Genomic DNA, 115343 nt, shown 5'->3' on the forward strand with positions numbered 1-115343 from the left:
GCGGATGGCCGTCCAGCACGGTGACGAGCGGTGTGGCCCGGTCGGCGGGGAAGACCTGGTCGAGGATCCAGCTCGGGTCCCGGGACAGGCCCCGGCGGGCCTGGAGCGCGCGGAAGAGCAGGTCCGGGCTGGTCACGCAGACCACGTCGGCGACGTGGCCGAGGGCGGCCAGCCGGTCGGCGGCGGCCAGGGCCTCCGGGACCAGGGCGCCCATCGCGGCGAGGGTCACCACCGGCCGCTCATGCCGACGCAGCCGGTAGGCTCCCGCGGTCACCTGCCGGCGGCGGCGCTCGCGGGCGGCCGGGTCGCCGGGCACGTCGGCCGCGGACTGGTCGACGGGCCGCGTGGACAGCCGCAGATACGCCGAACTCCCGTCCGGTCGGCCGAGGTTGCCGAGCGCGGCGAGCAGACACCATTCGGTGTCGATCGCGAACGCGGGCTCAAAGGTGACGCAGCCGGGCTGTTCGATACCGAGCGAGGGGGTGGTGATCGACTGGTGCGCGCCGCCCTCCGGGGCGAGCGTGACGCCGGACGGCGTGCCGACCAGGATCGACTGGCCGCCCGCGTAGATGCCGAACGACCACGGCTCCAGGGCCCGGTTGACGAAGGGGTCGTAGACGACGCCGATCGGCAGCAGCGGCTGGCCCCAGCGGCTCCAGGTGGCCCCCAGCTCGCCGAGCAGGCCGACCAGGTTGGTCTCCGCGATGCCCAGCTCCACATGCTGGCCCGTGGGCCGCTCCCGCCAGTGCAGGATCGTCTCGGCGTCGTCGGCGAACCAGTTGGGGCGCTCGGTCGGGGACCACACACCGACCTTGTTGAGCCAGCCGCCGAGGTTGGTGGTGGAGCTGACGTCCGGGCTGACGGTGACGATCCGGGCAGCCGCCTCCGGCGCCCGCCGGGTGAGGTCCAGCAGGACGCGCCCGAGGGCCTGCTGGGTGTTGCCGGAGCCGGTCGGTGCCGGGCGGGCGAGGTCGGCGGGGACCCCGGGGGCCTGTCGCGACGCGTGTCCGGGGCGGCGCAGCCGCGTGGCGGCCGCCGCGCACCGGGCCGCCTCCGGCGATCCACCGGCGAAGACCGCCCACGGCCGGTCGGGGTCCGTTCCCAGACGGTCGGCCAGGGTCCTCATCTGGTCGGCGGTCAGCAGGGAGGAGTGGTTCTGCGGGTGGCCCTCGGTGGGCAGCCCGTAGCCCTTGACCGTGTACGCGAAGATGACGGTCGGCCGGGTGTCGTCGACGCTGTCGAACGCGTCCATCAGCGCGCCGATGTCGTGCCCTCCCAGGTTGCGCAGCGCCGCCAGCAGTGAGGCGTCGTCCAGGGGGGCGATCAGGTCCGCGATCGGCCCGGCGGTGGAGCCGGTGCCGGGCAGGCGCTCGCGCAGCTCGTCGGCGGAGCAGCGCAGCAGGCGCTGGTATTCGGGGTTGTCCATGGCGTCGATACGGGCGTGCAGGGCCTCACCGCCCGGCCGCGCGAACAACTCCCGCAGCGCGTGCCCGTACTTGAGGGTGATGACCTGCCAGCCGGCCGCGGCGAACATGCCCTGCAGCCGGTCCGCGGCGATGCCGGGGACGACCCGGTCCAGGGACTGCCGGTTCAGGTCGACGACCCACACCGCCTCGCCCAGGCTGGGCACCATCGGGTCCTGGATCGCCTCCCAGATCGCGCCCTCGTCCAGCTCCGCGTCGCCCAGCAGGGAGTACTGCCGTCCCCTCCCGGCCCCGCCGAAGTGGCCCTCCACATAGCGCCGCGCGAGGGCGCCCCACAGAGGGGCGGTGGCGCCGATGCCGACCGAGCCCGTGGAGTAGTCGACCGGGTCGGGGTCCTTGGCCCGGCTGGGGTAGCTCTGCAGGCCGCCGAAGGCGCGCAGAGTGGTCAGGTAGGACTCGTCCAGCTCGCCCAGCAGGTAGTTGATGGCGTGCAGCACGGGTGAGGCGTGGGGCTTGACCGAGACCCGGTCCTCGGGGTCAAGCGCGTGGAACCACAGGGCCGTCATGATCGACGACATCGAGGCACTGGACGCCTGGTGGCCGCCGACCTTCAGCCCCGAGGGGTTCGGCCGCACCCGGTTGGCATGGTCGATGATCGCGGTGGACAGCCACAGCACCCGCTGCCCGACCGCCTCCAGCACGGCGAGCTCCTCCGCCCGGGCACCGCTCGAGCCGTTGCCACCGATCGCTCTCAGCTCCGGGTCCAGGACCATCACCGACCGCCTCCGCTATCCGCACCGCGCCATGGAAAACTGATTTTGTGCTCCGCCAGTAGACAGATAGCTCCTCAACTGCACAAGATGCTTCTCTTTCGTTGAGCATTCTGCTCATGCTCCGGGTCGAAAGAGGGACGTCGATTGAGCACTATGAACAGTGAGCGAGGCGTGGACGCCACCGACGCGCGGATCCTGCTCGCCCTCGCCGCCCAGCCGCGGGCCACCGTGGTCGCCCTGGCCGAGCAGCTGGGGCTGTCCCGCAACACCGTCCAGGCGCGGGTGGCCAGAATGGAGCAGGGCGGCGCGCTGGGCTCCTTCGAACGCCGGATCACCCCGAACGCGCTGGGCCATCCGCTCACCGCGTTCGTCACCGCGCGGGTCGATCAGCGGCGGCTGGCCGAGGTGTCCGAGGCACTGGCGGGCATCGCCGAAGTCGTGGAGGTCTTCGGCCTCAGCGGCGAGACGGATCTGCTCGTACGGGTGGTCGCCGCGGACGCGGAGGATCTGTACCGGATCGCGGGGCGGATCCTCGCCGTGCCGGGCATCGAGCGCACGGCGACGGCCCTGGCCATGCGCGAGCTGGTGCCGCACCGGCTCACCCCGCTGCTGCGCCGTGCCGCGGCGGAGTGAGTGTTCAGTTCGCCCCGTCGGCGGCTCCGGTGCGCACACCGAGCCGCCGAAGGCGCCGGCTGATCCGTTCGTGGTCGCGCAGGGCCCCTGAGGCCGACGCCAGCTCACCCGCTTCTTCGAGGTACGGGATCGCCGGGGCCGTATCGGCCGATGTGGCCAGGAGTTCGCCGAGGTCCTCGCAGGCCGCGGCCAGGGCCAGGGGTCTGCCGCCGCTCCGGTAGGCGCTGATCGCGGACTCCAGCGCACGGGGGTCGCTGTGGAGCAGGCCGTCCACAAGGGCGCGGACCGCCCGGATGATCCGCTGGCTGTCGTCCCGCGCGGTCAGGGCGCGCAGGGCGCCGGACACGGCCCGCGCGACCGACGGGTCCCCGCCGCGGAGCGCGATGCGCGTGATCGCGGGCCAGTGGGACGGCGTCACGGCGAGCAGCCGCGTCGGCTCAGGGTCCCCGAAGTCGGCCGTGAGTGCCGCTGCCGCCGGGGCGTCCAGGCCGCCCTCCGCGTCCGCCAGACAGGCGCGCGCAAGCGTCACCCACCGGCCGTACCGCTGCGTGGCCGGGTCGGGACCGGCTTCGGCGGCGCGGAGATGGTCCCTCACCCTGGCGAGGTCACCGCGCCTGATCTCCACCAGCGCCAGTACCGACCAGGCCCGCGCGTTAGGCCGAGTGATCTCGAGTTCGTCCGCCACCGTCAGACTGGCCTCGGCCTCCACGGCCGCGTCGTCCAGCGCGCCCTGTTCGAGGAGGGCGCAGGCACGGGCCGCGTGCCAGTGGGGAAGCGACCAGCCGAGGCCCAGCACCTCCGCCTCGCGCTGTCCGTCCCGCAGGATCCGCTCGGTGTCCGCGAGCCGGTCGGTGGCGAGCAGCGCCATGGCCAGCCGCAGCGCCGGAATCCGCGGGGGCCGCGGATCAGTCCGCGGGGCGGGGTTCGAGGACGAAGGTGTGCCGCAGCACGGTGTACGGCTCGTCGGTCAGCTCGCGGCAGGGCCCGGTGCCGGCCTCGTAGGTGTCATACGACGCGATCAGCGACTCCTTGACCCCGAACACCGGATCGGTGTCCAGGTACGAGTCGTCCGACGGGAACAGCATGGTGGTCACGCGCTGGAATCCCTCGGCCTCGATCAGCAGGTGCACATGGGCGGGACGCATGGGTGACCTGCTGGTGACGCCCAGGAGTTCGCCGACCGGGCCGTCGCCGGGGATCGGGTAGCTGGACGGGCGGATGGAACGGAAGCCGAAGTGTCCCGTCCCGTCGGTGCGGAACAGCGCGCGCATGGCCGGATCGACCTGGCCGGGCACATCCACGTCGTAGTGGCCTTCCCCGTCGCTGTGCCAGACGTCCACCGCCGCGTCGGCCACCGGCGCTCCCGCACGGTTCACGACCCGTCCGTCGAAGAACAGCGGGGTGCCGGGCAGACCTCCGGAGATATCGGCGGCATCGGCGCGCCGCGGCCTGTCCTCCCTGAAGAAGGGGCCCAGGACGCTGTTCTGGGTGGTTTCCGTGGGTCGTCGGTTGCTCAGGGAATCGACCAGCATGGTGATGCCCAGCACGTCGGACAGCAGGATGAACTCCCGGCGCGTCGATGTGCACATCTGCCCGGTGCGCGTCAGGAAGTCCACTCCCCGGGCCCACTCCTCCTCCGTCAACTCGACCTCGCGGACGAAGGCGTGGAGGTGCCGCACCAGCGATTCCAGGATCTCCGCGACCCGGGCGTCCTTGGTGTCCCGCATGGTGGAGATCACGGCATCGGTGATGGTGTCGCTGGTCAGATCACGCATGGCGCGCTCCCGTGGTGGTCGGGTCGATGGCGGAGTCGGTCCGGGGATGCTGGAAAAAGCTTCGGCACCCGGGTGATCTCCGTCAACGGAATCGACACCGCCATGGCCGGGGCCATGGCGGTGTGCGTATGCGTATGCGTGTGCGTATGCGGGGGACGATCGGCTCCGCTGTGCCACCCGCCTAGCGCGGATGGCCACGTCAGCCGCGGCAGCCGCGGCAGGTCAATCCGTGGGCCGCGGGTGGCGCAGATGAGCCCGCTTCTCCAGCTCCTCCTCGTCGACCACCGTGAGCATCGGCTGGCCCGGTGCACACAGCATGAACACGACGAACTTGCTCGGGGCGTCCGGCAGGGCGTTGCCGTTCTGGTAGTGGATCACGTCGCCGCCCGGCTCGAACAGCGTCTCACCGGCCTTGATCACGCGCTCCGGCTCGCCTTCGAGCTCGAACCGGATCGCGCCCTCCGTCACATAGCCGTAGCACGGCCCCGAGTGGCGGTGCGGAGGAGTCCCGGGGTCGCCGGGAGGCCACTCGACGAGGACGGTCATCCCCGAAGCACCCTCGGGAATGAAGGGCGGCTCGACGTCCGCCAGCATCTTGGGTCCGGTCCCATCCGCTGAGTCCATCTCGTGCACTGTGCTACACCTCCGTGGGCCGGCCCGGAACGGACGGACGATCCGCGTCGGAATTCCGGGCTCGAACAACATTCCGGGCTCGAACAACTCGATTCACAGGGAAGAAAAGGCACGGCCCGCGTCTGTGACACGCCGTGCGCCTCGCCGTCTCGGGCAGAGTCCCGGATGACCGTTTGTCGCAGCACCAAGCGTGGTGGAGGCCGGTGAACCTCTGCCCATCAAGGGTAGTCCGCGCTCACCGGTGACGGCGGCCATCAGGGAAGACGCGGTTGGCTCAGCCGAACTGGCCGACCCGCGAGAGCATTGCCGAAGTAGTCGAGACATGGATCCATGGTTTCTCCCAGCAGATGTGCCGTTGTGCGTTCCTCGCTGGCCACACTGGATCAGCGCGGCACCGGGGCGCATCGCATAAACGAGTGATTCGGGACCGGCCGCCTGACGCGTGAGGATGGGGACCGGTCCCGACGTGGCGTCCTTACGGTGACGGGCATGGTTCGAATGACGCGCCGCGGAGGCGGCCTGGGACGGACTGGTGGCCGACAACCGCGACGAGATCCACAAGATCCGGGGCGCCAAGGAGCGCTCGTCCGATCTGGGGGACGCGGCCCTGTCCTTCGAGGCGCCGGGCGTCACGGTCCTGGCGATCCGGATCGAGACGGTCGTCGTGGAGGCCATCGTCTGGGACGGGAGCGACCAGGTGAGCGAGGCGGACGAGGACGCGATGGTGAAGAAGTGGCCCGCACTCCAGCTCTCGAAGATCGAGAAGCGGCTCGGCTGATCAGCGGTGGTGTACGCCGTGGCCGCGGCATACACCACCGGCCGCCGACACGATGAGGACCTCGACGGGGAGAGTGGCGAAATGGACGACGAGGGCGAGCGGCTACGGGCCGAATGTGACCGTCTCCGGGAGGAGGTCGGGCAGCTCAGGTCCCAGGTGGAGCGGCGACGGGCCGCCGCTCCACCCGATGTGCCCGGCGCCGCGTTTGAGGAGGCGGCCGGGGGCGTCGGGAAACGAGCGGATGGCGTACCCGTCGCCCGCGCACCCCAGGAGCCCCCGCTCGACCCTCACGCCCCTACGGGCGCGGACACCTCCTCCGCGCATCCGCGCGTCGCGGGGCTCTCCCGCCGGGGCCTGCTCGTCGCCGGTGGCGCCGTCGTGATCGCCGGGGGCGGGGCCGCCGCCGCTGTCCTCGCCCGGGACGACGGCTCGTCCTCCTCCCCTCGCCCCCGGCCGCCGCGCCCGCGCCCCGTGACGAGCATTCCCGCACACCCCACGATCCGCCGCCTGGCCACCCTCAAGGGCCACTCCGGCACCCTCGGCGGGGTGTGGTTCAGCCCGGACGGGCGGACGCTGGTCTCCACCGAGGCCGATGTGGGCAACCTGCGGCTGTGGGACGTCCCTGAGCACCGGCGGATCGGCGCGCCGCTGACCTCCGCTCTCGTGGTCTTCCAGTCCGTGGCGATCAGCTCGGACGGCACGACGCTCGCCACCGGTGGCGCGGACCGGGCGCAGTTCTGGCAGATCCCCTCGCTGCACCGCGGTGGCAGGTCGCTGAGCCTGCCGGACCGCACACAGCGGCCGTTCGAGGTGGTCGCCTTCAGCCCGGACGGCAGGACGCTGGCCGCGGGCGGCACGAACGACCCGGGCGGTGGCGTCGTGCGGCTGTGGGACGTGGCCTCCCGCGGACAGCGGGGCGAGCCGATGACCGGGCACGAGGGCGGTGTCGAGGGACTGTTGTTCAGTCCGGACGGCAAGACCCTGGCCGTGAGCAGCCACGTCGGCGACGGTGTCGTGCGGCTGTGGGACGTGGCGTCCCGCAGCCGGCGGGGCGAGCCGCTGACCGGACACGAGGGCGGTGTGGGCGCCATGGCGTTCAGCCCGGACAGCAGGACCCTGGCGGTGAGCGCGAGTGTGGGTGGCGACGGCCTCGTACGGCTGTGGGACACGGCCACCGCCACCCGGCGCGGCAAACCACTGCGCGCCCGGACCGTCGGCGTCAGCGCGCTGGCCTACAGCGGGGACGGGAAGACCATCGTCACGCTCGGCTTCTACAGCGGGCTTGTGTTGCGCTTCTGGGACGCGGCCACGCACAGGGAACGAGCGAAGCCCCTGGAGCTCGCCTCCCTGTCCCAGCCGACGGCCTTCACTGGGGACGGGCTGACGCTGGCGACCGGCAGCTACGACGACAACGCCATACGGCTCTGGCGGATCGAGTAGCCGCCGAAGCGGCCGGTCTCGCGGTCGGTGCAGCACACGGAGTGGAACAGGAGAAGGGCGGGAGCGGGCATGGAGCAGCGAGGACCCTCACCGGAGGGCGTACGCGGCGCCTCATCGTCATCCGGTGCGGGGCGCACCGGGCCGGACGACGGGAGGACGACGGCGGAAGCGGGCGCCGCGGCCGAGGAGCTCGGCCAACTCCGGGACGAACACGACCGGTTGCTGGCCGAACGCGAACGCCTCCGCCACGAGCTGAGCGGACCGCCCTCGCACCCACCGCGGATACCCGCGAAGCTCCCACCGCGGATATCCGCGAAGCCCCTTCCGCCCTCGCGGCGCCGTCTGCTCATCGGCGCGGGAGCGGCCGTCGCGGTCGCCGCCGTGGCCGTGCCCACCGGCGTCGCCCTCTTCGGCGGCGACCCGGATGGCGGGAAGGAGACCACCACCCGCGGCAAGCCCGGCAAGGATGCCTCCGGCAGCCCCTCCCCCACTCCCCCGCGTACACCCCCGCCCGTCGCCATCCCCGCCCATCCCCGGCTGCGCCCGCTGGCGACCCTCAAGGGACACAAGGGCGAGATCGGCACGCTGCGCTTCAGCCCGGACGGGAAGGTCCTGGCCTCCAGCGAAGCCCAGGACGGAGTGCTGCGCCTGTGGGACGTGGCCACCCATAAACAGCGGACGCGAGCCCTGCTCTCCTCGCTCGTCGTCTTCAAGGGAGTGGCCTTCAGCCCGGACGGCCGGACGGTGGCGACCGGCCACGAGAGCAGAGCCCAGTTCTGGGACACGGCCACCCTGCGCCCCCATGGCAAGGAGATCGCCCAGCACGACGATCCCCTTCTGTCCTACGAGACCATCGCCTTCAGCCCGGACGGCACCCTCTTCGCCACCAGCGGCTTCATCGACCAGGAGATCCGGTTCTATGACGTGGCAACCCATCAGCGGAAGGGCGAGCCCCTGGAGTCGGCAGGCGCCCACCAACTGGTGTTCAGTCCGGACGGGAAGACTCTGGCCGGCGTGGACGAGTCCGGCATGGACGGCGTACGGCTGTGGGACGTGGCCACCCGGAAACAACGGCCTCAACCGCCGGACGACTTCTTCGGCGGCGCCACCCAGATGGTGTTCAGCCTGGACAGCAGAACCCTGGCCGTCGCCGACGACTCCCCGGAAGTCCGCTTCTTCGACGCGATCACGGGCAAGGAGCGCGGCAAGCCGCTCGCCGGCCACAGTGGCTCCGTCACCGGCCTGGCCTACAGCACGGACGGCCGGACCGTCCTCACCACCGATTACTCCCGCCTGCACCTGTGGGATGCTGCCGGCCACGAACACCGAGCCGCCATCAGCAGCCCCGGCCCCTCCATCGCCCAACTCGCCTTCAGCCCCGACGGCCGCACCCTGGCCACCCTTGGCTTCCAGGACAGGACGATCCACCTGTGGGGCCTGGAGTAGTCCCGTGTGCTGCCGATCGCATGCCGGATCCAGGAGACGCTCATGACGCGACTGCGACAGTGCTGGTTCTGCGCGGGCGAGACCACCGCCACACGGCACGATCGCATCGTCGGGTTGCACAGGGATGTCGAGTCCGGCCCGACCTGGTATCTGGGTGTCCGCACCACGTGGCAGAGCATCAGCGTCCGTGTGCCACGGTGCGAACGGTGCCATGTCGGACACACGATCGCGCAGTCCATGCTGGCGGCCTCCATCGCCGCGCCGATCGCCTACGCCGCCAGTGGTGAGCTGGACACGCTCCTCGGGATCCTGCCGAGCACATCGGCCGACAAGGTCCGCTCGGTGATCTGGGCCGTGGTGGCGTGCCTTCCCGCACTGGTGTGGATCGCCGCCCGCCAGGCGTGGCTGCCCTGGCGCCGCCTCGCGCCCCGCCCGCTGAGCCACGCCCGTGGCCACCCGGCGGTTCGGCGCCTGAGGGAGGACGGCTGGCGCTACCGGCCGGGGCCCTTTCCGCATTGGCGGAACGCCAAGGACCCGGACCTCGACCACCTCTCCGGGCCGTCTGCCCGCCCCCGGCGGATCCTCGGCCGCATCACCGGCCTGCTCGGGCTCGCCTCCCTCGTCGTGACCGTCGTTCTGTATCTGCGGGACAGTGAGTTGGCGGCATTGTTCCTGGTGATCGCCTTCGGTCTGTTCTTCCTCTCCTCGAAGATCGACCCCGAAGTGTGAACGCGGCCCGGGCCGGGCCTAAGCGTCGGAGTTGCCGAATGATCTGTCCCCCGTGCGAGCTACCCGAGGTGTCCTCCATGGGGTGACGATCTTGAGCCGCCACATCCCTAGCGTTCGGAGCAGCCGCGGCGCTCCGGCCGCGGATCTGGCGAAGGACTGAGGATGCAACGTTCCTACGTGGCAGAGTTAGCCGCTCCCGGTCATAAGGTGCCGGTGCGAGCCTGCGCCGACGGGTCGAATCCACCGATATGGCTGTTCCCTTCGGTCGGTGAGTACCCGGTCTACGACGACTTCGTCTACGACGTGATGCTCAAGGACGAGCGTCGGACGGACCGGTACGCCGAAGCCGTCCGGCGCCACGCCCCCGGCCGGACCGTGCTCGACCTCGGCACGGGGCAGGACGCGGTGTGGGCGCTGGCCGCCGCCCGCGCCGGAGCGCGGCATGTGTGGGCCGTGGAGGTCATGCCCAAATCCGCGCGGATCGCCCGGGAGACCATCGCGGAGGCGGGTTTCGCCGACCTGATCACGGTGGTCGAGGGGCTGTCCACCGAGATCGAGCTCCCCGAGCCCGTCGAGATGTGCGTCTCCGAGATCATCGGCACGCTCGGCGGCTCCGAGGGCGCGGGGTCGGTGCTGCGGGACGCGCGGAAGCGGCTGGTGAAGCCCGGCGGGGTGTTCGTCCCGCACCGCAGCGCCACCACGGCCGTGGCCCTGGACCTGTGCGGTGCGACGGGGGGCGAACTGCCCGGTTTCCCGTCCGTCGCCTTCGGCTTCGTGGAAGAGATATTCGCCGCGGTGGGCCGCCCCTTCGACCTTCGGGTCTGTCTCGGGGGGTTGCAGGACGTGCCGGAGGTGCGGGAGCGGTCCTACCTGTCCGGCCCCGTCGAAGTGGAGCCGCTGGAGTTCAACGGCGCATTGCGGCCGGAGGGCGTCGACCGCGCCGAGCTGACGTTCACCCGGCCCGGCCGCTTCTCCGGGCTCGCCCTGGGCATGCGTCTGTGGGTGGCCGAGGGGGGCGAGCCGATCGACTCGCTGTCCGAATGGAGCAATTGGACCCCCGTCTACGCGGCGCTGTCGGAGGAGGGCCTGCCGGTGCGGCCGGGCGACCGTTTCGTCTTCGAGTTCACCACGACGATCAGCGACGACGGCGTACATCCCGACTACGCGCTCGTCGGCGAGCTGCACCGGGACAGCGGTCCGGCGGTGCCGTTGCGCTGGAGCTCGACGCACCATGGGGATGGTTTCCGCGAGACGTTCTTCCATCGCCGGCTCTTCCCCGAAGCCTGATCCACGGGCCCCGCCCCGGTCCCGAAGCGCACCGGCGGGGAGACCTGTCGGAGTCCTCCCACGGGCCGGCGCCAGACCGGCCCATGGGGCCCGTCTCCGGTGCGCCATCCGGCCCGACACCACCGCTAGACTCGCCCGGTGATCAGTGTTCGACGTATCCCGGAGATATGGCACCGGTTCGATGTCACGGTCCGGGATCTCCCGCTCGGGCTGCTGATCTTCGCCGGGGCGCTCATTCCGTCGTTCCAGAACCACGGGACGCAGCTGGGCGGCCTGCCGGCCCGCCCCTTCGACGCACTGGCCATCGTGGCAGTCGCCCTCCAGAGCCTTCCGCTCGCCGTGCGGCGGCGGTGGCCGGTGGTCTGTCTCGCCCTGGTGTCGCTCGGCTTCGCCATCGACCAGCTCCGTGGCTACCACTCGTTCGCGGGCACCGCGATGCCCGTCGCGCTGCTGAGTGTGGCGTCCCATCTGGAGCGGCACCGGCGCACCACCGCGCTCGTGTTCTCCGTGATGTATCTGCCGCTGGCGGTCGCGCTCCACCGGCTCGGTTCGGGCGCCGAGACGCCGAGCGAGTTCGTGATGTACTACCTGGCGCTGGCCCTCCCCTGGGGCATGGGGGCGTGGCTGCGCTCCACCCGGGCCCTGGAGGCCGACCGCCGCCGCCGTGTCGCCGAGGACACCCGCGCCGCGGAACGCGCCCGCATCGCCCGTGAGCTCCACGACGTGGTGACCCACCATGTGACGGCGATGGTCGTACAGGCCGAGGCGGCACGCTATCTGACCGCCGCGCCCGAGCGCCTCGACCAGGCCCTGACCGCCGTCACCGATACCGGCAGACGCGCCACCACCGATCTGCGGCACCTGCTGGACCTGATCAACCCTGACCACGGCACCGAGGCCACGGCACCGACCGTCGGCAGACTTCGCACCCTCGTGGAGCAGACCCGCCGGTCCGGGCAGCCGGTGGAGTTCACCGAGCAGGGCGCACCGGCGGGGTCGACCGGCAGCGCCGACCTGGTCGCCTACCGGGTCGTACAGGAGGCCCTGACGAACGCCCTCAAGTACGCCCACGGCAGCCGCACTTCGGTCCAGGTCCACCACGGGGAAGGCGAGATCACCGTGGAGGTCAGCACGGACGGCTCCGGCTCGCGGGCCCCCGCCTCGCCCGGCGGGAGCGGGCGAGGGCTGGCCGGTCTGCGCGAACGGGTCGACGTCCTGGGCGGCGACTTCAGCGCGGGCGCCCGGACGAACGGTGGCTTCGTCGTCCGGGCACGCATACCCGCGGGGAGTCCCTCGTGAGCGAGTCGATCCGGGTCCTGGTCTGCGACGACCAGGTGCTGGTCCGCACCGGGCTGGTGACGATCATCGACGCCCAGCCCGACCTCGAGGTGGTGGGTGAGTGCGAAGACGGACAGACCGCGGTCGACCTCGCCGGCCGACTGCACCCGGACGTCGTGGTGATGGACGTCCGCATGCCGGTGCTCGACGGCATCGAGGCCACCCGCCTGCTGGCCGGTGTGGCGGTGCGGCGTCCCGTCAAGGTGCTCGTGGTGACCACGTTCAACCTGGACACATACGTCTACGAGGCGCTGCGCGCGGGGGCGAGCGGGTTCCTGCTCAAGGACGCACCGCCGTCCCAACTGCTGCACGGGATCCGGACCGTGGCCACGGGCGCCGCCCTGCTGGACCCCGAGGTGACGCGCCAGCTCGTGGGCAGGTACGCCGCCCGGATCCGGCCTCCCGAGGGCGCCCCGCACGACATCCCGCTGACCCCTCGCGAACTCGAGGTGCTCGGCCTCATCGCCAATGGCCTGTCCAACAGTGAGATCGCCGCGACGCTGGTGATCAGCCAGGAGACCGTCAAGACGTTCGTGTCACGCATCCTCACCAAACTCGGGCTCCGCGACCGTGTGCAAGCGGTCGTCTACGCCTACCGCCAGGGTCTGGTGACCTGACGCGCCACGCGGCTGACCACTGCGGCTCATGCCGTGATCAGCTTCTCGCTCAGCTCCCAGAGCCGCCGGGCGGACCGCGGGTCGATGGCGTAAGGCACGACATCGGCGGGAGGGTCCTGGTCGGTGCCGAAGGCGATGGGGGCCGGGTTCTCGTCCAGCGGTGAGATGTCGTTGTCCTTGAGGTAGACACCGCCGATCCCGGCGAGGAGTGGGCTGGCCGCCGCGAACACGGTGGTGCTCGCCCCCTGTTGCGGGCTCTTGATCCCGCGGTCGGGGTCGACGACGGGCCGGCCGGACTCGTCGAGCAGCCCCATGGCCCGCTGCTGCTCCTCGCCGGCCGAGTCGTTCAGTTTCGTGCCGACGACGATGCCCGGATGCACGGCGTAGCCGCGGATGCCGTCCTGGGACCAGCGGCGGTCCAGTTCGACGGCGAACAGCACATTGGCCGTCTTGGACTGGCCGTAGGCGAGGTGGCCGTCGTAGCCCGTGGTGAAGTGCGGATCGTCCCAGCGGATGTCGGAGAGTCGATGGCCACCGGATGACACGTTGACGACCCGGGCACCGTGAGCGGCGCGCAGCGCGGGCAGCAGACCCAGGGTCAGCTGGAAGTGGCCCAGGTGGTTGGTGGCGAACTGCGGCTCGTAGCCGCGTGCGTCGCGCACCAGGCGTTCGGGGAGCGGCAGACCGGCGTTGTTGACCAGGATGTGGAGTGGGCGGCCGGAGTCGAGGTACCGGGCCGCGAAGGCGTCGATCGAGGCCGGGTCGAGCAGGTCGAGCCGACCGACCTCGACACTCTCGATCCCGGCCAGCGCGGCCGCGGCGCGGTCGGGGTGGCGCGAGCCGACGGTGATGGACGCGCCGGCCGTGCTGAGTGCCCGGGTGGTCTCCAGGCCCAGTCCGGCGTGCCCGGCGGTGATGACGGCGTGGGTGCCGGACAGGTCGATGCCCGCGAGCACCTCGGCGGCCGTCGACGCCGCGGTGAAGCCGGACCCGAGGGGGTGTTGTGTGTGATGCATGGGTCCACTCTCGGGCGTGCCCCTCGTACTTTGAATCCTTGCACGTTCGGGGTTTTTGCTCGATCGTACGGATATGGCCGACGACCAGCTGTCCGAAGTGTTCGACCACATCCAGATCCGGGGACTGATGTCGAGCGGCTTCGCGGCCCGGGGGCACTGGGTGGCGCGCGGCGCCATCGACCATCCCCTGAAGTTCATCGCGGTGGCGCGCGGTCGCGCCCGGCTGACCACCGACAGCACCGGGAACCCCCTCGCCCTCGACACGGGCGACGTCGCCATCCTGAACAATCAGGCGTGGCTGGAGCTCCGGGGAGGCGCCGGTGACGGGCCGCCCCACGACATCGATGTGACCACGGCGAGCTACACCTCCCTCCGCGAGGACGACGCCGACCACGCCGGAGCCGATGTGGTCCTCGGCGGCCACGTCGCGCTCAACTCGGTGGGCCGGACCCTGCTGCTCCAGGCGCTTCCGCCGGTGGGGCATGTCCGGGCGTCCCCCGCCGCGACCCATCTGCGGGACAGGCTGGACCAGATCCTCGAGGAGCTGACCGGCGACCGCGTCGGCTCCGCGTTCGCCATCCGGCAGCACGGCCAGCTCCTGCTGCTCGGCATGTTGCGCGCCTACGTCGACCAGGCCGAGCTCCCCTCGGGGTGGCTGCGGGCACTGACCGACGACCGTCTGCGTCCGGCACTCAGCCTCATGCACGCCGAACCGGCGAAGCCCTGGCGGCTGGAGACGCTGGCGAGCGCCTCGGCGATGTCACGGACGTCCTTCGCCACGCACTTCCGGACCGTGGCGGGCATGCCGCCGCTCACCTATCTCAACCGCTGGCGGATGCTGCTGGCGCAGCGCGCCCTGCGCGACGGCGACGATCCCATCGGGTCACTGGCATCCGACCTGGGCTACACATCCGTGAGCGCCTTCAGCTCCGCGTTCAAACGGGAGGTGGGAGAGTCACCGCTGCGCTACCGGCACCGGCTGCGTGACGAGAAGCCCGCCCCCTGACCCCCGCCGCCTCGAGGCTGAGCGGCATGCTCCGCTCCGGGGCACCGAACACTTCATCACCGCGACACGCGTCGGCGACGAGGACACGGTGCGCACCGAGGCCCACGGAGGTGTACTCGTTCGCTGGAAACGGTCAGCTCTCCGTTCCCGCGGCCCAGGGCACGGCGTCGCCGGACTTGACCACAGCATTTCCGTCGGCCTGGAACACAAGGACCGCTGCTGGGTGGCCATTGGTCCGTGAGGACCAGAGGTGCTGCCCCTCGCGGTTGTAGACGACCAGGTTGCCGTCCGCCTGGAAGCGGGCGGAGTTGCCGTCGCCCTTGGTCAGCGCAGCCGAGCGTGGCTTGTGGTCCTGGTCGTGGACCACCAGATTGCCGTCTTCCCGCATGATCAGACTCCTGGTCCCGGCCACCACAGACTCTCCGGTCGCCCGCTCGAACGTGGCCTTTATGACCTTAAGCGGCGCGTCCTTCTTCTGGGACTTCTGGAACTTCTGGGACTCCTGGGGCTCCTGGGTCGAGACGGACGGCTTCTTCCCCGTGGTCGCCGAGGCGGCCGAGCCGGACGGCCACCCCTGCGCGGACGGGGAGGAATCGGCCGGGCCCGGCCGGGGCGGCGGGGTTCAGAACAGTGCCAGGCCCTCGCCGCTGGTGTCGGCGATGACTGGCCGGGACTGGGCGGGGAGGCCGTCCAAACGGTCAGGACCGGCCGCGGCGGCCACAGCAGGAGCCGTCTCGGCCAACCAGAGACGAAACCGCTCGGCGGCTTCGCGGTAGGGGACTCGCGCCAGGACACGGTGCTCGCCGGAGGGGCAGAAATCGACTGCGACAGTGAGCAGGCAGGAACGGGGCGCGTTCTGACTGCCCGTCCAGGACACGCGCAGGACACCGCAGGGCTCGCGCCCGCCGGGGGCGCGGTGGGTCGGGCGCAGCGATCGGCAGGCTATGTGCGCGGTCCATGCGGCCAGGTGCGGCAGCGGCAGAGTGGTGCGTGCGCGGCAGCCGGGGCAGCGGTGCCAGTGGCGAAGCCAGTCGTCGGCGCCGGTGTCGAAGAGGCGTGTGTAGCGGTTCGCCACGCGGATGTCGTTGCTGTACAGGTGGTCGGGGCGTTCCTGTGTGTTGCAGGACTGGCAGACAGGGGCGCGGACGTAGCCGTGTTCGTGGCAGTGGTCGAGCACGGCGGCGGGCGCGGTGCGGCAGACGGCGCACACCCACCCGGCCACCTTGCGGGAGGTACCGGGCTTCCTGCTGAGCACCGAGTACAGCTGCCCTTCCAACTCTCCGTTGTACGGGCGCGGTGAGGCGGTGGGGCCCTCGGGGCTCGTCGTCTGCCGACCGTCGGCATCTCGGGCCTGCTGGGGTTGGGAGGGCGGCTCGGCGGCGGCTGCGCCTGCCCGGTGGGTCCGCGCAGCGTGCACCCACTGCTTTTCGGTGTGCTCGGCCGCGTCGAGCAGCCTGACCACAGCCCGCGGCAGCCACCACGTCCGCTGCGTCCCGTCGCGGGTCCGCTCCACGAGCATCTGTCGCCAGTCGATCCCCGCCAGATGGTACGGCCGGCCGACTTCACCTCGTGCTGCCCGCTCGGGGCCGCTCGGCTCCCCCAGTTCCCCCGCGATGCGCCGGCGCCAACGCAGCTGCGTTTCCCCGTCGTATCCCTGTCTCGGCGCCCCACGAAACGGACCGATGCGGACCAGGTCCTGCCGATCCATCGCCACCGCGTTCAGTTCCGCGGCCGCCCGGCGCACCTCAGCCTCCGGAACACTCCACTGACCGCCGCTCGCCCTCACCGTCGCCACCACATGGCCGCCGAGCAGGACGTACCCCACCCGGGCATGGGCAGGAGACCAGGTGAATGCCCCAGAAGCCGTCGGCACAGCACTGTCGGCCGTCACATCGGCCCACAGAGCGTCCGCGGCACCCAGGGTGATCAGGCCGTCCGTGCGACCGGGCATGACGCGCTCTGACATACCGACAGGCTAACGGCCCGCAACGCGACAACGGGTTCCAAGCGCCTCGGTCAGCGGGGCCGCCGCCCACGCCGCATCCGCCGCCCGTAACTCCTTATTCCTGAGCGTGCCGGGCCCACGATCGGGACCGCACAGCCGGAGCGGGACACGCCTCGGCCTCACGCGACCTCGGACACAGCAAGGAGAAGCCGAATGGGCCAGGACATCGACAAGCCCAACCCGTTCAACGTCGTGGTCGTCCTGTCGGGAGGGTTGGATTCCACCACCCTCCTGGCGCACTACGCCGCGCTCAGCAGCCGCCTGCTCGCCGTCACCGTGGACTACGGACAGCGGCACCGCCGCGAGATCGAGGCGGCCCGCGCCGTGACCGCCTACTTCGGAGCCCGGCACCTGGTGGCGGACCTGAGCGACCTGGGCCGGCTCCTCAAGGGCTCAGTCTTGACGGACAAGCAGGTGGACGTACCGGACGGCCACTACGCGGAAGCGTCCATGCGGTCCACGGTGGTACCCAACCGCAACGCCGTCCTGGCCAACGTCGCGGTGTCGATCGCGGTGGCGGAACGAGCCTCCGTGGTTGCGCTCGGCATGCACGCGGGCGACCACTTCGTGTACCCGGACTGCCGACCCGCCTTCGTGTCAGCGCTGAACACGCTGGTGGGCGTCGCCAACGAGGGCTTCCCCACGCCCCGGATCGAGGCGCCCTTCATCCACTGGTCGAAGTCCGACATCGCCACACACGGGACACGTCTGGGTGCGCCGCTCGGCCAGAGCTGGTCCTGCTACAAGGGTGGCGAACGGCACTGCGGCACCTGCGGAACGTGCTTCGAACGCCGTGAAGCATTCCGCGAAGCCGGCCTCGCCGATCCGACGGACTACATCGACGGTGTCACTGAGTTCGCCGCCCCGTGAGCATTCATCCGGTTGCAGGACAGCTCATCGGGCCCGCCGAGCGGCTCGCCTGCACTCCTGGGCACGAGAGATCGTAGACAACGAGTCGGAGCTGCGACGGCGTTGGACGGCGGAACTACGTGCTTCGCAGACAGTGCTGCCACCGCCGGTCGGAACGCCCGAGGCGGCTCATCTCGCCCCCGGCGGCGGGTTCCGGTTGCCGTCGGGGCACGTGGACCTCACCGGGCCCGCAGCGCAGGCGTTCTTCACTGACCGGGTCACCCGGGACGGCTGGGTCCACCTGCGCGGATTCGGCTACTGCGCGGCCGATACCGCGATGTACCCGCCCGAGCTGCAGCCGTCTGCAGCCGAACGCTGGTGCGTTGTCGCCGAACGCCGGCCGTCATATGCCCAACACGCCGAAGCCCTGGCCCGGCCGCTGGTCGTCTCTCCAGTGCCGTGGTACCCGTGGCTCGCGTGGCCGGCCTTCGTCAACGCCGTCACCGGCGAACAACTCCGCGACCTGACCATCGGCCCCAGCCACGACTACCAGCCAACCGGCCGCCCACCCGGCCCACAACGACGATGACCCCGAACCCAATCGTGGGTTCGGGGTCATTCCGATGTCCTGCGACATCACACCGTCGGGACGACAGGATGTGAACCTGCGACCCCTTGACCCCCAGTTGAAGCCGCTGAGGGCTGTGGTGGCCGGTCACCAGCCGCTGACGCGGTTCCAGACAGTCAGGACGGCGGGTGCGTCCGCCGCTGTCCGGCCGCTGTCGATGACGTGGTAGCCACGGTGCTGTGCGGCGGTGGCGCAGGCGTGGTTCGGCAGGACGCGCAGGCGGGTGCCGATGGGCAGGTCGGGCAGGGTGGCGCCGTCGCGGGCGGTGATGGTGCCGTGCTCCTGGCTCGCGGCGCTCATGACCAGGCCGGGGATCGGGCGCCCCGCCAGGTCGGTGACCAGGCCGTATCCCTGGTCCCGGGGCTGGGCCGCCGTGCCGCGGTCGCGGGACATCGCCATCCAGCCGCCGTCGGTGACGATCCAGCCGTACTCGGGGCGGTGTCCGATGACGGTGACGACGACCGACAGCGCGAGGTCGTCGATCCGGCACACTCCGAGACCGGCCATCACCAGGTCGAAGAACACGTAGTTGCCGGCGCGCAGTTCGGTGACGCCGGTGAGGTCCTCGGCGGCGTGCGCGGTGGGCGTCGAGCCGACGCTGACGGTCGCGACGGGCAGACCGGCGGCGCGCAGTTTCTCGGCGGCGGCGACGGCGGTGTCACGTTCGTTCTTCGCCGCCAGCCGCCGCTCCTCCGCCGAGTGGGCGAAGTAGGACTCGCCCGCGTGGGTCAGCACACCGTCCAGGCATCCGGCGTCGTGCAGGGTGCGACCGATGTCGAGGAGCGCGGGGTCGTCGGTCTTGAGGCCGCCGCGGTGGCCGTCGCAGTCGATCTCGATCTGCGCGGGAACGCCGATACCGGCCCGGCGGGAGGCTTCCGCGACGAAGGCGGCCTGCTCGCGGCTGTCCAGCAGGACGCGGAGGGTGACACCGCGGTGCAACAGGGCGAGTACACGGGGGAGTTTGTGCGGGTCGATGCCGACGGCGTAGGTGATGTCGGTGTAGCCGCCGTCGGCGAACGCCTCGGCTTCGGCGAGGGTCGAGACGGTGACGGGGTTCGGGGCGGCGCCGTGCATGAGGGCGGCGACATCGAGGCTCTTGGCCGTCTTGATGTGCGGCCGCAAGGTGACGCCGAGGTGGTCGGCCTTGGCGGCGAGCCGGTCGATGTTCCGTAGCGCCTTGTGTACGTCGACCACCGCGAACGGGGTGTCGGGGTCGGCCAGCGTCCCGGCCGTGGTGGAGGGCGTGGTGGTCATGGGGTGATGTCCGTCTTCTCGAGTAGGGCCGGGCCGCGTCCCGCGCACATATCAATCGACCGAAATTCTACTTCTAGACAATACCGCTAGATCGAGGTGACGGACCCGCTGAGCCGGCTCCGGGACTCCGGGAGGGTGAAAATCCCTGGCGCGGCGGCCGGAGGGGCCGAAAGACTCGTCCCATGGCTGACATGGGGGCGTTCCAGGAAGCGGTCACCGCGTGGGCGGCCGGTGGCCCCGACGACCCCGCGCGCGAGCTGGCCGCGCGGCTGCCCGTCCGGGCGGTCGTCCTGCTCGAAGGGCCGAGCGACGCCGCGGCGGTCGGCGCGCTGGCCGCGCGCCGCGGCCGGGACCTGGCGGCCGAAGGAGTCTGCGTCCTGCCGATGGGCGGTGCCATGAGCGTCGGACGCTTCGCCCACCTCCTCGGGCCACCCGGTCTGGGCCTCCGCCTCACCGGGCTGTGCGACGAGGCGGAGCGCCGCTTCTACGCCCGCGGCCTGGAGCGGGCCGGTGCGGCGCGGCAGGAGTTCTTCGTCTGCGCGGCGGATCTGGAGGACGAGCTCATCCGCGCCCTGGGGGTGACGCAGGTGGCGGAGCTCGTCCGGGCGGAGGGCGACCTGCGCGCCCTGCAGACCTTCCAGCGCCAGCCCGCACAGCAGGGCCGCACCTCACCGCAGCAGTTGCGGCGCTTCCTCGGCACGAAGAAGGGGCGGAAGATCCACTACGGCCGCGTCCTCGTCGAGGCCCTCGACAACGACCGCGTACCCGCGCCGCTCGACGACCTGCTCACCAGCCTCTGACCCCGCAGGCTCGCTTGCCTCTGACCCTTCAGGCCCGGTGAGCGATGGTGAACTCGGGCCATGGCGTTCTGCCCGGGGATTCGTACGGCGGCCGGCTGGACGTCACGACGTGACGTCCACCAGGACCTTGCCGACCGCGCCGCTCTCCACCGCCCGGTGCGCGTCGGCGGTGCGGTCGAGCGGAAAGCGGACCAGCGGCAGACCGTGCTCCTCGCCGACCGGCAGCCCACCGCAGCGCACCGCGGCGGCGACGTCCGCAACGGCCGCGGCGAGCGGTTCCGAGCCGACCGTGTAGAGCACCACGAACTGGAAGCGCGCGTTCAACACCATGTTCCGCGTCACGTCCAACTCGACCGGCTTGCCACCGTCGTTGCCGTAGGTCGAGATCGTGCCGCGGGTCCGCAGCACGGCCATGTCCAATGCGAGGTTCGCGCCCAGCGCCACCTCGGCGACGATGTCGACGCCGTCCGGGGCGATCTCGCGGATCTCGGCGGCCGGGTCGCCCTCGCGATAGTTGATCACATGGTGGGCCCCGGCGGCGGTGGCCAGCCGGGCCTTCTCCGGGCCGCTGATCGTGCTGATCACGGTGGCGCCGGCCCATCGGGCGAGCTGGATCACCGCGTGCCCGACCGCACCGGCCCCGCCCGCGGCGAGCACCACCTTCCCGTCGAGCGCCCCGGGCCGCAGACGGCGCGGCCCGTCCTCGGCGACGGTGAGCGCGCGGTGCGCCGTGAGCGCGGGGACGCCGAGTGAGGCGCCGACGTCGAAACCGGCCTCGTCGGGCAGCGGCACGGCCCGCTCGGCGGGCACGACGGTGAACTCGGCGGCGGTACCGGTGGGCCGCCCGGCGGCGGCCAGGAACAGCCAGACCCGCTGACCGATCCGGCCCTGGTCGACCCCCTCACCGACGGCGTCGATCGTGCCGGCGCCATCGTGGTGCGGGGTGACCTCGGGGAAGTGCTTGGGGCCGGTGGCGCCGGAGCGGGCCTTCCAGTCGGTCGGGTTGATCCCGGACACGGCGACCCGGACGCGAACCTCCCCGGGGCCGGGCGCGGGCAGGTCACGGTCGACGAGCCGAAGAACGTCGGGGTCGCCGTTGTCGCGGTAGATGATGGCCTTCATGATCCGTCCTCAGAGCCTGGTGGAGCGGGGTTCACCGGCGCGGCCCGACATTCCGTCAGGGTGTCCGGCGTGTGGTCGCGACCCTGGTCGCGCTGGTTCCGGTCAGCCGATGGGGACCTCGTTGGAGCGGGACTCGACGGCATCGAGGGTGGCGAGGGTCGCGGCGTCGAAGGTGATCTCGCCGACCGCCATGTTGGCCTCGAGGTGGGCGGCGTCGGCGGTGCCGGGGATGAGCAGCACGTTCGGCGCGTGGTGCAGCAGCCAGGCGAGGCCCACCTGGGAAGGCGTGACGCCCAGGGACTCGGCCGCGGCCAGAACGGCCGGTTCCTCGGTGGCCTTGGGCAGGCCCGGGAAGCCCCCACCGAGCGGGAAGAACGGCACCCAGGCGATGTCCTCGGCCGCGCACAGTTCGAGCATGTCCTCGTCATCGCGGGAGGCGAGACTGTACGCGTTCTGCACGCAGGCGATGCCGGCCGGCAGGGCGCGGCGCAGGCCGTCGAGGGGGACGCTGCTCAGGCCGATCGCGCCGATCTTGCCCGCGTCGCGCAGGGCGGCCATCGTCGCGAGCTGGTCGTCGAGGCCGACGACCTGGTCGCCCTCGGGACGCAGCCCGGGACCGGTGTCCAGGCGGCGGAGGTTGACCACCTCGAGCCGGTCGACGCCGAGACTGCGCAGGTTGTCCTCGACACTGGCGCGCAGCTGCTCGGGCCGCTGCGCCGGACGCAGCGGCAGGCGCCCGCCCGGGTTCGGGTCTGCGCCGACCTTCGTGACGACCAGGACACCGTCCTCGGGACGCAGCGTCTCGCGGATCACGTCATTGGCGAAACCGAAGCCGTAGAACTCCGCGGTGTCCACATGGTCGACGCCCAGTTCGACCGCGCGGCGCAGCAGCGCGACGGCCTCGCCGCGGCGGTCGTGCAGGCGGGCGAGCTGCGCCGCGCCGTAGCCGATCCGGAAGACGTCGCGGCCGGCGAACGATGCGGTCGGGGTGGTCATAACGCTGTCTCCTGAGTCGGTGATCGCAAGGCGGTGTACAGCAGTTCGGCCTGGTAGAGCGCCGACACCCGGTGGGCGATCGGGGTGGCGCGCTCCCGGGCCGCGGCCGGCTCCTGGTGCTCGACCTTGACCAGCCAGGCCGTGACGCAGTCGAGCAGCATCGCGCGCATCTGGTCGATCATGTCGACGACGATGCCGCGGATGACCGGGTCGGTGGTCGCCTCCCCCCAGGTCTGCACGCCGACCCGGGCCTCGGCGGGGTCGATCGCCGCGATCAGGCGGGCGAGCAGTTCGTCCGGGCCGGGCGGAGTGTCGCTCGCGGCGTACTCGCCGAGGACCTCGGCGCGCTTGGCGAGCACCTCGCGGGCGGTGGCCTGAACCAGGTCGGCCTTGTTGCGGTAGTGCGTGTAGATCGAGCCTGCCGAGAGGCCGGACTCGGCCGTGATGTCGGCGATCGAGGTCCGCTCCAGGCCGTTGCGGTCGAAGCAGCGCACGGCGGCCTCCGCGATCTGGGCACGCCGGAGTTCCTTGCGCGCGTCGGTGAGCCGCGGCACCACACACCCCCCACAAAAAGAATAGTGGTTCTGCTTGCGGCACCACGTTAACAGAATCACCGTTCCTTTTGTGATGCGGAAACGATCGGCCGTCACACGGCGGGCTCGCTGCCCCCGTCGATGACGTACTCGGCGCCGACGATGGACGCCGCGCGCGGTGGGACGAGCAACGCGACGAGCTCGGTCACTTCCTCCGGATGCGAGGGCCGGCCCACGCGCGGCCGACGCGCAGCGCGCCCTGGCCGCCGGTGAAACCCCCGGCGAAATCGTCATCGAGATCGACTGACGCATCCCTCCTGACGTCTCCTGCGACACAACGATCAGGGGCCGATGCGGCCCTTGCTGCGCATGGCGGCGCGGACGCGTTCCTCGGCGAGGCCGCGCCCGGCGCTATGCGGAGTGGTGGCACGGCGCTTGGCCTCTTCGAGAACGGTGACGGCGTTGGCGCGCAGCCGCTTGGAGATCGTCTCGAAGATGGTGGAGGTCTCGGGCCGGAATCCGGAGTAGCGGGCGTCCATTGCGAAGGCGGCGGCGACGACGCCACCGGCGTTGGCCACGAAGTCGGGCAGGAGGGAGACGCCACGTTCCGCGAGGATGGACTGTGCCCGCGGTGAGGTGGGCAGATTGGCGCCTTCCACGACCAGCTTGGCCTTGATCTGGTGGGCGGTCGTCTCGTCGATGACGTCCTGTAGGGCCGCCGGGACGAGGATGTCGCAGTCGACGGTGAGTTCCTGGCCGGGTGGTACGGCGATGCCCTGGTGGTGGCGGGTGACGAAGTCGTCGCCGTGCTCTTCCCGCGCGGCCCGCAGGGCGGGCACGTCCAGTCCGGCGGGGTCGTGGAGGGCCCCCTTGGCGGTGGAGACGGCCACGACGGTGGCGCCGAGTTCGGCGAACCGCACGGCGGCGGCGTGGCCGACGGCTCCGAATCCCTGGATGGCGACCCGGGCGCCGCCGAGGGGCAGCCGGAGGTGCTGGGCAGCCGCGTCGGCGGCCTCGGCCACTCCGTAGCCGGTGACGCCGAGCTCGTCGTAGGCCACTCCCCCGAGGTGGCCCGGCGTGCCGACGGCCGCGCCGCGGTCGCCGAGCTCGTCCTGGACGATGGCCGCGTCGTTCTCGGTCAGCCCCATGTCCAGGCCCATCACGTATTCGCGGGGCACCTCGTTGGACAGGGCGCGGGCGAAGGCGCGGAGTACCGCTTCCTTGTCGGGGGACGCCGGGTCGGCGACGATTCCCGCTTTCGCGCCGCCGTAGAAGAGATCGACACCGGCCCACTTCCAGGTCATGACGCGGGCCAGCCGGGCGACTTCACCGACGGAGACGGTCGGGCTCATCCGGGTGCCGCCCTTGCCGATGCCCCGGGCGGTGTTGTCGATGACCAGGACGCCCTTCATACCGGTGCGCCGGTGGGAGACGACGACGATCTTCTCGGGTCCCCAGTCGTCGATGAGCGACAGTGCGTCAGTCACGGTGCGGGTTCCTTGTCTGCTGAGGAAGAGGCTAGGTGGGGCAGGGGGCGAGCGATGAGTTCGGCGAGGTGGGTGCCCGCGCGGTCGGTCCGCTGAGTGATCTGGGTGCGGCAGCTGAAGCCATCCGCAGGGACGAGGAGTTCGGCGAGGGTGAGGGCGCGTACGGCCGGTGCGAGCGCGGTGGCGGTGCGGCGGGCGATACGGATGCCGGGCTGCACCGTGGCCGTTCGTGTGTCCGGGGCCAGGGCGAGGTCACGTGCCGGCGCTCGCGGGGCACTCTGGCGGCGTCGGGGCGTTGCGGGCCCTGCGCGGTCGCCGTCACGGCGGTAGCTCCTTGGTCCATCGGACATGTCCGACCTCGTCACCGCCACGATCCGGGGCCCCGGCCCCCCTCACAAGACCCAGCAGCACGAAAGTATTGACCTTTGAGCCGCAGCGATGCTTACGCTGTGGCCCGTTCTCGGAGTCCGGCGGGAGGTACGCGTTGCTCAAGCCGCAGCATCTGCTCACCCTGAGGGCCGTCGTGCGCACCGGCTCGTTCGTCATCGCGGCCCGCGAGCTCGGGTACACCGCCTCGGCGATCTCCCAGCAGGTCTCGGCCCTGGAGAAGGAGACGGGGCTGGTGCTGTTCGAGCGGGAGGCGCACGGTGTCCGGGCGACCGCGGCGGCTCACCGGCTGGTCGACCTCAGTGTCCCGGTGCTGGCGGCCATGGACGACCTCGGCCATCAGGTGCACCAGCTCGCCACCGGTGCCACGGCTCGGCTGCGGCTGGGAAGTTTCCCCACGGCCAGTGTCCGGCTGGTGCCACCGGCGCTGTCGGCCCTGACGTCGGCCCACCCGCGGGCGCAGGTGCAGCTCGAGGAGGGCGAGCCGGAGGAGCTCGTCGCCGCGCTGAACGCCGGTGACCTGGATGTGGCGCTGGTGTACGAGTACGGGCTGAGCCCCCGGCAGTGGTCGGTCGGCCTGGCCTGTCATCAGCTCGTACGCGAGGACCTCGTTCTGCTCAGGGCCCGCGGCAGCGGTCTGAGCCCGCGCCTGGCCGGGCTCTCGCAGGCCCGCTGGATCACCAGCAGGGAAGGCACAGCCGGTGCGCTCTCGCTCACCCGGCTGTGCGCGGCGGCCGGTTTCGAGGCCGCGGTCGCCTTTCGCAGCAACAACTACGACGTCGTACGGGAGCTGGTGTCCGCTGGTCTTGGCGTGGCCATCGTGCCGGGGCTCGGGCACTCGCCCGGTGACTCGGTGGAGGCGACTCGACTGGCGCAGCGCTTGGCGTTCCGCCGCGTGATGGCCCTGCACCGCCATGAGAACAGCAATCCGCTGCTGGGCACGATGATCAGCTCGCTGCGCGGCGCGGTACCGGCGGACGAGCCGTATGTGCATGCCACGCGGGACGAACAGCCGGACCAGCCTGTCGGCAAAGACGAACAGCCAGGCCGGCCCGTCGGCAAAGACGAACAGCCGGACGAGCCCGTCGGCAAAGGGGGCGTCCGGCTTCCTATCGCGACAGACCCCCGTACCGATACCCCCTGAAGCCCGGGACCCCTCCCGAGCCCCTGCTCTACCCTCGCCCCTTCCGAGGACGGGGGCTGACATGGAACAGACGCTGGACGCGGCGCTGGCGCAGCTGACGATCAGGGACCGGCTGCGCTTCGGGCGGTTGAGGTTCCACCGTGCGAGCGGGGCGCTGGTCCTTCAGCTCGAAGGTGAGGAGGCGACCGTCCGCGGCTGGCCCCGCCTCTTCCACGAGCGGCACCGCGGCGTTCTGCCGGTCAACTGTCCGGATGAGCTGCCGGCGGAGGAGACACCGGAGCAGCAGGTCGTCACCGAGCTGCTGGCCATCGCCCAGGGCTGCGGATACGACGGCCGCCCGGCCTACCGGCTGCCCATCGCCTTCCCCCGCTTCGCGGCGGCCTTCGCGGCGCTGTATGTGTGGCGGCCGGACGACGGCCAGATGCCGGCCAAGCAGAACACCAAGATCGCACGGATGGTCAAGCAGGCGATCGCCGAGGAACGCCGCTACACCCTTCAGGAGATGAAGGAGCGGGCCGAGGCGCTGGCCCGGGACGAGCAACTGGCCCAGCAGCTGGGCGGGCTGGTCGGGGTGCTGGTGAAGGTGGCCGACGTCTGCCGATTACCGCACCGCCGTACGGTGCGCTGGTACCGCAGGAAGTGGTTCCGGGGCCGGGTCGTCACCCAGCTGGAGGTCTTCCGGGAGCTGCGCGGCCGGCAGCGAAAGCCCGTGGCGGACAAGCAGTTGCTGCTCGTCGAGGCGCTGCTCGCGGACATCGACGCGCATTACGGCTTCTTCCGCCGCCTCAACCGGGCGCGCCGCCCGGTCATCCTGCTGCCGGACGTCGACCGGTCCGCCGCGCGGCGGCAGATCAGGGATCGGCTGCTGGACGCCTATGACGACGGGGCGCGCGAGCTGCGGGTCCATCCCGTCGTCATCGCCACCTCCGCCCCCGGCGCCGCGCCCCCGCCACGGGGCGGACAACCCCCCGTGGCGGCCGAGGAGATCACCGCCGCGGTGCCCGACCGGTTCCGCGCCCGGGACGAGGCGGTGGAGCGGTGGCGGCGCAGTCAGGACGTACCGCTGCCGAGCCGGGTGCTCCAGGTGCGCCTCGCCTCCCCGCCACCGGCTCCGCTTCCCGCGCTCGGGGCGGGCCGATGGGGCCCGGCGATGTTGTCCGCCGGCACCGTGGCGGTGGTGTCCGCGGTGCTCGCCGGGCTGCTGAACTGGGCCCCGTGGGACCGTGCGGACGGCTGTGGCGAGCGGTTGCTGATGCGGGGCGCGGACTGTGTCGGCGTCTCGGACGGGACCGGGGTCTTCATGCCCGGTCTGCGGGGCATGCGCGAGGTCTTCGCCGGAATCGAGGCGGAGAACGAGCGGATCGCGCATACGGCGCATGCGACCGTGGCGCTGATGATTCCGATGGAGTCGGACAACCCGGCGGTGCGCCGGCAGATCCTCAGCGAGGTGCAGGGCGCCTATCTGGGGCAGCTGCAGGCGAACGGTTCGGACGCGGCCCCGCCCATCCGGCTGGTGACGGCCAACCCGGGCCGGGACTACCGGGCGTGGCGGTTCACCGTGGACCGGCTGGTCGACCAGGAGCCCGAGCTGCGGATGGTCGTGGGTTTCAACCTGAGCCTGGACTCCACTCAGGAGGCCATGAGCCATCTGGCCAACGAGCTGAAGATCCCCGTCGTGGCCGGGCTGGTCACCTCCCAGTCCTTCGCCAACGTCGACGGTCCGGGCCCCTACCGCTATCCGGGCCTGGCCCGGGTGGTGTCCACCAGCAAGGACCAGGCCGCCGCGCTGCTGCGCTACGATCCGGGGCTGGCCCGCGCGCAGACGGCGCTGGTGGCCGACACCCGGCCGGGCGACAGCTACGACAAGTCGCTGCGGGACGCGTTCACCGAGGCCCGCGGCAGCGGTGCCGGAGCCCAGGACATGACGTTCGCCTCGGAGGGGCCGGAGGTCGCGGGGGTCACCCCGAACGAGTTCGAGACCTTCGCCATGAATCTCTGCGAATCCAAGGCGCGCGTCGTCTACTTCGCGGGCCGGGCGTTCCATCTGGAGCTGTTCGTGAAGAGGCTGGCCCGCACCTACTGCGCCCGGAAGAAGTCGTACACGGTCATCTCCGGCTCCGACGCGACCACCCTCGACGAACGCCTCGACGGCACGGAACGCGCCCTGCTGCGGGGCGACCCGGGCGCCGGCACCCCCACCATCAACGTCCTTTACGCGGCCCCGGCTCACCCCGACGCCTGGGATGTGGAGGTCGGGCGCTGGAAGAAGCGCGCGGGAAGGCGGGGGGCGGCCCCCGGAGACCTGCCGCGCCATCTGGTCGAACCGCAGCGGGCCATGGCGCAGCTGCGCGCCGCGGCCAGGGCCCATGCGGGAAAGCTGGGCACGGTGCGGTTCGACGACGGACGGGCCATCGAGACCCACGATGTGATCCTGACCGCCGCGAAGGCCCTGACGAAGGCGGCGGCCACCACCCGGACGCCCGTCCCGTCGAAGGAGCGGATCAAGGAGGACTACGAAAATCTGAACTCCGCGTTCCGGGTCCAGGGAGCGGGCGGCTGGATCTGTCTGACGAACGCCGGCAACCCGTACAACAAGGCGCTGGCCATCGTCCGGCTCGACCCGATGCGCAGCAAGCTGAGCTTCGAGGCCCTGGCCTGGCCGAAGGGGGCCCCGGCCGCGGACGACCGGTGTGTGGTGCCGCAGAATCCCGGCCGGCCGGGCTGAGTCCCTCCCCGCCACAAGCGATTGACCAGGGAATCTCGTGGGGTCTCGTTGGTAAGGTCAGGATCGATGGCACATCAAACGATCTCCACACCGCCCGTCCCGTTCTCCCGTGAGGAACAGTCCGGCGACATCGCCATCGTCGGGCTCAGCTGCCGACTGCCCGGTGGCATCACGGCGCCCGAGGGGCTGTGGGCCGCGCTCGTGGCCGGCCGCGATCTGGTCGGTGAGATACCCGCGGACCGGTTCGACGCGCACCGGTTCGTGGACCCCGACCCACGGCGCCCCGGGAAGGCGTACACGGCAGCGGGCGGATTCCTGGCGGACATCACCGGATTCGACGCCGCGTTCTTCGGGCTGTCGCCCCGCGAGGCGAGCCGGATGGACCCGCAGCAGCGGCTGTTGCTGGAGATGGCCAGGGAGGCCCTCGACGACGCCGGTATCGATCCGGGGACGCTCGCGGGTTCGGACTCCGGGGTCCATGTGGGGGTGAGCAACGCCAACTACGGCCAGCTCCAGTACGCCCGCCCGGAGGCGATCACGGCGTACACGATGGCGGGGGCGGCGCTGTGCAACACCGCCAACCGGATCTCGCACCTGTTCGATCTGCGGGGGCCGTCCATGGCGGTGGACACCGCCTGTTCCTCCTCCCTGGTCGCCCTGCACCAGGCATGTGCCCAACTGCGCGCCGGGGACGGCGGAGTGGCGCTCGCGTGCGGGATCAACCTGCTGCTGAGCCCGGGGGATTTCATCGGGTTCTCCAAGGCGTCCATGCTCTCCCGCAGCGGCCGCTGCCGCTCCTTCTCCGCGGACGCCGACGGCTACGTGCGCGCCGAGGGCGGCGCGGTGGTGGTGCTCAAGCGCCTCGCCGACGCCAAGGCGGACGGGGACACCGTGCACGCCGTGGTCCTCGGCACCGGAGTGGGCGCGGACGGGCGCACCCCTGGACTGTCGCTCCCCAGCGCGGAGGCCCAGGAGCGGCTGATGCGCCAGGTGCACCGCGACGCCGGGGTGCGGCCCGAGGACGTGTCCTATGTGGAGGCGCACGGCACCGGTACGCAGGCGGGCGACCCGATCGAGTGCCGGGCGCTGGGCGATGCGCTCGGCGCGGGCCGGGGCACTCCGCTGCCCATCGGCTCGGTGAAGTCGAACCTCGGCCATCTGGAGTCCGGGGCGGGCATGGCCGGTCTGCTCAAATGCGTGCTGATGCTGCGCCACGGGGTGATTCCGGCATCGCTGCACGCCGAACCGCTCAACCCCGCGATCGACTTCTCCGGTCTTGGCCTGGAGCCGGTGACCGCGGCGCGACCCCTGCGCTCGGGGGCCCTGGCGGTCAACTCGTTCGGCTTCGGCGGGGCCAACGCCCACGCCGTCCTCGGCCCGCCGCCCGTACCCTCCGCGACCGCGCCGCCGGAGGTGACGTCCCTGCCGGTGGTGGTCTCGGCGGCCACCCCGGAGGCGCTCACCGAGGCCGTCACCCGCACCGCGGCCCGGCTCCGGGATGCCACCGACTCGTTCTACGACCTCGCCTACACCAGCTGCCTCCGGCGTGGCCACCACCGTGAACGGGTCGCGGTGGTGGCGGACGGCGCCGGTGAAGCCGCCGCGCTGCTGGAGACGATCGCCGAGGGCACTCCGGTGGGCGGGGGCGCCGCGGCGGCCGCGACCCCGGGCCCGGTGGCGTTCGTGTACTCCGGCAACGGCGCCCAGTGGGCGGGCATGGGCGCGGAACTCCTTGACGCCGAACCGGCGTTCCGTGCTGCCGTCACCGAGGTGGACGCCGCACTGGCCGGACACCTGGGCTGGTCGGTGCTGGCAGAGCTGAGGTCCGCGGAACCGGAGCTGCACCGGACCGAGATCGCCCAGCCGCTGCTGTTCGCGGTGCAGATCGGGCTGACCGCGCTGCTGCGGGAGCGTGGCATCCGGCCCACCGCGGTGGCGGGCCATTCGGTGGGCGAGGTGGCCGCGGCGCACGCCTGCGGGGCGCTGGACCTGGCGGCGGCCTGCCGGGTCATCGCCGAACGCGGCCTCGCGCAGGCGGAGACGGCGGGTGGGGGGCGGATGGCCGCGGTGGGGGTGTCCGCCGACGAGGTCTCCGCGCTGATCGACGGCCGGGGCCTGGAGCTGGCCGGAGTGAACAGCCCCACCGATGTGACCCTCTCCGGACCCGCCGAGGAACTCTCCGCGCTCGGCGACGAGTTGCTCCGCCGCGGTGTCTTCTTCCGGGAGCTGAACCTGGATTACGCCTTCCACAGCCGCTCGATGGAGCCGATCCGGGACCGGCTCCACACATCGCTGACCGGGCTCGCGCCACGGGCCGGGACCGCGGCGTTCGTCTCCACCGTCACCGGCGGGACACTGCCGGGCACCGAGCTGGGCGCCGGATACTGGTGGCGCAACATCCGGGAGCCGGTGCTGTTCGGCCCCGCCATCACCACGCTGGCGGACGAACACCGCTGCGGCACCATCGTGGAGGTCGGCCCCCATCCGGTGCTGCTGGGCTATCTGCGCAGGCAGTGCGCCACCGCGGACCGGCCGGTGACCACCGTCGGCACCCTGTCCCGCGAGGCGGCGGGCGCCACCGCGGTGCGGACCACCTGCGCGGCCGTGCTCGCCGCCGGGGCCGACGTCGACTGGGACACCTGGTTCCCGGTACGCGGCCGGGTGGTGCCGTTGCCCGCCTACCCGTGGCAGCGCGAACGCCACCTCAACGGCGCCCCGGACTGGTGGACGACGGGACCGGGTGGCGGCGGACAGGAGTCGGGACACCAACTGCTCGGCGACCGGTTGCCGACCGTGGAACCCACCTGGCAGACCCCGGTCGAACCGTCCCGGCACGGCTGGATCGGCGACCACCGGGTCAGCGGTTCGGTCGTGATGCCGGGTGCCGCGTACCTGGAGATGGCGCTCGCGGCAGGCCGGAGCCGCCACGAGGGGGCCGTGGAGGTCACCGGCCTCGACATCGGCAAGGCGCTGGTGCTGCCGTGGGACGACCCCGGCATGGACACCACCGTGCAGACCCACCTCGCCGGTGAAGTACTCCGCGTGGCCTCCCGCCGGGGCGACGAGGACTGGCAGGAACACGCGAAGGCGCGGGTGCGCCGTCTGCACAGTGATCCTCCCGCGCCCCTGGATGTGGCGGCCCTCCGCACAGCCGCCCGCACCGAGATCTCCGGGGAACGGCACTATGCACGGATGCGGCAGGTCGAGCTGGCGTACGGGGAGGCGTTCCGCGGCGTCCAGCGGCTCACCGTGGCCGACGACACGGTGCTCGCCGACTACGCCAACCCCTCCGGGGCGCAGGGGTTCCACGCCCACCCGGCCCTGATCGACTCCACGCTGCAATCCATCGCGGCGCTGCTTCCCCACGCCGAGAACGGGCAGGTCCACCAGTTCCTGCCCGCCGAACTGGAACGGGTCCGCTTCTGGCGGACCCCCGCCGACCGGGGCGTGGCACTGATCCGGACCCGCCGCCTGACGCTGCGCGAGGCGGTGGTGGACATCACCGTCGCCGATCCGGACGGCACCGTCGCCATGGAACTGCGCGGAGTCCACGTACGCCGCAACAAGGGAGCGGCGAGCGGCATCGACCGCATCGTCAGCACGCTCCGCGCCGCACCGCTGCCCGGGGCCACCGGCCCGGCCGGACTGCCGACGGCCACCGCGCTCGCCGCCGCGCGGGCCGCCGAGGTGGCGGCGCTGGACGAGGCGGCCCGACGCCACGACGGCCCCGCCTTCGTCCGCCGGGTCAAACACCTGACCGGCCACTTCGTGACGGCCGCACTCGCCGAACTGGAGAAGGCGGGCGCACGACCGGCCCACCGCGGGCTGTACGAGAACCTGCGGGCCCTCGCCGAACGAGAAGGCGTGCTCGACCGGACCCCGGAACCGGACCGGCTCCTCACCGAATTGCTGCGGGACTTCCCCGCCATGGCGCCGGAACTGCTCCTGTACGCGCGCTGCGGCCCGCAACTGGCCGGGGTGCTCACCGGAGATGTCGATCCGGTGCAATTGCTCTTCTCGGACACCGAGCGCCTCGCCGAACTGCACTACACCACCTCCGTGGTGCACCACTACCTCAACCGGATGGCCGGGGAGCTGCTCACCGGGCTGGTGGACGCCTGGCCGACGGACCGGCCGCTGCGGATCCTGGAAGTCGGCGCGGGCACCGGGTCCACCACCGCCTGGCTGCTGCCCCGGCTGCCCGCCGACCGCACCACGTACACGTATACGGACATCTCCAGCGCGTTCTTCCCGCGTGCCCGCCACCGGTTCGCCGACCACCGGTTCCTCGACTACCGGACGCTGGATCTGGACCGGGACCCCGCCGAACAGGGTTTCGCCGCCGCCTCCTTCGACCTGGTGATCGCCGCCAATGTGCTGCACGCCACCACCGATGTGCGCCGGGCCCTCGGCCATGTCACCGAACTCCTGGACAACGGTGGCCGATTGCTCGCCCTGGAGTTCCACGACAACGACCTCTTCGCCCCCTGCTACGGGCTGCTCCCCTCGGCGACCGGCTTCACCGACACGGAACTGCGCGAGGACACCCTGCTCGCCCGCGAGCGGTGGCCCGAGGTGCTGCGCTCCACCGGGTTCACCGACGTGGCCCAGCTCGGCGAGGAGCCCATCTGCTCGGTACTCCTCGCCGACCGGGGGATGCGCGAACGGCTCACACCGGTGTCCGATGCCGCCGCGCCCGGCCACTTCGTGGTGGCGACGGACGGCCTCCACGACCTGCCCGAAGCCGTGGTGGCGCGGCTGCGCGAGCTGGGCCGTACGGTGCGCCACGTAGCCGCCTCCGACGACGCCGCGCGCTGGGGCGCCGCGCTGAACGGCACCGAGGAGAGCACCGGGATCCTGGTGATGCTCGGTGACCAGGCCGCGGGGGCCGCGGAAGACGTCGTCGGCCTGGTCGTCCGGCAGGCGGCGATCCTCAGGGCGATGGTCACCGCCTGCCAGGCGCTGCCCGAGAGCCGCGAGGTACGCGCCTGGGTGCTGACGCCCGGCGAACACGCCGCCGTCCCCGAACGCCCCGCCCCGGCCGCCGCCTGGGCCCAAGCACGCACCCTGACCAGCGAAAACCCCCTGCTGAGAATCCGCAGGATCGCGGTGGCCCCCAGCGCGACCGCGACGGACATCTGCGCGGAGCTGCTCGCCGGAAGCGACGAGGACGAGGCCGTGCTCACCGCGGGCGGACGCTTCGTACCGCGGATCACCGAGCGCCGCCCCGCCACCCACTCCGTCCGCCCCTTCGGTCTGGCCGTGGTGGACGACGGACCGGCCTGGACGGCGGTGGCCGTACCCGAACCCGCACCGGGAGAAGTGGTCATCGAGGTGTGGGCGGCGGCGCTCAACTACGCCGACATCATGGTCTCCCGGGGACTGGTACCGCCCATGGCCGAGACACCGGAGGCCGGAACCCCGCTGCTGGGCCTCGAATGCGCCGGAGTGGTGACCCACGTCGGCGCCGATGTGACCGACCGGGCCGTGGGCGACCGGGTGATGGTCGCCCAGTCCGGAAGCCTCGCCTCGCATGTGCGCTGCCCGGCCCGGCTCACCATCCCCATCCCCGAGCACATGCCGTTCACCGAGGCGGCCACCATCCCGACGGTGTTCGCCACCGTGCACTACGGTCTCGACTACCTGGCCCGGCTCCGCCACGGCGAGACGATCCTCGTGCACGGGGCCGCCGGCGGAGTGGGACTGGCCGCGCTGCGTTACGCCGAACACGCCGGCGCCACGGTCATCGCCACCGCCGGCACCCCCGCCAAGCGCCAGCTGCTGCGCCTGCTCGGCCACGAACACGTGCTGGACTCGCGGAGCCTCGGCTTCGCCGACGAGGTCCTCGACATCACCGAGGGCCGCGGGGTGGACGTCGTGCTCAACTCGGTGGCGGGAGAGGCGCTGGGCCGCGGCATGGAACTGCTGCGCCCGCACGGCCGGTTCGTGGAACTCGGGAAGCGCGACATCCTCGCCGACAACGCGCTCGCCCTGCGGCCGTTCTCCCGTGACCTCTCCTTCTTCGGAGTCGACCTCACCAGCCTGCTCCAGGGCGACAGCCCGGTGGCCGGGCAGATGATCGACGAACTGGCCGAGCGCGTCGCGTCCGGGACGTACCGGCCCCTGCCGCACCTCACCTACCCGGCGGACCAGATCGCCGACGCCATGGCGCTGCTGCGGGACTCCCGCCACATCGGCAAGCTCGTCATCACGCTCGACCCCGCGGAACCGGTCCCCGTACGCGTACCGCGACCACCCGTGGCCCTGGACCCGGAGGCGACGTACCTCGTCACCGGCGGTCTGGGCGGGTTCGGCGGCGCCACCGCCCGCTGGCTGGCCCGCTGCGGGGCACGCCACCTCGCGCTGGCCTCCCGCAGCGGCGCCGCCCACCCGGAGGCCCGTACGGTGCTCGCGCGCATCGCCGACGAGGGGGCGCGGGCCACCGCCTACGCCACCGACATCACCGACCCCGCGGCCACTCGGGAACTGGTGGCCGCGATCGACGCCACCGGCCATCCGCTGCGCGGAGTCATCAACGCCGCCATGGTGCTCGACGACGTCCTCGACGACGCCACCGCGGTGGAGCTCGACGACGAGCGGACCCGCGCGGTGGTGAGCCCGAAACTCGACGGGACGGCACACCTGGACCGGCTCACCCGCGACCGGCCACTGGACTTCTTCGTCTTCTACAGCTCCATCTCCGCGCTCGCGGGCAACCTCCGGCAAAGTACTTACGCCGCGGGCAACCTGGCGGGCGAGGCGATCATCCGGCGGCGCCGGGCCGCGGGGCTGCCCGGACTGGCCGTGCAGTGGTGCGCCATCTCCGACACCGGCTACGCCGACCGGGCCGGCATGGTCGACACCATGCGGCAGGCCGGGTTCGGGGAACTCGACTCCACCACCGCCACCCGGGTGCTCGGCGAGCTGATCACCGATCCCGATGCGGACGTCGTCATGGTGGGGAACACGGACTGGGCGCAGACCGCGAAGCTCCTCCCCGCCGTCGCCGCACCGCGCTTCGCCGAGATCCTGCCCGACCCGGACGCCGATCCCCATGACGCCGGCCGGAACATACCGCAGCTGGTGCGCTCGGCGGACGAGCCGGAGGCGCTGGCCATCGTCACCGAGGTGCTGGTCTCGGCGCTGGCCGCGGTATTGCACACCGCTCCGGAGCGGATCGACCCGGACACCCGGCTCGACCAGCTCGGCCTGGAGTCGCTGATGGCGGCCGAGCTGAGCTCCGTACTGCAACGCAGGCTGGACTGTGTGGTCCCGACGATGGAACTGGCCACCGCGGCCGGTGTCCGGCAACTCGCCCCACGCCTGCTCGGGCGGGTCAGGCGGGGCGTATGACCGCGCGCCCACCGTTCCCCGGCGCGGAGCTCAACCGGCTCACCGACCGGCAGACCGCGCGGATCCGGCTCTACTGCGTACCGCCGTCCGGCACCGGATCGGAGTTCTTCCTGCCCTGGGTCGCCGCGTTCTCCGAACTGTTCGACCTGGTGGCGGTCGATCTGCCGGGCCGCGGCACCCGCGCCGGAGAGCCGTCGATCACCGATATCGGCTGGGCCGCCACGGGCATCGCGGAGGCGATCGCCGCGGATCTGCGGCACCGGCCGCCCGCCGACGGCTTCTACGCCGTCTTCGGGCACAGCTTCGGGGCGCTGCTCGCGTTCGAGGCCACCCACCGGCTCCGGTCGGATTCGCGCACCGAACCGGACCTGCTCGCGCTGTCCGCCGTGCCGCCCCCGAACCGCGACGGCCTCGACGACCACATCGCGCGCAACCTCGGCGCCGGGATCGCCGTCATCACCGAGATCATGGGCTGGGAGCAGCCGACCGACGACGCGCTCACCCGGACCGTCTACACCCCGTTCCTCGCGGACGCGGTGGCGCTGCTGCAGCATACGTGGCGGGCATGGCCGCCACTGGGCGCGCGGCTGAGCGTCTTCGGCGGACTCGACGACCCGATGGTCGACCCGGAGTCGCTGCCCGAGTGGGGCGCCTGTACGACGGCCGACGCCCGGGTCCACCGCTTTCCCGGTGGCCACCACTATCTGCGCACCCAAGTGGCGGAGGTGGTCGGTCGGCTGACGGACGATCTGCTGGCCGCGTACCGGAGTCCGGCAGCCGGCTAGGGTCCTTCTGACGGATCTCCGTGGAGGAAGGAGCGGTGTCCGGTGCGTGCTCTCGGCGTGCCGCGCGGAGGCCCTCGTAGCGGAGCTACTTGGGTTTTCGTGCGGTGCGGCGAGAGTGCGTGCCGGGCGTCGCGACGCCGCGGAGATCCGTCAGAAGGACCCTAGGCCCCCAGGGTGCGCGGTTCGGGATCCTCGGTGTCGGCCAGGTCGTCCAGGGTGTCGAGGTCGTCCAGGGTGTCCAGAGTGTCCAGGTCCACGGACCCTCCGGGCATCACCTGGCGGGTGCGCCGGTAGCCGTAGGCGCCGTAGATGACCAGCCCGGCAACGAGCCACGCCCCCAGCCGCACCCAGGTCTCCCACTGCAGGAACGACATCAGCCAGCCGGAGAAGATGATGCCGAGGACGGGCACCACCGGCATCCCGGGGCATCGGAACGCGCGCTTGAGGTGCGGCTTCCGGTAGCGCAGGATCAGCACCGACGCGCAGACCACCATGAAGGCCAGCAGGACTCCGATGTTGGTCAGTTCCGCCACCGCGTTGATGGGCAGCACGCCCGCGAGCACGGCGGAGACGATGCCGATGATCCAGGTGGCACGGTGCGGCACCTTGCGCTTGGGGTGGATGGCGCCGAACCACGCCGGCATGAGTCCGTCCCGGCTGAGCGCGTACCACAGGCGCGAGGCGCCCATCATGAAGGAGAACGTCACGGTGACGATGCCGATGACCGCTCCGACGGCGATGACGTTGGCCAGCCCGTTCAGCCCCACGCCGGCGAAGGCGCTGGAGATGCCGCTGTTCGGGTTGAGCTCGCTGTAGTGCTGGATGCCGGTGAGCACGACGCACACCAGCACGTACAGGACCATGGAGATGCCCAGCGACAGCATCATGGCCTTGGGCAGCTTGTCGCGGGCCTCCACCGACTCCTCGGCGGCGGTGCTCAGCGCGTCGTAGCCGAAGACGGCGAAGAAGACGGTGGCGGCGCCGGTGAAGGCCCCGCCGAGTCCGAAGGGCGCGAACGGGGTGAGATTCCCGCTGTCGACCTTGGTGAAGCCCACCACGATCACCACGAGAACGATGGCGATCTTGACGATGGTCAGCACGGTCTCGACGCGGGCCGAGGTACGGGTGCCACGGGTCAGCAGCCAGGCGACGGCCAGACAGATCGCCACGGCCAGCAGGTCGATCCGATGGCCGGTACCGGTGCCGGGAGCCCCCAGTGCCCAGGTGGGCAGGTGGATGCCGACGGCGTCCAGGAGGAAGCCGAGGTAGCCGGACATGCCGATCGCGACGACGGCCACGATGGCGGTGTACTCCAGGAGGAGGTCCCACCCCACGATCCAGCCCACGACCTCCCCGAGGACCGCGGCGCAGTAGGTGTAGGAGGAGCCCGCCTTCGGCACCATGCCGGCGAACTCCGCGTACGCGAAGGCCGCGCACAGCGACGCGGCTCCGGCGACCAGGAACGAGATCAGTACGGCGGGACCGGCGACATCCCTGGCGACGGCCGCCGCCAGGCTGAAGATGCCGGCTCCGATGATCGCGCCGACGCCGATCATCGTCAGCTGGGTGAGCCCGAGGGTGCGCACCATGCGCTCGCCCGCGAACTGCTCGGAGGGGAGGGTGCGTCGGAAGATCCCCTGGGGGCCTCTTCCCAGGAGGGCGGGAAGCCCGGGCTTGGGGGTGTGGTTGGGGGACATGGCTGGCTCCATGGCAGACAAGCGGCAGCACGACGGGCCACCGACGTGGTGCGGGTCACCACTGGCCTGAAACCATCACCCAGGGTCCGCCGCGCCCGAAAGACGCAGCAGCGCGACAACTTGCGCCCCTGAGACCAAGAAAACCTGGGCCCTTTCGCGGCCTCGTCAGCGGGTGAGAAGCGTGTTCCCGCTGTGCTGCTGACCCCCGGGCGGCCGCCAGCCCGCCGAGGTTCGCAACACCTCCACCAGCACATCCACCAGCGCGGCCACCGTCGGCCGGTGCTCGGCGAAGGAGCGGCACACCACCACGATGTGGCGTTCCATCGTCTCGTGCAGCTCCAGGACATCGAGACAGGACGGGCGCAGCCGGAGCATCAGATCCGTCACCACGCTGACCCCGACACCGGCCTCGACCAGGGCCAGGGTGGCGGCCGTGTCCGTCACTTCGTGCAGCACCTGCGGTTCGAAACCGGCGCGGCGGCAGGCGGTGAGCACGGCGCGGCCGTAATAGCTGGCGACTGACGGCACGATCCATCCCAGGTCCCTGGTGTCGGCGAGCGAGACCCTTTGCCGACCGGACCTGCCGGACTGACCGGACATGGTCCCGGTGGGTACCGCGAGCGAGAAGCGTTCCCGGGACAGCTCCCGCACCCGCAGGGACGGATCCCGCGGGATGGGCACATCCGGGTAGTCCAGCCCCAGCGCCAGGTCCACGCTTCCACCGGCCACCGCGTCGTACACCTCGTCCACGTCCATGTCCCGGCTGCGCACGGTCACGCCGGGGTGCGTCTCGCGCACCTGCCGCAGGGCGGGCGGCAGGATCTCGGCGGCGGCCGTGGCGAAGAGCCCGATCCGCAGCGTCCCGGAGATCTCGTTCCGGGTGCGCTCCAGCGCTTCGACGGCCTCGGCCTCCGTGGTGAGGATGCGCTCGGCGTGCAGGGCCAGGGTCGCCCCGGCGTCGGTGAGTTCCACGCGGCGTCCCACCCGCCGCAGCAGTTGCATGCCGGTGGCCTTCTCCAGCGCGGTGATCTGCTGCGATACCCCACCGGGCGTGTATCCCAGGGCCTCCGCGACCGCGGTGATGGTGCCGCGTCTGGTCAGTTCCACCAGCGAACGCAGCTGCGCACTCGTCCAGTCCATATAGGGATCCTAAAAGATCAGAAGCATGGACCGTTGATAGACGTCAACGTTTGTGTGCTGCACGATGACGCGGAGATAGCTGATCGGCATCGCTCTGTCCTGACACCCCTGCCGCCCCGGGCGTGGCCCCGTCCTCGTCCGGCGAGGTGGCCTCTGGAAGGGAGTCGTCTGTTGTCCGCCTCCGCCTTCCGCACCGTTCCCGCCTCCGCCGATGTCGTGATCGTCGGTGGCGGCGTGATGGGTGCGAGCACCGCGTTTCACCTCGCCGAGGCCGGGGTGACGAACATCGTCGTCGTCGAGCGCGGCGACCTCGGCCGCGGCAGTTCGGGCAAACCGATCGGCGGCGTGCGCGCCCAGTTCTCCGATCCGCTCAACATCGAGCTGGGCAGCCGCAGCCTGCGTGCCTACCGGGAGTTCCGCTACCGGCCCGGCGCCGACATCCGGCTCGACACCGTCGGCTACCTCTTCCTGCTCGACAGCGCACAGCAGGCGAGCGACTTCGAGGCCGGGGTGCGGCTCCAGAACACCCTGGGCGTGCCGAGCCGCATGATCGGCCCCGACGAGGCCCAGCGCCTGTGTCCCTACCTCAGCACCGACGGCCTCGTCGCCGCCGCGTACTCCCCCGCCGACGGACACGCCCGCCCCGGTCTTGTCGTCCAGGGGTACGCCAGGGCGGCGGCCCGGGCCGGTGTCACCATCGCCACCCACACCGCGGTGTCCGGCCTCGACACGGCCGGGGACCGGGTCGTCGGTGTGCACACCAGCCACGGCCGCATCGCGTGCTCGACCGTGATCTGCGCGGCGGGGGCCTGGTCGGCGCGGATCGGGGAGATGGCCGGCGTCAATCTCCCGGTCCGGCCGGTGAAGCGGCAGCTGGCGTTCACCGCGCCGATCACACCGCCCGCCCCGCGCATCCCGTTCACCATCGACTTCTCCTCGACCGCCTACTTCCACAACAGCGAGGACGGTCTGCTGCTGGGGATGGCCGACCCCGGCCAGGAGGACGGTTTCGACACCACCTGGACCCCGGAGTGGCTGGAGCTGTTCCGCACCGTCGCCCGCCACCGCGCCCCGGCCCTGGCCGGCCTGGCGACCGCGGGCGGATGGGCCGGTCTGTACGAGGTCACACCGGACCACAACGCGCTGATCGGCCGCTCCGGCGAGCTGCCCAACTTCCTCTACGCGGCCGGGTTTTCCGGCCACGGCTTCCTCCAGGCACCCGCGGTCGGCGAGGTCGTGCGCGATCTGTACCTGGAGCGGGAGCCGTTCACCGACATCTCCCCGCTCAGCGCCGACCGGTTCCACCACGGCGCCGAGACCCGCCCCGAAGCACATGTGGTGTGAACCGTGAACCCCGATCGAAAGGCCGACCCATGTCAACGCTCAGCCAATGGCAGCTGAGGGCCGCGTTCGCGGCGCGGCTGTCGGAGATGTACGGGCAGGAGGTTCCCGCCTACACCACGCTCGTGGACGTCTCGCGCGAGGTCAACGAGGACGTCCTGCGCGCGCGGGGAGCCGATGCGACACGTCTCGGGTCCATCAGCCGGGTGACCGCCGAGCGGCACGGGGCCATCCGGGTCGGCACGCCACGGGAGTTGGGGCAAGTGGCCCGGATCTTCGGCGCCCTCGGCATGCACCCGGTGGGCTTCTACGACCTGCGGGAGGCCGCGGCCAGCGCCGTCCCCGTCGTCTCCACCGCCTTCCGGCCGGTGGACGGCGAGGAACTGGCACGCAATCCCTTCCGGGTGTTCACCTCCATGCTCACCCCGGCCGACCCCCGATTCTTCGACGCCGAGCTGCGCTCGCGCCTGGAAGCCTTCCTCGCGGACCGCGAACTCTTTCCCCCCGAGCTGCTGGCGCTGGCCGACCGTGCCACCGCCGAGCGGGAGCTGCCCCAGGAGGAGGCCGAGCGGTTTCTGCACCTCGCCGTGGGGGCGTTCGAGCTGTCCGCCGAGCCGGTCGACAAGAGCTGGTACGAGACCCTGGAGCGGATCTCCGCCGTGGCCGCGGACATCGGCGGTGTGCGCAGCACCCACATCAACCACCTCACCCCGCGCGTCCTCGACATCGACGAGCTCTACCGGCGCATGACCGACCGCGGCATCGAGATGATCGACACCATCCAGGGCCCGCCGGCCTGGCAGGGCCCCGATGTGCTGCTGCGGCAGACCTCCTTCCGGGCCCTGGCCGAACCCCGCGCGATGCGCACCCCGGACGGCGGTGTCATCAGCGGCGCCCTGCGGGTCCGCTTCGGTGAGGTCGAGGCCCGCGGCATCGCCCTCACCCGCGAGGGCCGCGCCCGCTACGACGAACTCCTCGGCCGCGTGGACGAGCAGGCGTCCCAGAACCCCTCGGCCTCCCGGGGTGAGATCGCCCGCGCCGTATGGGAGCGGCACCTGCCCGGCAGCGAACAGGAACTCGCCGCCAAGGGACTGGCCTACTTCACCTACCACCGCCACCCCGACCGGCCCCGCGACGGCGGCAGGCCGCCCACCGGCGTCGGCGAACTGCTGCGGCAGGGCTGGGTGCGGGCCGAGCCCATCGTCTACGAGGACTTCCTGCCCCGCTCCGCGGCCGGGATCTTCCAGTCCAACCTCAGCGGCGCGGGCACCCGCCACTGCGACCAGCAGGGCACGGCGTACGACGCGGACTGGCTCTCCGGCGCCATCGGCCGCGACGTCCTGGACCCCTTCGCCCTCTACGCGCGGCAGCAGAACGCCTCCCTCGCACACGTCGCCCATGAGCTGGGCCTCACCGGCACCCCCAGCTGACCCCTCACTCCCGGAGGACCGCCATGACCAGCACCGCACTGCCCACCACTGAGGACCTGCGCGCCCGCGCCCGTACCGCCCTCGACAACATCGGCGTCGATGTGGCCGAGGGCGGCGACTTCTCCGCCCGCACGCCCCTCACCGGCGAGAACCTCTTCGGGCTCACGGCCGCCACCGACGCCGACACCGAAGACGCCATCGCGGCGTCCCGTACGGCCTTCCTCACCTGGCGCACCACGCCCGCGCCGCGCCGTGGTGAACTCGTGCGCCGCCTCGGTGAGTTGCTGCGCGCGCACAAGAGCGACCTGGCCGACCTCGTCACCATCGAGGCGGGCAAGATCCGCTCCGAGGCGCTCGGCGAGATCCAGGAGATGATCGATATCTGCGACTTCGCGGTCGGCCTGTCCCGGCAGCTGTACGGCCGTACGATCGCCTCCGAACGCCCCGGCCACCGGCTGGCCGAGACCTGGCATCCGCTCGGCGTGGTGGGCGTCATCTCCGCCTTCAACTTCCCCGCCGCCGTGTGGTCGTGGAACACCGCCGTCGCCCTCGTCTGCGGCGACACCGTGATCTGGAAGCCCTCGGAGCTCACCCCGCTGATCTCCCTGGCCTGCGACCACCTGCTCGGCCGGGCCGCCGGCGAGGTCGGCGCGGACCGCGACGTACACCGTCTCCTGCTCGGCGACCGCGCGGTCGGTGAGAAGCTCGTCGACGATCCGCGCGTCGCGCTCGTCAGCGCGACCGGCTCCACCCGCATGGGCCGCGAGGTCGGCCCCCGCGTCGCCGCCCGCTTCGGCCGCAGCCTGCTGGAACTCGGCGGCAACAACGCGGCGATCGTCGCCCCGTCCGCCGATCTCGACCTCGCCATCCAGGGCATCGTCTTCGCCGCGGCGGGCACCGCGGGCCAGCGCTGTACGACGCTGCGCCGCCTCATCGTCCACCGCGACATCGCGGACACCCTCGTCCAGCGGCTGACCGCCGCCTACGGCAAGCTCCCCATCGGCAATCCGTTCGAGGACACCACGCTGGTCGGCCCGCTCGTCTCCGCCGCGGCCCTCGACTCCATGAACAGCGCCCTCACCCGCGTCCAGGCCCAAGGCGGCAAGGTCCTGGCGGGCGGCAACCGGCGCCTGGCCGGGGCCGCCCCCGCGGCCGCCTATGTCGAGCCGGTCCTCGTCCGCGTCGACGCGCAGACGGACGTCGTACGGGAGGAGACCTTCGCCCCGATCCTGTACGTCCTCATCTACGACACCCTCGAGGAGGCGATCGCGCTGCACAACGACGTCCCCCAGGGCCTGTCGTCCAGCATCTTCACCCGCGACCAGCGGGAAGCCGAGATCTTCCTGTCCGCCGCGGGCTCCGACTGCGGCATCGCCAACGTCAACATCGGCACCTCCGGAGCCGAGATCGGCGGTGCCTTCGGCGGCGAGAAGGACACCGGTGGCGGCCGGGAGTCCGGATCCGACGCCTGGAAGGCGTATATGCGCTCGGCCACCAACACCATCAACTACTCCAGCGAACTCTCCCTCGCCCAGGGTGTCAGCTTCCTCTGATCAGACACCTCTCCCACTCATGCGCGGACGGCGGTCCGTCCTTCCCCCCGTGGAGGGCGGACCGCCGTCCTGGTGGGTGGTGAGGGCGGCGCGGGGTGGACCGCGCCGCCCGACTTGCGGTACCGAGCCTGCCGACCCACCGCGGCCACCTGCCAGGGCCCGCGGCGCATTGCCGAGTTCGGGGGACGTCCCACGCGCTGACCTGCGCGGATACCGCCCGCGAGGACGCACCGCCGGGACGCGCTGGGCCGGGATCCGCGGCGCACACCGGCCGAGAGGCGTGCGGCGGGGCAGGCCACGGAGAACCAAGAGGGCTTAAAGCGGCCGGACCAGAGCTCGCGGGAGGTGGATAATCCGGGCTCGCGGGACTCAATGCGTATGGGGTGGAACATGTCGCGTTGGAGGCCATTACCGGATTCGCTCGACGACCGGGTCCGGCAGTTGGTTGTGCAGTTGCGCCGGTTGAAGGACCGTAGCGGGCTGGGACTGTCGTCGCTGGAGTCCAAGACCGGCTACAGCCGCTCCTCCTGGGAGCGCTACCTCAACGGGAAGGCCCTGCCGCCACGGCAGGCGGTGGAGGAACTGGCCCGGGTGGGCGGCGTCGAGCCGACCCGCCTGCTGGTGCTCCACGAGGTGGCCGAGGCCGCGTGGCGGGAGAGAGCGGCGGCGGACGTACCGACGGCGGACGGCCGGCGAGCGCCGGCGGACGCGCCGGAGCCGAGGGGCGTACGCCGTGGAGTGCTGATCGGCGTCTGCGCGGCCGTGGCGCTCGGCGCGCTGCTCGTCGGAGTGCTGATCGCCGCGCCCTGGAAGGACGGAGGGGACAGCGGGACGGACACGGCCGGGACCAAGCGCGGCGCGGCGGCCGGGGCCTCACACGGCACCTTCGCCTACCGGCCGGGGAAGACCTACCCCTGCGCCGTCGAGCGGGAGCACGGACGGAGCTACGCGGGCTACAGCACCACCCGCACCGCCGTCCTCTCCCAGCCGGGATGGGACGTCGTCGAAGCCCAGTGCCTCCTGCACCACCTGGGCCTCGATCCCGGCGGCGCCGACGGCGTCTACGGGGAGCACACCACTCGGGCCGTCAAACGACTGCAGAAGAGGTCCGGGCTGCCACCCGACGGCATCGTCGGCCCGCACACCTGGCAGGTGCTGCGACGATGAAGGACACCACACCGCCCGCCACCGCGTCCGCCTGCACCCGCCTGGCCACCGGGCTGCGCGAGCTCAGGACGCGCACGGGCCTGAGCATGGCGGCGCTCGCCGAGCGCACCACCTACAGCAAGTCCTCCTGGGAGCGCTATCTCAACGGCAAGCAACTCGCCCCGCGCCAAGCCGTCGAAACGCTGTGCACGATGGCGGGAGAGCCGCCCGGACGCCTGTTGGCGCTGTGGGAGCTGGCCGATGGCGAGTGGAGCGGCCGGGCAGGCAGCCCGCCGCGCCCCGCGGCCGTACAAGCGCCGGAGCCCGATGTCATGGGCAACCATGGCCGGTCGCCGCGTCCGGCCGAGCCGGATCAACGACACGGCAGGCGCCCCGGGTTGCGCGGATGGGCCGCTGTCGGCGTGGCCGCGTGTGTGGTCGGGGCCGCGGTGGCAGCGGCGTGGGTGACGGTCCTGGCGAACACGGGACCGAAGGACTCCGCGGCGCACGAACCCTCGTCCACCGCGCCACCGGCCCCCGGTTGCCACGCCCAGGGCTGTGCCGGCAAGGACCCGGGCCTGATGGGCTGCGGCGCACCCGCACGGGTCCGCGCGCTCGGCCCGCCGCTCCGCACCTCCACCGGCGCGCGGCTGGAGTTCAGATACAGCGCGGCGTGCTCCGCCGCATGGGCGCGGATCTGGCACTCGCACATCGGAAACGTCATCGAGGTATCGGCTGACGGCGGCAGGCCGCAGCGGGCCGAGGTCACCGACGCCTACGACGCGGAGGACTACGTCTTCACACCCATGGTCGACGGCGCGGACCCCACCAAGCTGCGGGTCTGTTTCGAACCGAGACTCCACCGCGCCCGGGAGTGCTTCACCCGCTGACCAGGCGGGCCCATGCGCGCGGGGCCCGGTCAGGGCCGAAGTCGATGGATGCCGGAAGTCCAGACATGCCGTTTGAGTCCAAAAGAATACCGGGGTACAGTACGACGGCTCCGCTCCCCCACCGCATTCGGCATCCACACCCCCATAGGTGGTTTGACATGCGCGCGTCGCAATTAGGTGAATGTTGTACGGTCCTGGTAGAGGATCAGGCGCTCGATGAATTCCTCGAGGTGGCCGTCGGTGAGTACCAGCGCATCACCTCCGAAACACCGCTGCCGTGCTTCGCTCTCCTCGTGGGTTCGGCGGACCGGGCGACCTTGACCGTCGAGCGCGTCGCGTTCGGCCGCAATGCCCGCACCACCGACCCGGCCGCGCGCCGTGAGTTCACCGAGTCGATCGTGCCGCTGTTCGGCCCGGCGTACGAGAACGAGACACGTGGCTGGTGGATCGACTCCCACGACCTGCTGAGGGCCTCGCGCGAGGCCGAAGCCGACGGTCTGGAGATCCTGGGATCCGTACATATGCACCCCGACTGGCATCGCATCGGCCCACCGGAGGAGCGGCGGTTCATCCTCAGCGAGCGCCCGACCCCGATGGACCAGCACGTCTTCGGCAACACCGGTTGGCCCGTCAACCTCATCTGCTACCTGGAACGTCGCGGCGACGTCATGTACCACGCCCTCGCCGCCTGGGCGCCGCCCCCACCCGAGAGCCCTCACCTTCCGTGCGCCGAACTCCCGCTGCGGATACGGACCCGGGCCATGGCCGGGGTGTGAGGCCGATGACCATCACGATTCCCACCCCCGCCCGGCCACTCCGCCGGATTCCGACCGCTGGAGGAATTGCCCATGTCTGACGCGTCCACCCCGGACAGGCCCACATTGCGGCATCTGGCCATTGTCGCCCGCGACCCCGAGAAACTGGCCGAGTTCTACAGCGGAATCTTCGAGATGGAGCTCTTCCACCGGGATCCCGATGGCAGCTGCTTCCTCTCCGACGGGTATCTCACCCTCGCGCTGATCAAGCATCAACTCGACGGCGACACCCCGTTGGGCATGAACCACTTCGGTTTCCATGTCGCCGACACATCCGGGATATCCGCCGCTCTGGTCGACTCGGGCGCCGATGAGCCCGCCGAGCGCTTCACCAACCGCCCGTTCGCCGAGTACCGGGCCATCGACCCGGAGGGCAACTGGTTCGATCTCTCCGCCCACGGCTTCGGCGGCCCCCGCCCGGCCGCCGAAGCGGACGGCGAGTAACGGGGCCCGGGGCGCCGGCCTCAGCCGGCCTTATGGGGCGGCGCCCCGCACACATCAGCCGACCCGCCGCGCCAACACCTGCCCCGGCCATGCCCCGGACAGGAAACGCTCGGTGGGAATGAAACCGTTGCGCTCGTAGAACGCGACCAGTTCGCCCCCGCCGCCCGCCCAGCAATCGACCCGCAGCAGCTCCACGCCGGCGCGCCGGGTCTCCTCCTCGGCATGGGCCAGCAGCGCCGCCCCGATGCCCCGGCCGGCGTGGTGTCGGTCGGAGACCAGCAGCCGCACATATCGCTCGGGTTCGCCGGCCGGGGCGATCGGCATCTGCGGGCTGGGCCCGGAGTCCAGCACCAGGGCTCCGACGGGTATCCCGTCCAACTCCGCGATGAATGGGGCGTTCTCGGTGAGATACCGCTCGACCCGCGCCACTCCGCCGGGCCGTTGCGAGTACGGCATCGTGCCCCACTGCTCGGTGTTGCCGCGCTCGTTCATCCAGACCACTGCGCCGTCGAGCATGTCCAGCACCGCTGGCGCGTCGGCCGGATCGCCCGGTCTGATCCGTATGGTGTGTGTGGTGTCGTTCACGGCGGAAGTCTAGGCAGAAAAACGCACGGAACCCCCGCCCGATCGAATAGGCGTTCAAGCGGATTGCGAAATTCCCCGGGTGGGCGGTAGTTTTGCGGCAGACTTTCGGCCGGTTGTGTGCTGCGAGTGGTTCAGCCTGGGACTACGGTGTTTTCGAGGGTCCGGCAGAACGAAATCGGCGACACCGGGGCGTGGCGGCATTGGGGCAAACCGCATTCGGGCGACTGTGCGAAGGGCGTCAGTGGAGTCACCCCGCGGTGTTTCTCGCGGTCTACGCCAACGTCGCCGCCCGTCTGGGAGAGCCGGAGCAGGTATCGGCCCGGCAATTCCACCGGTGGTGTGAGCCTGATCCGCCGTACCCGGGGCCGTCAAGCCAACGTGTGCTGGAGGACATGTTCGGCGCGTCACTGGAACACCTCGGGTTCCCCCTCCCCCAGCGGCACCGTGGCCCATCGGCATCCGGTGGCACGGGCTCGGCGTCGCGGTTCGCCGTACTGGGGCCCGTTCGCGTCTGGCGTGGTGAGCAGGCGCCCCCGGTCCTCAGGCCGCTGGAGCGCGCCGTGCTGTGTGTGCTCCTGCTGCGGGGACGCACCGCCACCGCGAGCGAGCTGGTCGACGGGGTGTGGGGAGACACCCCGCCACCTCAGGCGATCGCCAGCTTACGCACCCACGCCTTCCGTCTTCGCCGAGCGCTGGGGCCCGGCGTACTGGTGTCGGAGGCGGGAGGGTACGCACTGCGGATACGGCCCGGGGCACTGGACCTCGCGGTGTGCGAGGACTACGAGGCACGAGCGAAACGTGCCAGGGCGGAAGGGGAGTTGACCGGGGCGCGGCAGCTGCTGCACATGGCGGTGGAGCTGTGGGAGGGGCAGCCGCTGGCCGGAGTGCCCGGCCCGTACGCCGAGGCCCAGCGCGCCCGTCTGGAGCAGTGGCGCCTGACCCTGCTGGAGGCGCGCCTCGATCTCGACCTGGAACTGGGCCTGCACACCGACGCGGTGTCGGAGCTGACCGCGCTGACCGCGGAGCACCCGCTGCGGGAGCGGTTGCGCACGCTGCTGATGACGGCGCTCTACCGGAGCGGCCGGCAGGCGGAGGCGCTGGGTGTGTACACCGACACCCGCCGCCTCCTGTCCGAGGAACTCGGCGTGGCACCCGGCGCGGAACTCGCCCGGCTCCATCAGCGCATCCTGCGCGCCGACCCCTCGCTCGCCGGGCCACGGAGGCTCCCGGCCGGGAGCAAAGCCGTACCCACGGCCACACCCGCGCCACGTCCGGCTCAACTCCCGGCGAAGCTCGCCGACTTCACCGGACGCGCCGCCGTCATGGACACCTTGCGGAAGCGGCTGCGGCTCGCCCAGGGGACGGTGATGGCGATCTCCGTGGTGCAGGGACTCGGCGGGGTGGGCAAGACGGCTCTGGCCGTGTGCGTCGCGCAGGCGGTCCGGGAGCGGTTCCCCGACGGGCAGTTGTTCGTCGATCTCATCGGCCACAACGCCCAGCCCGCGGATCCCGCGGCCGTACTGGGCACCTTCCTCCGTGCGCTGGGCACCCCGCCCGCGGAGATCCCGGAGGGGCTGCCCGAGCGGGCGGCGCTGTACCGCTCGGTCCTGGCCGACCGCCGGGTGCTGGTCCTGCTGGACAACGCCCACGACACGGCACAGGTCCGCCCGCTGCTGCCCGGCTCGCCGAGCTGCGCCACGCTGATCACCAGCCGCACCCCGATGTCCGGGCTCGACGGCGCCCGTGTGGTCGACCTCAGCATCATGGACCAGCCCGAGGCGCTGGCCCTGTTCACCCGCATCATCGGCGACGAGCGGGCCGCGGCCGAGCCCCACGCCTGCCGCAAGGCCGTCGCCGCCTGCGGCTATCTGCCCCTGGCCATCAGGATCGCCGCCGCCCGGCTGACGACCCGCCCCGCCTGGACCGTGCGCAACCTGACCGACCGCCTGGCCGACGCCCACCGCCGCCTGCACGAACTGCGGGCCGGGGACCTGGCCGTCAAGTCGAGCTTCGAGTTCGGATACACACAACTGGGGCCCTCGCAGGCACGGGCCTTCCGGCTGCTCGCACTCACCTATGGACCGGACATCTCCCTGGCCGCGGCCACGGCCGTCCTCGGCGTCACCACGAGCGAGGCCGAGCGATTACTCGAATCACTCGTCGATACCAGCCTGCTGCATTCGCCCGAGCCCGGCCGCTACCGCTACCACGACCTCGTTCGCATCTACGCGCGCGACCGCGCCGAGCGGGATGAACCGCCGGCGGGCCGAGCGGCCGCGATGTCGCGCATGCGGGACTTCTATGTGGCCTCGGCGGCACGCGTGTACGCCATGGGCCGACCGGGAGACCGGCTCGTCGACCACCTGATGCCCACCGAGTACCCCGGGCCGGACTTCCCGGACGCCCGCACCGCGCTGGACTGGCTCCTCAGCGAGGCGGACTGCCTCCTCACCTGCGCCCAGCAAGGCGCCAAGTCCCTGGAGCGAGGTGCCGTTCGCCGCGCGGCGGACCTCCTTCTGGTCACCCGGGACCTGGTCGAGTCCGGTACGCACTACCTCCAGTACGAGGCGGCGGCCCGTTCGGTGGGCAACGCCGCCCACATCGCCGGGGACACGGCCGCGGAGGGCCGGGCCCGCCTTGCGCTGGCGGGGATGTTCCCCGTCACCAGGGGCCAGCAGCAGGCCGACGACGAGGCCCGCCGCGCGGGCCTGCTCGCGACCGCCGCGGGAGACCTGACCACCGCCTGCCACGCGTTGAACGTACGCGGCGTCGTGGCGATCTACCAGCAGCGCTACGACGACGCGGAAGCACACCTCCGCGAGGCACTGCGCGGCTTCCGGGCCGACGGCAACCTCGCCTGCGTGGCCAGTGTGTTGTCCAACCTCTCCCGTGTACACGCCGCCACCGGCCGGGCCGACAGCGCCGTCGACCTCGCCACACAGGGAGTCGACCTCCGGCGGAGCCTGGGCAGCACCTGGCGCATCGCCAATGGCCAGCTCGCCCTGGGAATCGCTCTGCACCGGGCTGCACGGCATGCCGCGGCGGTGGGCGAACTACTGGCGGCGCTCAGCACCTTCCGCGACAACCGGCAACGGCTCTGGGAGGGATCCACCCACGCCCGGCTGGCCGAGGTGTATCTCGCGTCGAACCACCCGGCCGAGGCGGCCACACATGCCGAGCAGGCACTGGCTCTCGGCTCCATCGGCAACAAGTGGCGCCGCGGGTCGATCCTGAGTGTGCTGGGCCAGGCATTGGAGCAACTGGGGCAGCCGGACAGGGCCCGCGCGTGCCGCCGCAAGGCCGAGATGTCCTGGGTCTGGTGGAGCCCCTGATCGGCCGAGCTCGTTCTTCGTACCGGCCGGGGCATTCAGCGGCAGGTCGGCATCCTTTCGGGTTGCGGGCCTGTCGGCGGAGGCCGATTCACGGCTGTGCGGACCAAGGGCCGGTTGACTTGGCGCGGGCGGAGGCGATCGCGTCTCCGAAGCGCGTCTTGTGAGGGCAGCCACGTTGATCAACAGACGGAACGTACTGCGGGCAGGCACGGTCGGTGTTCTGGGCACGGAGATGGTGGCTTCGCAGTCACCGCCCGCCGCCGCCACGCCACCACCCGAGGTGGCGGAGCGGGTCAGCCGGCGGGACTGGGAGCTGCTGGACCAGGCGCTGTCGTCGCGTTCCACCCTCTACCGGCCGGGGGATTCCGGCTACCCGCCGCTGGCGCTTCCGTTCAACCATCGGTACGCCGGGATCCGCCCGGCGGGAATCGTGGCGTGCGGCAGCACCAGGGACGTCAGTACGGCGGTCCGCTGGGCCCGTACGGTGGGGCTGCCCGCCGTGCCCCGTACCGGGCTGGGCCACAACTACGCCGGGTACTCCGCCACCACCGGTCTGCTGCTCAACATGGCCCGTATGAAGAGCATCGACTCCACCCCGGCGCCGGGCCCCCGCTCCCGGACCCGGACGTACGGGCGGATCAAGGTCGTTCACGATGCGGGCACCGTCACCGTCGGGGCCGGGGTCACCAACGGCGATCTGCACCCGATGCTGGAGGACCGCGGCATGTTCGTGCCGACCGGCCGCTGCCCCACGGTCGGGGTGGCCGGGCTGGTGCTCGGCGGCGGGATCGGCTTCAGCGACAAGATGTTCGGCCTGACCTGCGACCGGCTGCTCTCGACGGACGTGGTACTGGCCGACGGCGACGTGGTGGAGGCCAGTCAGGACTCGCACTCCGACCTGTTCTGGGGCTGCCGCGGCGGCGCGGGGAACAACTTCGGTGTCAACACCTCCTTTACGTTCCAGTACGAGCGGTTCCAGGGCAACGTGGGCTTCTACCAGCTGAGCTGGAGTCTGGACTCGGCGGTGCCGGTGATGGCCGCCGCGCAACGGATCGCCGTGGACACCCTGCACGACAAGCGGTTCCATCTCCGCGTCGGCATGGGAACTCATGGGCTCACCAGGGACGAGATCCGCGCCAACGCGGGCGTCAACGCCATCGGCCAGTACTACGGCGACCTGGCGGAGCTGCGCGACATCCTGGCTCCGCTGCTCGCCATCGGCACGGCCGAGGAGCGGGCCGCCAACAACGCGTCGGTCCGCGAGGTCACTCCGGGTGAGGCGAGCGTGCTGCTGAGCGCCACGACGCCGGTCCAGCAGTTCGCCACCAAGTCGGCGGTGCTGACCCCCCGGACGCTCCTGACCGACGACCAGGTCGCCGCCGCCGCCGAGCAACTGCTGGAATGGCCTGGCAGCAACAACGAGGACGGAGCCGGGCTCGCCATGTTCGCCCTCGGTGGCGAGATCAACCAAGTGCCGCCGGACGCGACGGCGTTCGTCCACCGCAACGGCGTGTTCATCCTCGCCGCCGAGACCTCGTGGGCGGACTACGACCCGCCCGGCGTGGCCACGGCGAATCTTCAGTGGCTCCCCGAGTTCTACCACGCCGTTTTCGGCGGTACGCCTCCTCCGCACTCCTACCAGAACTTCCCGGATCCGACCCTGAAGGACTGGCGGCGGGCCTACTACGGGGCGAACTACGACCGGCTGGTCCGGGTGAACCGGACGTACGACCCGGCCAACTTCTTCAGCTATCCACAAGCGATCGGCACCTGACGTTTCGCGGGGCTTGACAGCCGATCAGGCCCTTCATACGTTGCTCATCTTGCCCTTTTCGGGGCGGGGTCGCATGCACCGCGGTGCGGCTGGGACGTCCCGAAGGGTTTCGCGGTGCGCGCATGGCTCCCCGACGCTCGTGGCCACCGGCGCCTGTTCTCCGCGCTGTCCATCGATGCCCTGGGCACCGGCCTCTTCCTGCCGTTCTCCATCCTCTACTTCACCGCCACGACCGACCTGACCCTCGGCAGGGTCGGACTGGCCCTGTCCATCGCGGCGTTGGTGCGCATTCCGGCGACACCTGGTGCCGGAATGTTCTGCGATCGGTTCGGCGCGCGGAACACGGTGGTGGTCTCCAACCTCACCCAGGCGGTCGGGTTCTTCAACTACCTCCTGGTGGACTCCTTCGGCCAGCTGCTCATCGCCGCGGTCGTCGTACAGCTGGGCAACTCGGCATTCTGGGTGGCCTATCCGGCGCTGGTGCATGACGTCGCCGAGGGGAAGCGCCAGGAGTCCTGGTTCGCCCTGATCACCTCGCTGCGCCATGCGGGACTCGGCGCCGGGGCTCTCGGCGCGAGTCTCGCCGTCTCGATCGGCGGGTCGACCGGATACACCGCGATCGTCGCCGTCAACGCCCTGTCGTTCGCCGTGGCGGCGATCCTGACACGGCTCGACACCTCAGGCGGCACTCGCCCCGTTCCCGCCGACACCACACCAGAACACGACGCCCCCTCAGCACACGCCCCCTCAGCACACGCCCCCACGAGCGGCTGGGCGAGCACCCTCCGGGACCGGCCGTTCCTCGGTTTCGTCGTACTCAACTTCGGCCTCGCGCTGCTCTCCCTCGCCTTCGGCCTCGGTGTTCCCGTCTTCCTGGTCGACACGGTGCACCTACCGCCGTGGATACCCGGCACCGTCCTCGCGGTCAACGCCGTACTCGGCGCGGTGGGCGCCACACCCGTCGGCGCCGCCATCACGGGGCGCGGCCGAAGCGGCGGACTCATAGCCTCGCAGGCCATCGTCGGCTGTGCGTTCATGGCGGTGCTCTGCTGCGCGTACGTGCCGTCGGCTTTCGGCGTCTGCCTCGCTCTCGCCGCGGTCGTCCTGGTGACCCTCGGCGAACTCGTCCAGAGCCTGATCGTGTCCCCCATCGTCAACGACTGTGCCACGGCGGCGAGTCGCGGCCGGTACAACTCGCTCTCCCAAATGGCCTTCAGCATCGGCGACGTCGTCACACCCGCCCTCATGACCACACTTCTCGCCCATGGACCGGCCGCCGCCTGGATCCCGATGGCGGCCCTCGCCCTGGTCAACATGCTCGGCATCGCCCTGCTCACCAACCACCTCCCCGCGATGCGGCGACGCGTCAACCAGCCGGGCCCCACCGAAGCCGACGGCTGCGGGTAGCCGCCGACGGGCGACTGCCGGCCGGGACGTCCGGGTGGAGCTGGGACGTCGGCCACCTGTCAGTGCCACCGGTGAGAATGCCGGGCATGATGACACCGATCCATGCCGATGGCTTCGAGCAGGTCGCGCTCTGGCGCGATGAGGAAACCGGGCTCCGGTCCGTCGTCGTGATCCACGACACGACCCTCGGACCGGCCCTGGGCGGGGTACGGATGCATGCGTACGCCGACGAAGACGCCGCCGTGCTGGACGGCCTGCGCCTGGCCGAGGCCATGACGCTCAAGGCCGCGGCCGCCGGGCTGGGACTGGGCGGGGGCTGGAGCATCATGATCGGCGACCCGGCGCACCACAAGGAAGAACGGCTGCTGCGGGCGCACGGCCGTGCCCTCGCGGCCTTCGGGGGGCGGTTCATTCCGGTCAACGACATCGGCACCACGCAGGCCGACATCCGCGTGATCGGGCGGGAGACCTCGCCGGTGTGCGCGGCGGGGGATCCCTCTCCCCTGACGGCGCTGGGGGTGCTGGAGGGAATCCGCGCCTGCCTGCGTGCCTCCGGTGGTGACGGCGACCTGGCCGGGGTGCGGGTATGCGTCCAGGGAGTGGGCAATGTGGGATCGGCCCTGGCCGATCTGCTGGCCGCGGAGGCCGCGGAGTTGATCGTGGCGGACACCGACCCCCGCCGGGCGGACGCCGTCGCGGCACGGCACGGCGCTCGGGTCGTCGCACCGGAAGCGGCGCCGGCCGTCACCTGCGATGTGCTGGCGCCCTGCGCGCTGGGCAGCGTCGTGACCGACGAGACGCTGCCGCGGCTGGACTGCCGCATCATCGCCGGCGGCGCCAACAACGTCCTGGCCACGCCCGCTCACGCCGCCATGCTGCGGGCGCGCGGAATCCTCTACGCACCCGATTTCTGTGTGAACGCCGGCGGCCTGATCTTCCTGGAGGAGCAGCTCCTCGGCCACGACAGCGCACACGCCGAGGCACGCGTCCGCCAAGTCGGTGTCCGGGTGGCCGAGGTGATCGACCGCTCACGGCGTACGGGCGTATCCACCGCGGACGCCGCCACCGAACTCGCCCGGGCACGACTGCGTCCGTGACGCGCCGCGCGGACGAGGCCCGACGGCCGCCGATGGCTGAGCCGCCGATGGCTGGGCCGCCGATGGCTGGGCCGCCGATGGCTAGAAGCGCGGCATTCCGGAGGGCGGTTCCGGGATCGCCCGCCTCGCCGTCACCGCCTCGATGAACTCCCGTGGCGGGAGGTAGCCGTGGGCGGTGACGTAGTGGAGGACGAGATTGGGGGCGATGAGCCATCGGCCGTCGCGGGCCAGCAGCCTGATCTCGGCGCTGCCGAGGGTGACCTCGGTGCCGTCGGCGTTCACCACGACGGGGTAGGGCGGCTTTCCCTCCGGGTGCGGGAGGGTGCAGCTCTGCCAACCCCGCATGCGGTTGGTGGAGTTGTCCCGGCAGAGGACCGCGAGCGCGTGGACGAATTCCGTCGGCACCTCACCGCGGGGGAACTCCTCCTGCCGCTCCAGCCATCCGACATTGACCGCCTGGACGCCCTGGGGCACCCCGATGCCGGGGGTGTAGGCGTAAGGGGAGCCGTCCTCGTACCGCACCGCGTGTTCCTCTCGTGCTCATGGGGCATCGCTGATGGCCGCTGCCCCTGCGACCGTACGGTGTGCGGCACCGCGCACACCGAGCGGGTCAGCGCGCCAGCCGCCCCAGGAGCGAGGAGGCCGCCGTGATACCGGCCGCCGCGGCCAGCACCAGGACGGCGTAGTCGAGTGCGAGGTGGTGCGGGGTGCCCAGCAGCAGTCCACGCAACGCGTCGACCTGGTAGCTCAGCGGATTGGCCTTGCTGACGGCCTGGAGCCAGCCGGGCATCAGCGCCACCGGATACAGCGCGTTGGAGCCGAAGAACAGCGGCATGGTGATGGCCTGCCCGATGCCCATGAGCCGGTCGCGGGTCAGCACGATCCCCGCGATGGTCATGGACAGGCAGGAGAAGAAGGCCGAGCCGAGGATCACCGCGACGGCCACCCCGAGGAGCCGCAGCGGGTTCCAGGTCAGCGCCACCCCGAGCAGGGCCGCGATGGCGATCACCACGACCGCCTGGATCAGCGCCTTCACCCCGGAGGCGAATGCCTTACCGGTGATCAGGGCGGCTCGCGGGGTCGGGGTGACCAGCAGTTTGGTGAGGATCCCGGCGTCCCGCTCCCAGATGATCTGGATCCCGTAGAAGATGGCGATGAACATCGCGGACTGGGCGATGATGCCGGGTGCGAGATAGTCGATGTACGGCGTGCCGCCGGTCGGTATGGCCTTGAGCCGGGTGAAGGTCTCGCCGAAGATCAGCAGCCACAGGGCGGGCTGGACCGCCCGGGTGTACAGCTCGGTGCGGTCATGCCGCAGCTTCTGGAGCTCGACCACACACATCGCGACGACCCGCGCGGGCAGCATCCGCCAGCCGGTGCGGGCGCGCGGCGGGGTCAGCAGTGGATCGGGGCGGCCGTCCGGCGCGAGCCCGGCGGCGTCAGCCGACCCGGGACGCGGTGCGACGGGTGCTTCGGACATCGCGGAAATCTCCTCCCTGCTCGTCGAGGCCGCTGCCGGCGACGTCGCGGAAGACGTCCTCCAGGGTCGGCTTGGGATCGGCCTCGCCCTCCGCCCGGCGGCGTCCGGCCAGCTCGGAGCGGAGTTCATGGGGCGTTCCCAGGGCGTGGATCCGGCCGCGGTGCATCAGCGCGAGCCGGTCGCAGTACTGGTCGGCCTCGTCCATGTAGTGCGTGGTGACCAGCACGGTCATCCCGGTGGCCGCCCGTACCGCGTTGATGTGCTCCCACACACTGGTCCTGGCGATCGGGTCCAGGCCGATCGTCGGCTCGTCCAGCATCAGCAGCCGGGGCGCGCTGACCAGCGCCTGGGCCAGTTCCAGGCGGCGGATCATGCCGCCGGAGTACGTCTTGGCGAGCCGGTCCGCCGCCGCGGTGAGATCGACCGCCTCCAGCACCCGCGCCACGCGGTCGGCCCGCTCCCGCCGGGTGACGTCGAAGACGCGGGCGAACAGCTCCACGTTCTCCCGGCCGGTGAGCCCGGCGTCGGCGGACAGCTGCTGCGGTACGTAGCCCAGCAGCCGGCGGACCGCCATCCGCTCCTTCGCCGCGTCGTGCCCGAACACCCGCACCATGCCGGCGGGGACCGGCAGCAGGGTGGTGATGCAGCGGATCGCGGTGGTCTTGCCCGCTCCATTGGGGCCGAGCAGGCCGAAGACCTCGCCCGCCCGGACCGTCAGCTCCAGGTCGTCGACCGCCTTGGTCTCCCCGAACGCGTATCGCAGGCCCTCGCAGGCGAGCGCGACGGGAGCGGTGTTCTCCGGGACGTCGGTCATATCCCTTCCACCTCCTCATGAAGGTTCTCGGCCAGTTTGCGCAGCGCCGGAACGGCCGCGGCCAGCGCCGCCCGCTCGCTCTCGGACAGCTTCGCCACCTGCTCGCGGACCAGCGCGCCGCGCCGCGCCTGCCACTCCCGCAGCCGGGCCTCGGCGGCGGGGGTGGCCGTCAGCCGGGCGGAGCGCCGGTCCTCGGGGTCGGTCTCGCGGTGCAGATAGCCCGCCTTCACCAGCTGATTGACCAGGGTGGAGACCGAGTTGCCCGCGAGGTAGAGCTCCTTGGCCGCGGCCGACACCCGGATCCCGGGGTGGGCCATGACCAGCCGCAACAGCTCCACCTGGGCACCGCGCAGCCGCGGCTCCGTCATCCCGGCCCGCAGCCGCCGCCGGATCAGCCGCTGGACGCCGCCCAGTACGTCGGCGAACGAGTCGGGGAACTCCTCTGTGGCCATGTCTCCACTTTACCTCTCAGTGAGAGGTAAATGCCCAGAGGTAAATACCCAGGGGCGACAGGGGTGCGGAGTTGCTCCTTGACTCCCCCCGCGTCCGCCTGTGATGCTGGCGCGCACCTCATTTAATAAGCGCGGTTGATTTAACTCTGGGTGGTGCCGGGAACGCACCGCGTGGGCCTGCTCGACGTGGGCACCGGTCAGCGAGCACGCGATCCGCAGAAGCGAAGACTCTCGAAGGAACGACATGAGCGAGACACGTCGGCACGGGATAGGCCGACGCCACTTCCTGTACAGCGCGGCCGCGGTGGCCGCCGGTGCCATGGGCACCGGATGCACCCCCGATGACGCGCAGGGGACAAGCGGCTCGGATGGCGTGCCGGTCGTCGCCATCGACGCCCAGCGGAGATCGTTCAAGGTGAGCCCGTACATGACCGGGGTGAACGGGGCCAAGTGGTACGACGACGCCTACGGAATGTGGGACTCCAAGCACAACCGCCCCGCCCCGGGCATCGTCGCAAAGATCAAGAAGTCGGGGATCGGGATGAGCCGGTACCCCGGCGGCACCTCCTCCAACCTCTTCAACTGGAAGGGCGCCATAGGTCCGCAAGCGGACCGAACCCACCAGGTCGAGGGAAAGCAGGGCGCCACCGTCGACAGCCGGTTCGGGCCGGACGAGTACATGGCCTTCATCCGGCAGATCGGCGCCACACCGGAGATCATGGCGCCGTTCGCCAACTCGACCCCGCAGGAGATCGCCGACTGGGTGGCGTACATGAACGCACCACAGGGCACGAAGTGGGGCGACCTCCGAGCGCAGAACGGCCACCCCGAGCCCTACGGCGTGCGCCACTGGGAAATCGGCAACGAACTGTTCGGCAAGCACCAGCGCTACTGGATGAGCGCCGATGACGACAAAGCCATGCGACAGTACGCCTTCGGCGGCACACAACGGCAAAAGCACCAGCACGTCGGAACCCCCACCGACCACCGACCCTCCGCCGCCGTCAGCAACGGCGAACCCCACCAGACCTTCACCGTCCGGTACCCACCCGTCGTCCCCAAGACCCAGACCATCCGCGTCGATGACACCACATGGCGCGAGGTCGCCAACCTCACCTCGGCCGGGACGGACGACCGCGTCTACACCTTCGACCCGAGCAACGGCACGATCCACTTCGGCGACGGCCACCACGGAGAGGTCCCCCGGAAGGGGGCGAAGATCACCGCCGACTACGACTCCGGTCCCCACGCCGGATTCGTCGACTACTACACCAAGATGAAGGCAGCCGATCCCACGATCGACGTGCTCGCCGTCTGGGCACCCATCGAGGCGGGGAAGCTCGCGGGCGGGAAGAGCTTCCCCGAACTCCTCGCCGAACACGGCCACGCCGACAAGTACGACGGCATGGCCATCCACCCCTACACCAACTTCCAGCGAGACCTCAAAGCCACCAGCTTCCCGGACAAACAGGCCGGACACGACTACCAGATGCTCGGGGACGCGGCCGCCGCCAAGATGGTCTCCGACCTCACCGCACTGGTACAGAAACACGGCAAGGATGACGGCTACGTCGCGGTGTCCGAGTGCGGCGCCCTCTTCTTCGGAGGAGAACGCGACTCCGACGCCTATCCCCAGTACTCCTTCGCCATGTCGCACGCGCTCTACATGGCGTCCCAGTGGGCCCGGTTCGCCGACCTCGGCGTCCGCTGGACCGCAAGCAACGACCTGATCGGGGAGAAGCCGGGACTGTCACGGACACTCTTCGGCGGCGCGCCCAGCTTCGTGCGCACCCCCGACGCGATCGTGCGCGAGCAGCTGAGCGGCCTCTTCCACGGCGGCGGACATGTCGTGGCCAGCGAAGTGAGGAGCAACGCCGAGGTCTCCACCCGCGAGACGCCGCTGGGCTCGTCCTACGAAGCGCTGGTCACCACCGCCGCCGTCGACAAGGACGGGGTCCTCAGCGTCCTCGTCGTCAACCGCTCACCTGACGAAGGCGTCAAGTCCCGGGTCGACCTGGGGAGTTTCCGGCACGCCGGTTCGGTCGACGTCTCCGTCGTGGCGGGCAGGTCCTACGACGACTTCAACAACGACGAACACCCCGACGCCGTCACGATCAAAAAGTCCCGCGCCACGGCAAAGGGCGACTCCCTGAACTGGACCTTCGCGGCACACTCGGTCACGCTCCTGCGCTTCCCACCGCCGACGTCCCACTAGCCGTCCGCTCCCTCTGTTGGAGGGGCCCTCCTCCGGCAGAGGGGCCCGCCTCCGGCAGAGGGGGGCGGACCCCGCCGAGGAAGCTTCGGTTCAGCGGCGCAGCAGGCTCGCGGTGAGGCCATCGGCCACGAGCTGGAAGCCCAGCACCAGCAGGGTGACGGCGGCCATCGGACCGATCGCGTACCAGGGGTTCTGCGCGAGGAAGTTCATGCTTCCCTGCAGGAGCGAGCCCAAAGAGGGGGACGGTGGCCGGATACCGAGGCCCACGTAACTCATCCCGCCCTCGATGAAGACCGCGGTCGACATGGAGAGAGCGAACTGGACGATCAGCGGGTCGAGGCCGTTCGGCAGGATGTGGCGCACCAGTATCCGCACCCGGCCCGAGCCGATGGCCGTGGCCGCGACGACGTAGTCGCGCTGGCGTTCGCCGACGACCGACGACCGGATGAGCCGGCCGAACAGCGGCACGTTGACCAGTGCGATGGTCACCATGACCGCGGTGCCCCCGGAGCCGATGATCACTGCGACGGTGACTCCCGCGATGAGCGCGGTGAACGACAGCATCACATCGAACAGCCGCTGTATGACGGTGTCGAGCCACCGGGCCAGTCCGCTCGCGAGGCCGATGAGGATTCCGGCGAGGGCACCGATCGGGACGGCGATCACGGTGGCGAACACGTCCTGGCGCAGCCCGTACAGCACCCGGGAGAACAGGTCGCGGCCGTACTCGTCGGTGCCGAGCGGATGCGCGCCCGACGGATGGGCGAGGGCGAGCGGCCCTTGCTGTGTCGGCGAGGCGGGCGCCAGCAGCGGGGCCAGCACACCGGCCAGAACGAGCACCACGACAAGCCCGAGGCCCATGCTCAGCACCGGCCGGTGCAGCAGCCGCGACCAGCCTCCGCCACGGACGACGGCGGCGGTGGGGGTGGCCGTCGGCGGTGTCTCGGTGGTGGCGGTGGTGGTGGTCATGCTCACTCCATCCTGAGTCGGGGGTCGACGACCGCGTGCAGCAGATCGGTCACGGTCTGCAGCACGACGAACACCGTGACCGTGATGAGCAGCAGATTCTGAACGACGAAGTAGTCGCTGCTCTTGAGGGAGTCGATGATGAGCTGGCCCACCCCCGGCCAGGCGAAGATGGCCTCCACCACGATCGCCCCGCCGAGCATCTGGCCGATCTGGATGCCGAGGACGGTCAGCACCGGTGGCAGGGCGTTCGGAAGCGCGTGGCACAGCACGATCCTTCGCCGCCGCAGGCCCTTCGCCGTGCCGATGCGGATGTAGTCCTCGCCGAAGACCCGCCGGATCGATGTCGACAGGAAGCGGGCGAGTACGGCGGCGGCGGGCAGGGCCAGGGCGAGGGCCGGCATGATCAGGTACTGCACCCCGATCTCCGGGTCCGCGAGCACGGAGACATGGCCGCCCGCGGGCAGGATCCGATGGGTGATGGCGAACACCATCACCAGGAGCACTCCGCTGACGTACGGCGGTATCGCGAAGGCCAGTGCGGTGGCCGCGGCGGTCGCACCGCGGACGAGGCGGCCCTTGGCCACGCCCAGGACGAGCCCGGCCAGGCCACCGAGCAGGACCGCCAGGACGATGGCGCCCAGGGTGAGTTCGAGGGTGTTGCCGAGGCCGTTGCCGATCAGGGTGGCGACCGGCACACCACGTACGTAGGAGTCGCCGAGGTCGCCCGTCAGCACCCCGCCGAGCCAGGTCAGATACTGCTGGGGCAACGGGGCGTCCAGCCCCAGCTGGTGCCGGACGGCGGACACGGTCTTGGCGGAGGCGTCCGGGCCCGCGGCGAGCACGGCGGGGTCGCCCGGCGCCAGGTGCAGCACGCTGAAGACCACGACCGATGCGATGGCGAGCACCGCGAGGGCCGAGGGGACACGCCGGAGTGCGTAGCGGAGCATGAGGTCCTCCTCATGCCAGGTAGGCATGGTCGAGGTCGATGCCGTCGTACATGGTCCAGGCCAGACCTTTGAGCGACGCCTGAATGGCATACGTATGGGTGCTGTTGATCAGGTCGATGACGAACTGCTGCTTGAGGAAGAGCTGGTTGAGATCCCGGTAGGCGGCGGTCAGGGCGTCGCCCTCGCCGGTCCAGATCTCATCGGCCAGGCGGCTGTACTCGGGATCTCGGAAGTTGGACGCGTTCTGCTGGGCGTTGAACGGCCAGGAGCCTTTGACGAGCGTCGACGGAGTCAGCTGCCCGAAGCCGTGGCCGTTGACGAACAGGCCGGGGATCTTCCCGCTGACGAACATCTTCTGGTATTCGGCGTCCTGTTTGGGCTGCAGTCGGCAGGTGAGGCCGACGTCCTCGAGGTTCGCCTGCACGATCTGGGCGATCGCGGCGTTGGTCGCCAGTGTGTTGCTGTAGTACAGGTCAACCTTGGCGTCGGCCGCGCCGGACTGTCGCAGCAGACGTTTCGCCTTCTCCGGGTTGAGTGTGTAGGCCGCCGCCCGATCGGGGTCCCAGGCGGCCGTTCCGGGTGACCACGGCAGGCTGCTCGGGCGGCCGATCCCGCCCAGCGCCTGGGCGAGGACCCGTTTCCGGTCGATCGCCCAGGCCACTGCCTGCCGTACCTCGACCTTGTCCAGCGGGGGGACCTCGACGTTGGCCCCGATGTAATAGGTGAGGTCGTGGGCGTCGGACTGCACGAGGCGGAACCCCGGCCGGTCGCGGATACCGGCGGCGTCGAGCGGCGACAGATCGAGGGCCAGATGTGTCTGCCCGGAGCGCAGGGAGGCCACGGCGGACGACGACTGCGCGGCGATCGCGATCTCGATCCCATCGAGGTAGGGACGGCCGGGCTTCCAGTAGTGGCGGTTGCGTTTCAGCGAGATGGACGAGCCCGGCTGGTAGGACTCGACGGTGAACGGCCCGGCGCCGATGATCTCGCGTCCCGAGGCGAGGTCGGTCACCGACTCCCGGTCGATCAGGACCATCATCTCGAACATGTCCCACACATTGCTGACGGCCTTGCCGAAACCCACCGTGACCTCGTGACCGCCGGTCCGCTCGGCCGAAGTCACCTGCTGGGCCACGGCCTTGACCTGGGAGCTGGTGGTGTCCTTCGTCAGATGGTCCAGGACGAACACGACATCGTCAGGTCCGAAGGGACGGCCCGAGTGGAACGTCACATCGTCGCGCAGCTGGAAGACATAGGTCCGTCCGCCGTCCGATACCCGCCAGCTCTTCGCGAGCGACGGCCTGGGCCGCAGAGTCCTGTGGTCCAACTCGGTCAGCGTGTTGAAGACGGTGCGGCTCACCGAGAAGTTGGGGTTGATCTGCGACAGCAGGAAGGCGGGCAGGATGTCCGTGCCCTGGACCATGTGCAGGGTGCCGCCGTGCCGCGGCCCGCCTCCGGATCCTTGCTGTTCCGCGACGGCACTGCGGCAGGCGGTGTTCAGCAGGCCCGCCCCGAGTGAGAGTCCCGCGGCGAGGACCGTGCGGCGTGCTGGCTGACGACGTTGTCCCTGACCACGTTGTCCGGTCACGCTGGCTCCTACCGGGTTGCCCATTTAAATCAGAGTAGTTTATTTAACTCTGCTGGGCTGACCTTGCAACCGAAACCTCCGGGAGGTCAAAGGCCAGGACGCGCGGGGCCGAGGTCGGGACCGAGGTGGAGTGAGGTCCCCCGGCCGGAGGGAGTCAGGCCGCAGGAGCGGGGGCGAGTGGGTCGAGGAAGTCCGTCTCGGCGATGTCGAGGGCGAGGCGTACGGCACCGGTGACCACGGCTTGCTCGCGCAGGGGCGAGGCTTCGACGCGAGGCACGCGCGGGACGAGCTCGGTCAGCCGGCGTCGCAGCGGCGGGAGCAGAACGTCTTCCGCCGCCGCGACGGCGCCGGTGATCACCACCAGTTCGGGGGCGAGCAGCATGGTCAGCGTGGCGATCGCGCGGGCGGCCGCCTCCAGCCCCTCCTCCAGGGCCCCGGCGGCGCCGAGGTCGCCCCGGCGGACGGCCTCGAAGACATCACTCGCGCTCACCCGGCGCGGGTCGCCGTCGGTCAGTGCGCGGAGCTCGGCGCCCGGTGTGCCGGGGAGCGGTGGTGTGTCACGAGCCGCCACCTCGGCGACCAAAGACGCCCCTCGCCGGCGGACCGTCCTCGCGATGCCGTCGTCGCGGGAGTAGTCGCCCATCAGGGACAGGAAACCGAGGTCCCGGGCACTGTTCGCCTGGCCGCGTACGAGGGTGCCGCCGGTGCACATGCCCACCCCCAGCCTCTCCCCCGCCAGCAGACAGACGATGTCCTGGGAGGCGCCCGCGCGACCCCGCCAGCGCTCGCCGATCAGGGCCAGATTGCAGTCGTTCTCCACGCACACCTGTGCGGAGAAGTCGCGGGCCAGCGCGGCGCGCAGATCGACCCCGAGGAACCCGGGGATGCCGGTGCGCTGCTGTACGACACCGTCGGCGTCGACGGGACCGCTGGTGCCGACACAGACCGCCAGCACCTGCTCATCGCGCAGACCGGCCGTCCGCACCACCTCGACGGCGAGCTTCCGCACCTGTGTGATGCGCCGCTCCGGGCCGACCGAGGGGTCGCCGAACGCGATCCGTGCCTCGGCGACGAAGACGCCACGCAGATCGGCCACGACGACGCGGACGCTGTGCGCGCCGATGTCGATGCCCAGGACATGGCCGGCGTTCGCCACGAAGGAGAAGACGCGCGACGGCCGACCGCGTCCGGAGAGACGTCCGTCGACGCGATCGGTGGTCTCCCGGACCCAGCCGAGCTCGACGAGGTGGTGCGCGGCGGCGTGCACGGTGGGCCGCGACATGCCCGTGGCGTCCACCAAGTCTCCGGAGGACATCTCCGCCCGCTCCGGGGGGCGCTCCCGCAGTTTCGCCAGGATGCGGGCGGCGTTGATCCTCCTGGCCAGGGCGGATGTGGCGATATCCCCCGGCATCTGCTGCGGCGCTCCTCTCCTGCTGCGCGCTGAGGACCTTGACGAGCACGAGATCTTGACCTCGGCGCGCGCAGCCTGGAAGTCTAGCGCACGCCTTAAATAAAATGCTTTCATAAAAACACCGACAGCAGCTCAGCCGCGGACGCTCAACCCGTACGGCGCATCCGGTGAACCCCGGCCGCTTCAGGACGGCCGACCGCAGCAGATCGGTCGGCCACCTCGCCACCGACAGGAGGGCCACGCACCCATGACCCCCAGCGCTTCCCCCTCCGGCCCCGCCACGTCCACGCGGCGTCCGAACGTCCTCGTCTTCTTCACCGATCAACAGCGCTGGGACACGACCGGTCTGCACGGGAACCCCCTCGGGCTCACCCCGGTCCTCGACCGCCTTGCCGCGGAGGGGGTGAGCGTGGACCGCTCCTTCACCTGTCAGCCCGTGTGCGCGCCCTCCCGCGCCAGTCTCCAGACCGGGCAGTACCCGACCACCACCGGCGTCTTCCGCAACGGTCTTCCCCTCCCCCGGGACACCCCGTCGCTGGCCCGCTCCTTCCGGGACGCGGGCTACGCCACCGGCTACATCGGCAAGTGGCATCTCGCGGGCGATCACACATCCGGGCCGGTACCGGAGGAGGACCGGGCCGGATACGACCACTGGCTCGCCGCCAACCTGCTGGAATTCACCTCGGACGCCTACGAGACCACGCTGTACGACGGCGACGGCGCCCCGCACCAGTTCGAGGGCTACCGCGCCGACGCGCTCGGCACCGCCGCGATCGACTTCATCGACCGGGGCCGGGACCGGGACCACGGCCACGACCGCGACCGCGACCGGCCGTTCTTCCTCTTCCTGTCCTTCCTGGAGCCCCACCACCAGAACTCCCGCGACGACTACCCCGCCCCGACGGGCTATCGCGACCGCTACGCCACACCCTGGGTGCCATCCGACCTCGCCGCTCTCGGCGGCGGCAACTGGGCGGAGCACCTGCCCGGTTACTACGGAATGGTGCGCCGACTGGACGAGGTGCTCGGGCGTATCGTCTCCGCACTGGAGCGGCGTGGGGAGCTGGACGAGACCGTCATCCTCTTCACCTCCGACCACGGCTGCCACTTCAAGACCCGCAACGACGAGTACAAGCGCAGTGTGCACGACGCCTCCCTCCGCGTGCCCACCGTGCTGCGGGGGCCGGGGCTGCGGGGCGGTGTGCGGCTGCCGGAGCTGGTCAGCCATGTCGACCTGCCGCCCACGCTGTTGCGGGCGGCCGACGTACCCGTGCCACCGGAGATGCAGGGACGTTCCCTGCTGCCGCTGCTCCACGGCGGAGACGGCAGAGACAGCGGGGACGGCGAAGACGGCGAGTGGCCACAAGAAGTGCTCTTCCAGATCAGCGAATCGGAGGTCGGGCGAGGGCTGCGGACCGACCGCTGGAAGTACGCCGCGACCGCGCCGGACGCCGACGCCTGGAACGATCCGCGCGCCGAGCGGTATCAGGACGCCTACCTCTATGACCTGCACTCCGACCCCGACGAGTTGATGAACCTCGTGGCCGACCCGGCCTATGAGGACGTCCTGGTGGAGCTGAGGCGGCGACTGGTGCGGCGCATCGTGGACTCCGGTGAGCCACGCCCCACGATCACCGCGCACGAGCTCGCCCCGAAGGCCGTGTCCGAGGACACCGTCTAGGCCCGGCACACGTCTCACAAGAATCCCACAAAGACATCTTTTAAGTTCCTATCGGTGGAGACGCCACAGCTCACAGGCGGTTGCGTCACACATCCGCTGGAAGGAGCGAGAGCGAACATGAGTGGGATAGGTCGGCGCCACTTCCTGTACAGCGCGGCCGCGGTGGCGGCCGGTGCCATGGGCACCGGGTGCACCCCAGAGGACCTGACGAAGTCAAGCGGCTCGGATGGCGTGCCGGTCGTCGCCATCGACGCCCAGCGGAGATCGTTCAAGGTGAGCCCGTACATGACCGGGGTGAACGGGGCCAAGTGGTACGACGACGCCTACGGAATGTGGGACTCCAAGCACAACCGCCCCGCCCCGGGCATCGTCGCAAAGATCAAGAAGTCGGGGATCGGGATGAGCCGGTACCCCGGCGGCACCTCCTCCAACCTCTTCAACTGGAAGGGCGCCATAGGTCCGCAAGCGGACCGAACCCACCAGGTCGAGGGAAAGCAGGGCGCCACCGTCGACAGCCGGTTCGGGCCGGACGAGTACATGGCCTTCATCCGGCAGATCGGCGCCACACCGGAGATCATGGCGCCGTTCGCCAACTCGACCCCGCAGGAGATCGCCGACTGGGTGGCGTACATGAACGCACCACAGGGCACGAAGTGGGGCGACCTCCGAGCGCAGAACGGCCACCCCGAGCCCTACGGCGTGCGCCACTGGGAAATCGGCAACGAACTGTTCGGCAAGCACCAGCGCTACTGGATGAGCGCCGATGACGACAAAGCCATGCGACAGTACGCCTTCGGCGGCACACAACGGCAAAAGCACCAGCACGTCGGAACCCCCACCGACCACCGACCCTCCGCCGCCGTCAGCAACGGCGAACCCCACCAGACCTTCACCGTCCGGTACCCACCCGTCATCCCCAAGACCCAGACCATCCGCGTCGGTTCTTGCCGTCTGGGCGCCCATCGAGGCCGGAAAGCTCGCGGGCGGGAAGAGCTTCCCCGAGCTCCTCGCCGAACACGGCCACGCCGACAAGTACGACGGCATGGCCATCCACCCCTACACCAACTTCCAGCGGGACCTCAAAGCCACCAGCTTCCCGGACAAACGGGCCGGACACGACTACCAGATGCTCGGGGACGCGGCCGCCGCCAAGATGGTCTCCGACCTCACCGCACTGGTACAGAAACACGGCAAGGAAGGCGCTTACGTCGCCGTGTCCGAGTGCGGCGCGCTCTTCTTCGGGAAGAACCAGGGCGCCGAGGAATATCGCGAGTACTCCTACGCCATGTCGCACGCGCTCTACATGGCATCGCAGTGGGCCCGGTTCGCCGACCTCGGCGTCCGCTGGACCACGGGCAACGGCCTGATCGGGGAGAAGCCGGGACCGTCACGGACACTCTTCGGCGGCGCGCCCAGCTTCGTGCGCACCCCCGACGCGATCGTGCGCGAGCAGCTGAGCGGCTTCTTCCACGGCGGCGGACATGTCGTGGCCAGCGAAGTGAAGAGCAACGCCGAGGTCTCCACCCGCGAGACACCGCTGGGCTCGTCCTACGAAACGCTGGTGACGAATGCCACCGTCGACAAGAATGGGACGCTCAGCGTCCTCGTCGTCAACCGCTCACCTGACGACGACGTCAAGTCCCGGGTTGACCTAGGGGGGTTCCGGCATGCCGGTTCGGTCGACGTGTCCGCGGTGGCGGGCAGGTCCTACGACGACTTCAACGACGACGAACGCCCCGACGCCGTCACGATCAAAAAGTCCCGCGCCACGGCAAAGGGCGACTCCCTGAACTGGACGTTCCCGGCACACTCGGTCACGCTCCTGCGGTTCTCACCAGAAAGTAACTAGAGGATTCCCCATGCCCAATTCCTCCATGCTCCCGGCCATCGATTTCACGCGTCACGATTTCGAATCCGAGGCCCTTGTCATACGCACGGACCATTCGGACGACGAAGCATGGCGGGCCGTCGTCGACCTGCTCGGTCAGCCCGACCAGAACGGGTTCGAGGTGCGCACCTACCTGGTCGACAACCGTGCGTTCGCCGGGGCGAGTCCGGATGACGTGCTCTCCGCTGCCGCCGCCGAACCAGCGCTCGAGGTCGTGTTCCTGGCCGATGCCGCCGCCATGAGGGGCGAGCACACCCTGCTCGCGGTGTCGACCGGAAGCCAGGAGCTGGAGGAGGGAGACATGGAGCTCCCCCGCGAGTTCCGCCTGCTGCCCCCGGAAGTCAATCTGATGCATGTGAACCTGGCCATCGGACATATGGACTTCTGGGAATTCGCGTATCACGCGTCGCTCGCCGCGGACGGCATTCTCCGCCTGTGACCGCATATCGATGTACCACATGTACCGATGGAGCAAGGCATGACAGTCGACTCACCGACTCGGCAGCGGGCGGTAGCGGAACTCAAGAGGCTCCTGCCTGCCGATCGGGTCATCACCGGGGGTCCCGAGTACGCGGCGGGTACCGCGCTGTGGAACGGCGCGGTCGCGTCCAGGCCCGCGATTCTGCTGCGCTGCACATCGACCGCCGAGGTGCGGGCAGGAGTCCGGACGGCTCGTGAGTTCGGTCTGCCGCTGTCGGTACGGAGCGGAGGCCATGACTGGGCGGGGCGTGCGCGATGGGCTGACGCTGGATCTGACCCCGATGTGCTCGGTGCGCATCGATGTGGGGGCCCGTCGGGCGACGGTTGCCGGAGGGGCCAGGGCGAACCGTGTGCTCGCCGCCGCCGACCGGTACGGATTGGTCGCCGCCACCGGCACCATCGGCACCGTGGGCATGGCCGGGCTGACCCTGGGCGGTGGATACGGCCCGTTGGGCGGCCGATTCGGGCTCGCCGCCGACAACTTGACGGGTGCCGAGGTGGTGCTGGCCGACGGATCCGTCGTCTGGACCGACGCCGAGCATGAGCCGGACCTGTTCTGGGCGCTGCGCGGCGGAGGTGGCAACTTCGGCGTGGTGACGTCCATGGAGATCCGTCTGCACGCGGTGCCCGCCGTGGTCACGGGGATGGTGTTGTATTCGCTGCGGCAGGCCCCGAAGGTCTTCGCCCGGCTGGAGGACGTCCTGTCGGACTGCCTGGACGCGTTGACGGTCCAGACCGGGGTCATCAACGGCCCCCAGGGGAAGCCCATGGCCACGCTGTGGCCTACCTGGTCCGGCGAGCCGGTCGTCGGCACGGATCCGGCCGGTCCGGTACAGCGGCTGACGCGCCTGGGCACCGCCGCCGTGGCCGAGTTCGAGACCGGTTCGTTCGCGGCCGCGATAGCCGCACGGGACACGATGTTCCCGGACGGGCGGTACGTCACCATCCGCACGCGTTCCCTCCCCCGCCACACCCCCGCGGTGGTGGACGCCCTGGTGCAGGGGGCCAAGACGATGACGTCGCCCCTGTCGGCCTTCTCCCTGCACCACTTCCACGGAGCGGCCGCCCGCGTCCCGTGGTCGGAGACGGCGTTCGCGTTGCGCAAGCCGCACATGATGGCCGAGGTCATCGCCGTGTGGCCGCCGGAGAAGGACAGCGGCCGGCACGCCGCCTGGGCCGATGCCGTCTCGGCGGCGCTGGAGCCGCATGCCTTCGCCGGCGGCTACGCGAACTCGCTGGGGCCCGAGGCCACCGACCAGATCCCCTACGCCTACGGCGGCAACACCGCCCGGCTGCTCGCGATCAAGGAGACCGTCGACCCGGACGGCGTGTTCCAGGGCATTCCCCTGCCGCGGGCGGCGCCCCACGCGCTGAGCCACGGATGACACATCCAGCTTCCGGGCCCGAGTGATGCGTTACGGCCGTGAGTCACATCCATCCAACGTATTGACATATCAATTGGGTGAGATCACTCTCTTCGCATGGCCGAACGTGACCTCCCGCTGTACGAGCAGATCCGCCGGGAGCTGGAGGGCAACATCCGGGGCGGCCGGTGGCAGCCGGGGACCCGGGTGCCCACCGAGGCCGAGCTCGGAGAACGGTTCGGTGTCTCGCGGATCACCGTGCAGCGCGCGCTGCGCGAGCTCGTGGACGCCGGGCTGGTCGTCCGGTACCGCAGGCACGGCACGTTCGTCGCACAGACCACCGATGAGGAGAATCTGCTCCGCGCCGCGGGCGTGCTGACCAGCGGGCCCGAGGCCCACGGCGACCACCGGGTGATCAGCGCCAAGGTCCTGCCCGCGGGCGGCGCGGCGCTGCGGCTGCCGGGCCTGGACGACAACGACGCCGTCGTACAGCTCGATCGCCACAAGCTCAGTCCCGACGGCGGCCGCGTGACCGGCACGGAGCTCGCCGTGCTGCCCTTCCGATTCGCCCCCGACCTGCTCGACCAGGATCTGGTCACCATCACGAGCCATATGTACCTCCGCGACCGCGGCGTGTCACTGCGGCGCTCGCGGCTCTACGTGGAGCCGTACTCCCTGGACGAGGAGCACGCCGAGCTCTTCGGCCTGAAGCCGGGTACCGCGGTCTTCCGCTGGCTGCGCACTACCTGGGCGGAGAACGACGAGGTGGTCGAACACCTCGAAATGATCCTGCCGACCGACACCTCCCGCTTCTATGTGGAGACCTCTCTCCAAGGCCGCTGACCCCTGTTCGCTTCGCCACCGAACCGTTTCCCCGCTTCCTCTCCCTCCCTCCCCGGTCGCCCCTCGTTTCCCCCTTCCCTCCCGCCTCCTCCGGTCGCGGGAACGGCACTTCCATCTCTTATCGCAGGAGGTAGCCATGCCATCCCCCCGATCAGCCCTGCCCACCCTGTGTGCCGTGACCAGTGCCCTGGCGCTCACCGTCGCCGCCACCGGCTGCGGCGCCCCCAACCCCTCCGCCGGTGGCGGCAAGGGAGGCGCCCTGGTGGTGGCCGGCTACGGCGGCTCGTTCGAGACGGCGTTCCGCGACTCGGTCCTGCCCGCGTTCGAGAAGAGCTGCGGCTGCAAGGTCACCTACATCCCCGGCTCCTCCACCGACACCGTCGCCAAGCTCAAGGCGCAGCGCGCCAATCCGCAGATCGACGTGGCGCTGGTGGACGACGGTCCCCAGGCGCAGGCGCTGGAGGCCGGGCTGCTCGCGTCGATCGACACCAAGGTGGTGCCGGTGGACGATGTGGTGAAGATCGCCCGGATGGAGAACGACTCGGGGGTGGGGTTCGGGCTGACCGCCACGGGCATCGCCTACAACCCCGAGTGGTTCGAGGATCATGGCATCCCCAAGCCCACCACCTGGGAGGATCTGGCCAACCCCAAGCTCAGGGACAAGGTGGTCCTCCCCTCGATCACCAACACCTATGGGGTGGGGCTGCTGGTCGGCGCGGCCAAGGCGAACGGCGGCTCGGAGGAGGATGTCGACCCCGGTCTCACGGCGGTCAAGAAGATCGCCAAGAACGCGGCGACGTTCGACACCACCGCCGATGTGTCCAACTACTTCCTCCAGGGCCAGGCCGCCGCCTCGGTGTGGGGGGTGTCGCGGACCTCGACGCTGGCGGAGCAGGACTTCCCGATCGAGTTCGTCTACCCCGAGGACGGTGCGATCGGCCTGGTGACCACTGCGAACGTGGTCAAGAAGGCACCGCATGAGGAGCTGGCCCAGAAGTTCGTCGCCCATCTGCTGGAAGCGTCCGTCCAGCGGGCGCTCGCCAAGGCGACCTACGACGGCTCGGTGGTCCAGGGCGTCAAGGAGGACCCCGCCCTGAGGAACAAGGTCGTCAGCACCGACAAGGTGGACTCCCTGCTGAAGCTCGACTGGAAGACCATCAACAAGAACCGCTCCGCCTGGACCGACAAGTGGAACAAGCAGGTGGAGAGCAAGTGACCGCGGGGACGGACACCGTGGGCAAGGAGAGCGCGCCGACCGGGACGGACACCGCCACACGGGCCGGGAGCACCCGCGGGCGGCTGGTCCTCAAGGGGATCCACAAGGCCCTCGGCGGCAAGGAGGTCGTCCGTGGCATCGACCTGACGATGGAGCCCGGGGAGTTCCTCACCCTGCTCGGCCCGTCGGGATGCGGCAAGAGCACCACGCTGAACATGGTGGCGGGCCATCTGCTGCCCGACTCCGGCGTGGTGGAGGTGGACGGCCGCGACATCACCCGGCTCCCGGCGAACCGGCGGGCCATGGGCATGGTGTTCCAGTCGTACGCCCTCTTCCCCCATATGACGGTGGCGGAGAACATCGCGTTCGGCCTGCGGATGCGCAAGGTCGGCGCGGCCCGGCGCCGGCGCAGGGCGGCCGAGGCCCTGGAACTGGTGGGGCTCGACGGCATGGGCGAGCGCTTCCCGCGCCAGCTCTCCGGCGGGCAGCGGCAGCGCACGGCCCTGGCCAGGGCGCTGATCGTGGAGCCCGATCTGCTGCTGCTCGACGAGCCGTTCTCCAACCTCGACGCCCAGCTCAGGCTGCGTCTGCGCGAGGAGGTCGCCGCCCTCCAGCGCCGGGTGGGCACCACCACGGTCCTGGTCACCCACGATCAGGACGAGGCGCTCGCGGTGTCGGACCGGATCGCGGTGATGGCCGAGGGGGCGATCCATCAGCTGGACGTCCCCGAGACCGTGTATCTGCGCCCGGCCACGGACTTCGTGGCGCAGTTCGTCGGCGAGGTCAATGTGCTCGACGGGATCGCGGCGGGGGCGGCCGCCGAGGGACACCGCTGCCGGATCGGTGACACCCACCTCGTCACGGCGACACCGGTGGGCACCGCGCCGGGCGACGGCGAGGCGGTACGGCTCTATGTGCGGCCGGAGTCCGTACGGGTGCTGGCCACACCCGAAGCCGTGTCCGGGCAGGGCCGCTCGGTGAGCACATCCACCCGTACGGCGGCGGAGCCGGGGCTGCCCGGCACCGTCGAGGCCACCCGTTTCCTCGGCACCCGTGTCCGCTGCGTCGTGGCCACGGCCGCTGGACGCGTCGAGGCCACACTGCCGTTCGGTTCCGAGGTGCCCGCGCTGGGCCAGGAGGTGATCTGCGCATGGCAGCCACAGCACGCGTCGCTGACGGCACGCCCCTGAGGCCCGACGGCTCGGCGCCGGCGCCGGCGCCGGGGGTTTCCCGGCCGGTCAGGAAACGCGGCCCGTGGCGTACCGGTCTGCTGCTGGCCTCCCCCGCCATCGCGGTGCTCGCGCTGCTCTTCATCGCACCGCTGTTCATGCTGGTGTACAACAGCTTCCGCACCCAGGCGGGCGATCCCACACTGCACAACTACACGCGGTTCCTCGGGGACTCCTTCTACCGGGATGTGCTGTGGCACACCTTGTGGATCGGCGCGCTGACCACCCTCGGCTGCCTCGTCGTGGGCTACCCGTTCGCCGTCTATCTGCGCGGCCGCTCCCCCAGGGCGCGCAACTACCTCTCCCTCGTGCTGCTGTCGCCACTGCTCATCTCCATGGTGACCAGGGCGTACGGATGGCTGGTGCTGCTCGGGCCGAAGGGGCCGATCGCGGACGGATTCCACGCCATGGGCCTGGACGCGCCGAAGATGCTGTACAACGACACCGCGGTCGTGGTCGGCATGGTGCATGTGATGCTCGCGTACATGGTGCTGCCGCTGATGGGCAGCCTGGACCGGATCGACCCGGCCCTCACACCCGCGGCCAAGGGTCTGGGGGCGAGCGGCTGGACGTGTTTCTGGCGGATCACCGTGCCGCTGTCCCTGCCGGGGATGCTCGCCGGTTCGCTGATCGTGTTCAGCCTGACCGTCTCCAGCTTCGTCACCCCGGCGATCCTGGGCGGGCCCACGGTGAAGCTGATGCCGTACTTCGTCTACACCGAGGCGACGTCCAATCTGAACTGGCCGTACGCGGCGGCGATCGGCTTCGTCCTGATCGTGGTGACGACGATTCTGACAGCCGTGTACGCCCGGCTGCTGCGCGGGCGTGGCGGCAAGGAGGTGTTCGCGTGACCACGGCAGCGGAATCTGAAGGGTCGACCAGCAAGGTCGCGGGCGAGCCGATCGCCACGGGCGCGGGCGGGCGCGCGAGGCGCCTGCTCGGAGCCGTGTTCGCCGCGCTCGTCGGCCTGTTCCTGCTGGCGCCCGTGCTGGTGACCATCGCCTCCTCGCTCACCACGACCAGCTACGTCACCTTCCCGCCCAAGGGGCTGACCCTGCACTGGTACGCGGAGCTGCTGAACCGCCCCGAGTTCCTGGACTCGTTCCTGCTCAGCATCGGCGTGGCGGCGGGAGCGGCCGCGGTGTCCACGGCGCTCGGGCTCGCCGCGGGGCTGGCCATCCACCGCTATCCGTTTCCGGGGAAGTCGGTGCTGGACAGGCTGTTCTCGAGTGCGTTCGCCGTGCCGACGATCGTGCTCGGCATCGGGCTGCTCCAGTGGTACGCCCAGCTCGGCATGGCGTCCAGCCCGCTCACCCTGCTGCTGGCGCATCTGGTGCTGACCGTCCCGTACACCGTGCGCCTGGTGCTGGCCGGGCTCGCCGGGCTCGACCGGTCGGCGGAGCTGGCCGCCGCCGGGCTGGGCGCCAAGGCGCCGCGGGTGTTCTGGCATGTGACGCTGCCCGCCGTGCGCGGGCCGCTGATCGCGGGGGCGTTCTTCGCCCTGATCACATCCTTCGACGACCTGACGATCGCGCTGTTCGTGGTGACCACGGACATGCAGACCCTGCCGGTGCGGATCTTCAACTACCTTCAGTACAACTACGACCCGACCGTGACCGCCGTCGGCACCGTGATGGTGCTCTTCGCCGCGGTGGCCGTCGTCATCATCGAGCGCGTCGTCGGCGTCGCGCATCTGTTCGGGGCCGACCCCGAGAACTGACCTTCGTGCCAAGGAGGATTCCCGTGCGAGTTGTGGTCATCGGAGCCGGAGTGGTGGGCGCGGCGGTGGCGGCGGAGCTGGCCGCGCGTGGCGCCCGGGTCACCGTGCTGGAGGCCGATCACCCCGGAGCGGGCACCACCGCGAACTCGTTCGCCTGGATCAACAGCGCGAACAAGGAGCCGGAGCCGTACTTCGCGCTCAACCACGCCGGTATCCGCGCACACTACGAGTTGGCCGGGGACGGCGCGCCGTGGTTCTTCCCCACCGGAAACCTGGAGTGGGCGGTGACGGACCGGCACAAGGAGGTGCTGGCCGGGCGGGTGGCACGGCTGAGGGCCCGCGACTACCCGGCGGAGTGGATCACCGCGGAACAGGCCCGGGAGCTGGAGCCGGACCTCGCGCCAACACCGTCCCACGCCGTGTTCGCCTTCTTCCCCGAGGAGGCGCACACCCTGCCCGTGCTGCTGCTGTCCCGGCTGCTGGGAGCGGCCAGGGACCGTGGCGTGACAGTGGTCGGCGGCGCCAGGGTGACCGCGATCGAACACGGCACGACCGGAGCCACGGTGATCTGCGCCGACGGCGGCCGCCACCCGGCGGACACGGTGGTGAGCTGCGCGGGCCGGTGGACACAGGAAGTGGCCCAACTGGCCGGTGCGTACGTCCCCATGGCGGACCCGGATCTCGCGGGCTCGGCCACGGTCGGCTTCCTCGCCACCACGGCTCCGGCGGCCGCGCGGCTGTCCCGTGTGCTGACCGGCCCACGGCTGAACGTCCGCCCGGACGGCGGCGGTCGGCTGCTGCTCCAGGCCCTGGACCTGGACGCGACGGCGGACCCCGCCGAGCCGTACGCGCCCGACGGCGAGATCGCCACCGCCATGCTGGCCCGCCTGCCCGAGGTGCTGAACGGCGCCGAGGGCACCGTGGTGGAGAAGGTGCGGGTCGGCCGGCGCGCCATGCCGGGCGACGGTTTCACGGTGGCGGGCTTCCCCTCCGCCGACGTTCCGCTCTTTGTGGTGGCGACCCACAGCGGCATCACCCTGGCCCCGCTGCTCGGCCGCCTGGTCGCGGACGAGCTCTACGGCAAGGAGTCCCCCCTGCTCAAGGACTTCCGGCCCAGCCGCTTCACCTCGGGCGCGGCCCTGCCTCCGCCACCTCCGGCCCGCCGCCCGGGCGAACAGTGAGACGGGCGCCCGGAGCCGCGCTCCGGGCGCCTGAACACGATCGTGGCCCCGCGCCATCCGACCGCCAGGCCCGGCGGGTCGAACGGGTCTCAGGGGCCGTCGGCGCAGTCGAGTTTCGTGAGGTCGATGGCGTCGGCCAGCGCCTGCATCCCCTTGTCGTTGGGGTGCAGATGGTCTCCGTTGTCGAAGAACGGCAGGATGCGCTCGGGGTCGTAGGGGCTGCGCAGGGCGCGGTCGAAGTCGGTCACCGCGTCGAACTCACCGCTGCCGCGAATGAAGGCGTTGACCTCCTGGCGTACCCGCTCGGCGGCCGCGTCCCATTCGCTCCAGCCCTTGAAGGGCCCCACGGTGGCACCGACCACGCACCTGCCGGCCGTGTGCGCCCGCTCGATGATCCGGCGGTATCCGGCGATCATGTCCGCGGCGGTGACACCGGTGTGCGCCTTGATGTCGTTGACTCCCTCGAAGAGGAACACGGTCCGCACGCCCGGAAGGGACAGCACATCACGGTCGAGCCGGTTCAGGGCGCTCTGTCCGGCGCCGTCGGCGAGGACCTTGTTGCCGGAGATCCCCTCGTTCGCCACTCCCTTGACATCGGTGGCCGCCTGCCGCAACCGGCGCGCGAGGTAGTCGGGCCAGCGGCGGTTGAGGTCGGTGGTGGACTGCCAGCCGTCGGTGATGGAGTCGCCGAGCGCGGCCACGGCACCGGTCGCGGCGGAGGTCCGGACGGTGGCGGCGTCGAGGTAGAACCAGGAGCCGGTGGGGTCCGTCCAGTGCGTGGCGCTCTCCTCCCCCGTGTGGTCGCCCCGGGTCGTGTACGACGTCTGCATCGCCATCCCGTGGCCCGTCGCCGGACCGGCCGCGTCGGGGGTGTGGAGGCTGACGACCAGGTTGGTGGCGGCGGGCAGGCTGCCGGGCAGGGCGTCGCTGACCACCACCTCGCCCGCCGGGATGGTGACGGTGGGCCGGCCGCCGAAGGTCAGCCGCCGGTTGCTGCCCCGCTCCAACTCGGCGCCCGACTTCTGCACGCCGGCGTAAGAGCTGTCGAGGGTCAGCGGGCGGTCGCCGAAGGCGTTGGAGAGGCGGATGCGCAGATCGCTTCCGCCGACGCTGGTGTGCACGACCATCCGATAGCCGCGGTCGGGCGTCCCCTCTCCTACCCGATCCGCGCTCGCCGCCCAGGTGACGACGTCGTGTCGGCCGCCCGCCGCCGCGGCGGGTGTGGCGTGCAGCGCGGCGGCCGCGAGCAGTACGACGCCCAGGCCACCGACGGCGGCGCGGCGAGCCGTCATCGGGTGAACCCCTTCAGCGTGACGGACGCGCCGGGCTCCAGGCGGACCGTGCGGGAGGTGCCGCCATGGGCCACCGTCGTCGTCCGGCCACCGACGCTGTGGATCCGGACCGAGGTCGGCACCCCCCGCTCCCAGCGCAGATCGACGACAAAGCCGCCTCGCGCGGCCAGTCCCGTGACCGAACCGGACGCGGCCCAGGCGTCGGGCAGGGCGGGGAGCAGTTCCAGATGGCCGGGGCGGGAGTACAGCAGCATCTCGCTCATGGCGGCCGGGGTGCCGAAGTTGGCGTCGATCTGGAAGATGCCGCGGCCCTTCTCCACCTCGTAGATGTCGAAGAGGTTGAACGCGGTGCCGTTGCTGCCGTCGGTGGACGGGCGGAGGTTGTTGGCCACGAGCCGGTATGCCGTGTCGGCGTCCTTCAGCCGCGCCCAGCACGCGGCCCGCCAGGCGTTGGCCCAGCCGAAGCTGTTCATGCCACGCGCGGTGAGCAGGGCGGTGGCTCCGTCCACGAGTTCCTGGGGCGTGGAGCCGTCGGGGCGGATGCGGTCGCCGGGGAACAGGCCGATCAGCGGGGACAGATGACGGTGGGTGGTCTCCCCGAGGTTGTCGGGGGACATCCACTCCTGGAGCCAGCCGGTCTTCGGGCTCACCTCCGGCAGGTACAGCTTCTTCCGCAGCGAGGCGATCGTGTCCGCGTAGCCGGTGTCCTTCTTCAGCTCGGCGGCCGCGGCGGCGAAGTTGCCGAACAGCGCCCACACCAGCTCCTGGGCGTAGGTGATGCCCTTGGCGTCCTGCGGGCCGTGTTCGGGCGACCAGTCCTTGTCGTCGATCAGCACCTCCCTGGAGGTGCCGGGGAGGGTGGTGGTGAGCAGCCGCGCCTCCCAGAACTCACAGGCGCCCTTGAGCAGCGGGTAGATCTTCGCCAGATACGCCCGCGACTGGGTGTACTCGTAGTGCTCGTACAGGCTGTTGCTCAGCCAGGCGTTGCTCGCGGGATGCCACCACCAGCCGCTTCCGCCGTGGATGTTGGTGGAGAAGGCGACGGTCCAGCCGGCGACCTTCTCTGTGGAGTTGCGGTAGCGGTTGCGCGGGTCGTTGAAGAGGTCGTGGGTGAGCTTGGCCCAGGACGGGAGCTGGGCGAGGCAGTAGTCGGCGAAGGCGTCGAAGCACGGGGACAGCCCTGCCCGGTCGGCCATCCAGTAGTTCATCTGGATGTTGATGTCGGTGTGGTAGTCGCCCATCCAGTCCGGGTCGTTGCCGTCCAGCCACAGGCCCTGGAGGTTCAGGGGGAGGCTGTCGCGCGAGCCGGAGATCATGAGATATCGGCTGAACTGGAGGTAGGACGCCTCCAGTTCGGGGTCGGGCACTCCGTCCCGGGCGCGTGTGGCGAGGCGCTGCCAGGTGTCCAGGGAGCGCTGGGCGTCCGTGGAGGTGCCGAGCGAGAGGGTGAACCGCTCGTACAGGCGGCGGTAGTCGGCGATGTGGGTGCGCCGCAGGGTGTCCGCGGAGTGCCGGGCGGCGGCGAGCACCTTCGTACGGGCCAGCTTCTCGGGGTCGAGGGTGGGGTCGCGGTAGCCGCGGTCGGCGTCGGGCGCGTAGTTGGTGCCGCCGCTGACCACCACGGTGAGGTCCGTGCAGCCGGAGAAGTCGACGCGAGTGCCGTTGACGTGGACCCGGCCACCACTGCCGTACGCCGTGACCGCCGCGCCGTATCGCAGGCCGTTGGGGAAGGACGCGCCGAACGACTCCGCGCTCGCGGGCTTTTCGCCGTGGGTGCCCTCCAGGGTAACGCTGCCGGTGTAGCGGCCGCCGCCGCTCTGTGTGAAGTGCAGGACGATCGCGTCATCGGGGTGGCTGGCGAAGATCTGGCGCCGGTAGGTGACGCCGGAGCGGACGTAGGAGCTGCTGACCACTCCCTGCGCGAGGTCGAGGGTGCGGCGGTAGCCGTTGACTCCGGACAGGTCGTGGTCGGGGATGTCCACGGTGAGCCGGGCCAGCAGGGTGAACGAGCCGAAGTCGCCATGCCCGTAGGGGAATTGGCCATCGGCGTCGAGGGTGTCGTTGAGGCCGCCGGTCCACATCGTGGCGTCGGTGATCAGCAGCAGCTCGCGGCCGGGGTCGTTGCTCGCGAGGGCGCCGAGGCGGCCGTTGCCGACCGGCAGGCCCTGCTCGATCAGGGACCCCTCGTCGCCGGGGGCCCGCCACCACAGCTCGTCGGGTGAGGCACCGGTGAGCGGCGGGGTGTCGGCCGGGCGCCGGGGTGCGGCGGAGGCGGTGAAGGCGGGCAGGGCGCCGAGGGTCAGAGTGAGTCCGGCCGTGGCCGCGAGGGACAGCGCGGTTCGTCTGCTGGGGTCCCTGCCGGAGTCCGGGTTGAGGTCTCCGTCGGGGTCTCCGCCGGTGTCGGTCGGGCGGGGGTTCATGGCGGCTCCAGGCGTCTGAGATCGGCAGATCGGCAAGGGGCCCGGCCGAGGGGCCGGGCCCCTTGGTGTTCAGGAGGACTTCGGTATGTCGATCCGGTCGATGTCCGGTGCGTAGCCGGAACCGCTGTCGAACGTGATGGTGTTGGAGCCGGCCTTGAGCGTCACCGGAACGTGGACACTATTGACGGTGGACCAGTCGCCTGTCGAGGGGAACTTGTGGCGGATGGCGCCGCCGCCGTTGGCCGAGACATCGGCGGAGCGGGCGTCACCGCTGACGTAGGCCACCTTGACCTGGTAGGTGCCGGCCTTGTCCACGACGACGTTGTTGACGGTCAGCTTGGACCCGGTGTAGAGGTTGCCGACCTTGTGGCCGTCGGAGCAGGCCGCGCAGTCGGCCACGGAGGCGTTGCCACCGAGGGTGTTCGCGGAGGACTCGGCCTCGATACCGGTCCACGTGAGCGCGTCGCCGTGCGGGGTGACCGTGAAGAGGCGGGAGCCGTGGGCGGGCAGGGCCTGGGTGATCCGGTTCTTGTGGGTGCCGATGTTCTCGTGGTTCCACAGATCCCGGACCGCGGCCTTGCCGGTGAAGCCGAGCGTCGACCAGTCGGCGGTCACCGAGGCCGGCCTGTCGGCCAGGTTGAACAGGGCGACCGTGTAGGTGCCGTCGTGGTTCTTCGCGGCCCACACCTGCTGGGAGTCGGACGGGGTGACCGGCCGCGCGGGCGGGGTGTCGCCCTGGTTGACGGCGATGACCTCGCGGTTGGTCAGCAGCGACAGCCCGTAGGAGTCCAGCTTGGTCACATCGTCGCCGGTGTAGAGCGGGGACTTGGCGATCGCCCACAACGTGGCGTAGGTCTGCCGTTCGGCCTTGGTCAGGCCGTCCATCTCGCCATTGCCCACATCGAGGGAGTCGAGGTCGTTCCAGCCGCCGGGGCCGGCGTGCCGGGTCCAGGCCGGGGTGTCGTCCCAGCGGTCGTCGACGGAGTTCTCCCAGCTGACGAGCGTGTTGCAGTAGCACTCGACGTCGGTGTCGACGCGCCAGCCGTTGGAGTGCTTCTTCCAGTCGTCGGCGTGCCCGATGTCCAGGGACCAGGACAGCTCCAGGTGGATCGGGCGGCCGGTGGCGGAGATCGCCTTCTGCCAGGCGGCCACGTCGGCGACGTTGTCGTAGTTGTCGCCGCTCTTGAAGGAGCCGGGGCCCACACCGTCGAGCTTGAGGAAGTCATAGCCCCAGTCGGCGAACATCCGCGCCTGGGAGTCGATGTACTTCTGTGCGCAGGGATCGGAAAAGTCGATCTTGTACGCGCTGTCCCAGCCGTTGGTGGTGCGCAGATCGTCGTAGACGATGTCGGCGGTGGTGCAGCCCTCGGCGTTCCAGATCGGCACCTTGCCGCCGCCGTACGCCTCCTTCTCCAGGCCGACGGGCAGATAGATACCGGCCTTGAGGCCCTTGGAGTGGATGCGGTCGGCGACCGGCTTCATGCCGCTGGGGAAGCGCACCGGGTCGGCCTTCTGCCGGCCGTACTCGTCGAACTCGGGCGTCCACGCGTAGTCGCGCCACCAGCCGGCGTCGATGTTGATGTACTCGTAGCCGTACTTCTTGAGCTTGGTGGCGAGGGCGTCGGTCTGCTTGAGGACGTTCGCCTCGGTGAGGTAGCTGTAGTCGCCGTTCGGGTTGAGGCCCGGGTACTTCGACGACTGCATGCTCCAACTGGACCAGCCCATATAGGGCTTGGCGGCGGCGGTGGCCGAGGACGCCGGGGTAGCCGGGGTGGCGTTGCCGCCGCCGGGCTGTGCCCGCGCGGCCGGGGCCGCCGTGGCGAGGCCTGCGGCGAGGGCCAGGACGACGAGGGATCTCAGACCGCGTACGGGCATGACGGGGTACGAGGGTGACCGCATGGGTCTGCCTCCTGGGGGTGTGGTCCGGGGAACGGGGTGGCGGGGAGATGCGGCGGGATTCGGGGGTGCGGCGGCGGAGGTTGCCCTTGTCTCATCCGACGGCGGGGGAATGGCGGCGCGATCGCGGCATGCGGGGGTGGCCGGACGAGTCCCGGCGGGGCGGTCAAGCGTCAGGGGAGGACGACCGCGCGGGAGAGGCGGTCGCCGTGTCCGCGGCGGGGCGGGGAGAGGCCGCGGAGGGCACGGTGTTCCCGGTCGTGTCAGGCGGGCGGCGTCATGGCTGCTGTCCTCCTCCTCGTCCGCGCTGGTTCGCGTCTGATCTGATGAAGGACTGGATGGCGGTCGCCGCGGCTCCACGGGCCCACTCGTCGAAGGGCAGCGGCCGGGTCTGTACATCGCACCGCGCGGCGGAGCCGAAGGCCGCCGTGGCGAAGGCGTCACGGATGTGGTCGGCGAACAGGTCGTAGGCGGCGAGGCCCTCGCCGGAGATGATCACGCGTTCGGGGCCGAGCAGATTGGCCACGGTGGCGATACCGCGGCCGATGGCGTCCCCTGCCCGTGCGTAGATCTCCCGTGCGCCGGCGACGCCGTCATGGGCCAGTCCGGCGGCCTCGACCGCGTCGGCCACCTGGACCCCCGTGGCCGCGCGGACCTGGCGGACGATGGCGTCGTCGCTCGCGATGGCCTCCACACAGCCACGGTTGCCGCAGTGGCAGCGGGGGCCCGCCGGGTCGACGGTGACGTGTCCGATCTCGCCGGCCACGCCGTGGGCCCCGGCCACCACTCTGCCGTGGACCACGAGACCGCAGCCGATGCCCGCGCCGACCGTCACGACGGCGAAGCCGGACAGTCCCACACCCGCCCCGAACCACTGCTCGGCCACGGTCAGCGCGCGCACGTCGTTGTCGACGGTCACCGGCAGACCCGTGGTCATGGTGGCGAGTTCGGCGAGCGGCACATCGCGCCACTCCAGGAAGGGCGAGTAGCGCACCACGCCCTCGGCGCGGTCCACATCGCCGGAGACGGCCATGCCCAGGCCCGCGACGCGCACGCCGAGGCCGTCCGCCTCGATGAGCAGCTCCCGGACGAGTTCCGCGGCCGTCCCCAGCACCGCCTCGGGGCCGCGGGCGGGGAGGGGGATGTGCCGGGCGACGAGGATCCGGCAGCACAGGTCGGTGAGCACACCGATGATCGTGTCCCCGGTCACTTTGACCCCGATGAACAGCGCACGGCCGCCGTCCACCCGCACCAGGTTCGCGGGCCGCCCGAGTGCCGGGCGCGCGTCCTCGTCCACGTCCTCCACCAGGTAGCCGGCCTCGATCAGGGGACGGACCGCCTTGGTGACGGCCGCGGCCGACAGCCCCGCCCGCCGCGCCACTTCCAGGCGGGTGAGGGGGCCCTGCGACAGGACCGTGGTGAAGATCTGCGAGGCGGCCGACGTGTGCGCCGGGAACGACTCGACAGCGGAGGGCGAGGACATGGCCCGGAACCTAGGCCGCTTATTTTCCGCTGTCAATGAAAGAAGCAAGAATCTCCTGAGGATTGCCTGTGAGCCCCGACGCCGCTTCCAAAGCCCGACTCATGCGGGGGTGTTGACATGTGATCGAAGGTCTCGTTGGCTTACTGGGCGACCCTCTTCTCTCACTCGCCGAGCGCCCCACATCCGTACGCGACACCCGCCGCTCCCCCGCCGTCCTTCGAACGTGAGGCCCGATGCCGACGATCTCCCATGCCCCGGACACCGGGGTCTGGCTGCTGACCACGCCCCGTACCTCGTACGCCGTGCACATCGACGAGACGGGCGCGCCCTGCCACCTCGCCTGGGGGCCGCGGCTGACACCGCGGGAGGCGGAGCAGCTGGTCGTGCCGGCCGGGGAGGCGGCGAGCAGCTTCGAGGGGCGCCCCGCGGTGGGCGAGGAACTGCCGGTCGACGGCGGCACGCGCTACGGCGCGCCGTCCCTCCAGGTCCGCTACGCGGACGGCTCGCGCGGCTTCGAGTGGCAGCCGACCGGGCACCGCGTCCTCACACCGTCCGACGGCGTCAGCGAACTCCATCTGGAATTCCGCGACCGCCGCTATCCGCTGCACGTCGCGCTCAACTACCGGGTGCGGGACGACACGGATGTCATCGAGCGCTGGACGGTGCTGCGCAACGACGGTGAGCAGCGGGTCAGCCTGCCGCGCGCCGACTCGGCGGCCTGGTCCCTGCCGCCGCTGGCGGACTACCGGCTCAGTCATGTCACCGGGCAGTGGTCCGCGGAGAGTCAGCTGCGCCGCGAGCGGCTGCCGCACGGGGAGACCGTGCTGACCAGCCGGCGGGGCATCCCCAGCCACCACGCCGGTCCTTGGGTGATGGTGGACGAGGGCGACGCCGGCGAGGAGCACGGCCGGGTCTTCGGCGCGGCCCTCGCCTGGAGCGGGAGTTGGCGCATCACCGCGCAGCGCACACCGGACGGACGCGCCGGTTTCACCGGTGGCGTCGGCCACGAGGGCACCTGCGTGCCGCTGGCGCCGGGCGAGGAATTCACCACCCCGGTGTTCGCCGGGCTGTGCACGGACGGCGGTTTCGGCGCGGCGAGCCGGGCCTGGCACGCGTACACGCTTCGCCACGTCCTGCCGCACGGGGGCGAGGTGGCGCCCGTGCTCTACAACTCCTGGGAGGCCACCGGCTTCGACGTGGCCGAGGCCAACCAGAAGGCGCTGGCCGAGCGGGCCGCCGCCCTGGGCGTGGAGCTGTATGTGGTCGACGACGGCTGGTTCGGGGCCCGGCGCAGCGACCACGCGGGGCTGGGCGACTGGACCCCGGCCCGCGACCGCTTCCCGCTGGGCCTCGGCCCGCTGGCGGACACGGTGCACCGCCTGGGCATGCGCTTCGGCATCTGGGTGGAGCCGGAGATGGTCAACCCCGACAGCGACCTCTACCGCGAGCACCCGGACTGGGTCCTGCACACCCCCGGCCGGGCCCGCAGCGAGCTGCGCAACCAACTCGTCCTGAACTTCGCCCGCGACGACGTGGCCGACTGGGCCTACGGCTGGCTGACCCGGCTGGTCGCCGACCACGGCATCGACTTCCTCAAGTGGGACATGAACCGCGCCTTCAGCGAGGCCGGGTGGCCCGGCACTCCGGACGGCCACGACCGGCTGTGGACGGGCTATGTGGCCAATCTGTACGGCGTCCTCGACCGGCTGCGGGCCGACCACGCCGGACTGCGCGTCGAGACGTGCAGCGGCGGTGGCGGACGCGTGGATCTGGGCATCCTCACCCGTACGGACCAGGCGTGGGTGTCGGACAACACCGACGCCGTCGACCGTCTGGTCATCCAGCACGGCTTCGGTCAGCTCCACCCGGCGCGCACGATGTCCGCGTGGGTGACCGATGTACCCAATCAACTCACCTCCCGCACCGTGCCGTTGAGGTTCCGCTTCCATGTGGCGATGTGCGGGCTGCTGGGCATCGGCGGGGATCTCGCCCGCTGGTCCGAGGCGGAACTCGCCGAGGGCGCCGAGCTGGTGGCCGAGTACAAACGGGTGCGCCACCTCGTCCAGCACGGCGCCCTGTACCGGCTGTCCGGGCCGCACGGCGAGCTGCCGACCGTGGTGCAGTACGCCGCCGGGGACGGCAGCGAGGCCCTGGCGCTGGCCTGGCAGCGCGGTCCGCGCCACGGAGTCCCTCGGCCGCCGGTACGGCTGCGCGGGCTCACCCCCGGCGCCCGCTACCGCGACACCCGCACCGGTGAGGCGCACCACGCCACCGTGCTGGCCGAGTACGGATTCCGCCCCGACCTCCCGTCCGGTGACTGGGCGAGCACGGCCGTGCACCTGGTCAGGATGGGGCAGGACGAGACGTGACACCGCCACCGCCGCGGTAGGCGGCGGTGGCGATTTCGACGAACGAGCGGATCAGGGGGTTGGTATCGGCCTCGTGCCACGCCACCACCACGCGGCTCGGCTCCATGTCGATCAGCGGCACCACGGTGAGCCCCTCCGGCGGCTCGTGGTCCACGAGGGTCATGCCGACCGTGCCGTTCCACAGCACGGCTTGCCGGCATTCCTGGACGCCGCGCACCACGGGGCCCTCGCGGGGTTCCCCGCCGTTCCAGTACGACTGCCAGCCGGGGTCGGTGCCCGCCGGGAACAGGAACCAGCGGCGGTCCGTCAGGTCGGCCAGTTTCAGGCTGTCGCGGCGGGCCAGCGGATCGTCGGCGCGCAGCAGCGCGCCCACCGGGTCGGCGCGCAGCTCGTGCACGGTCAGGCCGGTCTCGTCGAACGGCCCGCGGGTCAGGGCGATGTCCACCAGCCCGGCGTGCAGCCCGCAGGTGGGATCGGTCAGGTCGGTCTCGCGGATGTGGACCTCGACGCCCGGGTGCCGCCGGTGGTAGGCGCCGGCCAGCCGGGTGGCGCCCGGGTCGGCGCTGTCCCCCAGGATGCCCACGGTGAGGCTCGCGGTGCCGGCCGCGGCGGCCACGCGTACGCGTACCCGGTCGGCGTGGTCGAGCAGAGCGCGCGCCTCACCGAGCAGCATCGCCCCCACCGGAGTGAGCGTGACACCGGCGGACGACCGGTGGAACAGCGCGGCGCCCAGCTCGGTCTCCAGCTGCTTGATCGCCCGGCTCAGTGGCGGCTGGCTCATATGCAGCCGGACGGCGGCCCGGCCGAAGTGAAGTTCCTCGGCGACCGCCACGAAATAGCGCAGCGTGCGTAGCTCCATGGTGCAACGATACCCATCCGGTATCGAGAGCGCGGAAGAAGTCTTGGACGGTCGCTATGCCCCGGCAGTGGAATCGCGGGGTGACTGAAGAACCGGAAACCCGTGTCCAGGTGATGAACCGCTACGCCACCGAGCCCGCCACCGGCCCCGCCCGGAAGACGGGACGGGAATCATGAACGTGGCGTACTGGATCGTCGCCGGTCCGCTCGCCCTCTTCTACCTCTACGGGGGCGGGGTGAAGGTGGTCCGGAGCCGTGAGCGGCTCCGGCCGATGATGGCCTGGGTGGACACCACGCCGATGGCGGCCGTCAGAGCCATCGGCGTGCTCGAAGTCCTCGGCGCGATCGGGCTGATCCTGCCCCCGCTGACCGGCATCGCGCCCTGGCTGGCCCTGGCCGCGGCCATCGGGTTCGTGATCCTGCAGATCGGCGCCACCAGAGTGCACCTGCGCCGGGGAGACCGCCAGGTGGCGCTCAACATCACGCTCTTTCTCACCGCGGCCGTGACCATCTGGCCGGCGACGACATGGCTGTGACATCGGGTCGAGGAGAGCCGCCGACGGTGTGCGGAACCACCGCGATGCCGATCCTGCCATGCGACGGCTCGGCGGACACGGTCGGTGCGCTCCCGCGTGCGCCGGCCGTGGCGGTCGAGGGGAACGGGGAAACCACCGGGACGGCCCCGGTGCCCTTCGGTCAGGAGGACATGAAGTCGCGCACCGGCAGCGCTCGGTCCACGACGCGGACGTCGCCGATCCAGCCGTACATGATCTGGTCGATCTTCCCGCCGTACTCATAGCCGCCCAGCAGCCAGGGCAGCCCGAGGGTGGTGAGGCCGTTGGCCGGGGTCGAGGGGTTGCGCGCCACCGGGCAGCCGTTCACATACATCGTGGTGTGTCGTCCGTCGTTCACCACGGCCGCGTGCCACCAGGTGTTCAGCGGCAGCTCATGGCTCCAGTTGGTGACCGCGCCGTCCTGGTTCAGCGGATAGACGGCCCACTGGAGCCCATGGCCGTCGGACAGCGAGAGAGTGACCACCGGCTCCTCCATGTCACCGCCGGTCTTTCCGGCTTGACCGCTGGGGCCCCGTCGGCCGAGCAGCCCCGACCAGGCGTTGCGCCCGCCGTCCCAGTCGGCGGGCAGCTTGAGGAACGCCTCGACGGTGTAGCCGGAGCGGAAGGTGGCGCCGTTCAGAGGAGCGCCGTCGGCTGTGCGCAGATAGGCGCCGCGCAGGGGGGACTTGACGCCGTGGAAGGAGAGACTGCCGTGTCCCGGCTGGTCCGGGTGGTGCTCATCGGACCAGATGAGGGAGTCGGCGGGGCTGCCGGGGACGGTGACCTTGGTGAGGTGGTTGCCACGGCCGGAGTGGTCGGTGATCCGGACGGAGTCCTCGACGGGCGCGCCGCCCCGGCCGCCCTGGTCGAAGCGCCAGTAGGCCACCGTGCCGGGGATGACCAGCCGGGAGGCGGGGCGGGCCGGGCGCGGTGCGGTGGGAGCGAATCCGGCGAAGCGCTGCTCGAAGTCGATCGGGACGCTGAAGTAGTCCTGGGAGCTGGTGCGTTCGATCTCTCCGCGCTCCAGCTCGTTCAGGTGGTCATCGGCGCGGTCCAGGATCCACGGGGAGAGCGTCCGGACGTCGACGGTGTGGCGGGCCAGGTCGAACCGGTAGAGGCGGATCATCCCGGCGCCGCCGTAGTAGCGGTCCTGGTAGTTGGTGATGTGCAGATGGACGTCGTGGCCCACCTTGTTCTCGCGGACCGTGCGGGCCGGCGGCCAGTAGTGGCCGTTGAGCGTGAGGAATATCTGGTCGTGGTCGGCGATCAGCTCGTCCCAGAGCCACTGTCCATGGTCGGAGAACCGCGCCTCCTCGCCCTCGTGGTCCGCGTAGACCAGCTCGTGGGTGGTGAGGATGACCGGAGTTTTGGGGTGGTTCGCGATGACCTCCCGCGCCCAGGTGATGCCCTTCGCGGAAGGGCGCCAGTCCAGGGCGAGCACCAGCCACTCCCGGCCCGCGGCGCGGAAGGTGTGGTACGTGTTGTAGCCGTCCGGGCTGGCGCCGCGGAACGAGGGCGAGGAGCGGTATCGCCGGGGGCCGAAGGTGTCCAGGTAGGGGGTGCGGCCCCGCTGGTCGTCGGTGGACGAGTCGAGGTCGTGGTTTCCGGCCACCACGCTGTAGGCCGCGCCCCGCTCGTCCAGGAGCCGGAAGGCCCGGTCGATCGGTCCGAGTTCGGAGACCTGCCCGTGCTCGGTGAGGTCGCCGAGGTGGGACAGGAAGACGATGTTCTCCTCGCGTGCGTGGCGGAGGAGATAGCGGAAGGACGCCTCCACCGGCGCCGGGTGGATGCTCTCGCCGTCGAAGAGGTACTGGGTGTCCGGCATGACGGCGACGGTGAATCTGAGGCTGTCGGGGTCGGGGTGCCAGGCGGGGGCACCCGCGGCGCCGGAGGCCGGTGCGGCCGCGGCGGGCGGCGCCACCTCCAGCCCGGTCATGGCCACACCCGCGCCGACGAGTCCGGTGGTGCGCAGGAAGGTGCGGCGGCCGGTTCCGGACTGCGGCTGATTGGTCTGACGGGGACTGCACATGGCGCTGCTCCACACAGTGGGACGGAAGGGGTGGAGCGCACGTTATGGATCCCGGGAACCCGGCCACAGGAAGATGTCCGGCAACGGCCGGGGAAGAGCACATGAATGGCTTCCATGTGCAGGGGTGGCACCGGCCCGGGGTGGGCCGGTGTCCGGGGGTGGTGTGCAGTGTCCGCAACCGCCACGCCGGTGGGCGCAACCGCCACGCCGGCGGACGCGGCCACCGCGCCGGCGGACACGGCTCAGTGGTGCAGATCCTCGGCGGTGAGGGTGTCCCGGGTCTCCGGCGCCCAGACCAGGCTGACGGCCGTTCCGAGCAGCAGCACCAGCGCCATCCACCCCATCGACCAGCCCGCGCCGAAGTGGCTCAGGCTGACCGGCAGCACGAAGGTGCCGATGGCGGACGCGACCCTGCTGGTGCCGTTGAGGAAGCCGACGCCGGAGCCGCGCAGCGCGGTGGGGAAGAGTTCCGCCGGATAGACCTGGGTGATGGTGGAGGCGCCGGCCATGACGAAGGTGTAGATCAGGAAGGGGACCATCAGCGCCCCGCTGGAGCCCTCGCTGAGCACGGCCATGGCCCCCAGACACAGCGTGAGGATCGCGAAGGTACCGATGGTGAACGGCCTGCGGCCCAGACGCTGCACCGGCCACAGCCCGATCACCCCGCCCAGCAGCAGGGCCAGGTTGAGCACCAGGTTCTGGGTGTCGGCCCCGGAGATGTTCAGGGTGGCCAGGATCTGCGGCATGAAGGTGTAGATGGCGAAGTAGGGCAGCACCTGGGCGCTGTAGAAGATGACACCGAACCAGGTCTTGGTCGCCTGGCCGCGGGCGAAGAGCTCACGGTAGCGCGCCGCGGGCGGCTGCGCGGCGGCCGCGGCCTCCGCGTCGGCGGCGGTGGCCCCGGACTGCCCCAGATAGGTGCGGCGGATCCGGGCGGCCTCGGCGCCGCGGCCACGGGCGGCCAGCCAACTCGGGGATTCGGGGATGCCGATCCGCAGCAGCAGCACCAGCAGGGCGGGCAGCGCTCCGCTGGCCAGCAGCCAGTACGCGGTGGTGCCGTTGATCGGGATGTACGTGCCCAGAACGTTGGCCAGTACGTAGCCGACGGTCCACAGCACGGTGAGCGAGCCCAGGAGGACACCGCGCAGCCGGCCGGGGACGAACTCGGAGAGCAGGGTCGGCCCGACGGCGTAGTCCGCGCCCAGACCGAAGCCGATCGCCAGCCGGAGCAGGAAGAGGACCAGCGGAGTGTGTGCCCAGAACTGGGCGGCGGAGGCGACCGCGATGAGTACGAAGTTGTAGAGGTACAGCTTCTGGCGTCCGATCACGTCCGCCACCCGCCCCAGCAGGATGCTGCCGAAGAACAGGCCGATCAGGGCGGACGCGCCGAGCAGGCCCTGCCAGACGCCGGACAGGTGCATGGTCTCGCCGAGTGCGGGCAGCACCGCGCCGATGACACCGAGGGCGTAGCCGTCGGAGAAGTTCGCCCCGAAGGTGGTGGCCGTCACCCGGATGTGGAAACCGGTGAGTGGCTCGGTCGAGGCGGAGCCCGACGCGGGCGCCGCCCCCCGCTCCCCCACCGTCCGCGCGTCCGCCGCCTCCGTGTCCACTGCCACGCCTGCCTCCCGGCCGTTCACCGTCTGGACGGCCCAGCATGCATGAATTCATACAGTCAAACAATAGGTTGATTGCAGATTCTCATTCACTGACGGTGAAGATCCATATGCGGCCCACCGGTCGGGCGGTGACACTGAGGGCACGTCTGAGCACGGACAGGTGGCCCATGAACACCATCGAAGAGACGATCGAGGTCGCGGTCCCGGTACGCACCGCCTACAACCAGTGGACCCAGTTCAAGAGCTTTCCCCGGTTCATGTCCACGGTGAAGCGGGTCGAGCAGATCAGACCCGCGGTCACCGAGTGGGTCATCGCGTTCGGCCCGGTGCGCCGCACGTTCCAGGCGGAAATCGTGCGCCAGCGGCCGGACTCCTCCCTGGCGTGGCGGAGCCTCGAGCGGCGCCCCTCCCACCGGGGCGAGGTGTCGTTCCACCCCACGGCACCGGACCGGGCCCGGGTGACCTTGCGCCTCGAGGTCCATCGGCGCGGTGTCGCGGCCCTGCTCACGGGCGCCTCCTTTGGGGTCACACGCCGGGTGGTCCGGGACGAGCTCGGGCGCTTCAAGGAGTTCATCGAGGGGCTGGGCCAGGAGAGCGGGGCGTGGCGCGGGTCCATCCACAACGGACACGTGCGGCCGACCGAACCGGAACCGCCCAGAAGCCGGGTTCCTCGCTGGCCCGTCGGCTGACCCTCGTCCGAGAGCCCGGCCGACCCTCGTCCGAGAGCCCGGCCGGCCCTCGTCACAAGAGAGCGAGACACCTGATGAAGAAGGCGCCGAGACACGAACCGGATGAACGGCTCTCCACCACTCCGCCCAAGAAGTGGGCGGCGGGCGTGCCCGCGGTAACCCATGCGCTGGAGTACTCCCTGGAGGAGACGACGGTCCGGCGCACCGCGACCACGCTGCTGACCATGAACCAGGTGGCCGGCATCGACTGCCCCGGCTGCGCCTGGGCCGACCCCGCCCCCGGCCATCGGCACCGCAACGAATACTGCGAGAACGGCGCCAAGCACATCAACGACGAGGCGACGGCGCGGCGCGTCACCGCGGACTTCTTCCGCGGGCACTCGGTCTCCGAGCTCGACCGCCGCTCCGACCTGTGGCTGAACCAGCAGGGCCGGCTCACCGCACCGATGGTCAAGCGGCCGGACGCCGACCACTACGAGCCGATCAGCTGGCATGACGCCCTGGGGCTGCTGTCGGAGGAGCTGACGTCGCTGGACTCCCCCGACGAGGCGGTGTTCTACACCTCGGGCCGGGCCAGCAATGAGTCCGCCTTCGTGCTGCAGCTCTTCGCCAGGGCGTTCGGCACCAACAACCTGCCCGACTGCAGCAACATGTGCCATGAGTCCAGTGGCTTCGCGCTGCACGAGACCTTGGGCACGGGCAAGGGCACGGTGAGCCTGGACGATATCCACCAGGCCGACCTGATCTTCCTGGTGGGCCAGAACCCGGGCACCAACCATCCGCGACAGCTCTCCGCACTGGAGCGGGCGAAACTCAACGGCGGCCGCGTCATCGCGGTGAACACACTGCCGGAGGCCGGACTGCTGCGGTTCAAGAACCCGCAGCGGGTCCGCGGGGTGATCGGGCCCGGTACCCGTATCGCCGACCGTTTCCTCCACATCCGCAGCGGTGGCGACCTCGCGCTGTTCCAGGGCCTGAACCGGCTGCTGCTGGAGGCGGAGGACGCCCGGCCGGGCACCGTGCTCGACCACGATTTCATCCGCTCCAGCACCAGCGGCTTCGAGGAGTTCTCCCGGCACGTCCGCGCCATCGCCTGGGACGACATCCTGACCGCCACCGGACTGACCCGCCAGGAGATCGAGCAGGTGCGGGACGCGGTCCTGGGCAGCAAGCGCGTCATCGTCTGCTGGGCCATGGGGGTGACGCAGCAGCGGCACGGTGTCCCCACCGTCAGGGAGATCGTGAACTTCCTGATGCTGCGCGGAAACCTCGGCAGGGCCGGTGCCGGGGCCTGCCCGGTGCGTGGCCACAGCAATGTGCAGGGCGACCGCACGATGGGCATCTGGGAGCAGATGCCGGACTCCTTCCTGGACGCGCTTCAGCGCGAGTTCGGCTTCGATCCGCCCCGCGCCCACGGGCTGGACTCGGTGAACTCGATCAGGGCCATGCGCGAGGGCCGTATCAGGGTCTTCGTCTCCCTCGCGGGCAACTTCGTCCGGGCCGCTCCGGACACCGCGGTCACCGAGGAGGCCATGCGGCGATGCCGCCTCACCGCCCATATCTCCACCAAGCTCAACAGGTCCCACACGGTCTGCGGCCGGACCGCGCTCATCCTGCCGACCCTGGGCCGTACCGAACGGGACATCCAGCCCAGTGGCGAGCAGTTCGTCACCGTGGAGAACTCGATGAGCGAGGTGCACACCTCCTACGGTCGCCTCGATCCGGCCTCCAAGCTGCTGCTCAGCGAGGTCGCCATCCTGTGCCGGCTGGCGCGCCACACCCTCGGTGGCAAGGCCGGCATCCCCTGGGATCGGTTCGAGGCCGACTACGGGGCGATCCGCCACCACATCTCCCGCATCGTGCCGGGTTTCCACGACTTCAACCGGCGAGTGGCGCGCCCCGGTGGCATCAGGCTGCCGAACCCGGTGAACGAGGGGGTGTTCGCCACTGCCACCGGCAGGGCGCTGTTCACCCGCAACGCCTGGGACATGTCGCGTGCCCCGGAGGGCCACCTGCTGCTGCAGACCCTGCGCTCGCACGACCAGTGGAACACCATCCCCTACACGGACAACGACCGCTATCGGGGCATTCACGGACGCCGCAGGGTGGTACTGGTCAATCCCTCGGACATGGCCCAACTCGGACTCGTCAAAGGGCAGTTCGTGGACCTCGTGGGCGTGTGGACCGATGGTGTGGAGCGCCGTGCGGAGGACTTCGAGGTGGTCCCGTATCCCACCGCACGCGGCTGCGCCGCCTCGTACTACCCCGAGACCAACGTCCTGGTGCCGCTCGACAGTGTGGCCGAGTTCAGCAACCAACCGACGTCGAAGGGGGTCGTGGTCCGTCTGGAGGCTCGTGCCGCCGCGGCAGGACTTCCCCGCTCCTGACCCGGATCACCCATCCGACCAGGCCCGTTGCCCGGCATGAGCAGTCCCCGGAGGCCGGGTGGGAGGAGATCGGCACCCGGTTCTACGATCGGACACGACCAAGGTACGTGCACGGGCCAGCGGTTGACCGGCCGGCCGCGTCGTGCCACGCGGAAGGGCGGCCGCCGGTGGCCACGGGGGACCACAAGGATGGGTGACGTGAGTGAACGCCGGACGGCATCAAGTGCCTCGCCGGCCGTGGGGCGGGCGCTGGATGTCCTTCTGCACCTCGCCGGCCGCTCGGGGCCGGTTCGGGCATCGGCGCTGGCCAGAGACCTGGAGATGCCGCGCTCGTCGCTCTACCACATCCTCGCGGTCCTGGTTGATCGCGGGTTTGTCACCTATGTCCCGGAGGAGCAGGCATACGGTCTGGGCATGGCGTCCTTCGAAATCGGCTCCGCCTACTTGCGGCACGAGCCCCTGAAGCGACTCGCCCGCCCCATTCTGCGCAACCTGTCGAACCGGCTCGGCCAGTCGGTGCACCTGGGCATCCTCTACGGCGCCGAGACGGTCTACCTCCTCAAGGAGCGGCCGCCGAGAGGCCATTCCGGGTGCACCGATGCCACGCCCGTCACCGACGTCGGTGTCCGGCTGCCGGCCCACCTCACGGCCAACGGCCGTGCGATCCTGGCCCACGCCGGCGAGGCGCACCTCCGGGCGGTCTTCCCCCGGCCGGGGGATCTCGTCACCCGCACCGGCAGAGGCCCCCGGTCGCTGGCGGAGCTGCGGAACCTGCTGGCACGGGACCGTGAGCGCGGCTGGTCGGAGGAGGTCGAGCTGGTCTCCGATGGGCTCCGGTCGATAGGGGTGCCGGCGTTCGACCACAACGAGCGGCCCATAGCCGCCGTCAGCAGCACATGGCGGCGCCACCACCACCGGCATGAAGCGGATCATGTGCGGGACATCCTGCAACAGGGCGCGGCACGGCTGACGGCGGCGGTGGCCGGCCACGCACCCCACGCCAACGGAACGGACGGCGCGCCGGACGGCGCACAGTGAGCGGCCGTCGCAGACGCCTTCGCCACGTGGCGGAAAGATGAAGGGCCTCTGACCAAGGCGTTCACGGAACGAGCTTCTCGGATCCGAGAAACCCCGACCACCTGGCTGGCTCCTGGCGTATGCGCCACGTGTCATGGGCACGGAACTCCCCTGATCGTCCACGCACCACGGCCTCCCACGGGCCGGCACTCCCCCGCACAGACGCACACCCCCACACAGACGCACTCCCCCACAGATGCACTCCCCCCACAGATGAAGGATCCAGCACCGACCATGACCGCGCCCCCTCCCGACGCGACCAGGCCCGTCCCGCCCCAGGAGACCGACGCCACCCTGCACTTCACGGGCCCAGCCACCTTCGGCCGCGTCCCTCGTCTGGACCAGGTCGGCACCGCGGACATCGCCGTGGTCGGGGTGCCGTTCGACGCCGGTGTCTCCTACCGGCCCGGGGCCCGCTTCGGGGCGAACGCCGTCCGGGAGGCGTCGCGCCAGTTGCGCCCCTACAACCCGGCCCTGGACGTGTACCCGTTTCACTACGCCCAGGTCGCCGACGCCGGTGACATCACCGCCAATCCGCACAACATCGACGAGGCCGTCGAGAGCATCGAGGCGGGCGCGGACGCTCTGCTGTCCACGGGCGCGCAGCTGATGACACTGGGCGGCGACCACACCATCGCGCTCCCGCTCCTGCGCTCGGTGGCCCGCCGCCACGGCCCGGTGGCACTGCTGCACTTCGACGCGCACCTGGACACCTGGGACTCCCACTTCGGCGCCCAGTACACCCATGGGACTCCGTTCCGCCGCGCGGTCGAGGAGGGCCTCCTCGACACCTCCGCGCTCTCCCACGTCGGCACCCGCGGCTCGCTGTACTGCAAGGAGGACCTGGACGAGGACACCAAGCTGGGCTTCGGGATCGTCACCGCGGCCGATGTGATGCGACGCGGGGTCGACGAGGTGGTGGAGCAGCTCAAGGAGCGCATCGGCACCCGGCCGCTGTACATCTCCGTGGACATCGATGTCCTGGATCCCGCACACGCCCCCGGCACCGGCACCCCCGAGGCGGGCGGCCTCACCTCGCGGGAGCTGCTGGAGATCGTGCGCGGGCTCACCGATTGCTATGTGGTCTCCGCCGATCTGGTCGAGGTCGCCCCGGCGTACGACCACGCCGAGATCACCTCCGTGGCCGCCTCGCACACCGCGTATGAGCTGATCACCCTCATGTCCCGGCAGATCGCCTTCTTCCGCTGGGTGGAGGAGAACAAGCCGTCGTGAACACACGACCCCGCGTCGTGCCTTCGGCCGATCAAGAGATCATCTGTCGCTGAATCCTCGCTTTCACCCCTTGCTCTGGCTCATATGCGCCGCTCGGCATAGAACGAGACCGGAACGTCGGTGACGCGAGAGAGGTGGAGACGATGATGAACCCGGCAGCGCGGGTCGTGGCCACGGACCGGGGCGAGGTCCGTGGCTCCGACGAGGGCGCGGTGGTGTCCTTCCGGGGTATCCCGTACGCCGCCTCACCGGTGGGAGCGTTGCGTTTCGCGGCACCCCACCCGCACCCGGGGTGGACCGGGGTGCGTGCGGCGGTGCGCCCGGGACCGGCCGTTCCGCAGGCGCCGTCCCGGCTGGAACGGGTCATGGGAAGGCGCACGCCCGACGGGAACGAGAACGGTTCCCTCACCCTGAACGTGTGGTCCCCGCGGACGGCACTGGAGGAGAACACCTCACGTCCGGTGCTGGTCTGGTTCCACGGAGGCGGCTTCACCAGCGGCTCGGGCGGGTGGGACTGGTACGACGGGGCCCGTCTGGCGGAACTGGGCAACGTGGTGGTGGTGACCGCGAACTACCGGGTGGGGCCGCTCGGTTATCTGCGTCTCCCGCATATCGGCGCCGACAACCTCGGCGCTCAGGACCAGGCCGCCGTACTGCGCTGGGTGCGCGACAACATCGCGTCCTTCGGCGGAGACCCGCGAGCCGTGACGGTCGGCGGGCAGTCGGCCGGTGCGTACTCGGCCCTGTCCCTGGCCGTGGATCCGGCCACCGGGGGGCTCGTCAACCGTGTGCTCCTGCAGAGCGGCCCTTGGGGCCTTCCGCCGCAGAGCCCCGAGCAGGCTTCCGAAGCCGCCGAGGAGTACCAGCGGCTGCTGGGCATCCCCCGTGGCACGGAGCCCGGACAGGCCCTGCGTGAGCTTCCCGTCGAGCATCTCCTGTCCGCCTACGGCGAGTTGGCGATCCGGCTCGCGCGCCCGGGCAATGTCGCCCCTCCGATGTACCCCGTCCTGGGCGGTGCCGGCATTCCGCGGGCCTGGCAACACGCGGTCAGGGACGGGGCGCTGGAGGGCAAGCCCCTCCTCATCGGCACCGCCCAGGAGGAGATGACCGCCTTCTTCGCCTTCGAGCCGCGCATCCAGTCGCTCACGCCGAAGGCTGCCATTGACCTCCTGACCAGCCAGTTCGGCCGCGAAGCGCCAGAGGTCTACCAGCGGCACGCCGACCGGCTCCCACACGCCACCCCCGCCCAGGTGTTCACCGCACTGCACACGGACGAGGTGTTCCGCGACGGCGCCCTGCGGCTGGCCGACCACCATGCCGCCGGTGGCAATGCCACGTATGTCTACCAGTTCGACTACCGCCCGGCCGAGGACCCCGGCCATCTCGGTGCCACGCACTGCGGCGAACTGCCCTTCCTCTTCGGCACGTTCGACAGCTACCCCGACAGCCCGATGCTGGGAAGCCCCTCGGCCACCGAGCGGGCACTGGGGCGGACCTTCGCCACGGCCGTCGCCGAGTTCATCGCGGGCGGCTCCCCGAGCGACTGGCTTCCGTACGCGCCCGAGGCCACCGTACGGATCCGGCACTTCGGCTGAGGGGCCGCGAAGCGCCGGTCGGCACGTACGGACGAGGCGCGCCGTACCGAAGGCCGTCACACGGAAATCGACGCGGGACGTACCAGGCCGGTGCGCTTGACCCCGGCGAGGATGGGGGTCACCTCAAGGCCGGAGACATCCGGCAGCGCCCCCACCGTGCCGGTCAGAAAGGTGTACAGCGCGCCCGGATCGGTGGCGGCCACCGCCACCAGCAGATTGCTCGATCCCGTTGTGGCCGAGGTGAACCGCACTTGCGGATGGCGGCTGAGGATCCGCCCGGTCTCCTCCAGCGCCCCCGGGCCCGCGGTGATCCACAGCAGGGCCTCGGCACGCACCCCCAGCAGGGACAGCTCGACCTCGGTGGCCAGCCGGACGACATATGCCTCCACCAGAGTGTCCAGACGGCGCCGTACCGCCCGGGGAGTCCTGCCCGTGCGCTGAGCGAGCTCTCCGTATGTCATCCGGGAGTCTTCGACCAGTGCGTCGATGAGCACCTCGTCGTCCGGGAGCGGGGAACAGGTCTCGGACGGGGGACGGGCGCTCGGCCACAGCTGCCCGGACTCCTCCGGGGTCAGCAGTCCCGCGCTCCAGGCGAATCCCCCGGGGAAGACTTTGAGCAGGTCGTAGGAGGTCCAGGACTGTACGGCGGCGGTCGCGGGCAGGTCGCGCAGCAGCAGCTTGTCGCGTGCCTCGCGGCCGTTCAGGAAGAGCACGACGCAGATCTCATCCCCTCCGCCGAGGATGTCGACCCAGATGGTGTCGGGGCGCCGGGAGAGCGTGGCGGCGATGGTGGCGATCCGGTTGGGGCGGCAACGGATACGCAGCACCATGGGGATGAGGTGCGGGAAGAGGGCCGGATTGCGCACGGCCGTCGCCCGCAGGGTGCGATCGTGGAAGAGCGGGGCTCCACGCCGTACGACGGTGCGCTCCGAGACACCCAGCACCTCGGCGACCCTCCGCCAGGAGGCGCGGGGCGATGCCATGAGAACGGCCGTGATCCGCCGGTCCGTGGCATCGAGATCGTGGCGTACTTTCTGCATGAAAGGGTCCTTGGTGTTCCTCTTTGCTCGACTCGACTCTATCCGGTGACCGGCATGGCGTTTCCTGTCGCGATCTGTGGGATACAGGACGTTATCGTCATGGCAGCGGTCCGGCCGCCGCGCGAGGCTGTGCACAGCGCCCCACCGCCGGGGCGTACTGCTACGGACACGGAGAGCGGATACATGACGACTGACCTTGATATCGCGGCCGGTGTGAAGGTGCCGGCGACGACGCTGGCGCGCGAGGCGACGGAGCTGATCCGTGACACGACGAGCGAGCTCATCTATCACCACTCACGTCGGGTGTACTTCTTCGGCAGTCTGCGGGGCCGCGGGCGCGATCTGAGCTTCGACCCGGAGCTGCTGTATCTGGGGGCGATGTTCCACGACGTGGGCCTCAACGAGGCGTTCCATACCAGCGGCCGCCGCTTCGAGGTGGACAGCGCGAACGAGGCGAAGCGGTTTCTGCGGACTCATGGTGTCCCCGAGGACAGCGTCCGCCGGGTCTGGACGGCGATCGCCCTGCACACCACTCCCGGCATCCCCGAGTTCATGGAGCCGGAGGTGGCTCTGGTGACGGCCGGTGTCGAGTACGACGTGCTCGGCATCGGATATGGGGATCTCTCCGCCGAGGACCGGGAGGCGGTCGTGGCGCTGCATCCGCGCCCCGACTTCAAGAACGAGATTCTGCGGGCGTTCACCGACGGCGTCCGTTCCAAGCCGGAGACGACGTTCGGCAACGTCAAGGCGGATGTCCTGGAGCACTTCGTGCCCGGCTTCGAGCGGGGGGACTTCGTCCGGACGATCCTGGATTCCCGGTGGCCGGAATAGCCCGGCGGGCGTCGGAACGATCACGGGCAGCACGGGCATCCGGTGGCGGACGCACCGTGGTGATCGTCGCGTTCGACGGGGTGCAACTGCTGGACGTCACCGGCCCGGTGGAGGTCTTCACCACGGCCAACCACTACGGCGCCGACTACGACGTACGGGTCGTGTCCCTCGCCGGTGACGCCGTCGCCACCTCGTCCGGGCTGGTGATCAGTGCTGATGGCGCGCCCGGCACACTGCCGCGACGTCTGGGCACCCTGTTGGTCCCCGGCAGAAGGGACTGGCGCTCGGCAGTGGCCGACACCGACCTGATCGGGCTCGTGACCGACCTGTCGACGCGGGCGAAGCGCGTGGCGTCCGTGTGCGCGGGGGCCTTCGTCCTGGCCGAGGCCGGCATCCTGGACGGCCGCCGTGCCGCCACGCACTGGGAACTGGCCTCCCAGCTGGCCGCCGCCTACCCGCGGGTGCGGGTGGACGGCCATCCGGTCTTCGTCCGGGACGGCCATGTCGCCACATCGGCCGGTATCACCGCGGGGATCGATCTTTCACTGTCTCTGGTCGAGGAGGACTGGGGAGCGGACGTGGCACGCGATGTGGCCCGGCAGCTGGTGGTCTTCATGGCCCGCCCGGGCGGGCAGGCGCAGTTCAGCGCGCGGCTGGCCCCGCGGGAACCCCGGCATCCCGCGGTGCGCCGGGTGATGGACCGCGTCACCGCGGACCCCGCGGGGTGTCATACGCTCGCCACGCTGGCCGACACGGGCGGTGTGAGCGTCCGTCACCTGGAGCGGCTGTTTCGCGCCGAGGTCGGCATGACCCCCGGCCGTTACGTCGAATCCGTCCGCGTGGAGGCCGCCCAGGCACTGCTCGCCGATGGCGCCGGCACGGTCGAGGAGGTGGCGCGGCAGGCGGGGTTCGGCTCCTCGGAGTCGCTGCGCCGGGTCTTTCAGCACACCCTCGGGGTCTCACCGACGGTCTACCGCGCCCGCTTCCGCAGCACCCTCGGCGACCGGACGCGCTGAGGGACGTCGGCCGACGGGGGCGGACAGCAAACGGCCCTCACCGACGGGGGAACGGCGAGGGCCTTACGTTCAGTGTGGCACGAATCAGCGCGGAAGAATCCGTTCCGAGCGACAAACATTGCATATATCTGCCGCCTGGCTCCCCACCGGTGCGGCCGATGCCCCTCCGGCACCGCCCCGCCGTGGCTCCTCCCGAGGCGGAGGCCCCACCTCCACAAGGGTGTGCGCGAGGGCGCCCACGTCCTGAGACGGAATCGGGAAGTCGTTGACGGGGACTGTTACGCACTGCCATCCTGCTGAATGTGAGCCAAGCCGAGAAATTCGCCGTGCGTCTGCACGTCGATCTGCGACGCCAAGCCAGCGCCATCTGTGCCGCCGGCCGTTGAGCCATTCGCGCTCCGCTCTTTCGCTCCTCTTTCCGCTCGACATCTGACGGTATCCGCCGCCCGCTGAGCGCGGCCGGTCCTGCCTGCGTCCGCTCCCCTGCCTTCCTCTGATTCCCCCTCACTTTGTGACGGCGGAAAGCACGGGGAATGGCTTCATCGCGCCCCAGGACCCCGCGCGCGGTTTTTCCGGATGATGCTGTGCGGTTATTCGGCCTGCCCTCCGCGTCCCCTTACGCAAGGACCTCGTTATGCGTACAGCTACTTCCAGGCGACAATTCATGACCCTGCTCGGCACCTCGGTCGCGGCGGTGAGCTGCGGTACGGCCACGGGCAACCCGTCCGGCAAGCAGACCAAGAAGCTCCGGTACCAAGGGTGGGCGGGCCAGGTCACCGTGCCGGAGCTCGCCGAGGACCTGGGATATCTGGGCGAGGTGAAGCTGGACTGGGTGGGCAACACCATCAGCGGTCCGCAGGACATCCAGTCGGCGGCCACCGGGCAGATCGACTTCGGAGGGGCCTTCAACGGCGCCGTCGTCAAACTGGCCGCGAACGGCGCCCCGATCACCTCCGTCATCAGCTACTACGGATCCGATCAGCACGCGTACAACGGCTTTTTCGTGCTGGCGGACAGTCCCATCCGGTCGGCCCGCGACCTCATCGGGAAGAAAGTCGGGATGAACACCCTCGGCGCCCACTCCGAGGCGATGCTCGATGTCTACCTCAAGCGCCATGGACTGTCCAAGACGGAGATCGGCAAGGTACAGCCCCTGGTGGTGCCGCCGGTCAATACCGAACAGTCGCTGCGGCAGCGCCAGATTCAGGTGGGCGTGCTCAGGGACATCCTGCGGGACAAGGCCGTGGCCCATGGCGGCATCCGCCCGCTGTTCACCGATGTCCAGCTGCTCGGGGCATTCAGCGCCGGAACGTATGTGATGACCGATCGCTTTCTGCGGCAGAACCCCGACACGGCCAAAGCCTTCGTCACCGGCGTGGCCCGCGCCATCGAGTGGGCCCGCGTGACACCACGCGAGGAGGTGATCGCGCGGATGACGCGGATCGTGCGGAAGCGCGACCGGAAGGAGGACGCCGCCCCCCTGAAGTACTGGAAGTCCTTCGGAGTCGCCGAGACCGGTGGGCGGATCACCGACAAGCAGCTCCAGTTGTGGATCGACTGGCTGGAGGAGCGCGGCGACATCAAGCGCGGCAAGGTCACGGCGTCCGACCTCTACACCAACCAATACAACGACTACCGCCCCGCGAGCCCCTCAAGCCCCGCGAGCCCCTCGAACCCCACGACGACCCGGAGCTGATCCCATGACCGTCAAAATCGCCTTTGAGCGGGTCCGCAAGGTGTTCCCGGTACAGGGGACGGCGGGCTCCCGCCGGGCCACCGAGTTCACCGCCCTGGACGGGATCGACCTGGAGATCTCCGCGGGTGAGTTCATGGTGGTCGTCGGGCCCAGTGGATGCGGCAAGTCCACACTGCTCGACCTGCTCGGCGGCCTCACCCGGCCCACCGACGGGCGGATCCTCCTGGACGGAGAGCCGGTCACCGGCCCCGGACTGGACCGCGGCATCGTCTTCCAGCAGTACGCCCTGCTTCCCTGGCGCACGGCGCTGGGCAATGTGGAGTTCGGCCTGGAGGCCACCGGAGTGCCGCGGCGCCGGCGCGTCGAACGCGCCAGGGAGTACCTGGACCTGGTGGGCCTGTCCGGATTCGAGGACCGGCATCCGCATGAGCTCTCCGGCGGGATGCGGCAGCGTGTGGCGATCGCGCGCAGCCTCGCCTACGACCCGGATGTACTGCTCATGGACGAGCCGTTCGCCGCCCTGGACGCCCAGACCCGGGAGCTGTTGCAGGACGAGCTGCTGCGGATCTGGGAACGCACCGGCAAGACGGTCGTCTTCATCACCCATGGCATCGAGGAAGCGGTCTACCTCGGACAGCGGGTGGCCGTCCTCACTTCCCGCCCCGGAGTGGTCAAGGAGGTCGTACCGATCGCGCTGGACGCCCGCGCCACGGCGGACGATGTGCGCTCGAGCCCGGAGTTCGCGCGCCACCGGCACCGGATCTGGAGCCTCCTGCGGGACGAAGTGGCCCGCGCCCAGCAACTGGAGAAGGAGAGTGTTCCCGCATGAGCCCCGCGACCGGGACGACCACCGCGACGACGGACCCCACCGCCCCCGGCACCACGGCCGGAGCCGTCTCCGAACCACGTACCACCGCGGGCGCCTCAGCATCGCGCGAGGCGCCACGCCGGGCGGCACCGCTGACGGCCAAGGCCAAAGCCAAGGCCAGGGCCGGGGACGCCGGCCGCCGGCTGCCCGGCCTGCTGCTGCGCGCCCTCACCAAAGTGGCGGCGATCGCCGCCCTCCTGGCCGTATGGGAGATCGCGCCCCGCGCGGGCCTGGTGGACCGCACCTTCCTGCCGCCCTTCAACGAGGTCGCCCGCGCCTGGTGGGAACTGCTGGCCGATGGGCAGCTCACCGACAACGCCGAGGCCAGCCTGGTGCGTTCGTTCAGCGGATTCGGTCTGGCCGTCGCCATCGGCGTGCCACTCGGGCTGCTGATCGGCCGCTACCGGCTGGTCGCGGATCTGCTGGGACCGCTGCTCGAAGTGCTCCGCAACACCGCCGCGCTGGCGCTGCTTCCGGTGTTCGTCCTGCTGCTGGGCATCGGCGAGACGTCGAAGGTCTCGATCGTGCTCTACGCCTGCACCTGGCCGATCCTGCTCAACACCATCAGCGCGGTGCGCAATGTGGACCCCACACTGCTGAAGCTGGCGAAGTCCATGGACCTCTCCGCGCTCCGGCTGTTCCAGAAGGTGATCCTGCCCGCGTCCGTGCCGACGGTCTTCACGGGGATACGGCTGGCCGGGGCCTCTTCCATCCTGGTGCTGGTGGCCGCGGAGATGGTCGGCGCCAAGGAGGGGCTGGGCTATCTGATCAACGCGTCCCAGTACAACTTCGCCATCCCGCAGATGTACGCCGGGATCCTCACCATCTCCGCCATCGGCGTGGCCTTCAACCAGCTGCTCGTGTCCGTGGAGCGCCGGCTCAGCTCCTGGCGCGTCCCGGTGCGGGGCTGATCCGACGAAAGCGAGAGGTGCTCCGTATGACCACGCTCGATCTGACCACTGACGTCCTCGTCGTCGGTGGCGGCCCGGCCGCCACCTGGGCCGCCCTGAAGGCGGCCGGTGCCGGTGCCGATGTCGTCCTCGCCGACAAGGGGTACTGCGGTACCAGCGGCGCCACCGCCTCCGCGGGCACCGGCGTGTGGTACGTCCCGCCGGAGCCCGCCGCACGCGAGGCGGCCATGGCGAGCAGGGAGGCACTCGGCGGCCACCTCGCCGACCGGCGCTGGATGGCACGTGTCCTGGACCAGACGTACGAGAGCGTCAACGAGCTTGCGGACGAGGCCCGTTACCCCTTCCCGACCGGGCCGGACGGACGGCCGCTCCGAAACGGTCTGCAGGGCCCCGAGTACATGCGGCGGATGCGTATGCGCGTCCGGCGCGCGGGCGTACGCGTCCTGGACCACAGCCCGGTCGGCGAACTGCTCGCCGACACCTCGGGCGCGGTGGCGGGCGCCACCGGGTACCGGCGCCAGGCGCGGCAGCCGTACCGGGTCCGCGCGGGTGCGGTGGTGCTGGCCACCGGTGGCTGCGCGTTCCTCAGCGGTGCCCTCGGATGCAACGTCAACACCGGTGACGGTGCCCTGTTCGCCGCCGAGGCCGGAGCCGAGCTGTCCGGCATGGAGTTCTCCAACGCGTACGCCATCGCGCCCGAGCACACGTCGGTCACCAAGACCGCCTTCTACACCTTCGCCACCTTCTTCCACGAGGACGGCACGGTGCTGGAGGGCGCGGCGAGCCAGGGCGGGCGCTCGGTCATCGCGCGGGCCCTGCTGGAGGAGAAGGTGTACTGCCGTCTGGACCGCGCCGACGCGGCCGCGCGGGCGGCCATGCGCCTGGCCCAGCCCAACTTCTTCCTCACCTTCGACCGATTGGGCATCGACCCCTTCGCCCAGCGGTTCGCCATCACGCTGATCGCCGAGGGCACCGTGCGCGGCACCGGCGGGATCCGCCTCACCGGTGACGACTGCGCCACCACGGTGCCCGGGCTCTACGCGGCGGGCGACGCCGCCACCCGCGAGCTGATCTGCGGCGGCTTCACCGGCGGCGGCAGCCACAACGCGGCCTGGGCCATCTCCTCCGGCGGCTGGGCGGGGCAGGCGGCCGCGCGCCACGCGCGCTCGCTCTCCGGCGGCGCCCGCACCCGGCGGACCGTCCCGCTGGGTGGCGCCGGGTTGCGCCCGACCGGAACACCGGGACCGGCCGACGGCTTCCGCGAGGTGGTCGCCGCCGTCCAGGACGAGGTCCTTCCGTACCGGAAGAACTATCTGCGCCACGGCGACGGCCTCGCGGCCTCCCTGCGGGCACTGGACGACACCTGGCGCCGGCTGCGCGCCACGCTGTACGCCGGGGACGGGGATGCCGTACGGGCCCGGCAGGCCGCGGCGATGGTGGCGCACGCCCGCTGGATGTACACCGCGGCGCTCGCCCGCACCGAGACCCGGGGCATGGCCAAACGGCTCGACTTCCCCGCCCAGGACCCGGGGCAGCACCACCGCGTCGTGACGAGCGGTCTCGACCGCGTATGGACCCGCCCGGAGCCCCTGACCACCGCACCACGGGAGGTTGCCTGATGATCGAGCTGGTCTCGGCCGAGCGCTGTATCGCCTGCGACAAATGCGTGAAGGTGTGCCCGACGAACGTCTTCGACCGGGGCCCGGACGGCGTGCCGCTGCTCAGCCGCCAGGAAGACTGCCAGACCTGCTTCCAGTGCGAGGCGAACTGCCCGGTCGACGCGCTGTTCGTCGCGCCCGTCACCCATCCGCTGCCCGACGACCGCACGGTGCGCGACGAGCGCCACCTGGACCGCACCGGCCTGCTCGGCAGCTACCGCCGCCACATCGGCTGGGGCCGCGGCCGGACGCCCGGGTCGCTGCGGGCCGTGGGCCCGCGACTGCCCGCGCCGGGCGGCAGACCGCCCGCACCGCCCATCACCTCCTGAATCCTGAACACGCCACCGAAGGGAAAGTGCCCGCATGAGCACCAGCACCGGATTCGACATCCGACGGATCGGCGGCCGGATCGGCGCCGAGGTCCTCGGTGTCACACTCGCCGACGTCGACGACCCCGCGCTCGTCACCGACCTCAACTCCGCGCTCCTGGAGCACAAAGCGCTCCTCTTCCGTGACCAGCACCTGGACGACGCCGCCCAGCTCCGCTTCGCCTCCCTCTTCGGGGAGCTGACCACCGCACACCCCACGGTGCCGTCCGTCGAGGGGCAGCCCAGCATCCTGCCGGTCGACGCCGAGGGCACCCGCGCCAACCGCTGGCACACCGACGTCACCTTCGTCCGTACGCCCCCGAAGGTGTCCACCCTGCGCGGCATCGTGGTCCCGCCCTACGGCGGCAACACCCTCATCGCCAACACGGGCGCCGCCTACCACGATCTGCCCCGGCCGCTGCGCGAGCTGGCCGACACGCTGTGGGCCGTGCACACCAACGACTACGACTACGCCGCGCCGCCGAGGAACGACAAGGCGGCCGAGCACCGCAAGCGGTTCGTCTCCCGGAAGTACCGCACCGCCCACCCGGTCGTGCGCGTCCACCCCGAGAGCGGCGAGCGCGGTCTGTTCATCGGTGGCTTCGCCCAGAGTTTCGTCGGCCTCGGCCCGTCCGAGTCGCGCGATCTGCTGCGGATCTTCCAGTCGTATGTCATCCGCCCGGAGAACATCGTGCGCATCGCCTGGTCCCCGGGTGATGTGGTGGTCTTCGACAACCGCATCACCCAGCACTACGCGCCGGACGACTACGGCGATCTGCCGCGCCTGCTGCACCGGGTGACCGTGGCGGGCGATGCCCCGGTCGGTGTGGACGGCGAGCGCGCCTACGTCCTCGAAGGGGACGAGGCCGGCCACTACACCCCGGCCGCCGCCTGAGGACCACCGTCCTCCCCCACCGGAAAGGTGCCCGCCCGGTGTGCGCGATCCGCACACCGGGCGGGCCCGGCGTTGTGCCGCTACGCCCCTTCGCGGGCCGTGCGCGCCGCGCGGGCCAGGTCGAGGTCGGTGGTCTCCGGCGCCAGGAACTGTGACACGACGGCGCCGACCACCAGCACTCCGGCGCCGACCAGGAGCACGAACTCCGCGCCGAAGTGGTCGAGCCCCATCGGCAGCAGGAACGTACCGATCGCGGCACCCACCCGGCTCATGGCCGTGGCGAAGCCAACGCCCGTGGTGCGCAGGGATGTGGGGAACACCTCCAGCGGATAGACCGCGGTCAGCGCGGAGGAGGCGGCGTTGAGGAAGATGAAGAACAGGAAGCCGACGACGATGACGGGGGTGGAGGACGGCCACACCGCCACCAGGGCCAGACACGCGGCCGTGATCCAGAACGGCGGGATCAGCAGCCTGCGACGGCCGATCCGCTCCACGACCAGGCACCCCGCGGTGACACCGGCCACGGCGGTGAAGGAGTAGACGAGCAGCGCCGCCACCGCGTTGTCCCCCATGTGCAGTGCCTCGAAGACGTCCGTCCAGAAGGTGCCGATGGCGAAGTACGGCAGCACGAGGGCGGCCCAGAAGACGCTGGCGAACACCGTGGAGCGGAGATGCTGCCGGCTGAAGAGCGCGCGGAACCCGTCCTGCCGCACTTCGTCGCGCTCGTCGAGTTCCGCGGCGACATCCACCTCGATGCCGTACTTCTCGATCAGCGCCTCCGCCTCGTCCCGGCGCCCCTGGCTCAGCAGCCAGCGCGCGGACTCCGGGATGCCACCGCGCAGGGCCACACACACCAGCGCGATCAGCGCGCTGCTCGCCAGGGACCAGCGCCAGCCGCCGTCGACGGAGGTGAACAGCGCCCCCACGACCGTGGCCAGCGCATACCCCAGGTACCAGCTGATCTCCAGGCTCGCCAGCAGCCGCCCGCGGCCACGCCGGCCCGCGTACTCCGACAGCAGCGGCGCGCCGATCGCGTACTCGCCGCCGATCGCCACACCCATCACCAGCCGGATGAGGAAGAGCTGGGTGCCGTCCACGACGAAGAACTGGAGCACCGAGCCGACCAGGAAGATCAACATGTCGATGAGGAACACCGGCCGCCGTCCGAACCGGTCGGCCAGCCGGCCGAAGAGCGGCCCTCCGATGAAGATGCCGATCAGCGGTGCGGCACCGACCAGCCCCTGTTCCACGGAGGTCAGATGGAGGTCGTCGGTGATCGCCCCCATCGCGAGGCCGATGCCACCGATGATGTAGCCGTCGATTCCCTGGCCGATCTGGGTGGCCAGCTTCAGCTTGGTGTGCAGCCGCTTCCGTTCGCGTTCGGTGGCGGGTGCGCCCGGCGGTGTGCTGGGCTCGTTGTGCTCGGTCACAGGCGTCGTTGCCATGCGCGGGTCCTTATCTAGAGGGGGGGAGGGCGTCAGCCGGTCGGCCAGTCGAGGGCGATGTACTGCGTTTCCAGGAACGCCTCGATGCCCTCGCGGCCGCCCTCCCGGCCCAGACCCGACTGCTTGACACCGCCGAAGGGCGCCGCCGGGTCGGAGAGCAGGCCACGGTTGAGGCCGACCATGCCGCTCTCCAGGCGTTCGGCGATGCGCAGGGCCCTGGCCACGTCGCGCGAGTAGATGTACGAGGCGAGTCCGTGCACCGTCGCGTTGGCGCGGGCGACCAGTTCGTCCTCGTCGGTGAAGGTGGCCAGGGGCGCGACCGGCCCGAAGACCTCCTCGTTCATGATCCGGGCGTCCTCGGGGACGTCCACCAGGACGGTCGCCGGATGGTAGCAGCCGGGGCCCTCGGGCACGCTGCCCCGCGCGGCGACCTTCGCGCCACGCCCGACCGCGTCGTCGACCAGGGAGCGGATGGACTCCACGGCGGTCGGGTTGATCATCGGGCCGAGGGTTACGCCCTCCTCCAGACCCGCTCCGGCGCGTACCGCGGTCATGGCCGCCGCGAACTTCTCGGTGAACTCGGCGGCGACCGACTGATGGACGTAGAACCGGTTGGCGGCGATGCAGACCTCGCCACCGCCCCGCATCTTGGCGTCCATCGCACCGCGCACCGCGGCGTCGACGTCGGCGTCCGCGCAGACGACGAAGGGGGCGTTGCCGCCCAGTTCCATGGTCACGTTGACGACGTTCGCCGCCGCCTGCTCCAGGAGTTTCCGGCCGGTGGCGGTGGAGCCGGTGAAGGAGAACTTGCGGACCCGCTCGTCGCGGAGCCAGCCGGAGACCACCTCGGGTGCGCGGTCGGTGGGCAGCACGTTCAGCAGCCCGTCGGGCAGGCCCGCCTCGCTCATCAGGGCGGCGATCGCGAGGGCGGTGAGCGGGGTGTCCGGGGCCGGTTTGAGGAGCACCGGGCAACCGGCGGCGAGCGCCGGGGCGATCTTCCGGGTGGCCATCGCGGCCGGGAAGTTCCAGGGGGTGACGAAGGCGGTGACGCCCACCGGATGCCTGCGTACGACATGGCGGAAGCCGCCACCGGGCGCGTCGCCGAACGAGGAGCCGATCCGCACCGCCTCCTCGGCGAACCAGCGGAAGAACTCCGCCGCGTAACCGACCTCGGCCACCGCGTCCCGGTACGCCTTGCCGTTTTCCAGGACGATCAGGCGGGCGAGGGTGTCGGTGTGCTCACGCATCAGCGCGAAGGCGGTGTGCAGCACCTCCGAGCGACGGCGCGGCGGCGTCGTCCGCCATCCGGCGGCGGCCTCCTGGGCCGCGTCGACCGCCGCCACGGCGTCGCCCGGACCCGCCGCGGACACCTCGCGGATCAGCTCCGCGGTGGCCGGGTCGTGTACGGGAAACGTCCGTCCGTCCTCGGCCGCACACCAGCGGCCGGCGATGAACACATCGCCTTCGGCGAACGGCGCCTTGACGAGGGTTTCTATGCCGGGGAGGTTCATGAGCTGCTCTTTTCTCCGTTCCGAACGGGGGCTGGTCCGGTTCGCGGTGAATTTACGAGCGCGTCATACGGCCGACAAGGCCGCTTCTCGGATCGCAATGGTGGTTGCTGTCAGGGCAACTCACCGCATACGACAGGGAAGGGACGGGCGTGGGCCACCCGGCCCGGACGTCCTCAGGTGAGCCGTGCCCGGGGGAACGGGGTGTGCCGCGGCTCCCAGCCCAGCAGCGCGGAGACGCGTGCCGCCGCCTTGGCGGTGGTGCGGCCCGCCTGGTCCAGGCGGTCGCCGAGCCGGGACTTGGGCGCCGAGATGTTGATCGCCGCCACGACCCGTCCCCGGAAGTCGCGCACCGGCGCCGAGACTCCGACCAGACCGGCCTCGAATTCCTCGCTGACCCTCGCGTACCCCTGGCGCGACGCCTTCTGGATCAGCGCCCACAGCTCGGGAATCGGCGGGGTGGCGGTGGTGCCGAAGCGGACGTACAGCTCGTCGGGCGTGGCATCGGCCAGCAGCACACGCCCGGCCGAGGTCTGCCACGCGGGCACTCCGCGCCCCTCCCAGCCGTGGACGCGGAAGGAGTGTCCGGAGACCGAGAGCAGGGTGAGCACCTCGCGGTCGCTCAGGACACACAGATGGCTGGTCTCCTCCACGTTCGCCGACAGCGCGTGCATCACCGGTTCGGCCATGCGCACCAGCCGGTTCTGCGAGGTCCGCGCGACCAGTGAGAAGAGCCGCCAGCCCAGCCGGTACTCCAGGGTGTCGGGGTCCCGCTCCACGATCCCCGCGGCGGCCAGGGCCTTGAGGGCCCGCGAGACCTGGGTCTTCTCCCGGCCCACCAGCTGCGCCAGGCGTACGACGCCGAGCCCGCCGGCGTTCTGGGCCTCGTCGGAGGCGAGCGCCTCCAGCAGGTCGATGTCACGGCGCAGCCCGTGGCCGCGCTGGGCGGTGGTGTCTCCGGGGCCGGAGGAGTCGGCCCGGGGGCCCGCGCCGTGCGCCTCGGCGGGGTTCTCGGGGCCGTCGGTGCCGCGAGGGGGGAGGTTTGTCACGCGCGCCATCCTAAGGGCGCGCCCCGGGGAACCCCCAGGTCAGCCGCCGGGTTGTCGGGAGAGCAACCGGCATTTCGATTCCGGCGGGTGCCTTGCGAGGGGGTGGCGGCGGTTCTAGATTCGCCGCATCGGACCGGATGAACTGCGGTGAATGCGAGGTTCATCCCGTCGGTCCGCCGATTCCCCGCTCCCGGAGATCCAGGAGATCCCATGCCATCGCCTTTTGCCCCGACCGCCCTGATCGGCGAGTCCTTCGTCGGGGAGGGTGCCAACGCCGCGCATACGAACGTCGTGATCGGACGCAAGGGCGGACCCGTCGAGACGGCCTGGGCCACGGCGCTGGCCACGCCCAGCGCCGGACACGTCCCGTTCCTGACGATCGTGCGGCCCTCGGTCCCGGTGAAGCCGCTGACGCTGTTCGTCACGAAGGCCGCCGCCGAGGGTGAGCTGCACCAGCGCGCCACGTGGGGCTCCGCCCAGGCCGGTCTGGCGCAGGGCGTCACGGACGCGGTCCGGGACGGTCTGCTGCCCGCCGAGGAGGCCGACGACCTGCTGATCATCGCCGCGATCTGGGTGAATCCGGCGGTCGACGACCTGGATGTGTCGTTCCGCAACCAGCGCTCCGCCGCGTACGGCGCGGTGCGGGCCGCGGTGGACGCCACCCCGACCGTGGCCGATGTCCTCGCGACCGCCGAGGAAGGCCCGGCCAACCCGTTCTACGCCCCCTCCTCCGAGGCGCTCGTCCGATGAAGATCACGGACATCACCCTGGACCGGCTGCGGCTGGAGCTGGACCCGCCGTTCCGGGCCGCCTGGGACCCCGAGCCGCGGCGCCACTTCGACGCGACGATCGTCCGCGTCCACACCGACGAGGGGATCACCGGCATCGGCTCCGGGGATCTCATGGACGGCTTCGACACCTACAAGCACCTGTTCGTCGGCGAGGACCCGCTCGACATCACCCGGCATGTCAGAGCCATCGAGACCGCGAACTTCCACGGCGCCCACTACTGGCCGCTGGAGGCGGCGCTGTGGGACATCATCGGCAAGGTCCACGGCCGCCCGGTGGCGGAGCTGTTCGGCAACGCGGCCAAGAAGCTCCCCGCCTACGCCTCCTGCGGTGAGCTCAAATCGCCCGAGGAGCGCGTGGCCACCGCGCTGAAGGTCCGCGAGGCGGGCTTCCGCGCGATGAAGATCCGCATCGACCGCGACCGGGTGGACGAGGGGATCGCCGCGGTCCGCGCGGTGCGCGAGGAGCTGGGCGCGGACTTCGAGATCATGGTGGATCTGAACCAGTCGTGGCGCATGGCGGGCGACACCGCGGGCGCCACCGACCTCGCCCGGACCCGCAAGATCATCGCGCGGCTGGCCGAACTCGATGTGTTCTGGGTCGAGGAGCCGCTGCCCTACTGCGACGTGGCGGGCTTCAAACACCTGCGGGCGGAGAACCCCGGGGTGCGGATCGCCGCGGGCGAGATGCACCACTCCCCCACCGAGCTGCTGCGCTACCTCGAAGAGGACGCCCTCGACATCTACCAGATGGATGTGGTGCTCGCGATCGGCATGCACCGCGCCCGCACCCTGGCGGAAGTGGCGCGGCTCAAGCACCGCCACTTCACCCCGCACAGCTGGACCAACGGCATCGGTGTGCTCGCCAACCTGCACGTGGCGGCGGGAGTCGGCGGCGGCCCGTTCTTCGAGTTCCCCTACGACCCGCCCGGGTGGACCCCGGAGCGCCGGGACTTCATGCTCGCCGACCCGGTGCGGGTGGGCGGCGACGGCGACCTCGAGGTGCCCGCGAGGCCGGGACTCGGCATCGAGCTGGACGAAGACGCGATCGACCGGTGGAGGATCATATGACGCACGGCATCGACGCCCTGCTCTCCCGTACGCACGACCAGTGGCTGGCCGCGGCCGACCAACTGACCTTCGAGACAAGGCCGTTCATCGACGGCCACTTCACCGACGCCCTCTCCGGCGACACCTTCACCAGCATCTCGCCGCGCGATGGCGCGGTGCTCGCCAAGGTGCAGGCGGCCGGTGCCGAGGACGTGGACCGTGCCGTACGCGGTGCGCGCGACGCCTTCGAGGACGGACGCTGGCGTGACCTCCCGCCCAAGGAGCGCAAGCGCGTCCTGCTGCGCTGGGCCGACCTGATCCGGGAGAACGCCGAGGGGCTCGCCCTCCTCGACACCCTGGAGATGGGCAAGCCCATCACCGAGTCCGTGCGGATCGACGTGGACAAGGCCGCCGAGACCATCGCCTGGTACGCCGAGGCCATCGACAAGACCTACGACGAGGTGGCGCCGACGCCCGGGGACGCGCTCGCCCTGATCACCCGGGAGCCCCTGGGTGTCGTCGGCGCGGTCATCCCGTGGAACTACGCGCTGCTCATCGCCAGTTGGAAGCTGGGCCCGGCCCTGGCCACCGGCAACAGCGTCGTCCTCAAGCCCGCCGAGCAGACGTCCCTGGCCGCCCTGCGCCTGGCCGCCCTCGCCACCGAGGCGGGTCTGCCGGACGGGGTGTTCAACGTCGTCCCCGGGCGCGGCGAGGTCGCCGGGCAGGCGCTTGGCCGCCACCCCGAGGTCGACAAGATCGCGTTCACGGGCTCGGTGGAGGTGGCCCGGCTCTTCCAGGTGTACGCGGGCGAGTCCAACGGCAAGCAGGTGGCCGTCGAGGCGGGTGGCAAGTCGCCCCAGCTCGTGCTGGCGGACGCCGACATCGAGGCCGCCGCGTCGGCCGTGGCCTGGGGCATCTTCTACAACGCCGGGCAGACCTGCAACGCCGGTTCCCGCGTCGTGGTCCACGCCTCCGTCAAGGACCGGCTCCTGGACGCCGTGCGCCGGATCACCGACGACACCTTCCGGATGGGTGACCCGCTCGACCCGGCCACCGTCATGGGCCCCCTGGTCGACGAGAACCAGCTGGCCTCGGTCCTCGGCCATGTCGAGCGTGGTGTGGCGGACGGGGCGACCGTGGTGTTCGGCGGTGGCCGCACCCTCACCGAGTCGGGCGGCAGCTATGTCGAACCGACCGTCCTGGACGGGGTGGTGAACACCTCCGCCGTCGCCCAGCAGGAGATCTTCGGCCCGGTCCTGGCCGTCGTCTCCTACGACGGTGACGCCGACGAGGGGATCCGGCTGGCCAACGAGACCGACTACGGGCTCGTCGCCTCCGTATGGACCCGTGACGTGGCCGTCGCCCACCGCGCCGCGAAGCGGCTGCGGGCCGGGACGGTCTGGATCAACACCTTCGACGCCAGTGATGTCATCACCCCGTTCGGCGGCTTCAAGGCCACCGGCGCGGGCCGTGACAAGTCGCTGCACGCGCTCGACGCGTACACCGCCCTCAAGACCACCTGGGTCAACCTGGCCTGAGCCGGACACGGTTCACGGCCACCTCCACAACGCCCCTCTCCCCTTACTTTCTCTTCTCACCACAGCGAGGACAACGATGAGGATCGGTTTCA

The 115343-nt window shown here is 70.9% G+C and carries 92 protein-coding genes and 2 pseudogenes (2 of these 94 only partly in view); 59 read left to right on the forward strand and 35 right to left on the reverse strand.

The annotated features are described in order from the left end of the window. A protein-coding gene (locus JK364_RS02315) for a thiamine pyrophosphate-binding protein (RefSeq protein WP_230991436.1) crosses the window boundary here: on the reverse strand, positions 1–2197 show its 5' portion. It extends 155 nt beyond the left edge of the window; 2197 of the gene's 2352 nt are visible here — the first part of the coding sequence; its start codon is at positions 2195–2197; the stop codon falls past the left edge of the window. Positions 2198–2350: 153 nt separating this feature from the next. On the opposite strand from JK364_RS02315, the gene JK364_RS02320 reads away from it, so the two are divergent. After that, positions 2351–2830 (forward strand): Lrp/AsnC family transcriptional regulator, encoded by a 480-nt coding sequence (locus JK364_RS02320; RefSeq protein WP_201846938.1) that lies wholly within the window; start codon positions 2351–2353, stop codon positions 2828–2830. A gap of 4 nt (positions 2831–2834) precedes the next feature. On the opposite strand, the gene JK364_RS02325 is transcribed toward JK364_RS02320, so the two are convergent. The 3 genes from JK364_RS02325 to JK364_RS02335 all read right to left on the reverse strand — a co-directional run bounded on the left by JK364_RS02325 (position 2835) and on the right by JK364_RS02335 (position 5229). Beyond that, positions 2835–3698 (reverse strand): hypothetical protein, encoded by an 864-nt coding sequence (locus tag JK364_RS02325; protein ID WP_201846940.1) that lies wholly within the window; start codon positions 3696–3698, stop codon positions 2835–2837. 37 nt (positions 3699–3735) lie between these two features. Further along, positions 3736–4605, reverse strand: a complete 870-nt coding sequence (locus tag JK364_RS02330; RefSeq protein ID WP_201846942.1) for a dioxygenase family protein — start codon at positions 4603–4605, stop codon at positions 3736–3738. A 222-nt stretch (positions 4606–4827) separates the two neighbouring features. Continuing rightward, positions 4828–5229: a cupin domain-containing protein gene (locus tag JK364_RS02335; protein ID WP_230991271.1), complete on the reverse strand. Its 402-nt coding sequence runs from the start codon at positions 5227–5229 to the stop codon at positions 4828–4830. 541 nt (positions 5230–5770) lie between these two features. Here JK364_RS02335 and JK364_RS02340 point away from each other — a divergent pair. From JK364_RS02340 to JK364_RS02370, 7 genes are all read left to right on the forward strand, one after another. Further along, the gene (locus JK364_RS02340) at positions 5771–6016 is read left to right on the forward strand and encodes a hypothetical protein (RefSeq protein WP_201846944.1); all 246 of its coding nucleotides are present in this window, start codon (positions 5771–5773) and stop codon (positions 6014–6016) included. 18 nt (positions 6017–6034) lie between these two features. Further along, the gene (locus tag JK364_RS57465; protein WP_201846946.1) at positions 6035–7456 is read left to right on the forward strand and encodes a PD40 domain-containing protein; all 1422 of its coding nucleotides are present in this window, start codon (positions 6035–6037) and stop codon (positions 7454–7456) included. Positions 7457–7525: 69 nt separating this feature from the next. Next, positions 7526–8902, forward strand: a complete 1377-nt coding sequence (locus tag JK364_RS02350; protein WP_201846948.1) for a WD40 repeat domain-containing protein — start codon at positions 7526–7528, stop codon at positions 8900–8902. A 42-nt stretch (positions 8903–8944) separates the two neighbouring features. Further along, positions 8945–9631, forward strand: a complete 687-nt coding sequence (locus tag JK364_RS02355; protein ID WP_201846950.1) for a hypothetical protein — start codon at positions 8945–8947, stop codon at positions 9629–9631. Positions 9632–9844: 213 nt separating this feature from the next. Beyond that, positions 9845–10918, forward strand: coding sequence for a 50S ribosomal protein L11 methyltransferase (locus JK364_RS02360; RefSeq protein WP_307841134.1), 1074 nt, complete (start codon positions 9845–9847; stop codon positions 10916–10918). A 138-nt stretch (positions 10919–11056) separates the two neighbouring features. Next, a complete protein-coding gene (locus tag JK364_RS02365; protein ID WP_201846954.1) occupies positions 11057–12217 on the forward strand; it encodes a sensor histidine kinase in 1161 nt (386 codons plus the stop codon). Then, positions 12214–12873: a response regulator gene (locus JK364_RS02370; RefSeq protein ID WP_201846956.1), complete on the forward strand. Its 660-nt coding sequence runs from the start codon at positions 12214–12216 to the stop codon at positions 12871–12873. Before JK364_RS02365 ends, JK364_RS02370 begins: the two co-directional genes overlap by 4 nt. A gap of 26 nt (positions 12874–12899) precedes the next feature. Here the strand turns inward: JK364_RS02370 and JK364_RS02375 are convergent, their stop codons facing one another. Continuing rightward, positions 12900–13889: an SDR family NAD(P)-dependent oxidoreductase gene (locus JK364_RS02375; protein ID WP_201846958.1), complete on the reverse strand. Its 990-nt coding sequence runs from the start codon at positions 13887–13889 to the stop codon at positions 12900–12902. A 73-nt stretch (positions 13890–13962) separates the two neighbouring features. On the opposite strand from JK364_RS02375, the gene JK364_RS02380 reads away from it, so the two are divergent. Beyond that, positions 13963–14895: an AraC family transcriptional regulator gene (locus JK364_RS02380; protein WP_201846960.1), complete on the forward strand. Its 933-nt coding sequence runs from the start codon at positions 13963–13965 to the stop codon at positions 14893–14895. Positions 14896–15028: 133 nt separating this feature from the next. Here the strand turns inward: JK364_RS02380 and JK364_RS02385 are convergent, their stop codons facing one another. Both JK364_RS02385 and JK364_RS02390 read right to left on the reverse strand, forming a co-directional pair. Then, the gene (locus JK364_RS02385; RefSeq protein ID WP_201846961.1) at positions 15029–15283 is read right to left on the reverse strand and encodes a hypothetical protein; all 255 of its coding nucleotides are present in this window, start codon (positions 15281–15283) and stop codon (positions 15029–15031) included. A 234-nt stretch (positions 15284–15517) separates the two neighbouring features. Then, on the reverse strand, positions 15518–16861 hold the full coding sequence (locus JK364_RS02390; protein WP_201846963.1) for an endonuclease domain-containing protein: 1344 nt from the start codon (positions 16859–16861) through the stop codon (positions 15518–15520). 192 nt (positions 16862–17053) lie between these two features. Between JK364_RS02390 and queC the strand changes: the two genes are divergently transcribed. Together queC and JK364_RS02400 are read left to right on the forward strand one after the other, a co-directional pair. Next, entirely contained in the window at positions 17054–17770 is a 717-nt protein-coding gene (gene queC / locus JK364_RS02395) for a 7-cyano-7-deazaguanine synthase QueC (RefSeq protein ID WP_201846965.1), read from the forward strand. A gap of 211 nt (positions 17771–17981) precedes the next feature. Then, complete coding sequence (locus tag JK364_RS02400; RefSeq protein ID WP_201846967.1) at positions 17982–18338, forward strand: hypothetical protein; 357 nt, start codon at positions 17982–17984, stop codon at positions 18336–18338. A gap of 126 nt (positions 18339–18464) precedes the next feature. Here JK364_RS02400 and JK364_RS02405 read toward each other — a convergent pair whose 3' ends face one another. Continuing rightward, positions 18465–19631: a DSD1 family PLP-dependent enzyme gene (locus JK364_RS02405; RefSeq protein WP_201846970.1), complete on the reverse strand. Its 1167-nt coding sequence runs from the start codon at positions 19629–19631 to the stop codon at positions 18465–18467. A gap of 182 nt (positions 19632–19813) precedes the next feature. On the opposite strand from JK364_RS02405, the gene JK364_RS02410 reads away from it, so the two are divergent. Next, entirely contained in the window at positions 19814–20431 is a 618-nt protein-coding gene (locus JK364_RS02410; RefSeq protein WP_201846973.1) for a TOPRIM nucleotidyl transferase/hydrolase domain-containing protein, read from the forward strand. A 102-nt stretch (positions 20432–20533) separates the two neighbouring features. Here the strand turns inward: JK364_RS02410 and JK364_RS02415 are convergent, their stop codons facing one another. The 5 genes from JK364_RS02415 to JK364_RS02435 form a co-directional block, all read right to left on the reverse strand. Continuing rightward, positions 20534–21553, reverse strand: coding sequence for an NADPH:quinone reductase (locus tag JK364_RS02415; RefSeq protein ID WP_201846975.1), 1020 nt, complete (start codon positions 21551–21553; stop codon positions 20534–20536). A gap of 102 nt (positions 21554–21655) precedes the next feature. Then, a complete protein-coding gene (locus JK364_RS02420) occupies positions 21656–22549 on the reverse strand; it encodes an aldo/keto reductase (protein WP_201846977.1) in 894 nt (297 codons plus the stop codon). Continuing rightward, the gene (locus JK364_RS02425; RefSeq protein WP_201846980.1) at positions 22546–23103 is read right to left on the reverse strand and encodes a TetR/AcrR family transcriptional regulator; all 558 of its coding nucleotides are present in this window, start codon (positions 23101–23103) and stop codon (positions 22546–22548) included. The genes JK364_RS02420 and JK364_RS02425 overlap by 4 nt, the downstream gene beginning before the upstream one ends. 320 nt (positions 23104–23423) lie before the next feature. Further along, complete coding sequence (locus JK364_RS02430) at positions 23424–24569, reverse strand: Glu/Leu/Phe/Val family dehydrogenase (protein WP_201846982.1); 1146 nt, start codon at positions 24567–24569, stop codon at positions 23424–23426. Next, on the reverse strand, positions 24566–24787 hold the full coding sequence (locus JK364_RS02435; protein WP_201846984.1) for a hypothetical protein: 222 nt from the start codon (positions 24785–24787) through the stop codon (positions 24566–24568). The genes JK364_RS02430 and JK364_RS02435 overlap by 4 nt, the downstream gene beginning before the upstream one ends. A gap of 266 nt (positions 24788–25053) precedes the next feature. Between JK364_RS02435 and JK364_RS02440 the strand changes: the two genes are divergently transcribed. From JK364_RS02440 to JK364_RS02455, 4 genes are all read left to right on the forward strand, one after another. Continuing rightward, a complete protein-coding gene (locus JK364_RS02440; RefSeq protein WP_201846986.1) occupies positions 25054–26100 on the forward strand; it encodes a LysR family transcriptional regulator in 1047 nt (348 codons plus the stop codon). 61 nt (positions 26101–26161) lie between these two features. Continuing rightward, positions 26162–28825 (forward strand): ABC transporter substrate-binding protein, encoded by a 2664-nt coding sequence (locus JK364_RS02445; RefSeq protein ID WP_201846988.1) that lies wholly within the window; start codon positions 26162–26164, stop codon positions 28823–28825. Positions 28826–28891: 66 nt separating this feature from the next. Further along, a complete protein-coding gene (locus JK364_RS02450; protein WP_201846990.1) occupies positions 28892–36178 on the forward strand; it encodes a type I polyketide synthase in 7287 nt (2428 codons plus the stop codon). Then, positions 36175–36963 carry a thioesterase II family protein gene (locus tag JK364_RS02455; RefSeq protein WP_201846992.1) on the forward strand — a complete coding sequence of 263 codons (789 nt, stop codon included), beginning with the start codon at positions 36175–36177 and terminating at the stop codon, positions 36961–36963. Before JK364_RS02450 ends, JK364_RS02455 begins: the two co-directional genes overlap by 4 nt. A gap of 161 nt (positions 36964–37124) precedes the next feature. Here JK364_RS02455 and JK364_RS02460 read toward each other — a convergent pair whose 3' ends face one another. Both JK364_RS02460 and JK364_RS02465 read right to left on the reverse strand, forming a co-directional pair. Next, complete coding sequence (locus tag JK364_RS02460; RefSeq protein WP_230991442.1) at positions 37125–38552, reverse strand: amino acid permease; 1428 nt, start codon at positions 38550–38552, stop codon at positions 37125–37127. 273 nt (positions 38553–38825) lie between these two features. Further along, positions 38826–39800, reverse strand: a complete 975-nt coding sequence (locus tag JK364_RS02465) for a LysR family transcriptional regulator (protein ID WP_201846994.1) — start codon at positions 39798–39800, stop codon at positions 38826–38828. Positions 39801–39971: 171 nt separating this feature from the next. On the opposite strand from JK364_RS02465, the gene JK364_RS02470 reads away from it, so the two are divergent. From JK364_RS02470 to JK364_RS02500, 7 genes are all read left to right on the forward strand, one after another. Continuing rightward, entirely contained in the window at positions 39972–41144 is a 1173-nt protein-coding gene (locus JK364_RS02470; RefSeq protein ID WP_201846996.1) for an NAD(P)/FAD-dependent oxidoreductase, read from the forward strand. Between the two features lie 29 nt (positions 41145–41173). Continuing rightward, the gene (gene hglS, locus JK364_RS02475; RefSeq protein ID WP_201846998.1) at positions 41174–42571 is read left to right on the forward strand and encodes a 2-oxoadipate dioxygenase/decarboxylase; all 1398 of its coding nucleotides are present in this window, start codon (positions 41174–41176) and stop codon (positions 42569–42571) included. A 23-nt stretch (positions 42572–42594) separates the two neighbouring features. Further along, positions 42595–44124: an L-piperidine-6-carboxylate dehydrogenase gene (gene amaB / locus JK364_RS02480; RefSeq protein ID WP_201847000.1), complete on the forward strand. Its 1530-nt coding sequence runs from the start codon at positions 42595–42597 to the stop codon at positions 44122–44124. A gap of 390 nt (positions 44125–44514) precedes the next feature. After that, on the forward strand, positions 44515–45291 hold the full coding sequence (locus JK364_RS02485; protein ID WP_201847003.1) for a peptidoglycan-binding protein: 777 nt from the start codon (positions 44515–44517) through the stop codon (positions 45289–45291). Beyond that, positions 45288–46160 (forward strand): helix-turn-helix domain-containing protein, encoded by an 873-nt coding sequence (locus tag JK364_RS02490; protein ID WP_201847006.1) that lies wholly within the window; start codon positions 45288–45290, stop codon positions 46158–46160. The genes JK364_RS02485 and JK364_RS02490 overlap by 4 nt, the downstream gene beginning before the upstream one ends. 158 nt (positions 46161–46318) lie before the next feature. Further along, a complete protein-coding gene (locus JK364_RS02495) occupies positions 46319–46936 on the forward strand; it encodes an MPN domain-containing protein (RefSeq protein ID WP_201847009.1) in 618 nt (205 codons plus the stop codon). Between the two features lie 72 nt (positions 46937–47008). Then, positions 47009–47419: a VOC family protein gene (locus JK364_RS02500; RefSeq protein ID WP_201847011.1), complete on the forward strand. Its 411-nt coding sequence runs from the start codon at positions 47009–47011 to the stop codon at positions 47417–47419. 129 nt (positions 47420–47548) lie between these two features. On the opposite strand, the pseudogene JK364_RS02505 reads toward JK364_RS02500, so the two are convergent. Then, positions 47549–47935 (reverse strand): annotated as a pseudogene (locus tag JK364_RS02505) (GNAT family N-acetyltransferase); the annotation flags it as partial. 461 nt (positions 47936–48396) lie between these two features. Between JK364_RS02505 and JK364_RS02510 the strand changes: the two are divergent. The 4 genes from JK364_RS02510 (at position 48397) to JK364_RS02525 (ending at position 55614) form a co-directional block, all read left to right on the forward strand. Beyond that, positions 48397–51336, forward strand: a complete 2940-nt coding sequence (locus JK364_RS02510; RefSeq protein ID WP_201847014.1) for an AfsR/SARP family transcriptional regulator — start codon at positions 48397–48399, stop codon at positions 51334–51336. A 232-nt stretch (positions 51337–51568) separates the two neighbouring features. Beyond that, complete coding sequence (locus tag JK364_RS02515; RefSeq protein ID WP_230991272.1) at positions 51569–53110, forward strand: FAD-binding oxidoreductase; 1542 nt, start codon at positions 51569–51571, stop codon at positions 53108–53110. Positions 53111–53224: 114 nt separating this feature from the next. Then, a complete protein-coding gene (locus JK364_RS02520) occupies positions 53225–54517 on the forward strand; it encodes an MFS transporter (RefSeq protein WP_201847016.1) in 1293 nt (430 codons plus the stop codon). Between the two features lie 86 nt (positions 54518–54603). Further along, complete coding sequence (locus JK364_RS02525) at positions 54604–55614, forward strand: Glu/Leu/Phe/Val dehydrogenase family protein (protein WP_201847017.1); 1011 nt, start codon at positions 54604–54606, stop codon at positions 55612–55614. Positions 55615–55695: 81 nt separating this feature from the next. Here JK364_RS02525 and JK364_RS02530 read toward each other — a convergent pair whose 3' ends face one another. From JK364_RS02530 to JK364_RS02545, 4 genes are all read right to left on the reverse strand, one after another. Further along, complete coding sequence (locus JK364_RS02530) at positions 55696–56136, reverse strand: DUF7919 family protein (protein ID WP_201847019.1); 441 nt, start codon at positions 56134–56136, stop codon at positions 55696–55698. Positions 56137–56224: 88 nt separating this feature from the next. Further along, the gene (locus JK364_RS02535; protein WP_201847021.1) at positions 56225–57094 is read right to left on the reverse strand and encodes an ABC transporter permease; all 870 of its coding nucleotides are present in this window, start codon (positions 57092–57094) and stop codon (positions 56225–56227) included. After that, positions 57054–57908: an ABC transporter ATP-binding protein gene (locus JK364_RS02540; RefSeq protein ID WP_201847023.1), complete on the reverse strand. Its 855-nt coding sequence runs from the start codon at positions 57906–57908 to the stop codon at positions 57054–57056. Before JK364_RS02540 ends, JK364_RS02535 begins: the two co-directional genes overlap by 41 nt. Continuing rightward, entirely contained in the window at positions 57905–58360 is a 456-nt protein-coding gene (locus tag JK364_RS02545) for a MarR family winged helix-turn-helix transcriptional regulator (RefSeq protein ID WP_201847025.1), read from the reverse strand. The genes JK364_RS02540 and JK364_RS02545 overlap by 4 nt, the downstream gene beginning before the upstream one ends. 244 nt (positions 58361–58604) lie before the next feature. Here JK364_RS02545 and JK364_RS02550 point away from each other — a divergent pair, with 244 nt between their 5' ends. Continuing rightward, a complete protein-coding gene (locus tag JK364_RS02550; RefSeq protein WP_201847027.1) occupies positions 58605–60575 on the forward strand; it encodes an alpha-L-arabinofuranosidase family protein in 1971 nt (656 codons plus the stop codon). Between the two features lie 90 nt (positions 60576–60665). Here JK364_RS02550 and JK364_RS02555 read toward each other — a convergent pair whose 3' ends face one another. From JK364_RS02555 to JK364_RS02570, 4 genes are all read right to left on the reverse strand, one after another. Then, complete coding sequence (locus JK364_RS02555) at positions 60666–61544, reverse strand: ABC transporter permease (protein WP_201847029.1); 879 nt, start codon at positions 61542–61544, stop codon at positions 60666–60668. Between the two features lie 2 nt (positions 61545–61546). Next, positions 61547–62491 carry an ABC transporter permease gene (locus tag JK364_RS02560; RefSeq protein WP_201847031.1) on the reverse strand — a complete coding sequence of 315 codons (945 nt, stop codon included), beginning with the start codon at positions 62489–62491 and terminating at the stop codon, positions 61547–61549. Between the two features lie 10 nt (positions 62492–62501). Then, positions 62502–64079, reverse strand: coding sequence for an ABC transporter substrate-binding protein (locus JK364_RS02565; protein WP_201847033.1), 1578 nt, complete (start codon positions 64077–64079; stop codon positions 62502–62504). 154 nt (positions 64080–64233) lie between these two features. Further along, a complete protein-coding gene (locus JK364_RS02570; RefSeq protein ID WP_201847035.1) occupies positions 64234–65490 on the reverse strand; it encodes an ROK family transcriptional regulator in 1257 nt (418 codons plus the stop codon). A gap of 247 nt (positions 65491–65737) precedes the next feature. On the opposite strand from JK364_RS02570, the gene JK364_RS02575 reads away from it, so the two are divergent. From JK364_RS02575 to JK364_RS02625, 11 genes and pseudogenes are all read left to right on the forward strand, one after another. After that, complete coding sequence (locus JK364_RS02575; protein WP_201847037.1) at positions 65738–67171, forward strand: sulfatase family protein; 1434 nt, start codon at positions 65738–65740, stop codon at positions 67169–67171. Positions 67172–67570: 399 nt separating this feature from the next. Continuing rightward, positions 67571–67861, forward strand: a pseudogene (locus tag JK364_RS58575) (alpha-L-arabinofuranosidase family protein); the annotation flags it as partial. 352 nt (positions 67862–68213) lie between these two features. After that, positions 68214–69020, forward strand: coding sequence for an alpha-L-arabinofuranosidase C-terminal domain-containing protein (locus JK364_RS02585; protein ID WP_201847041.1), 807 nt, complete (start codon positions 68214–68216; stop codon positions 69018–69020). A 10-nt stretch (positions 69021–69030) separates the two neighbouring features. Continuing rightward, positions 69031–69498, forward strand: coding sequence for a DUF6924 domain-containing protein (locus JK364_RS02590; protein ID WP_201847043.1), 468 nt, complete (start codon positions 69031–69033; stop codon positions 69496–69498). 274 nt (positions 69499–69772) lie between these two features. Beyond that, a complete protein-coding gene (locus JK364_RS02595; protein ID WP_230991273.1) occupies positions 69773–70924 on the forward strand; it encodes an FAD-binding oxidoreductase in 1152 nt (383 codons plus the stop codon). Between the two features lie 96 nt (positions 70925–71020). Beyond that, entirely contained in the window at positions 71021–71746 is a 726-nt protein-coding gene (locus JK364_RS02600; protein ID WP_201847044.1) for a GntR family transcriptional regulator, read from the forward strand. Positions 71747–71921: 175 nt separating this feature from the next. Beyond that, the gene (locus JK364_RS02605; RefSeq protein ID WP_201847046.1) at positions 71922–72962 is read left to right on the forward strand and encodes an ABC transporter substrate-binding protein; all 1041 of its coding nucleotides are present in this window, start codon (positions 71922–71924) and stop codon (positions 72960–72962) included. After that, on the forward strand, positions 72959–74152 hold the full coding sequence (locus tag JK364_RS02610; RefSeq protein WP_201847048.1) for an ABC transporter ATP-binding protein: 1194 nt from the start codon (positions 72959–72961) through the stop codon (positions 74150–74152). Before JK364_RS02605 ends, JK364_RS02610 begins: the two co-directional genes overlap by 4 nt. Further along, the gene (locus tag JK364_RS02615; protein ID WP_201847050.1) at positions 74113–75042 is read left to right on the forward strand and encodes an ABC transporter permease; all 930 of its coding nucleotides are present in this window, start codon (positions 74113–74115) and stop codon (positions 75040–75042) included. The genes JK364_RS02610 and JK364_RS02615 overlap by 40 nt, the downstream gene beginning before the upstream one ends. Continuing rightward, complete coding sequence (locus JK364_RS55010) at positions 75039–75911, forward strand: ABC transporter permease (protein ID WP_201847052.1); 873 nt, start codon at positions 75039–75041, stop codon at positions 75909–75911. Before JK364_RS02615 ends, JK364_RS55010 begins: the two co-directional genes overlap by 4 nt. A 23-nt stretch (positions 75912–75934) precedes the next feature. Continuing rightward, on the forward strand, positions 75935–77092 hold the full coding sequence (locus tag JK364_RS02625) for an NAD(P)/FAD-dependent oxidoreductase (protein WP_201847055.1): 1158 nt from the start codon (positions 75935–75937) through the stop codon (positions 77090–77092). A gap of 89 nt (positions 77093–77181) precedes the next feature. On the opposite strand, the gene JK364_RS02630 is transcribed toward JK364_RS02625, so the two are convergent. From JK364_RS02630 to JK364_RS02645, 4 genes are all read right to left on the reverse strand, one after another. Beyond that, a complete protein-coding gene (locus tag JK364_RS02630) occupies positions 77182–78384 on the reverse strand; it encodes an SGNH/GDSL hydrolase family protein (protein WP_201847057.1) in 1203 nt (400 codons plus the stop codon). Then, positions 78381–80804, reverse strand: a complete 2424-nt coding sequence (locus tag JK364_RS02635) for a glycosyl hydrolase family 95 catalytic domain-containing protein (RefSeq protein WP_230991275.1) — start codon at positions 80802–80804, stop codon at positions 78381–78383. Before JK364_RS02635 ends, JK364_RS02630 begins: the two co-directional genes overlap by 4 nt. 69 nt (positions 80805–80873) lie before the next feature. Continuing rightward, positions 80874–82703 carry an alpha-galactosidase D gene (locus JK364_RS02640; protein ID WP_201847059.1) on the reverse strand — a complete coding sequence of 610 codons (1830 nt, stop codon included), beginning with the start codon at positions 82701–82703 and terminating at the stop codon, positions 80874–80876. 274 nt (positions 82704–82977) lie between these two features. Further along, positions 82978–84183: an ROK family transcriptional regulator gene (locus JK364_RS02645; protein ID WP_201847061.1), complete on the reverse strand. Its 1206-nt coding sequence runs from the start codon at positions 84181–84183 to the stop codon at positions 82978–82980. Between the two features lie 233 nt (positions 84184–84416). Between JK364_RS02645 and JK364_RS02650 the strand changes: the two genes are divergently transcribed. Next, the gene (locus tag JK364_RS02650) at positions 84417–86552 is read left to right on the forward strand and encodes an alpha-galactosidase (RefSeq protein ID WP_201847063.1); all 2136 of its coding nucleotides are present in this window, start codon (positions 84417–84419) and stop codon (positions 86550–86552) included. On the opposite strand, the gene JK364_RS02655 is transcribed toward JK364_RS02650, so the two are convergent. After that, positions 86527–87411 carry a LysR family transcriptional regulator gene (locus JK364_RS02655; protein WP_201847065.1) on the reverse strand — a complete coding sequence of 295 codons (885 nt, stop codon included), beginning with the start codon at positions 87409–87411 and terminating at the stop codon, positions 86527–86529. The two genes, JK364_RS02650 and JK364_RS02655, sit on opposite strands and share 26 nt — an antisense overlap. 172 nt (positions 87412–87583) lie before the next feature. On the opposite strand from JK364_RS02655, the gene JK364_RS02660 reads away from it, so the two are divergent. Continuing rightward, positions 87584–87946, forward strand: a complete 363-nt coding sequence (locus JK364_RS02660) for a DoxX family protein (protein ID WP_201847067.1) — start codon at positions 87584–87586, stop codon at positions 87944–87946. Positions 87947–88106: 160 nt separating this feature from the next. Here JK364_RS02660 and JK364_RS02665 read toward each other — a convergent pair whose 3' ends face one another. Further along, positions 88107–89993 carry a LamG-like jellyroll fold domain-containing protein gene (locus JK364_RS02665; protein ID WP_201847069.1) on the reverse strand — a complete coding sequence of 629 codons (1887 nt, stop codon included), beginning with the start codon at positions 89991–89993 and terminating at the stop codon, positions 88107–88109. Positions 89994–90235: 242 nt separating this feature from the next. Next, positions 90236–91609 (reverse strand): MFS transporter, encoded by a 1374-nt coding sequence (locus tag JK364_RS02670; RefSeq protein ID WP_201847071.1) that lies wholly within the window; start codon positions 91607–91609, stop codon positions 90236–90238. 167 nt (positions 91610–91776) lie between these two features. Between JK364_RS02670 and JK364_RS02675 the strand changes: the two genes are divergently transcribed. The 5 genes from JK364_RS02675 to JK364_RS02695 all read left to right on the forward strand — a co-directional run bounded on the left by JK364_RS02675 (position 91777) and on the right by JK364_RS02695 (position 98590). Next, a complete protein-coding gene (locus JK364_RS02675; protein WP_201847073.1) occupies positions 91777–92298 on the forward strand; it encodes an SRPBCC family protein in 522 nt (173 codons plus the stop codon). A 74-nt stretch (positions 92299–92372) separates the two neighbouring features. Further along, positions 92373–94685 carry an FdhF/YdeP family oxidoreductase gene (locus JK364_RS02680; RefSeq protein ID WP_201847075.1) on the forward strand — a complete coding sequence of 771 codons (2313 nt, stop codon included), beginning with the start codon at positions 92373–92375 and terminating at the stop codon, positions 94683–94685. Between the two features lie 189 nt (positions 94686–94874). Further along, positions 94875–95723 (forward strand): IclR family transcriptional regulator, encoded by an 849-nt coding sequence (locus tag JK364_RS02685; protein ID WP_201847078.1) that lies wholly within the window; start codon positions 94875–94877, stop codon positions 95721–95723. 273 nt (positions 95724–95996) lie between these two features. Continuing rightward, a complete protein-coding gene (gene speB, locus JK364_RS02690) occupies positions 95997–96995 on the forward strand; it encodes an agmatinase (protein ID WP_230991276.1) in 999 nt (332 codons plus the stop codon). Between the two features lie 143 nt (positions 96996–97138). Further along, entirely contained in the window at positions 97139–98590 is a 1452-nt protein-coding gene (locus tag JK364_RS02695) for a carboxylesterase/lipase family protein (RefSeq protein WP_201847081.1), read from the forward strand. A gap of 56 nt (positions 98591–98646) precedes the next feature. Here JK364_RS02695 and JK364_RS02700 read toward each other — a convergent pair whose 3' ends face one another. Further along, positions 98647–99630: an Lrp/AsnC family transcriptional regulator gene (locus JK364_RS02700; protein WP_201847083.1), complete on the reverse strand. Its 984-nt coding sequence runs from the start codon at positions 99628–99630 to the stop codon at positions 98647–98649. Positions 99631–99813: 183 nt separating this feature from the next. Here JK364_RS02700 and JK364_RS02705 point away from each other — a divergent pair, with 183 nt between their 5' ends. From JK364_RS02705 to JK364_RS02740, 9 genes are all read left to right on the forward strand, one after another. Continuing rightward, a complete protein-coding gene (locus tag JK364_RS02705) occupies positions 99814–100461 on the forward strand; it encodes an HD domain-containing protein (RefSeq protein ID WP_201847085.1) in 648 nt (215 codons plus the stop codon). Between the two features lie 56 nt (positions 100462–100517). Then, the gene (locus JK364_RS02710) at positions 100518–101477 is read left to right on the forward strand and encodes a GlxA family transcriptional regulator (RefSeq protein ID WP_201847088.1); all 960 of its coding nucleotides are present in this window, start codon (positions 100518–100520) and stop codon (positions 101475–101477) included. A 326-nt stretch (positions 101478–101803) separates the two neighbouring features. Next, the gene (locus tag JK364_RS57990) at positions 101804–101863 is read left to right on the forward strand and encodes a putative leader peptide (RefSeq protein WP_369293940.1); all 60 of its coding nucleotides are present in this window, start codon (positions 101804–101806) and stop codon (positions 101861–101863) included. A 278-nt stretch (positions 101864–102141) separates the two neighbouring features. Beyond that, complete coding sequence (locus JK364_RS02715) at positions 102142–103173, forward strand: ABC transporter substrate-binding protein (RefSeq protein WP_230991277.1); 1032 nt, start codon at positions 102142–102144, stop codon at positions 103171–103173. Positions 103174–103177: 4 nt separating this feature from the next. Further along, on the forward strand, positions 103178–104002 hold the full coding sequence (locus JK364_RS02720) for an ABC transporter ATP-binding protein (protein ID WP_201847093.1): 825 nt from the start codon (positions 103178–103180) through the stop codon (positions 104000–104002). Further along, complete coding sequence (locus tag JK364_RS02725) at positions 103999–104952, forward strand: ABC transporter permease (protein WP_201847095.1); 954 nt, start codon at positions 103999–104001, stop codon at positions 104950–104952. The genes JK364_RS02720 and JK364_RS02725 overlap by 4 nt, the downstream gene beginning before the upstream one ends. 26 nt (positions 104953–104978) lie before the next feature. Next, on the forward strand, positions 104979–106571 hold the full coding sequence (locus tag JK364_RS02730) for an FAD-dependent oxidoreductase (protein ID WP_201847097.1): 1593 nt from the start codon (positions 104979–104981) through the stop codon (positions 106569–106571). Then, complete coding sequence (locus tag JK364_RS02735; protein ID WP_230991278.1) at positions 106571–106939, forward strand: 4Fe-4S dicluster domain-containing protein; 369 nt, start codon at positions 106571–106573, stop codon at positions 106937–106939. Before JK364_RS02730 ends, JK364_RS02735 begins: the two co-directional genes overlap by 1 nt. Before the next feature lie 34 nt (positions 106940–106973). Then, positions 106974–107873, forward strand: a complete 900-nt coding sequence (locus tag JK364_RS02740) for a TauD/TfdA dioxygenase family protein (RefSeq protein WP_201847100.1) — start codon at positions 106974–106976, stop codon at positions 107871–107873. Between the two features lie 80 nt (positions 107874–107953). On the opposite strand, the gene JK364_RS02745 is transcribed toward JK364_RS02740, so the two are convergent. The 3 genes from JK364_RS02745 to JK364_RS02755 form a co-directional block, all read right to left on the reverse strand. Continuing rightward, positions 107954–109318: an MFS transporter gene (locus tag JK364_RS02745; protein ID WP_201847101.1), complete on the reverse strand. Its 1365-nt coding sequence runs from the start codon at positions 109316–109318 to the stop codon at positions 107954–107956. A gap of 32 nt (positions 109319–109350) precedes the next feature. Continuing rightward, complete coding sequence (locus JK364_RS02750) at positions 109351–110829, reverse strand: NAD-dependent succinate-semialdehyde dehydrogenase (protein ID WP_201847102.1); 1479 nt, start codon at positions 110827–110829, stop codon at positions 109351–109353. 173 nt (positions 110830–111002) lie between these two features. Continuing rightward, positions 111003–111875 carry an IclR family transcriptional regulator gene (locus JK364_RS02755; RefSeq protein ID WP_201847103.1) on the reverse strand — a complete coding sequence of 291 codons (873 nt, stop codon included), beginning with the start codon at positions 111873–111875 and terminating at the stop codon, positions 111003–111005. A 210-nt stretch (positions 111876–112085) separates the two neighbouring features. Here JK364_RS02755 and fae point away from each other — a divergent pair, with 210 nt between their 5' ends. From fae to JK364_RS02775, 4 genes are all read left to right on the forward strand, one after another. Next, a complete protein-coding gene (gene fae, locus JK364_RS02760) occupies positions 112086–112625 on the forward strand; it encodes a formaldehyde-activating enzyme (RefSeq protein ID WP_201847104.1) in 540 nt (179 codons plus the stop codon). Beyond that, positions 112622–113734, forward strand: coding sequence for a mandelate racemase/muconate lactonizing enzyme family protein (locus tag JK364_RS02765; RefSeq protein WP_201847105.1), 1113 nt, complete (start codon positions 112622–112624; stop codon positions 113732–113734). The genes fae and JK364_RS02765 overlap by 4 nt, the downstream gene beginning before the upstream one ends. Further along, entirely contained in the window at positions 113731–115251 is a 1521-nt protein-coding gene (locus JK364_RS02770; protein WP_201847107.1) for an aldehyde dehydrogenase, read from the forward strand. The genes JK364_RS02765 and JK364_RS02770 overlap by 4 nt, the downstream gene beginning before the upstream one ends. Before the next feature lie 76 nt (positions 115252–115327). After that, positions 115328–115343: the beginning of an NAD(P)-dependent oxidoreductase gene (locus JK364_RS02775; protein WP_201847109.1), read on the forward strand. It continues 920 nt past the right edge of the window; the window shows 16 of its 936 coding nt (coding positions 1–16); its start codon is at positions 115328–115330; the stop codon falls past the right edge of the window.

Origin of the sequence: Streptomyces endocoffeicus (assembly GCF_016741935.1) — a bacterium.
Taxonomy (GTDB): domain Bacteria; phylum Actinomycetota; class Actinomycetes; order Streptomycetales; family Streptomycetaceae; genus Streptomyces; species Streptomyces endocoffeicus.

What these genes read in the sequence shown, in the direction of transcription:
- JK364_RS02320 (WP_201846938.1), top strand. Translation starts at nt 2,351, where the DNA reads ATGAACAGTGAGCGAGGCGTGGACGCCACCGACGCGCGGATCCTGCTC.
- JK364_RS02325 (WP_201846940.1), bottom strand. Translation starts at nt 3,698, where the DNA reads ATGGCGCTGCTCGCCACCGACCGGCTCGCGGACACCGAGCGGATCCTG.
- JK364_RS02330 (WP_201846942.1), bottom strand. Translation starts at nt 4,605, where the DNA reads ATGCGTGATCTGACCAGCGACACCATCACCGATGCCGTGATCTCCACC.
- JK364_RS02335 (WP_230991271.1), bottom strand. Translation starts at nt 5,229, where the DNA reads ATGGACTCAGCGGATGGGACCGGACCCAAGATGCTGGCGGACGTCGAG.
- JK364_RS02350 (WP_201846948.1), top strand. Translation starts at nt 7,526, where the DNA reads ATGGAGCAGCGAGGACCCTCACCGGAGGGCGTACGCGGCGCCTCATCG.
- JK364_RS02355 (WP_201846950.1), top strand. Translation starts at nt 8,945, where the DNA reads ATGACGCGACTGCGACAGTGCTGGTTCTGCGCGGGCGAGACCACCGCC.
- JK364_RS02375 (WP_201846958.1), bottom strand. Translation starts at nt 13,889, where the DNA reads ATGCATCACACACAACACCCCCTCGGGTCCGGCTTCACCGCGGCGTCG.
- JK364_RS02380 (WP_201846960.1), top strand. Translation starts at nt 13,963, where the DNA reads ATGGCCGACGACCAGCTGTCCGAAGTGTTCGACCACATCCAGATCCGG.
- JK364_RS02385 (WP_201846961.1), bottom strand. Translation starts at nt 15,283, where the DNA reads ATGCGGGAAGACGGCAATCTGGTGGTCCACGACCAGGACCACAAGCCA.
- JK364_RS02390 (WP_201846963.1), bottom strand. Translation starts at nt 16,861, where the DNA reads ATGTCAGAGCGCGTCATGCCCGGTCGCACGGACGGCCTGATCACCCTG.
- queC (WP_201846965.1), top strand. Translation starts at nt 17,054, where the DNA reads ATGGGCCAGGACATCGACAAGCCCAACCCGTTCAACGTCGTGGTCGTC.
- JK364_RS02405 (WP_201846970.1), bottom strand. Translation starts at nt 19,631, where the DNA reads ATGACCACCACGCCCTCCACCACGGCCGGGACGCTGGCCGACCCCGAC.
- JK364_RS02410 (WP_201846973.1), top strand. Translation starts at nt 19,814, where the DNA reads ATGGCTGACATGGGGGCGTTCCAGGAAGCGGTCACCGCGTGGGCGGCC.
- JK364_RS02415 (WP_201846975.1), bottom strand. Translation starts at nt 21,553, where the DNA reads ATGAAGGCCATCATCTACCGCGACAACGGCGACCCCGACGTTCTTCGG.
- JK364_RS02420 (WP_201846977.1), bottom strand. Translation starts at nt 22,549, where the DNA reads ATGACCACCCCGACCGCATCGTTCGCCGGCCGCGACGTCTTCCGGATC.
- JK364_RS02445 (WP_201846988.1), top strand. Translation starts at nt 26,162, where the DNA reads ATGGAACAGACGCTGGACGCGGCGCTGGCGCAGCTGACGATCAGGGAC.
- JK364_RS02450 (WP_201846990.1), top strand. Translation starts at nt 28,892, where the DNA reads ATGGCACATCAAACGATCTCCACACCGCCCGTCCCGTTCTCCCGTGAG.
- JK364_RS02455 (WP_201846992.1), top strand. Translation starts at nt 36,175, where the DNA reads ATGACCGCGCGCCCACCGTTCCCCGGCGCGGAGCTCAACCGGCTCACC.
- JK364_RS02460 (WP_230991442.1), bottom strand. Translation starts at nt 38,552, where the DNA reads ATGGTGCGCACCCTCGGGCTCACCCAGCTGACGATGATCGGCGTCGGC.
- JK364_RS02465 (WP_201846994.1), bottom strand. Translation starts at nt 39,800, where the DNA reads ATGGACTGGACGAGTGCGCAGCTGCGTTCGCTGGTGGAACTGACCAGA.
- hglS (WP_201846998.1), top strand. Translation starts at nt 41,174, where the DNA reads ATGTCAACGCTCAGCCAATGGCAGCTGAGGGCCGCGTTCGCGGCGCGG.
- amaB (WP_201847000.1), top strand. Translation starts at nt 42,595, where the DNA reads ATGACCAGCACCGCACTGCCCACCACTGAGGACCTGCGCGCCCGCGCC.
- JK364_RS02485 (WP_201847003.1), top strand. Translation starts at nt 44,515, where the DNA reads ATGTCGCGTTGGAGGCCATTACCGGATTCGCTCGACGACCGGGTCCGG.
- JK364_RS02490 (WP_201847006.1), top strand. Translation starts at nt 45,288, where the DNA reads ATGAAGGACACCACACCGCCCGCCACCGCGTCCGCCTGCACCCGCCTG.
- JK364_RS02495 (WP_201847009.1), top strand. Translation starts at nt 46,319, where the DNA reads ATGCGCGCGTCGCAATTAGGTGAATGTTGTACGGTCCTGGTAGAGGAT.
- JK364_RS02500 (WP_201847011.1), top strand. Translation starts at nt 47,009, where the DNA reads ATGTCTGACGCGTCCACCCCGGACAGGCCCACATTGCGGCATCTGGCC.
- JK364_RS02510 (WP_201847014.1), top strand. Translation starts at nt 48,397, where the DNA reads ATGTTCGGCGCGTCACTGGAACACCTCGGGTTCCCCCTCCCCCAGCGG.
- JK364_RS02515 (WP_230991272.1), top strand. Translation starts at nt 51,569, where the DNA reads ATGGTGGCTTCGCAGTCACCGCCCGCCGCCGCCACGCCACCACCCGAG.
- JK364_RS02525 (WP_201847017.1), top strand. Translation starts at nt 54,604, where the DNA reads ATGATGACACCGATCCATGCCGATGGCTTCGAGCAGGTCGCGCTCTGG.
- JK364_RS02535 (WP_201847021.1), bottom strand. Translation starts at nt 57,094, where the DNA reads ATGTCCGAAGCACCCGTCGCACCGCGTCCCGGGTCGGCTGACGCCGCC.
- JK364_RS02540 (WP_201847023.1), bottom strand. Translation starts at nt 57,908, where the DNA reads ATGACCGACGTCCCGGAGAACACCGCTCCCGTCGCGCTCGCCTGCGAG.
- JK364_RS02545 (WP_201847025.1), bottom strand. Translation starts at nt 58,360, where the DNA reads ATGGCCACAGAGGAGTTCCCCGACTCGTTCGCCGACGTACTGGGCGGC.
- JK364_RS02550 (WP_201847027.1), top strand. Translation starts at nt 58,605, where the DNA reads ATGAGCGAGACACGTCGGCACGGGATAGGCCGACGCCACTTCCTGTAC.
- JK364_RS02555 (WP_201847029.1), bottom strand. Translation starts at nt 61,544, where the DNA reads ATGACCACCACCACCGCCACCACCGAGACACCGCCGACGGCCACCCCC.
- JK364_RS02560 (WP_201847031.1), bottom strand. Translation starts at nt 62,491, where the DNA reads ATGCTCCGCTACGCACTCCGGCGTGTCCCCTCGGCCCTCGCGGTGCTC.
- JK364_RS02570 (WP_201847035.1), bottom strand. Translation starts at nt 65,490, where the DNA reads ATGCCGGGGGATATCGCCACATCCGCCCTGGCCAGGAGGATCAACGCC.
- JK364_RS02575 (WP_201847037.1), top strand. Translation starts at nt 65,738, where the DNA reads ATGACCCCCAGCGCTTCCCCCTCCGGCCCCGCCACGTCCACGCGGCGT.
- JK364_RS02585 (WP_201847041.1), top strand. Translation starts at nt 68,214, where the DNA reads ATGGCCATCCACCCCTACACCAACTTCCAGCGGGACCTCAAAGCCACC.
- JK364_RS02590 (WP_201847043.1), top strand. Translation starts at nt 69,031, where the DNA reads ATGCCCAATTCCTCCATGCTCCCGGCCATCGATTTCACGCGTCACGAT.
- JK364_RS02595 (WP_230991273.1), top strand. Translation starts at nt 69,773, where the DNA reads ATGACTGGGCGGGGCGTGCGCGATGGGCTGACGCTGGATCTGACCCCG.
- JK364_RS02600 (WP_201847044.1), top strand. Translation starts at nt 71,021, where the DNA reads ATGGCCGAACGTGACCTCCCGCTGTACGAGCAGATCCGCCGGGAGCTG.
- JK364_RS02615 (WP_201847050.1), top strand. Translation starts at nt 74,113, where the DNA reads ATGGCAGCCACAGCACGCGTCGCTGACGGCACGCCCCTGAGGCCCGAC.
- JK364_RS02630 (WP_201847057.1), bottom strand. Translation starts at nt 78,384, where the DNA reads ATGACGGCTCGCCGCGCCGCCGTCGGTGGCCTGGGCGTCGTACTGCTC.
- JK364_RS02635 (WP_230991275.1), bottom strand. Translation starts at nt 80,804, where the DNA reads ATGAACCCCCGCCCGACCGACACCGGCGGAGACCCCGACGGAGACCTC.
- JK364_RS02640 (WP_201847059.1), bottom strand. Translation starts at nt 82,703, where the DNA reads ATGCGGTCACCCTCGTACCCCGTCATGCCCGTACGCGGTCTGAGATCC.
- JK364_RS02645 (WP_201847061.1), bottom strand. Translation starts at nt 84,183, where the DNA reads ATGTCCTCGCCCTCCGCTGTCGAGTCGTTCCCGGCGCACACGTCGGCC.
- JK364_RS02650 (WP_201847063.1), top strand. Translation starts at nt 84,417, where the DNA reads ATGCCGACGATCTCCCATGCCCCGGACACCGGGGTCTGGCTGCTGACC.
- JK364_RS02655 (WP_201847065.1), bottom strand. Translation starts at nt 87,411, where the DNA reads ATGGAGCTACGCACGCTGCGCTATTTCGTGGCGGTCGCCGAGGAACTT.
- JK364_RS02660 (WP_201847067.1), top strand. Translation starts at nt 87,584, where the DNA reads ATGAACGTGGCGTACTGGATCGTCGCCGGTCCGCTCGCCCTCTTCTAC.
- JK364_RS02665 (WP_201847069.1), bottom strand. Translation starts at nt 89,993, where the DNA reads ATGTGCAGTCCCCGTCAGACCAATCAGCCGCAGTCCGGAACCGGCCGC.
- JK364_RS02675 (WP_201847073.1), top strand. Translation starts at nt 91,777, where the DNA reads ATGAACACCATCGAAGAGACGATCGAGGTCGCGGTCCCGGTACGCACC.
- JK364_RS02680 (WP_201847075.1), top strand. Translation starts at nt 92,373, where the DNA reads ATGAAGAAGGCGCCGAGACACGAACCGGATGAACGGCTCTCCACCACT.
- JK364_RS02685 (WP_201847078.1), top strand. Translation starts at nt 94,875, where the DNA reads ATGGGTGACGTGAGTGAACGCCGGACGGCATCAAGTGCCTCGCCGGCC.
- speB (WP_230991276.1), top strand. Translation starts at nt 95,997, where the DNA reads ATGACCGCGCCCCCTCCCGACGCGACCAGGCCCGTCCCGCCCCAGGAG.
- JK364_RS02695 (WP_201847081.1), top strand. Translation starts at nt 97,139, where the DNA reads ATGATGAACCCGGCAGCGCGGGTCGTGGCCACGGACCGGGGCGAGGTC.
- JK364_RS02700 (WP_201847083.1), bottom strand. Translation starts at nt 99,630, where the DNA reads ATGCAGAAAGTACGCCACGATCTCGATGCCACGGACCGGCGGATCACG.
- JK364_RS02705 (WP_201847085.1), top strand. Translation starts at nt 99,814, where the DNA reads ATGACGACTGACCTTGATATCGCGGCCGGTGTGAAGGTGCCGGCGACG.
- JK364_RS02715 (WP_230991277.1), top strand. Translation starts at nt 102,142, where the DNA reads ATGACCCTGCTCGGCACCTCGGTCGCGGCGGTGAGCTGCGGTACGGCC.
- JK364_RS02720 (WP_201847093.1), top strand. Translation starts at nt 103,178, where the DNA reads ATGACCGTCAAAATCGCCTTTGAGCGGGTCCGCAAGGTGTTCCCGGTA.
- JK364_RS02725 (WP_201847095.1), top strand. Translation starts at nt 103,999, where the DNA reads ATGAGCCCCGCGACCGGGACGACCACCGCGACGACGGACCCCACCGCC.
- JK364_RS02730 (WP_201847097.1), top strand. Translation starts at nt 104,979, where the DNA reads ATGACCACGCTCGATCTGACCACTGACGTCCTCGTCGTCGGTGGCGGC.
- JK364_RS02735 (WP_230991278.1), top strand. Translation starts at nt 106,571, where the DNA reads ATGATCGAGCTGGTCTCGGCCGAGCGCTGTATCGCCTGCGACAAATGC.
- JK364_RS02740 (WP_201847100.1), top strand. Translation starts at nt 106,974, where the DNA reads ATGAGCACCAGCACCGGATTCGACATCCGACGGATCGGCGGCCGGATC.
- JK364_RS02745 (WP_201847101.1), bottom strand. Translation starts at nt 109,318, where the DNA reads ATGGCAACGACGCCTGTGACCGAGCACAACGAGCCCAGCACACCGCCG.
- JK364_RS02750 (WP_201847102.1), bottom strand. Translation starts at nt 110,829, where the DNA reads ATGAACCTCCCCGGCATAGAAACCCTCGTCAAGGCGCCGTTCGCCGAA.
- fae (WP_201847104.1), top strand. Translation starts at nt 112,086, where the DNA reads ATGCCATCGCCTTTTGCCCCGACCGCCCTGATCGGCGAGTCCTTCGTC.
- JK364_RS02765 (WP_201847105.1), top strand. Translation starts at nt 112,622, where the DNA reads ATGAAGATCACGGACATCACCCTGGACCGGCTGCGGCTGGAGCTGGAC.
- JK364_RS02770 (WP_201847107.1), top strand. Translation starts at nt 113,731, where the DNA reads ATGACGCACGGCATCGACGCCCTGCTCTCCCGTACGCACGACCAGTGG.